This window comes from Acinetobacter sp. YH12235 (genome assembly GCF_013417705.1).
Taxonomy (GTDB): Bacteria; Pseudomonadota; Gammaproteobacteria; order Pseudomonadales; family Moraxellaceae; genus Acinetobacter.
The window spans coordinates 1-115343 of sequence record NZ_VPDL01000008.1 but is presented as its reverse complement, the minus strand read 5'-3'; the positions used below and the strand labels follow the sequence as shown (position 1 = coordinate 115343).

102 protein-coding genes, 7 tRNA genes, 1 rRNA gene, 1 pseudogene and 1 riboswitch (1 of these 112 running past the window's edge) are annotated in these 115343 nt (G+C 44.2%); of the genes and pseudogenes, 53 read left to right on the top strand and 58 right to left on the bottom strand.

Features of this window, described 5'->3' with window-relative positions; genetic code table 11:
- The 7 genes and pseudogenes from FTV13_RS06300 to FTV13_RS06270 form a co-directional block, all read right to left on the bottom strand.
- Nucleotides 1-1318 carry the 5' portion of a UDP-N-acetylmuramoyl-L-alanyl-D-glutamate--2,6-diaminopimelate ligase gene (locus tag FTV13_RS06300; RefSeq protein ID WP_180011366.1) on the bottom strand. Its footprint begins 179 nt before the window's first position, so the window shows 1318 of its 1497 coding nt (coding positions 1-1318); its start codon is at nt 1316-1318; its stop codon lies beyond the left edge, outside the window.
- A gap of 11 nt (nt 1319-1329) precedes the next feature.
- Nucleotides 1330-3153 (bottom strand): penicillin-binding protein PBP3, encoded by a 1824-nt coding sequence (gene ftsI / locus FTV13_RS06295; RefSeq protein WP_166139556.1) that lies wholly within the window; start codon nt 3151-3153, stop codon nt 1330-1332.
- Between the two features lie 15 nt (nt 3154-3168).
- Entirely contained in the window at nt 3169-3501 is a 333-nt protein-coding gene (gene ftsL / locus FTV13_RS06290; protein ID WP_159122699.1) for a cell division protein FtsL, read from the bottom strand.
- A gap of 10 nt (nt 3502-3511) precedes the next feature.
- Nucleotides 3512-4423 (bottom strand): 16S rRNA (cytosine(1402)-N(4))-methyltransferase RsmH, encoded by a 912-nt coding sequence (rsmH, locus tag FTV13_RS06285; RefSeq protein WP_034702209.1) that lies wholly within the window; start codon nt 4421-4423, stop codon nt 3512-3514.
- A gap of 190 nt (nt 4424-4613) precedes the next feature.
- A complete protein-coding gene (locus tag FTV13_RS06280; RefSeq protein WP_159122700.1) occupies nt 4614-5633 on the bottom strand; it encodes a sulfate ABC transporter substrate-binding protein in 1020 nt (339 codons plus the stop codon).
- A 242-nt stretch (nt 5634-5875) separates the two neighbouring features.
- A pseudogene (locus tag FTV13_RS06275) lies at nt 5876-6082 on the bottom strand (sulfate ABC transporter substrate-binding protein); the annotation flags it as partial.
- A 59-nt stretch (nt 6083-6141) separates the two neighbouring features.
- Nucleotides 6142-7449, bottom strand: a complete 1308-nt coding sequence (locus tag FTV13_RS06270; RefSeq protein ID WP_131260640.1) for an RNA-guided endonuclease TnpB family protein — start codon at nt 7447-7449, stop codon at nt 6142-6144.
- 59 nt (nt 7450-7508) lie between these two features.
- Between FTV13_RS06270 and tnpA the strand changes: the two genes are divergently transcribed.
- The 7 genes from tnpA to FTV13_RS06235 all read left to right on the top strand — a co-directional run bounded on the left by tnpA (nt 7509) and on the right by FTV13_RS06235 (nt 11793).
- Nucleotides 7509-7907, top strand: a complete 399-nt coding sequence (gene tnpA, locus FTV13_RS06265) for an IS200/IS605 family transposase (RefSeq protein ID WP_004970281.1) — start codon at nt 7509-7511, stop codon at nt 7905-7907.
- Between the two features lie 473 nt (nt 7908-8380).
- Nucleotides 8381-8686 carry a hypothetical protein gene (locus tag FTV13_RS06260; RefSeq protein WP_159122701.1) on the top strand — a complete coding sequence of 102 codons (306 nt, stop codon included), beginning with the start codon at nt 8381-8383 and terminating at the stop codon, nt 8684-8686.
- A 139-nt stretch (nt 8687-8825) separates the two neighbouring features.
- On the top strand, nt 8826-10334 hold the full coding sequence (gene gltX, locus FTV13_RS06255; RefSeq protein WP_159122702.1) for a glutamate--tRNA ligase: 1509 nt from the start codon (nt 8826-8828) through the stop codon (nt 10332-10334).
- A gap of 57 nt (nt 10335-10391) precedes the next feature.
- Nucleotides 10392-10467: transfer RNA gene (locus FTV13_RS06250), tRNA-Ala, on the top strand.
- Nucleotides 10468-10503: 36 nt separating this feature from the next.
- Nucleotides 10504-10579 (top strand) — tRNA-Glu (locus FTV13_RS06245).
- A gap of 143 nt (nt 10580-10722) precedes the next feature.
- The gene (locus FTV13_RS06240) at nt 10723-11064 is read left to right on the top strand and encodes a hypothetical protein (RefSeq protein ID WP_004787163.1); all 342 of its coding nucleotides are present in this window, start codon (nt 10723-10725) and stop codon (nt 11062-11064) included.
- Between the two features lie 318 nt (nt 11065-11382).
- Nucleotides 11383-11793, top strand: coding sequence for an SEL1-like repeat protein (locus FTV13_RS06235; protein WP_159122703.1), 411 nt, complete (start codon nt 11383-11385; stop codon nt 11791-11793).
- A gap of 43 nt (nt 11794-11836) precedes the next feature.
- Here the strand turns inward: FTV13_RS06235 and ettA are convergent, their stop codons facing one another.
- On the bottom strand, nt 11837-13498 hold the full coding sequence (gene ettA / locus FTV13_RS06230) for an energy-dependent translational throttle protein EttA (RefSeq protein ID WP_005233568.1): 1662 nt from the start codon (nt 13496-13498) through the stop codon (nt 11837-11839).
- Between the two features lie 319 nt (nt 13499-13817).
- On the opposite strand from ettA, the gene FTV13_RS06225 reads away from it, so the two are divergent.
- The 11 genes from FTV13_RS06225 to FTV13_RS06175 all read left to right on the top strand — a co-directional run bounded on the left by FTV13_RS06225 (nt 13818) and on the right by FTV13_RS06175 (nt 26883).
- Nucleotides 13818-15095 carry a bifunctional O-acetylhomoserine aminocarboxypropyltransferase/cysteine synthase gene (locus tag FTV13_RS06225; RefSeq protein ID WP_180011364.1) on the top strand — a complete coding sequence of 426 codons (1278 nt, stop codon included), beginning with the start codon at nt 13818-13820 and terminating at the stop codon, nt 15093-15095.
- Nucleotides 15096-15389: 294 nt separating this feature from the next.
- Complete coding sequence (locus FTV13_RS06220) at nt 15390-16277, top strand: SDR family NAD(P)-dependent oxidoreductase (RefSeq protein ID WP_034169744.1); 888 nt, start codon at nt 15390-15392, stop codon at nt 16275-16277.
- 215 nt (nt 16278-16492) lie between these two features.
- Nucleotides 16493-17275 carry a bifunctional phosphoribosyl-AMP cyclohydrolase/phosphoribosyl-ATP diphosphatase HisIE gene (hisIE, locus tag FTV13_RS06215; protein ID WP_159122705.1) on the top strand — a complete coding sequence of 261 codons (783 nt, stop codon included), beginning with the start codon at nt 16493-16495 and terminating at the stop codon, nt 17273-17275.
- 19 nt (nt 17276-17294) lie between these two features.
- A complete protein-coding gene (locus FTV13_RS06210) occupies nt 17295-18797 on the top strand; it encodes an AAA family ATPase (RefSeq protein WP_034590271.1) in 1503 nt (500 codons plus the stop codon).
- 39 nt (nt 18798-18836) lie between these two features.
- On the top strand, nt 18837-20231 hold the full coding sequence (locus FTV13_RS06205) for an AAA family ATPase (RefSeq protein ID WP_180011362.1): 1395 nt from the start codon (nt 18837-18839) through the stop codon (nt 20229-20231).
- A 437-nt stretch (nt 20232-20668) separates the two neighbouring features.
- A complete protein-coding gene (locus tag FTV13_RS06200; RefSeq protein WP_180011360.1) occupies nt 20669-23506 on the top strand; it encodes a monovalent cation/H+ antiporter subunit A in 2838 nt (945 codons plus the stop codon).
- A 4-nt stretch (nt 23507-23510) separates the two neighbouring features.
- Nucleotides 23511-23876: a Na+/H+ antiporter subunit C gene (locus FTV13_RS06195; protein WP_004787185.1), complete on the top strand. Its 366-nt coding sequence runs from the start codon at nt 23511-23513 to the stop codon at nt 23874-23876.
- Complete coding sequence (locus tag FTV13_RS06190) at nt 23876-25684, top strand: monovalent cation/H+ antiporter subunit D (RefSeq protein ID WP_034169750.1); 1809 nt, start codon at nt 23876-23878, stop codon at nt 25682-25684. Before FTV13_RS06195 ends, FTV13_RS06190 begins: the two co-directional genes overlap by 1 nt.
- Complete coding sequence (locus FTV13_RS06185; protein WP_180011358.1) at nt 25684-26202, top strand: Na+/H+ antiporter subunit E; 519 nt, start codon at nt 25684-25686, stop codon at nt 26200-26202. Before FTV13_RS06190 ends, FTV13_RS06185 begins: the two co-directional genes overlap by 1 nt.
- Nucleotides 26199-26474, top strand: a complete 276-nt coding sequence (locus FTV13_RS06180; protein ID WP_180011356.1) for a monovalent cation/H+ antiporter subunit F — start codon at nt 26199-26201, stop codon at nt 26472-26474. The genes FTV13_RS06185 and FTV13_RS06180 overlap by 4 nt, the downstream gene beginning before the upstream one ends.
- Nucleotides 26475-26484: 10 nt before the next feature.
- On the top strand, nt 26485-26883 hold the full coding sequence (locus tag FTV13_RS06175; RefSeq protein WP_180011354.1) for a Na+/H+ antiporter subunit G: 399 nt from the start codon (nt 26485-26487) through the stop codon (nt 26881-26883).
- 79 nt (nt 26884-26962) lie between these two features.
- On the opposite strand, the gene FTV13_RS06170 is transcribed toward FTV13_RS06175, so the two are convergent.
- The 11 genes from FTV13_RS06170 to tpiA form a co-directional block, all read right to left on the bottom strand.
- Complete coding sequence (locus FTV13_RS06170) at nt 26963-27367, bottom strand: ribosome-binding factor A (protein WP_004810065.1); 405 nt, start codon at nt 27365-27367, stop codon at nt 26963-26965.
- Nucleotides 27367-30078 carry a translation initiation factor IF-2 gene (gene infB, locus FTV13_RS06165; RefSeq protein WP_180011351.1) on the bottom strand — a complete coding sequence of 904 codons (2712 nt, stop codon included), beginning with the start codon at nt 30076-30078 and terminating at the stop codon, nt 27367-27369. Before infB ends, FTV13_RS06170 begins: the two co-directional genes overlap by 1 nt.
- 10 nt (nt 30079-30088) lie before the next feature.
- Complete coding sequence (nusA, locus tag FTV13_RS06160) at nt 30089-31573, bottom strand: transcription termination factor NusA (protein WP_004787201.1); 1485 nt, start codon at nt 31571-31573, stop codon at nt 30089-30091.
- A 35-nt stretch (nt 31574-31608) separates the two neighbouring features.
- Nucleotides 31609-32133 carry a ribosome maturation factor RimP gene (gene rimP / locus FTV13_RS06155; protein ID WP_179992192.1) on the bottom strand — a complete coding sequence of 175 codons (525 nt, stop codon included), beginning with the start codon at nt 32131-32133 and terminating at the stop codon, nt 31609-31611.
- Nucleotides 32134-32357: 224 nt separating this feature from the next.
- A tRNA-Met gene (locus tag FTV13_RS06150) sits at nt 32358-32434 on the bottom strand.
- 88 nt (nt 32435-32522) lie between these two features.
- Nucleotides 32523-32599 (bottom strand) — tRNA-Met (locus FTV13_RS06145).
- 71 nt (nt 32600-32670) lie between these two features.
- Nucleotides 32671-32747, bottom strand: a tRNA-Met gene (locus FTV13_RS06140).
- A gap of 81 nt (nt 32748-32828) precedes the next feature.
- Nucleotides 32829-32905: transfer RNA gene (locus FTV13_RS06135), tRNA-Met, on the bottom strand.
- A 54-nt stretch (nt 32906-32959) separates the two neighbouring features.
- Nucleotides 32960-33044: transfer RNA gene (locus FTV13_RS06130), tRNA-Leu, on the bottom strand.
- A gap of 53 nt (nt 33045-33097) precedes the next feature.
- A complete protein-coding gene (gene secG, locus FTV13_RS06125; protein WP_159122712.1) occupies nt 33098-33427 on the bottom strand; it encodes a preprotein translocase subunit SecG in 330 nt (109 codons plus the stop codon).
- 13 nt (nt 33428-33440) lie between these two features.
- On the bottom strand, nt 33441-34232 hold the full coding sequence (gene tpiA, locus FTV13_RS06120) for a triose-phosphate isomerase (protein WP_159122713.1): 792 nt from the start codon (nt 34230-34232) through the stop codon (nt 33441-33443).
- 278 nt (nt 34233-34510) lie between these two features.
- On the opposite strand from tpiA, the gene pilB reads away from it, so the two are divergent.
- From pilB to coaE, 4 genes are read left to right on the top strand one after another with little or no spacing between them, the layout of a single operon-like run.
- On the top strand, nt 34511-36220 hold the full coding sequence (gene pilB, locus FTV13_RS06115; RefSeq protein ID WP_159122714.1) for a type IV-A pilus assembly ATPase PilB: 1710 nt from the start codon (nt 34511-34513) through the stop codon (nt 36218-36220).
- Nucleotides 36221-36250: 30 nt separating this feature from the next.
- Nucleotides 36251-37483, top strand: coding sequence for a type II secretion system F family protein (locus tag FTV13_RS06110; RefSeq protein ID WP_179992193.1), 1233 nt, complete (start codon nt 36251-36253; stop codon nt 37481-37483).
- Nucleotides 37484-37500: 17 nt separating this feature from the next.
- A complete protein-coding gene (locus FTV13_RS06105) occupies nt 37501-38364 on the top strand; it encodes an A24 family peptidase (RefSeq protein WP_218946452.1) in 864 nt (287 codons plus the stop codon).
- A 1-nt stretch (nt 38365) separates the two neighbouring features.
- Nucleotides 38366-38971: a dephospho-CoA kinase gene (coaE, locus tag FTV13_RS06100; protein WP_179992194.1), complete on the top strand. Its 606-nt coding sequence runs from the start codon at nt 38366-38368 to the stop codon at nt 38969-38971.
- A 38-nt stretch (nt 38972-39009) separates the two neighbouring features.
- Here the strand turns inward: coaE and FTV13_RS06095 are convergent, their stop codons facing one another.
- The 3 genes from FTV13_RS06095 to FTV13_RS06085 all read right to left on the bottom strand — a co-directional run bounded on the left by FTV13_RS06095 (nt 39010) and on the right by FTV13_RS06085 (nt 41186).
- Nucleotides 39010-39927, bottom strand: coding sequence for a DMT family transporter (locus FTV13_RS06095; protein ID WP_159122718.1), 918 nt, complete (start codon nt 39925-39927; stop codon nt 39010-39012).
- A gap of 43 nt (nt 39928-39970) precedes the next feature.
- Nucleotides 39971-40720 (bottom strand): 23S rRNA (guanosine(2251)-2'-O)-methyltransferase RlmB, encoded by a 750-nt coding sequence (gene rlmB, locus FTV13_RS06090; protein WP_180011349.1) that lies wholly within the window; start codon nt 40718-40720, stop codon nt 39971-39973.
- 142 nt (nt 40721-40862) lie between these two features.
- Nucleotides 40863-41186 carry a pyrimidine/purine nucleoside phosphorylase gene (locus tag FTV13_RS06085; RefSeq protein ID WP_004787221.1) on the bottom strand — a complete coding sequence of 108 codons (324 nt, stop codon included), beginning with the start codon at nt 41184-41186 and terminating at the stop codon, nt 40863-40865.
- A 437-nt stretch (nt 41187-41623) separates the two neighbouring features.
- Here FTV13_RS06085 and recN point away from each other — a divergent pair, with 437 nt between their 5' ends.
- The 3 genes from recN to ruvX all read left to right on the top strand — a co-directional run bounded on the left by recN (nt 41624) and on the right by ruvX (nt 44743).
- Nucleotides 41624-43285, top strand: coding sequence for a DNA repair protein RecN (recN, locus tag FTV13_RS06080; RefSeq protein WP_180011347.1), 1662 nt, complete (start codon nt 41624-41626; stop codon nt 43283-43285).
- Nucleotides 43286-43752: 467 nt separating this feature from the next.
- Nucleotides 43753-44307 carry a YqgE/AlgH family protein gene (locus FTV13_RS06075; protein ID WP_004787233.1) on the top strand — a complete coding sequence of 185 codons (555 nt, stop codon included), beginning with the start codon at nt 43753-43755 and terminating at the stop codon, nt 44305-44307.
- On the top strand, nt 44300-44743 hold the full coding sequence (gene ruvX, locus FTV13_RS06070; RefSeq protein ID WP_180011345.1) for a Holliday junction resolvase RuvX: 444 nt from the start codon (nt 44300-44302) through the stop codon (nt 44741-44743). Before FTV13_RS06075 ends, ruvX begins: the two co-directional genes overlap by 8 nt.
- A 235-nt stretch (nt 44744-44978) precedes the next feature.
- On the opposite strand, the gene FTV13_RS06065 is transcribed toward ruvX, so the two are convergent.
- Nucleotides 44979-45599 carry an alpha-ketoglutarate-dependent dioxygenase AlkB gene (locus FTV13_RS06065; protein WP_180011343.1) on the bottom strand — a complete coding sequence of 207 codons (621 nt, stop codon included), beginning with the start codon at nt 45597-45599 and terminating at the stop codon, nt 44979-44981.
- A 160-nt stretch (nt 45600-45759) separates the two neighbouring features.
- Between FTV13_RS06065 and FTV13_RS06060 the strand changes: the two genes are divergently transcribed.
- On the top strand, nt 45760-47562 hold the full coding sequence (locus tag FTV13_RS06060) for an ABC transporter ATP-binding protein (RefSeq protein ID WP_180011341.1): 1803 nt from the start codon (nt 45760-45762) through the stop codon (nt 47560-47562).
- A 75-nt stretch (nt 47563-47637) separates the two neighbouring features.
- Here FTV13_RS06060 and FTV13_RS06055 read toward each other — a convergent pair whose 3' ends face one another.
- The 4 genes from FTV13_RS06055 to FTV13_RS06040 all read right to left on the bottom strand — a co-directional run bounded on the left by FTV13_RS06055 (nt 47638) and on the right by FTV13_RS06040 (nt 51486).
- Nucleotides 47638-47883 carry a hypothetical protein gene (locus tag FTV13_RS06055; protein WP_257218493.1) on the bottom strand — a complete coding sequence of 82 codons (246 nt, stop codon included), beginning with the start codon at nt 47881-47883 and terminating at the stop codon, nt 47638-47640.
- Entirely contained in the window at nt 47832-48917 is a 1086-nt protein-coding gene (locus FTV13_RS06050; RefSeq protein WP_257218492.1) for a glycosyltransferase family 2 protein, read from the bottom strand. The genes FTV13_RS06055 and FTV13_RS06050 overlap by 52 nt, the downstream gene beginning before the upstream one ends.
- Nucleotides 48918-49318: 401 nt before the next feature.
- On the bottom strand, nt 49319-50038 hold the full coding sequence (gene phoU / locus FTV13_RS06045; RefSeq protein WP_034705351.1) for a phosphate signaling complex protein PhoU: 720 nt from the start codon (nt 50036-50038) through the stop codon (nt 49319-49321).
- A 98-nt stretch (nt 50039-50136) separates the two neighbouring features.
- Nucleotides 50137-51486 carry a TolC family outer membrane protein gene (locus tag FTV13_RS06040; protein ID WP_034705354.1) on the bottom strand — a complete coding sequence of 450 codons (1350 nt, stop codon included), beginning with the start codon at nt 51484-51486 and terminating at the stop codon, nt 50137-50139.
- 281 nt (nt 51487-51767) lie between these two features.
- Between FTV13_RS06040 and FTV13_RS06035 the strand changes: the two genes are divergently transcribed.
- The 7 genes from FTV13_RS06035 (at nt 51768) to FTV13_RS06005 (ending at nt 58517) form a co-directional block, all read left to right on the top strand.
- On the top strand, nt 51768-52805 hold the full coding sequence (locus FTV13_RS06035; RefSeq protein ID WP_179992200.1) for a hypothetical protein: 1038 nt from the start codon (nt 51768-51770) through the stop codon (nt 52803-52805).
- Between the two features lie 96 nt (nt 52806-52901).
- Nucleotides 52902-53030, top strand: a riboswitch (TPP riboswitch).
- 90 nt (nt 53031-53120) lie between these two features.
- The gene (thiC, locus tag FTV13_RS06030) at nt 53121-55016 is read left to right on the top strand and encodes a phosphomethylpyrimidine synthase ThiC (protein ID WP_179992201.1); all 1896 of its coding nucleotides are present in this window, start codon (nt 53121-53123) and stop codon (nt 55014-55016) included.
- 79 nt (nt 55017-55095) lie between these two features.
- Entirely contained in the window at nt 55096-55731 is a 636-nt protein-coding gene (locus tag FTV13_RS06025) for an NUDIX domain-containing protein (protein WP_034169767.1), read from the top strand.
- Complete coding sequence (locus tag FTV13_RS06020) at nt 55728-56540, top strand: metallophosphoesterase (RefSeq protein ID WP_180011340.1); 813 nt, start codon at nt 55728-55730, stop codon at nt 56538-56540. The genes FTV13_RS06025 and FTV13_RS06020 overlap by 4 nt, the downstream gene beginning before the upstream one ends.
- Before the next feature lie 209 nt (nt 56541-56749).
- Nucleotides 56750-57277 carry an RNA polymerase-binding protein DksA gene (gene dksA, locus FTV13_RS06015; RefSeq protein ID WP_004787252.1) on the top strand — a complete coding sequence of 176 codons (528 nt, stop codon included), beginning with the start codon at nt 56750-56752 and terminating at the stop codon, nt 57275-57277.
- Between the two features lie 2 nt (nt 57278-57279).
- The gene (gene gluQRS, locus FTV13_RS06010; RefSeq protein ID WP_180011338.1) at nt 57280-58200 is read left to right on the top strand and encodes a tRNA glutamyl-Q(34) synthetase GluQRS; all 921 of its coding nucleotides are present in this window, start codon (nt 57280-57282) and stop codon (nt 58198-58200) included.
- 56 nt (nt 58201-58256) lie between these two features.
- Nucleotides 58257-58517, top strand: a complete 261-nt coding sequence (locus FTV13_RS06005) for a zinc ribbon domain-containing protein (protein ID WP_159124363.1) — start codon at nt 58257-58259, stop codon at nt 58515-58517.
- Here the strand turns inward: FTV13_RS06005 and ftsW are convergent.
- The 5 genes from ftsW to FTV13_RS05980 all read right to left on the bottom strand — a co-directional run bounded on the left by ftsW (nt 58506) and on the right by FTV13_RS05980 (nt 63870).
- Nucleotides 58506-59702, bottom strand: a complete 1197-nt coding sequence (ftsW, locus tag FTV13_RS06000) for a putative lipid II flippase FtsW (RefSeq protein WP_004787257.1) — start codon at nt 59700-59702, stop codon at nt 58506-58508. The genes FTV13_RS06005 and ftsW overlap by 12 nt on opposite strands.
- Before the next feature lie 20 nt (nt 59703-59722).
- The gene (murD, locus tag FTV13_RS05995; protein ID WP_180011336.1) at nt 59723-61069 is read right to left on the bottom strand and encodes a UDP-N-acetylmuramoyl-L-alanine--D-glutamate ligase; all 1347 of its coding nucleotides are present in this window, start codon (nt 61067-61069) and stop codon (nt 59723-59725) included.
- Nucleotides 61070-61447: 378 nt separating this feature from the next.
- A complete protein-coding gene (locus FTV13_RS05990; protein ID WP_180011334.1) occupies nt 61448-61699 on the bottom strand; it encodes a DUF6587 family protein in 252 nt (83 codons plus the stop codon).
- Between the two features lie 57 nt (nt 61700-61756).
- Nucleotides 61757-63613: a ferrous iron transporter B gene (locus tag FTV13_RS05985; RefSeq protein ID WP_180003813.1), complete on the bottom strand. Its 1857-nt coding sequence runs from the start codon at nt 63611-63613 to the stop codon at nt 61757-61759.
- Nucleotides 63610-63870 (bottom strand): FeoA family protein, encoded by a 261-nt coding sequence (locus FTV13_RS05980; RefSeq protein ID WP_004787267.1) that lies wholly within the window; start codon nt 63868-63870, stop codon nt 63610-63612. The genes FTV13_RS05985 and FTV13_RS05980 overlap by 4 nt, the downstream gene beginning before the upstream one ends.
- 176 nt (nt 63871-64046) lie before the next feature.
- Here FTV13_RS05980 and xerD point away from each other — a divergent pair, with 176 nt between their 5' ends.
- From xerD to thrC, 4 genes are all read left to right on the top strand, one after another.
- A complete protein-coding gene (gene xerD / locus FTV13_RS05975; RefSeq protein WP_159124366.1) occupies nt 64047-64964 on the top strand; it encodes a site-specific tyrosine recombinase XerD in 918 nt (305 codons plus the stop codon).
- Between the two features lie 100 nt (nt 64965-65064).
- Nucleotides 65065-65877 (top strand): DsbC family protein, encoded by an 813-nt coding sequence (locus FTV13_RS05970; protein WP_034703409.1) that lies wholly within the window; start codon nt 65065-65067, stop codon nt 65875-65877.
- A gap of 127 nt (nt 65878-66004) precedes the next feature.
- Nucleotides 66005-67309, top strand: coding sequence for a homoserine dehydrogenase (locus tag FTV13_RS05965; protein ID WP_005233480.1), 1305 nt, complete (start codon nt 66005-66007; stop codon nt 67307-67309).
- 57 nt (nt 67310-67366) lie between these two features.
- Entirely contained in the window at nt 67367-68506 is a 1140-nt protein-coding gene (gene thrC, locus FTV13_RS05960; protein ID WP_104426956.1) for a threonine synthase, read from the top strand.
- Between the two features lie 59 nt (nt 68507-68565).
- On the opposite strand, the gene FTV13_RS05955 is transcribed toward thrC, so the two are convergent.
- Nucleotides 68566-69618 carry a serine hydrolase gene (locus FTV13_RS05955; protein ID WP_034703413.1) on the bottom strand — a complete coding sequence of 351 codons (1053 nt, stop codon included), beginning with the start codon at nt 69616-69618 and terminating at the stop codon, nt 68566-68568.
- Nucleotides 69619-69834: 216 nt separating this feature from the next.
- Here FTV13_RS05955 and FTV13_RS05950 point away from each other — a divergent pair, with 216 nt between their 5' ends.
- The 3 genes from FTV13_RS05950 to FTV13_RS05940 are packed head-to-tail and all read left to right on the top strand — an operon-like array spanning nt 69835 to nt 73502.
- Nucleotides 69835-70470, top strand: coding sequence for a response regulator (locus tag FTV13_RS05950; protein ID WP_005233474.1), 636 nt, complete (start codon nt 69835-69837; stop codon nt 70468-70470).
- A gap of 27 nt (nt 70471-70497) precedes the next feature.
- Entirely contained in the window at nt 70498-72063 is a 1566-nt protein-coding gene (locus FTV13_RS05945) for a PAS domain-containing sensor histidine kinase (protein WP_180011332.1), read from the top strand.
- Between the two features lie 17 nt (nt 72064-72080).
- Nucleotides 72081-73502, top strand: coding sequence for a sigma-54 dependent transcriptional regulator (locus FTV13_RS05940; protein WP_180011371.1), 1422 nt, complete (start codon nt 72081-72083; stop codon nt 73500-73502).
- Here FTV13_RS05940 and FTV13_RS05935 read toward each other — a convergent pair whose 3' ends face one another.
- The 4 genes from FTV13_RS05935 to lptF all read right to left on the bottom strand — a co-directional run bounded on the left by FTV13_RS05935 (nt 73503) and on the right by lptF (nt 78544).
- Nucleotides 73503-74675, bottom strand: a complete 1173-nt coding sequence (locus FTV13_RS05935; RefSeq protein WP_034703419.1) for a S41 family peptidase — start codon at nt 74673-74675, stop codon at nt 73503-73505. It lies immediately after the preceding gene.
- A gap of 23 nt (nt 74676-74698) precedes the next feature.
- Nucleotides 74699-76246: a 2,3-bisphosphoglycerate-independent phosphoglycerate mutase gene (gpmI, locus tag FTV13_RS05930; RefSeq protein ID WP_180011330.1), complete on the bottom strand. Its 1548-nt coding sequence runs from the start codon at nt 76244-76246 to the stop codon at nt 74699-74701.
- 124 nt (nt 76247-76370) lie between these two features.
- Nucleotides 76371-77441, bottom strand: a complete 1071-nt coding sequence (gene lptG, locus FTV13_RS05925; RefSeq protein WP_180011328.1) for an LPS export ABC transporter permease LptG — start codon at nt 77439-77441, stop codon at nt 76371-76373.
- Nucleotides 77442-77443: 2 nt separating this feature from the next.
- Entirely contained in the window at nt 77444-78544 is a 1101-nt protein-coding gene (gene lptF, locus FTV13_RS05920; RefSeq protein ID WP_180011326.1) for an LPS export ABC transporter permease LptF, read from the bottom strand.
- 156 nt (nt 78545-78700) lie between these two features.
- Here lptF and FTV13_RS05915 point away from each other — a divergent pair, with 156 nt between their 5' ends.
- From FTV13_RS05915 to FTV13_RS05905, 3 genes are read left to right on the top strand one after another with little or no spacing between them, the layout of a single operon-like run.
- Complete coding sequence (locus FTV13_RS05915) at nt 78701-80149, top strand: leucyl aminopeptidase (protein ID WP_180003799.1); 1449 nt, start codon at nt 78701-78703, stop codon at nt 80147-80149.
- Nucleotides 80142-80549, top strand: coding sequence for a DNA polymerase III subunit chi (locus FTV13_RS05910; protein ID WP_179992212.1), 408 nt, complete (start codon nt 80142-80144; stop codon nt 80547-80549). The genes FTV13_RS05915 and FTV13_RS05910 overlap by 8 nt, the downstream gene beginning before the upstream one ends.
- A gap of 26 nt (nt 80550-80575) precedes the next feature.
- Nucleotides 80576-81190 (top strand): hypothetical protein, encoded by a 615-nt coding sequence (locus FTV13_RS05905; RefSeq protein WP_159123955.1) that lies wholly within the window; start codon nt 80576-80578, stop codon nt 81188-81190.
- A gap of 103 nt (nt 81191-81293) precedes the next feature.
- Here FTV13_RS05905 and FTV13_RS05900 read toward each other — a convergent pair whose 3' ends face one another.
- From FTV13_RS05900 to glnK, 7 genes are all read right to left on the bottom strand, one after another.
- Nucleotides 81294-81839 carry a VTT domain-containing protein gene (locus FTV13_RS05900; protein WP_004787301.1) on the bottom strand — a complete coding sequence of 182 codons (546 nt, stop codon included), beginning with the start codon at nt 81837-81839 and terminating at the stop codon, nt 81294-81296.
- 109 nt (nt 81840-81948) lie between these two features.
- Nucleotides 81949-82608 carry a riboflavin synthase gene (locus tag FTV13_RS05895; protein WP_166136489.1) on the bottom strand — a complete coding sequence of 220 codons (660 nt, stop codon included), beginning with the start codon at nt 82606-82608 and terminating at the stop codon, nt 81949-81951.
- Nucleotides 82609-82631: 23 nt separating this feature from the next.
- A complete protein-coding gene (locus FTV13_RS05890; protein ID WP_034703433.1) occupies nt 82632-83924 on the bottom strand; it encodes a DNA adenine methylase in 1293 nt (430 codons plus the stop codon).
- Entirely contained in the window at nt 83921-85009 is a 1089-nt protein-coding gene (gene ribD / locus FTV13_RS05885) for a bifunctional diaminohydroxyphosphoribosylaminopyrimidine deaminase/5-amino-6-(5-phosphoribosylamino)uracil reductase RibD (protein WP_180011325.1), read from the bottom strand. Before ribD ends, FTV13_RS05890 begins: the two co-directional genes overlap by 4 nt.
- 2 nt (nt 85010-85011) lie before the next feature.
- On the bottom strand, nt 85012-85479 hold the full coding sequence (nrdR, locus tag FTV13_RS05880; protein WP_004787309.1) for a transcriptional regulator NrdR: 468 nt from the start codon (nt 85477-85479) through the stop codon (nt 85012-85014).
- A 139-nt stretch (nt 85480-85618) separates the two neighbouring features.
- The gene (locus FTV13_RS05875; RefSeq protein ID WP_159123952.1) at nt 85619-87034 is read right to left on the bottom strand and encodes an ammonium transporter; all 1416 of its coding nucleotides are present in this window, start codon (nt 87032-87034) and stop codon (nt 85619-85621) included.
- 61 nt (nt 87035-87095) lie between these two features.
- Nucleotides 87096-87434 carry a P-II family nitrogen regulator gene (gene glnK, locus FTV13_RS05870; RefSeq protein WP_004650081.1) on the bottom strand — a complete coding sequence of 113 codons (339 nt, stop codon included), beginning with the start codon at nt 87432-87434 and terminating at the stop codon, nt 87096-87098.
- 278 nt (nt 87435-87712) lie between these two features.
- Here glnK and FTV13_RS05865 point away from each other — a divergent pair, with 278 nt between their 5' ends.
- Both FTV13_RS05865 and FTV13_RS05860 read left to right on the top strand, forming a co-directional pair.
- Nucleotides 87713-87940 carry an accessory factor UbiK family protein gene (locus FTV13_RS05865; RefSeq protein WP_034703445.1) on the top strand — a complete coding sequence of 76 codons (228 nt, stop codon included), beginning with the start codon at nt 87713-87715 and terminating at the stop codon, nt 87938-87940.
- 65 nt (nt 87941-88005) lie between these two features.
- The gene (locus FTV13_RS05860; RefSeq protein ID WP_180011323.1) at nt 88006-89496 is read left to right on the top strand and encodes a YifB family Mg chelatase-like AAA ATPase; all 1491 of its coding nucleotides are present in this window, start codon (nt 88006-88008) and stop codon (nt 89494-89496) included.
- A 47-nt stretch (nt 89497-89543) separates the two neighbouring features.
- Here FTV13_RS05860 and FTV13_RS05855 read toward each other — a convergent pair whose 3' ends face one another.
- Nucleotides 89544-90272: a TorF family putative porin gene (locus FTV13_RS05855; protein WP_180011321.1), complete on the bottom strand. Its 729-nt coding sequence runs from the start codon at nt 90270-90272 to the stop codon at nt 89544-89546.
- Between the two features lie 869 nt (nt 90273-91141).
- Here FTV13_RS05855 and FTV13_RS05850 point away from each other — a divergent pair.
- Nucleotides 91142-92494, top strand: a complete 1353-nt coding sequence (locus tag FTV13_RS05850; protein ID WP_180011319.1) for an OprD family outer membrane porin — start codon at nt 91142-91144, stop codon at nt 92492-92494.
- 101 nt (nt 92495-92595) lie between these two features.
- Here the strand turns inward: FTV13_RS05850 and ppa are convergent, their stop codons facing one another.
- The gene (ppa, locus tag FTV13_RS05845) at nt 92596-93132 is read right to left on the bottom strand and encodes an inorganic diphosphatase (protein ID WP_005233448.1); all 537 of its coding nucleotides are present in this window, start codon (nt 93130-93132) and stop codon (nt 92596-92598) included.
- A 120-nt stretch (nt 93133-93252) separates the two neighbouring features.
- Nucleotides 93253-93651 (bottom strand): MAPEG family protein, encoded by a 399-nt coding sequence (locus tag FTV13_RS05840; RefSeq protein WP_004787362.1) that lies wholly within the window; start codon nt 93649-93651, stop codon nt 93253-93255.
- A gap of 100 nt (nt 93652-93751) precedes the next feature.
- Here FTV13_RS05840 and FTV13_RS05835 point away from each other — a divergent pair, with 100 nt between their 5' ends.
- Nucleotides 93752-94138: a hypothetical protein gene (locus FTV13_RS05835; RefSeq protein WP_034703874.1), complete on the top strand. Its 387-nt coding sequence runs from the start codon at nt 93752-93754 to the stop codon at nt 94136-94138.
- Nucleotides 94139-94173: 35 nt separating this feature from the next.
- Here the strand turns inward: FTV13_RS05835 and FTV13_RS05830 are convergent, their stop codons facing one another.
- From FTV13_RS05830 to FTV13_RS05805, 6 genes are all read right to left on the bottom strand, one after another.
- A complete protein-coding gene (locus FTV13_RS05830; protein WP_180011317.1) occupies nt 94174-95850 on the bottom strand; it encodes a long-chain-fatty-acid--CoA ligase in 1677 nt (558 codons plus the stop codon).
- Nucleotides 95851-96000: 150 nt separating this feature from the next.
- The gene (gene parC / locus FTV13_RS05825; protein ID WP_180011315.1) at nt 96001-98220 is read right to left on the bottom strand and encodes a DNA topoisomerase IV subunit A; all 2220 of its coding nucleotides are present in this window, start codon (nt 98218-98220) and stop codon (nt 96001-96003) included.
- A 163-nt stretch (nt 98221-98383) separates the two neighbouring features.
- Nucleotides 98384-99703, bottom strand: coding sequence for an MFS transporter (locus FTV13_RS05820; RefSeq protein ID WP_180011313.1), 1320 nt, complete (start codon nt 99701-99703; stop codon nt 98384-98386).
- 131 nt (nt 99704-99834) lie between these two features.
- On the bottom strand, nt 99835-100479 hold the full coding sequence (locus tag FTV13_RS05815; RefSeq protein WP_034169794.1) for a trimeric intracellular cation channel family protein: 645 nt from the start codon (nt 100477-100479) through the stop codon (nt 99835-99837).
- Nucleotides 100480-100540: 61 nt separating this feature from the next.
- The gene (locus tag FTV13_RS05810) at nt 100541-101005 is read right to left on the bottom strand and encodes a YchJ family protein (RefSeq protein WP_180011312.1); all 465 of its coding nucleotides are present in this window, start codon (nt 101003-101005) and stop codon (nt 100541-100543) included.
- A 75-nt stretch (nt 101006-101080) separates the two neighbouring features.
- Nucleotides 101081-102661, bottom strand: coding sequence for a TerC family protein (locus FTV13_RS05805; RefSeq protein ID WP_159123942.1), 1581 nt, complete (start codon nt 102659-102661; stop codon nt 101081-101083).
- Between the two features lie 323 nt (nt 102662-102984).
- On the opposite strand from FTV13_RS05805, the gene FTV13_RS05800 reads away from it, so the two are divergent.
- The gene (locus tag FTV13_RS05800) at nt 102985-103605 is read left to right on the top strand and encodes a TIGR00730 family Rossman fold protein (RefSeq protein WP_034703864.1); all 621 of its coding nucleotides are present in this window, start codon (nt 102985-102987) and stop codon (nt 103603-103605) included.
- 89 nt (nt 103606-103694) lie between these two features.
- On the opposite strand, the gene FTV13_RS05795 is transcribed toward FTV13_RS05800, so the two are convergent.
- On the bottom strand, nt 103695-104660 hold the full coding sequence (locus FTV13_RS05795) for a hypothetical protein (protein WP_159123941.1): 966 nt from the start codon (nt 104658-104660) through the stop codon (nt 103695-103697).
- A gap of 352 nt (nt 104661-105012) precedes the next feature.
- Between FTV13_RS05795 and mdtD the strand changes: the two genes are divergently transcribed.
- The 5 genes from mdtD (at nt 105013) to FTV13_RS05770 (ending at nt 110318) form a co-directional block, all read left to right on the top strand.
- The gene (gene mdtD / locus FTV13_RS05790; protein WP_179992221.1) at nt 105013-106404 is read left to right on the top strand and encodes a multidrug transporter subunit MdtD; all 1392 of its coding nucleotides are present in this window, start codon (nt 105013-105015) and stop codon (nt 106402-106404) included.
- Between the two features lie 50 nt (nt 106405-106454).
- Nucleotides 106455-107240, top strand: coding sequence for a GH25 family lysozyme (locus FTV13_RS05785; RefSeq protein ID WP_180011310.1), 786 nt, complete (start codon nt 106455-106457; stop codon nt 107238-107240).
- A gap of 143 nt (nt 107241-107383) precedes the next feature.
- Nucleotides 107384-108439 (top strand): DNA polymerase IV, encoded by a 1056-nt coding sequence (dinB, locus tag FTV13_RS05780; protein WP_180011308.1) that lies wholly within the window; start codon nt 107384-107386, stop codon nt 108437-108439.
- A gap of 222 nt (nt 108440-108661) precedes the next feature.
- On the top strand, nt 108662-109957 hold the full coding sequence (shiA, locus tag FTV13_RS05775) for a shikimate transporter (RefSeq protein ID WP_179992224.1): 1296 nt from the start codon (nt 108662-108664) through the stop codon (nt 109955-109957).
- A 4-nt stretch (nt 109958-109961) separates the two neighbouring features.
- Complete coding sequence (locus FTV13_RS05770; RefSeq protein WP_005233436.1) at nt 109962-110318, top strand: RidA family protein; 357 nt, start codon at nt 109962-109964, stop codon at nt 110316-110318.
- Nucleotides 110319-110398: 80 nt separating this feature from the next.
- Here FTV13_RS05770 and FTV13_RS05765 read toward each other — a convergent pair whose 3' ends face one another.
- The 4 genes from FTV13_RS05765 to rrf form a co-directional block, all read right to left on the bottom strand.
- Nucleotides 110399-110947 carry a DUF2726 domain-containing protein gene (locus FTV13_RS05765; RefSeq protein ID WP_166136543.1) on the bottom strand — a complete coding sequence of 183 codons (549 nt, stop codon included), beginning with the start codon at nt 110945-110947 and terminating at the stop codon, nt 110399-110401.
- 398 nt (nt 110948-111345) lie between these two features.
- Nucleotides 111346-113736, bottom strand: coding sequence for a YgiQ family radical SAM protein (locus FTV13_RS05760; protein WP_180011370.1), 2391 nt, complete (start codon nt 113734-113736; stop codon nt 111346-111348).
- Between the two features lie 143 nt (nt 113737-113879).
- Complete coding sequence (locus tag FTV13_RS05755) at nt 113880-115094, bottom strand: MFS transporter (protein WP_180011306.1); 1215 nt, start codon at nt 115092-115094, stop codon at nt 113880-113882.
- 147 nt (nt 115095-115241) lie between these two features.
- A 5S ribosomal RNA gene (rrf, locus tag FTV13_RS05750) occupies nt 115242-115343 on the bottom strand; the annotation flags it as partial.

Sequence of the window (115343 nt, the reverse complement as noted above, 5' to 3'; positions counted from 1 at the left end):
CTTCACGACGGTCATGAATTTCATGATAGGTTTTGCCTGAAAAATCGATACTCTGCTTCATGTCAGCGAAAATCTGGTTTGGATCTTCAGTACGCGGATTGTCCGAAGTCAGCACTGCAATATCAGCACCTTCGAGGGCCGCCTGAGTCATCAGCGGACGTTTGCCACGATCACGATCACCGCCACAACCAAAAGCAACCCAGAGTTTTTGACTGACATGGCGCTTCAGCGTAAGCAAGACCTGAGTCAGGGCATCTGGAGTATGTGCATAATCCACAACAAATAAACGCTCATCATCACGAATGACCTGCATACGGCCTGGGGCACCTTTCAGCTCGGGCACAGTTGCAATTAAATCGGCTAATGCAAAACCGGCTTGCTCTGCCACAACCAGGCTGGCAACCAGATTTTCGATATTAAAATGACCCAGCAAAGGACTATGCACAGTAAATGTATCTTGTGCAGTGATCAGTTTGAATTCAGCACCGGAAATACTGTACTGGATATCCTGAACCTGATAATCAGCTGCTTGCGACAAAGAATAAGTCAGAATTTTCGGCTGATTCGGATTGGCTTTTGCAGTATTCAGCATCACCTCTGCATGTGCGTCATCAATATTGATGACTGCAACTTTCAGAGATTCAAAGCTGAATAAACGCGATTTTGCTTCTGCATAAGCTTCCAGCGTACCGTGATAGTCGAGATGGTCACGACTTAAATTGCTATAAGCCGCAATTTCAATCGCACAACCATTCAGACGGCCTTGCTCCAGACCATGCGAACTCGCTTCAATTGAAGCAAATTCCGCGCCTGCCTGTGCATAGGCATGCAAGGCATTTTGCAATTGCAGGGCATCCAGTGTGGTATGAGAAGAGGCTTCCAGATTCGGCAAAACACCATTCCCTGTAGTCCCCATAACTGCACAAGCTTTGCCTTGCAGCATCAGCAACTCAGCAACCAGACGGGAAATTGTGGTTTTACCATTGGTACCAGTTACGGCCAGAATACGGGCAGCCTTGACTGGCTGAGTCGCTTGCAGATAGCGCTTTTGCCACTCGCCCATCAAGTGACGGACATTGGGTACTACCAAAGCTGGAGTAACACCTAGCTCTTGTTCTGAAATTACGGCCAGTGCACCCAATGACAGGGCTTTTTTGGCATATTCTGCGGTTTTTTCAGGTTGAGACAAGCTGGTCAGGGCAATAAAAATTTGCCCCAGTTTAACTTTGCGGCTGTCCAGTTCGAAACCCTGAAAGGATTGTCGCATCCATTCAGCAGGTTCTTGAACGGCGTAGAGATCTTGAAATGTAATGGACATTGATCACCTATTTACTGGACTTTGGGAGATTCTAAAGGTTTGTCCAACGGGACATTCAGCAAGCGTAAAGATTCCTGCATCACACGGGCAAAGACAGGTGCAGATACCATACCACCATAATAAGACCCTTGCGGATTTTCCACGACCACCACCATAGCAATACGCGGATCACTCACGGGTGCTACACCGGCAAATAAGGCACGGTATTCACTGGTTGAATAGCCTTTACGGTCGGCACGCAATTTATGCGCAGTACCGGTTTTACCTGCAACACGATAACCAGGTACGGTTGCACGGGTTGCTGTACCACCAGGCAGAGTTGCTGTTTCCATCATCAGCAGAACCTGTTCTGCGATTTGTGGATCAATCATCTGCTCGCCCTGTGGCTGTTCTTCTAATTTATACAGGCTTAAAGGCACTTTCACACCTTTGTTCGCCAGCATGGCATAGGCATCAGCCAGTTGCAGCACAGTCGCATTCAGACCATAACCATAGGCCATAGTTGCTACTTCAGATACATTCCATTTACTTGGCGGCAGAATCAAACCGGAACTTTCACCCGGAAATTTCACTGCGGAACGCTGACCAAAACCAAGACGTTTATAGAAAGTCGGTAAAGTTTCATACGGCAGTGACAGAGCTAATTTAGCTACCCCGACGTTTGATGATTTCTGGATAATCCCACCCAACGTCAACTGACCATAGTTATGCGTATCACGAATAGTGTGGTTTCCGACCCGCATACTACCTGGACTCGTATTGATGACCGAATTGGCCGTATATTTCCCGCTCTCTAGAGCCATCGCCACAGTTAGCGGCTTCATGGTTGAACCCGGCTCGAAGGAATCGACAGCGCCACGATTACGCATTGCGTCTTTATTTAATAAGCCATTCTTGTCATTCGGGTTATAAGAGGGCCAAGAAGACATTGCCAGAATTTCACCGGTTTTGACGTCGACTGCAATCGCTGTTGCGGAGCGGGCATTATTGGCGACGCCTGCTGCAGTCAGTTCACGATACATAATGTACTGTAAACGTGAGTCGATACTCAGGGTAATGTTTTCACCTGGCTCAACTTCTTTAATCACTTCCGGTTCTTTAACCCGGTTGCCTTTTTTGTCACGGATAATCTGCTGTTCACCATCCTGACCGGCAAGACGGGTATTCAGCTGCATCTCCAGACCTTCGATCCCAATTCCCTCACTATTGGTCAGACCAATAATCTGGGAGTTTGGCTGGGGCTGAGGATAATAGCGCTTATAGTTTTTCTCGGTATACACACCTTGGAAATTACGCTTCATGATCAGTTCCGCCTGTTGTGGCGGCACTTCTTTTTTCAGGATCAGATAACGTGAACGTGGACGCTCTTCCATCTTTTTGCGCAATTCAGCACGATCCATGCCCACTGCATCAGCCAGCTCATCCAGATTCAGGTTTTTATCTGGGAGCTGGCGTTTTAGTTTACGGCTATTCGGCTCTTTCTGTAGCGCCAGCATGGTTTCATCATAGAGTCTTTTATTATCAAAATAGTCACGTGGGTCAATCACGATTTTCATAATCGGCGTACTGATCGCCAGTGGAATACCATTACGATCATAAATTACGCCACGCATGGCCTTGATGGTATTGGTTCGTAAAATATTGGCATTGGCTTTATTTTGCAGAAAATCCTTATTAATAATCTGCACATAGAAAGCTCGGCCGATTAGTGTCACAAAACACAGCAGCACCACGGCCCACATGATGTAAAAACGGTTGATATAAACATTTAAGGCATTTTTCTCGGTGACGGACTGCTTTTTACGTACCGGTTGCTTCTTTCTCTTGTCTACCATGTTCGAGCGCTAGCCTTATTTTTTCTCATCTGAAGGTTGTGGTAAGGAAATCACGACACTCTGTGAAATCGGAGGTGAATACATCCTTAACTGGGTCACTGCACGGGTACCAATCTGCGCGGTCGCACCGAAAGTCTGCTGTTCAATCAGCAAACGTCCCCACTCTGCATTCAGGTCATCCCGTTCGCGCAGATAGGTACTTAGTTTGCGGTTATCCTGACGGTATTCAAAGACTTGGAAGACGACAAATACCGCACTGATGAAGACCATCAATATCAATATGAGGTAAATAATGACTTTTTTCAGCCATAACTTTTCTGTTTTTTTATCAACCACTTCAGTTTTCATGATGTGCCTATTAAGCTAAACGTTCTGCCACGCGCAGCCATGCGCTACGTGAACGAGGATTGGCTTTAACTTCCTCATCACTTGCCTTGACCCGGGCGATTTTCTTTAAACGTCGCGTATCCTTTTGTTGTTGCGGCATTCCCCAGCCTGAATCTTCTTCAAGCGTTGATTCTTTTTGAATAAACTGTTTAATCAACCGGTCTTCTAATGAATGAAAGCTGATCACAGCCAAACGTCCCTCTGGTTTTAAAATTTCAACCGCTTGAGGGAGGAAAGTTTCAATATCTTCTAATTCTTTATTAATAGCAATACGAATTGCCTGGAAAGTTCGGGTGGCAGCATGTTTATTTTTTTCCCATTTTGGATGGGCAACTTTCACAATTTCCGCCAGTTTGGCTGTGGTATCAATATATCCGGCAGCCTTGATCGCTTTGGCTATACGACGACTATAACGCTCTTCCCCATACTGAAAAATCACATTGGCCAGTGCTTCTTCTTCAATATCCACCAGCCATTCTGCTGCAGTCGGACCTTGCGAGTTGTCCATACGCATATCCAGCGGGCCATCTTTCATAAAGCTGAAACCGCGTTCTGCCTGATCCAGCTGCGGTGAAGACACCCCTAAGTCAGCCATCACACCATCTACACTTTCAATACCCTGCTCAGCTAATGCCTGTTTTAAATCAGCGAAGCTGGCATGGATAATTTTAAAACGTGAATCTCCCTGTTCCAGTTCTGCGGCAACAGCCAATGCTTGCGGGTCTTTATCGAAAGCATAGACGCGTGCATTTTCATCTAATTTGGAAAGTAATAAACGTGTATGCCCACCGCGACCAAAGGTTCCATCCACATAAATTCCCGTATTGCGACCAGCCAGTAAGGCATCAATCGTTTCGTGAAGTAATACAGAAATATGTGACATAAAAACTCAATCAATAGGGCGAAAAATTTAACTGCACATTATCACTCTGTTTAGCTAAAGCTCCAAACGACTTTTTGTAGATAAATATTAATTTCTATAGAGAAAACCGTTTTTATTTTTCGACAGCCGATAAAAAAGCCTCCATCCAGGAAGCTTTTTTATATTTTAAATTTATTTTCTAATCAACAGATTAACGCTTCGAGTTATAGATCTGGTCGAAGATTGCGCCATTCACAAAGTGAGTTTTCTGTGCATTGGCCCAGCCACCGAATACTTCATCAATGGTAAAGGTTTTAATTTTTGGGAACTGTGATGAATATTTGGCTAATACTTTCTCATTACGTGGACGGTAGAAATGTCGTGCTGCCATGTCCTGACCAAGTGGAGAGTAAAGATAGTTGATATAACCTTTAGCTAACCATTTATTGCCATTTTTATCTACGGTACGATCTACGATGGCTACAGAGGGTTCAGTCAGAATGGTCAAAGATGGATAAACGATATCAAACTTATTTTTACCGAGAGTTTTTTGTGTTACTAGGGCTTCATTTTCCCAAGTTAACAACACATCACCAATATTACGTTCAGCAAATGTGGTCATCGATGCACGTGCAGCAGAGTCCATCACTTTGACGTTTTTATAAAGCTTGCCGACAAATTCTTGGGCTTTGGCTTTGCTACCACCCGGCTGTTTCTCTGCATAACCCCAAGCTGACAGATAAACCCAACGTGGCAAGCCACCAGTTTTCGGATTTGGTGTAATAATTTCTACACCCGGTTTAGTCAGATCTTTCCAGTCTTTAATTCCTTTGGGGTTATCCTTACGTACCATGAAGACAATCGTTGAAGTATAAGGTGCAGAATTGTGCGGGAACTCTTTTTGCCAGCCTGGCTGGATCTGACCAGATCTTACGATCTCTTCAATATCGTTTGCCAATGCCAAGGTCACCACATCACCTTTTAAACCGTCAACCACAGAACGGGCCTGTTTACCTGAACCGCCGTGAGACTGTTTAAAGTTCACATCAATACCGGTTCGTTTTTTCCAGTAGGCACCAAAAGATTTGTTGAATTCGTCATAGAATTCACGGGTCGCATCATAAGAAACGTTCAGGAATTCACGATCCGCGGCTTGGCTCGCAGTTGCAGTAAATGTCAGACCTGTTGCCAATAAGGCAGCACTAACCAGTGATTTTAATTGAGTTTTCATAAGAGCATCGGGAGATTATCTTCATTAGATATAACTATATGAAATAAAATTATTTTTCGCAATTGAGCAAACAAAGTGCATACAGGGTAATATTTAGTTATTTTTTGTTTTAATTTCATGTTTTATATAATAAAAATATCTAAATTAAAGGCTTATTCTATTTTTATAGCATTTTATGCTTTAGATATAAAAAAAACGGATAATAAATTATCCGCTTTCTACTTATGGTTCAGTAATTAGAATTATTTACGGTTTTCCGCAGAGATTTGATCGTAGATGGCTCCATTCACAAAATGGGTTTTCTGCGCTTTTGCCCAGCCGCCAAAGACTTTATCAATGGTAAAAGTCTGGATTTTTGGGAATTGCGCCGCATATTTTGCTGCTGCTTTAGCATCACGTGGACGGAAGTAATATTTCGCTGCCAGCTCCTGCCCTTTTGGTGAATATAATTGACATACTCCCACCACTTTCGTTTTCACTCAAGTGGGGGATTCTAAAAGCAAAGCTCTTAGGCGACTTCCTCACGGATTTCGCTTGCTTTCTGCTTCTTAGGGCGACCTTTACCGCATCCACCCTCCACAGACAAAACGGCATGTCCTGCCGACAATATATTACGAGATGCGTTTAAATCCGCATTCGCAACATAACCGCATCCGACACACTCAAATTTAGCTTGAGTTTGTCGGTTTTCTTTTGCTACATGACCACATTCACAGCAGGTTTGACTTGTGTACTTCGGATCAACTTTTACAAGTAATCCACCTCGCCATTGTTGCTTATATTCCAACATACTAACGAGCATGCCCCAACCTTGATCTAGGATTGATTTGTTTAAGCCTGACTTAGCTTTTACATTCTTTCCTTGATTTTCGATTGTGCCACTTGCTGACTTCGACATATTTGCTACTTTTAAATCCTCAACAGCAATCATTGCGTGGTTTTTGCTGAGCGTTGTAGTGATTTTTTGCAAGTAGTCATGACGAATATTGGCAATGTGATGATGTAGTTTATTGATTTTAAAATTCAGTTTTTTCCAATTTTGACTAAATTTAACTTTCTTTCTCTGCTTCCGTTGAAGTCTAGCTAATTTAATCTGATTGGTTTTAAAGCTATTGATCGGGTCAAAGACCTGACCATTTGAGGTAGTGATTAATTTCTTAACACCAAGATCAACACCAATCGCTGATTTTGATGGGTGGATCGGCATTTCAGTAAGTTCTGTTTCAGTACAGAATGAAACGTACCAACGTCCTGACACCTTACTGATCGTCACATTTTTTATTGTGCCTAGAATCTCTTGCGACTTCCTGAATTTAATAACACCTACGCCATTAGGGAGTTTGAGTTTATTTCCTTTAACCCAACAGTATTTATCGAATTGTACAAGGCGAATGGAATCATAACCGTCTGATTTTTTCTTAAATCTAGGCATAAGTGGGCGCAACTGAACCTCAGTACCATCAGCCAATTTAAAAAATTTAGGTTTCTTAGGTTTGCGCTTTTTTTCTTTTAGTCGAGCATGTTCTTTAGGGTTGAAAAACTTCCCCCATGCTGATGCAAGATCACGAACTTTTTGTTGAAGTGACACAGCATTTGAATTTCCATCTAAAAAGCTAAACTGAGGATTCTTTTTCAGTGCTGTTATCTTTTTTACTAGATTCACCGCATTAATGTGTTTATTTTGAGCAAACATTTCAAATGAAATTGCTAATATTTGATTCCAAACAAAGCGTGCAGAGCCAACGAGATTATTTAAAATAACCTCTTGCTCGACATTAGGCTCAAGCCTAAATTTATACGCTTTATTGATTTTCATTAATGAGTGTGTATCTGGTAATATGGTGCTGATTCTAACATTTTAGGTATATTTTTTCAATGAGTGAGATATATAAAAACCGACATTCAGCCTTTAATCTTCATGTTCATTTAGTTTTTATAACGAAATATCGAAAAAAAATACTAGGTGAGTTGCATCATAAATATTTCAATGAGTGTGCAACTGAAATATGTAAAGATTTTGATGCTGAATTAAAGGAATGTAATGGTGAATCCGACCATGTTCACATGCTTATTCAGTATCCACCAACGGTACAGTTAAGCAAATTGGTTAATAATTTAAAGTCTGTAACAAGTAGAAGAATGCGAAATGAGTTTTTAGACTTGAGAGGGAATTATACAAAACCTGTTTTATGGTCAAGATCATATTTTGCAGGGTCTTGTGGTGGTGCGCCTTTGGAAATAATCAAACAATATATTCAGAATCAACAAGGTTGAAATTTGTGAAATTCACCTCCACCCTGACTGACGGGTGGAGTCCTCTTTCACTTGGAGATAGTAGAAGTTATTATCTTTTTCATGATGGGCACTCATTGCTAATTTACTCAGCACTATATAAACAAAAAAATTACTTAACAATCATGTGTTTATAATATTTTATCCAATCATATTCTATTTTTGATATATATGCTCACAATTCATTTCGGATACATTTTCCCCTAAAAATTTAATATCCTGCTACAATATAAGACAGTTCTTCACGATCTCTACACAGTTATCTGTTACAAATAGGCAACTTAAATGTGGAAATCCTGAGATTTAGTAATTTTCCACAGAGAAATATTAGTTTTTTGTAAAAAATGTGACTTGGTTCTACTTTTTCATATCTGAATGTGATTAGATTGTAGCCAGTATTATAACAACATTTTTAACAAAACAAGATTAACCAAAGCCAAGGAGGAAGTTTGGATATGAAATTTAAAATATTTACAGCCAGCATCCTAAGTCTTATCACGCTGTTCTCGATTCAACTTGGCCATGCCGTAGTTGTGAAAACAGAGCTACCTAAAGCCTCTGTAAGTGCAATTGAAGTGAAAACCTCACCAATTGAAAAAGCAATTCAGCAACATAAAGCTGATAAAAATGCTTTTCATACTGAGGATGAACTTAAAGCGCTGACTGCGTTCAAATCAAATCCGACTCAAAGCTTTTTTGCAGCTCAAAACTTGCGCTTTACCCGCTTTGTGCAAAGTATCTTTTCTCCGAGCAATTCATAAGACTTAGTTTTAGTTCTCCACATTCGTTATATTTTGCTCATCCTGAAAAGCCGCATCATTCAATGTTGAATAAAGCATTAAGTGATGTGGCTTTTTCGTTATAATAGCTGCAATTTTATATTTAAGATTAGATCCGGTTATGACTGTTCGTACTCGTATTGCACCTTCTCCTACCGGTTTCCCGCATGTGGGAACTGCCTATATTGCCCTGTTCAACCTGTGTTTTGCCAAACAGCACGGTGGCGAATTCATTCTTCGTATTGAAGATACGGATCAGCTGCGTTCTACTCCTGAATCTGAAAAAATGATTCTGGACTCCCTACGCTGGTTAGGCCTGAACTGGTCAGAAGGTCCAGATGTCAGTGGTCCACATGCACCGTACCGTCAGTCAGAACGCATGAGCATCTATAAAAAATACGCAGAAGAACTGGTAGATAAAGGTCATGCCTTCTACTGCTTCGCAACAGCGCAAGAACTGGATGAAATGCGTGCTGAACAGCAGGCTCGTGGCGAAACTCCACGCTATGATGGCCGCGGTCTAAAACTGTCTAAAGAAGAAGTGGCACGTCGTCTGGCAGCTGGTGAACCGCACGTGATCCGTATGAAAGTGCCGACTGAAGGGGTATGTACCTTTAATGACATGCTCCGTGGTGAAGTAGAAATTCCATGGGCGCAAGTCGACATGCAAATTCTGCTAAAAACGGATGGTCTGCCAACTTACCATTTGGCAAACGTGGTTGATGATCACCTGATGCAAATTACGCATGTGATTCGTGGTGAAGAATGGATTCCATCTGCACCGAAACATCAGTTGCTGTACAAATACTTTGGTTGGGACATGCCAGTCCTGTGCCACATGCCTCTACTGCGTAACCCAGACAAATCAAAACTGTCTAAACGTAAGAACCCGACCTCAATTAACTACTACAAAGATATCGGCGTATTGCCAGAAGCATTGCTGAACTATCTAGGCCGTATGGGCTGGTCAATGCCAGATGAGCGTGAAAAATTCACTTTGGCTGAAATGATTGAACACTTTGACATTAACCGTGTCTCTCTGGGTGGTCCTATCTTCGATATTGAGAAACTCAACTGGTTAAATGGCCAATGGATTAAAGCTCTCTCTCCTGCTGAACTGTTAGATACCTTACTGGCTTGGAAAGCAGACCGTGCCAAACTGGAAGAAATCGCTGCTGCAATTCAACCACGGATCAATCTGCTGTCTGAAGCAGTGAACTGGTCAGCGCACTATTTCAACCATTTCCCGACTTTGACTAAAGAACAGTTCGAAAGCAAAAAACTTTCTGAAGAACAAGTGCGTCAAAGCCTGCAATTTGCGATCTGGCGTCTAGAAAGCCTGTTCACCTGGAACAATGACACTGTTAGCCAAACGTTGATGGATCTGGCGAATCAGATGAGCATTAAATTACGTGACTTTATGCCAGCGTTCTTTATTGCGATTGCCGGTTCAACCGCTTCTACCCCAGTCATGCAGACCATGGTCACTATTGGTCCGGATCTAACTTTTGCCCGTCTGCGCCACGCGCTGGAAGTGGTCGGTGCTCCTAGCAAGAAAGAAGTAAAAGCTTGGGAAAAACTGAATGAGAGTCTGAAACTGCCGAAAAATGAAGCAGTTGATCAAGCTTAATTTATTTTTTAGTTGACGTCTAAGCGTTATATCCATAATATAGCGCTCACACAGACTGGGGTCATAGCTCAGTTGGTAGAGCGCTACAATGGCATTGTAGAGGTCAGGAGTTCGATCCTCCTTGACTCCACCAAATAAGTCTTGCTTTACCTGTGTATTTGCCTCATTTGTCCCTATCGTCTAGAGGCCTAGGACATCGCCCTTTCACGGCGGTAACCGGGGTTCGAATCCCCGTAGGGACGCCATATTCAAGATGGCAACATCTTAATAAAAAACCCAAGCATTGTGACTTGGGTTTTTTATTGTCTGTCTGTTTTATATTGGCGGTATTTCGGTTTTTGCGTATCTTCCGATAAAATAATCAGTAATTTAGAATTTTGGAGTAGTAATGCAATATCGTTGCCCTAAATGTCAAAGCCCAAAAATCATGCCCGTTGCTCAGCCAGGTCAACCGGCGGCGCGCCCAGTCGTGCCTAAAAGCCTGATCATGCTGGTGCCTGCCCTGTTTGTATTATTGCTGCTGGTCATCATTAGCATCGCGATGTGGATTTTTGGAGATGGTGCAGGTACGACTTTACAGACCGCTACTGTGATCGTGTTTATTATCTGTCTGATCGCAGGCTTCATGTTCTATAAAGATTTGCCTGATTTTAAAATTTCCATGCAGGCTTTCATGCAAAGCCAAAAGAAATGGAAATGCCGTGAATGCAATCATGAGTGGGAAATCTGATTTCTAGAGTTCACTCATTTTCAAAGCCGAAAAATCTTGCATGTTTATGCAAGATTTTTTTATTAGTAAAACTAAATCTTCTAACCCCTAATATCAAAATGTCGACTAGAACAACAAATTCATATTTCTTCCAATTTGCTTCACTTTTAAAATGAAGTTTTTTTATTTCTACTGCTTGTTTTTGCTCATTAAATACACAAAAATATCAACATGAGACTAAAAGCATGTAATTCATTACCGAAATAAAACCGCTTTATATTGTAGTCTTTAGTGGATAGTTTAATTAATTGTTAATAATGGCAAAGGTGAGGAATAAAAATGCTTAAACTTAAAAAAGTCATACATTTTCTGTTTTCTCATGATGAGCCAACAGGTTCAGAAATGGAAAATTATATTTCTGAAGCAGACACCTATTATCTGGAAGCTGTACAGTTTGAAAAGCTTTGCCATATTTTAAAGCAACGCCAAGCTGAACAATTTCAAATTACGCAGCTAGAGCAGCAAGAAAATTATCAACGCAATGCTTTCTGGAACTACTTAAGTGCAGCAACACGTGGTCACGCCGAAGCGCAATATAGACTGGGTAAACACTTTCTTAAAGGTAGTCTAGGTTTAGATCAGAATTATTTTCATGCTGAGGAATGGCTGAATAAGGCTAAACAGCAAGGTCATTTAAAAGCTGCACAACTGTTATCAAATACTTATAGCCAAATGAGTGTCCAATATTAAAGAAAAAAACCAGCCCGAAAGCTGGTTTTTTTATGCGCTTTGATTAAGCACCAATTTTGCGATATTTCTGACGCTTCGCTGCCAGATCATCGCCATATTTCTTACGGCGATACTCTTCAAACTCGGTATAGTTACCGGTGAAGAATTCTGGAGTCTCATCTTCAAATGACAAGATGTGAGTCGCAATACGGTCCAGGAACCAACGGTCATGCGATACCACCATCACACAGCCCGGGAAGACCAAAATCGCATCTTCTAACGCACGTAAAGTTTCTACGTCCAAGTCGTTTGATGGTTCATCGAGCAGGATTACGTTCGCACCTTGTTGCAGGATTTTCGCAAGTTGTAAACGGTTACGCTCACCACCTGACAATTCACCTACACGTTTTTGCTGATCTTGGCCTTTAAAGTTAAAGCGCCCAATATAAGCACGAGATGCAATTTCGTAATCACCCACTTTCAGGATATCCAGACCGCCAGACACTTCTTCCCAAACGGTTTTATTGTCATCCAGGGTGTCACGAATCTGACCCACATAAGCAACTTTTACAGAATCACCCAAAGTCACTGTACCAGTATCGGGTTGCTGTTCGCCCGTCATCATACGGAACAATGTAGTTTTACCTGCACCGTTTGGACCTACGATACCGACAATCGCTGTTGGTGGTACTGTGAAAGACAAGTCTTTATACAGCAGTTTGTCACCAAACGATTTGCTAATCCCTTCAACTTCAACCACCTTGTTGCCCAGACGCGGACCAGGTGGAATATAGATTTCAGATGTTTCGTTACGTTGCTGGAATTCACGAGAGTTAAGCTCTTCGAAACGCTCCATACGTGCTTTGTTTTTCTTCTGCTGGCCTTTCGCATTTGAACGAACCCATTCAAGTTCTTTTTTCAATGCTTTAGCAAACGATTCTTCCTGCTTGTTCTCTTGTTCTAAACGCGCATTTTTCTGTTCCAGCCAAGAAGAATAGTTACCTTGGTAAGGAATACCATGTCCACGGTCAAGCTCCAGAATCCACTCGGCCACGTTATCAAGGAAGTAACGGTCGTGCGTAATCGCTACGATGGTGCCCGGGAAGTCTTTCAGGAAGCGTTCCAGCCAAGATACAGACTCTGCATCCAAGTGGTTAGTTGGTTCGTCGAGAAGCAGCATGTCTGGTTTAGACAGCAGTAAACGGCACAATGCAACACGACGGCGTTCACCACCTGAAAGCATGGTTACATCTGCATCCCATGCAGGCAGATTTAATGCTGCTGCAGCCTGTTCCAGCTGGTTATTCAGGTTATGCGCATCCCAAGTCTGGATAATTGCTTCCAGTTTTTCCTGCTCTTTTGCTAGTGCATCGAAGTCTGCATCTGGATCTGCATAGTCTGCAAATACCTGATCAAGGCGCTCTAATGCATCAAGTGCTTCACGTACGCCGTCTTCAACGTTGCCACGAACGTCTTTGGTTGGATCAAGTGGTGGTTCTTGCTCGAGGTAACCAATTTTGATACCCGGTTGCGCACGTGCTTCACCAGAGAAATCTTTATCTACGCCCGCCATAATACGAAGCAAAGTAGATTTACCTGCACCGTTCAGACCAAGCACACCAATTTTTGCGCCTGGGAAAAATGATAAGGAGATATCCTTGAGGATTTCGCGCTTTGGCGGAACCATCTTGGACACTCGGTTCATCGTATAAATATATTGGGCCACGTAGGACTCCTCAATTGAAAAACCAAATGGGGGAAGAAACAAACTCCCCCTGCTCAATCATGAGCGAAAAAATAATCGGCTATTATACGCAGAAAGTCTTCAAAACATAAGCCATTCACGTGAAGTTAATGCCTTGTTACAAGTTTAATCCTGTTTATTTTTCAAACAGCATTTCTGACACCTAAACTTGCATTATTTTATTGATGCTATATCGTTAATTAAGATATTCATTTGAATAAATATGCACTTTTCTTCATATTTCAAGTGCTAATATTTGAGCAGTTTCATTACAGCTAAAAACACAAGAAGACCAACGATCATGACTCATAAAGCAGAAACTTTAGCGATTCACGCAGGCTATAGCCCGGAACCTACTACTAAAGCTGTGGCAGTGCCAATTTATCAAACCACCTCATATGCCTTTGACAATACTCAGCACGGTGCCGATCTGTTTGACCTGAAAGTTCAGGGCAATATTTATACCCGCATTATGAACCCTACCACAGCGGTGCTAGAACAACGTATTGCAGCTCTGGAAGGTGGTATTGGTGCGCTGGCTTTAGCTTCGGGTATGGCTGCGATTACCTATGCGATTCAGACCATTGCTGAAGCGGGTGACAATATTGCTTCGGTGTCCACTTTATATGGTGGCACCTATAACCTGTTTGCGCATACGCTGCCTAAACAAGGGATCGAAGTTCGCTTCTTTGATTATCAAGACCCGGAAGCATTACGTGGCCTAATTGATGACAAGACCAAACTGGTTTTTGTGGAATCAATTGGAAACCCACTGGGCAATATTATTGACCTCGAAGCGATTTCCAAGATTGCGCATGAATATGGCGTACCAGTCATCGTTGATAATACGGTTGCCACCCCAGTCCTACAAAAATCTTTTGATTTCGGTGCCGACATCGTGGTGCATTCACTCACCAAATACATTGGCGGTCATGGTAATTCGATCGGCGGTATTATCGTGGATAGTGGCAAGTTCCCATGGGGGCAACATGCCGAGCGTTTCCCTGCTCTGAATACACCTGATCCAAGCTATCACGGTGTCAATTATGTCGAAGCTTTAGGTGAAGCTGCCTATATCGCTCGCGCTCGCGTCGTACCTCTGCGTAATACCGGGGCAGCGATCAGCCCGCAAAATGTATTTTTAATTCTGCAAGGCTTGGAAACTTTGAGTCTACGTATGGAACGTCATACTGAAAATGCGCTGAAGGTTGCAGAATATTTACAACAACATCCGAAAGTAAAATGGGTCAATTATGCCGGTCTGAAAGATCACCCGCAGCATGCTTTGGCACAAAAATATGTGAGAGGTAAACCGTCTGCCATTCTGACTTTTGGTGTAGAAGGTGGCCGTGAAGGCGGTGCCCGTTTTATCGATGCCCTGCAACTGTTCACCCGTCTGGTCAATATTGGGGATGCCAAAAGTCTGGCCTGTCATCCTGCAACAACCACCCACCGCCAGCTTAATCCTGAAGAGCTCAAATCAGCAGGTGTGAGTGAAGATATGGTTCGTTTATCGATTGGAATTGAACATATTGATGACCTGATTGCGGATCTGGAACAATCTCTTGCAGCAGTTTAAGCGCCATTTTAAAGCAGAAAACTCCAGCAAAAATGCTGGAGTTTTTTTATTTATTTTTTGAATACAATCACTTGCTTTGTGATTTATTTTCATGATAAAAATCAATTGAAACGGCGAACACAATTAGAGCAATTACTCTAATTTTTATTTTATTTTCAATAGTTTAATGTATAGATTTTCTTAAATAATTAGTTATTATATTAGTACTCATCTTCGCTCTTATCTCTTTAGAGCCATCTTTGATTTTTTAATAAAAATAATTTGAACACAGTCTTCAAATTAGGGATAACAAACGTGAAAACTAGACTACAGAAACAATTGGAAAAACGTATTGCAGGTAAAACTGTTCTCATTACAGGCGCATCCAGTGGTATAGGTTTAACGACGGCACATCAGCTGGCAGATGCTGGCGCACATGTTTTACTGGTCGCGCGTACCAAAGACACCCTAGAACAAGTAAAAAAAGAAATTGAATCCAAAGGCGGTAAAGCTTCGGTATTTCCATGTGATCTCAACAATATGGAATCCATTGATGAAGTGTCCAAACAGATTATTGCTTCAGTCGACCATATCGATATCCTGATTAACAATGCGGGCCGCTCGATTCGCCGTGCAGTGCATGAATCAGTGGATCGTTTTCATGATTTTGAACGTACCATGCAGCTAAATTATTTTGGTGCAGTGCGCCTGGTGATGAATATCCTGCCGCAAATGATGATTCGCCGTGCAGGTCATATCATTAATATCAGCTCGATTGGTGTATTGGCGAACGCCACCCGCTTCTCGGCTTATGTCGCATCTAAAGCGGCACTGGATGCTTTCAGCCGTTGTCTGTCTGCAGAAGTCCATTCACATAAAGTTGCAATCACTTCAATTTATATGCCTTTGGTTCGTACACCAATGATCGCACCGACCAAGATCTATAAATATGTGCCTACCCTGTCTCCGGAACAGGCAGCTGAACTGGTTGCTTATGCGATTGTGAAACGTCCGAAGAAAGTCGCAACCAATTTGGGACGTCTGGCTTCGATTACCTATGCGATTGCACCAGACATCAACAATGTCCTGATGTCGATCGGTTATAACCTGTTCCCAAGCTCTTCAGCATCAGTGGGTCAGCCGCAAAAACTGAACTGGGTGCAAAAGGCCTATGCGCGGATCTTCCCGGGCGAGCATTGGTAATTTCTTCAAGAATATTTCGGCCGCCTAAGGGCGGCTATTTTATTTCTGCACTTTAGAGATTCAACCGCTCAGGTTTATAATCTGAATGTGCCTAACGACACATCCTGTCTTTTCAGGTACAGATTTTTGCCGCAAATGCGACGAGATCACGTACACTATGGACGGATATTTCCTATCCATCTTTTTATATTCTGATTCAATTAATGGAAACCCTTATGAACAACGTGCAATGGCTCGATGAAGTAAAATTTAACGAACAAGGTCTGATCCCTGCCATTGCCCAGCACCATCAAACTGGTCGTGTATTGATGGTCGCCTGGATGAATCGTGAAGCGCTGGCTTTAACTGCTGAAAAAAATCAGGCGGTATATTTCTCCCGTTCACGTAACAAGTTATGGCATAAGGGTGAAGAATCTGGTCATTTCCAGACTGTGCATGAAATCCGTCTGGACTGTGATGCGGACGTGATTATTTTACAGATTGAACAGCATGGTGGTATTGCCTGCCATACCGGCCGTGAATCATGTTTCTATCGTAAACTGACACCGAATGGCTGGGAAATTGTGGATGCACAAATTAAAGATCCAGCAGCAATCTATGGTGAAAAATCAACAAATCCACATACCCTTGCTATGAATGCCTCAACTGCTCAGTCTGAACAGGTTGAAGTATTATCATACTTGGGCGAGATGATGGCAGAGCGTAAGAAAGCTGATCCGGAATCCTCTTATGTGGCCAAGCTGTACCATAAAGGTTTAAACAAGATTCTGGAAAAAGTCGGTGAAGAAAGCTTTGAAACCGTGATCGCGGCTAAAGATTTCAAAACTGAAGCCTCTGAAGACAACAAGAATGACCTGATCTATGAAGTAGCTGATCTGTGGTTCCATACCATTGTGATGCTCGGTTACTTCGACCTGGATCCGCAACTGGTCCTGAATGAACTGGCACGCCGTCAGGGTCTATCCGGTCTGGTTGAAAAAGCCAATCGCCAACATTAAATCGTGAATGAATCTACCTGTGTCCGATCTGCAAAAACCCAAAGCGACCTATGAGCAGGCAACTGCTATTGATAACGCACGTCTGGGAAAATCTTTTAAAGTCATTGCCTATGCGGGCACAGGTAAAACTACGACCCTGCAAATGATCAGTGATGCCATGCCGGAACGGCGCGGCATGTATCTGGCGTTTAATAAATCCATTGCCTCAGAAGCACAAAACAAGTTTCATCGTGGTGTCGACTGCCGTACTTTCCACTCCCTGGCTTTTCGCAGTGTTCCACGTGGAGTCACGGATAAACTACGCCTACCGCGTTTAAGTCCAAGCTTTATTGCCAAAGAATATCGCCTTGAACCGATGACCTTGCGCCGGATGATGGGCGGACGTTATGAAAAATATGTACTGATGCCTTCGCGTCTGGCCAGTCTGGTCGCGAATGCAGTTGGCTATTTCTGCTCAACCAGTTCGCAATATCCCGCCCCGCGACATATTCAGGCACCGAGCTGGCTACACCCAGATGATATTGAAGCATTGCAAAAGAAACTTTATCCAGCAGTTGAACGGCGTTGGTTAGAGTCAATTGATCCCAATCATCAGGCCGGGATTGGGCATGATATTTACCTGAAACTTTGGGCATTGTCTGAGCCCAATATTCCTGCCGACTATGTGCTGTTTGATGAAGCACAGGATGCCGACCCACTGATGCTAGGAATTTTGCTGAAACAGCGTAGCACTCAGGTCATCTATGTCGGCGATGCGCATCAGCAGATTTATGCCTGGCGTGGCGCAGTGAATGCCATGCAGCAGCTGCCGCTACCCGAATCTCGTCTGACCACTTCATTCCGTTTCGGGCCTGAAATTGCGTTAAATGCCAATGCGATTTTGGGAGCATTGAATGAAACCGTGCCCCTACTCGGTAATCCGCACTTAAACTCCAAAGTCGTCAATAAACCGCACACTAAATTACGCGATGCGATTCTATGCCGGACCAATGCGCGTGCTATGGAACTATTACTTGCCGGTTTAGTACGTGGCGATAAAGTCAGCCTGCAAGCCGATCATGTCAAATTAAACCGTTTTGTTGATGCCGCTGCGATGCTGAAACAGGGCAAACGTGTGGTTGATGTACCTGAACTGGCCTGGTTTAATTCCTGGCATGATGTACACGAATACTGTGAGACCAATGAAGGCAGTGATATCAAGCCTTTAGTCAAACTGGTCGATGAACATGGTACTGATCCCCTGAAAACTGCTCTCGCCAAAATCACGCCGATTGGGCAAGCGGACTACATCATCTCTACCGCACATAAGGCCAAAGGTCTGGAATGGGATCGCGTTCATATTGAAGATGATTACCAGTTCAAGCTGAATGAGAAAGACCATAAAATTAGTGACGAAGAGTTACGTCTGCTGTACGTGGCCTGTACTCGTGCTAAAGTAAGCTTAAATATTCATCACATTTATGACCTCATTCAACAACTGAAAATCAGGATGCCACAGTCACTGCGCCAAGCCGTTGGCTAAGGTAAAACATAGATGTAAAAATCACGCTACAGGTGATCCATGCACATCGAAAAAATACAACTCAAACATGCTCTGCACTTTTCTAATATCCAGCTCGATTTTGATCTGCAAAAAACACCTGTGACTTTAATTCTGGGTGATCAGGGTTCGGGTAAAACCACCTTGCTGCGCTTGAGTTATCAGGCTTTGACCTGGTTTTCTGCACGTTTTCGCGACTTGCGTACCGCAGGTTTAAGTATGCTGGATCAGGATATCCTGCAAAATCGTCTGCAATCCAAAATTGATATCCAGGTGCGTTTTCCTGATGATTTGGGATCATTGCCTGAATCAGCACAGGGAGAAGCAGCCCCTGCCCAATCCTGTTCCTGGCAGTTATATAAAACCTTAAATAGTCAGGGCATTGGCTTTGCCAAAGCGGAAACCCAGCAACTCGATGCCATGGTGAATCTCTATCAAAAGGCAAGACAACATGACCCTTTGCTCGGTCTGCCTATGGTCGCCTATTATCCGGCTGAACGCTTCGTCAATGAAATCAATATACTCAGCAAAAATAATCAGGCCATTTTTCAGGCTGCGCATGCCTATGAAATTACCGCCATTCCCTTTACGACTTTTGCACGTTTCTTTGAATGGTTTCGTGAAATCAGTGATATTGAAAATGCACAAAGTGCCAAGATCATTGACCAGATTCTAGATCAGGCGCTACAGCAATCGGATGATATACAGGCAGATCAGCTGGTCCAGCAAATTGAAAAAGCTAAAGCACATATGCATACACCGAGCCTGACTGCCTTGCGTGAAGCTTTATCCATTGTACTACCAGAACTTAGCCAGATTTATCTGGACTACCAGCCCAAGCTGCAATTGATGGTGCGTTATCAGGATCACACCTTTAGCTTTCAGCAGTTGTCGAGCAGTATCCGGAACTGGATTGCACTGGTGGGAGATGTTGTACGGCGCCTTTGTCTGCTTAATCCGCACAGCTTATTTCCCTGTCAGGAAGGTACTGGCATTTTACTGATTGATGAAATTGATCATCAACTGGATCAGGACATGGCCGCCGTCATTTTACCGCGTCTGCATCAGGCGTTTCCTAACTTGCAGATTATTGTGACTGGAAACCGGCCGGAATTGCTGGAGCAGGCTCAGGATTTTCAGTGTCTAAAACTGGAAAATAAACAGTTGCATCCCATCCATCTAAATCCAATGCAGGTTCAGTATGATCATTTTTATGCAGAGTTGCCGCTTGAGATGAGCCAAAATCATTCAGATATAGAAAAAGTTGAAGATGCACTTCAGGAACCAGAAATAGTCAACTTGACGGCTCAGTCTGTTTTGCAACTGATTCAGGAACAGCTAAGCACAGAACAGCAGCAAGAACTTTTACAACTGTTGAGTCAGGATAATTCACAAAGCCTGCCTCAATCTTCTTAACTAGTGCTGAAACGATAATGCAATTTAAAAATTAAAATCAGGATGCAAGAATAGGTTTTGATTTTCTGCATTTCTGATCAAGAAGTTATAAATTTTTATCAATAAATGCAGGGAGTTTGATCTTTATTTTCGGTCAAATTTGTACGAGATGTTCAAGCATGCACCCCATATCAAAACCAAGCTTACGTATAATCTACAAGTTCTACATAAAAACATTGATGTTGTGGTTATCCTGTAATATGATCGGTTTTACTTGCAATTTTCGTTGTAAAATCGGAATTTGCTATCGTTTATAAGTTGCGCAATACAACTGTTTTATTCTGTTTGAATATCATTCTGGCTTTCAAGATCGAGAAGTTTTGGGTCGCTCTTTGCGGTCCTGTAATCCTTGAAAGATAAAGATTCACCCTAGGTTGACCTTAACCTATATCACGACAATGGATACGAGTGTGCTGCCAATTATTATATTGTTACCGTTAGTATTAGGCACAACCCTTGTCTCGTGGCTGAAGCAATTTTCACGCGGGGTAACGGCTTTAGGAGCAATTGCCGTCAGCCTCAGCAGTTTCTTATTACTGTTGAGTCAGGCGCCTGCTGTATTTAATGGAACGGTAATTACCCAGACCTGGTCCTGGCTACCCCAGCTTGGAATCGATTTCAGTTTCCGGCTGGATGCTTTGGGCATGCTGTTTGCTCTGCTGATTAGTGGGATTGGTACCCTGATTTATATCTATGCCTATTACTATCTCAGCCCTAAAAACTCCCTGAGTAAACTGTATTTCCTGCTGATGCTGTTTATGGCAGCGATGCTCGGCATTTCATTGTCTAATAATCTTCTGATTCTCCTGATCTTTTGGGAACTCACCAGTATTTCTTCCTTTCTGCTGGTTGGTTACTGGAGCAATTACGAAGCGGCCCAACGCGGCTCACGCATGGCTCTAACCATTACCGGGATGGGCGGCTTATCTATGCTGGGTGGCTTTATTCTGCTCGGACAGATGACGGGTACCTATCAGATTGACCAGATTCTGATGATGGGCGAACAGATTCAGGCGCATGCCCTATTTGTACCGACATTATTATTAATTTTACTCGGTGCTTTTACCAAAAGTGCGCAGTTCCCGTTTCACTTCTGGTTACCAAATGCCATGGCAGCACCGACGCCGGTGTCTGCCTATCTGCACTCTGCCACCATGGTCAAAGCGGGCCTGTTTTTAGTCGCACGTTTATTGCCGATTTTTGCAGGCGCGGCACTGTTCCATAATATTGTTACTTTTATCGGGTTATTTACCCTGTGTGTGGCAGCGTTCTTTGCCATCTTTAAAGAAGATCTGAAAGGTCTGTTGGCCTATTCAACTATTAGCCACTTGGGCCTGATCATGTGTCTGCTGGGTATTGGCTCACCACTGGCGGTCGCAGCAGCAATTTTCCATATCATCAACCATGCAACCTTTAAAGCTGCCCTGTTCATGATTGCCGGGATCATTGATCATGAATCCGGTACTCGTGATCTGCGAAAATTGTCTGGTCTTTGGCAAATACTGCCTTTCACCGCAACACTGACCATGATCACCGCCGCCTCCATGGCAGGTATTCCATTCACCAATGGTTTCTTGTCCAAGGAAATGTTCTTTACCGAACTGGTCGCAAACTTAAGTGGCCCAGTCATGGTCGGTGCTGCTATTGCAGGAACACTGGCCGGGATTTTCGCTGTCGCCTATTCGATTCGTCTGGTACATGGCGTATTTTTTGATGGCCCCTTAGGTCAGCAAGTCCCAAATAAAGATGCGCATGAGCCGCCATTCGGTATGCGTGCACCAGCTATTTTATTAGCTTTCCTGTGTATTGCAGTTGGTTTGTTACCAGGATTACTGGTCGAAAAGATTGTAAATAGCACTACACAAGCGTCAACCCAGAATTTCGCCTTTGAAGGTACTCACCTCGCCCTTTGGCACGGTATTAATCTGCCTTTGGTGATGAGTATTATTGCGATATTTGGCGGTGCGATTTTCTATTTTGCACTGGCTAAAGGCGGTGCAATTCGGGAAATTGATCTGGATCCAAAACTCGGCAAATTGCAAGGCCGTGTACTGTTTGATCTGTTCCTGAAAAATCTGTTACTGAATTCAAGACGTTTCCGCCGTGCGACTGAAAATGGCAAACTGCAAAGTTATATTTTGTGGACGGTGCTGTTTACCATTGGTCTGGTAGGCTATCCACTCGTCGTCAATGGGATCGACACCGGTAGCCGCGAACTGACCCATGCACCAGTTCTGGCCATCGTTCTATGGTTACTGCTGTTCTCAGCCTGCTGGATGATGCTGTGGTTCCATCATGAACGGATTAAAGCCATCCTGATCAGCGGTGCGGTCGGTCTGGTCGTCACCATGGTTTTCATTGGTTTTTCAGCACCCGATCTGGCTTTGACCCAGATTACAGTCGATGTAGTAACAACTGTTCTGCTACTGATGAGCCTGTCTCTACTGCCACAATTAACCCCTTATGAATCCAGCCCGACCCGACGCTGGCGAGATGCAGTGATTGCGGTCTGCGGGGGTCTAGGAATTGCAACAGTTGCCTGGCTAGTTATGACACGTGACCATAATTCAATTTCCTGGTTCTTCATCCAACAATCGATTCCGCTTGGTGGCGGTACAAACGTCGTCAACGTAATTCTGGTCGATTTCCGTGGTTTCGATACCTTTGGCGAGATTACCGTACTCGGGATTGCCGCCATTGGTGTACTAAGTCTGATGGATGGTATGCGTGCTCATGGCACCACCATTACCCAAGGCCTGACTTACCGTTTTAACCCCTCCCCTTTGATGCTAAGAATTACTGCATCATGGATTTTACCGGTAGCACTGGTGGTGAGTCTGTATATCTTTATGCGCGGCCATAATCTTCCGGGTGGCGGTTTTATTGCCGGTCTGGTCACCTCATTGGCTTTGATCATTCAATACGTTGCCATTGGTCAGGATCATGCAGAAAAAATGCTGGGAGCTAAATCTGGACGTCTCTATGAAATCTGGATTGGCGTCGGCCTGACTATTGCTGGCCTGACTGGCATCGCAGCCTGGTTCTGGTCACGTCCTTTCCTGACCAGTGCCCATATTCATGTTCATCCACCATTACTTGGCGATATGCATCTGGCTTCTGCCGCGCTATTTGATGTCGGTGTCTATGTCACCGTAGTCGGGGCGACCATGCTGATGATTTCCGTTCTGGGTGACTCCCGTCACTCCAGTATGACTGGCCCAGTACCAAGAGGATAATAGAATGATTAGTTTAGAACTTTTATTAGCCTCAGCAATTGGCCTACTTACTGCCACCGGGATCTATCTGATTCTGCGGGCACGTACCTTTCCGGTCGTCCTTGGACTGGCCATGATTGGTTATGCAGTGAACCTGTTTTTATTTGCCATGGGCCGTATTCAGATGAATTCGCCTGCAGTGCTCACCGAAGCCACGCAGGTCACCGATCCTTTACCTCAGGCCTTGGTTTTAACCGCAATTGTAATTGGTTTTGCCACCACCGCCTTTATTGTACAGCTGGCCTTACGTAGCCGTTATGAATCAGGAACAGACCACGTTGATTCCAAAGAAGAGATACCGCAACATGACCCACGTGAGGATGAGCCGTAATGACTGATCTTCTCAACTTCTTGAATCAACACACCCCTATTTTCAGTATTCTTTTACCGGCGTTTACTGCCTTTATTTTAGTACTATTAGGTAACCCAGGTTCCGGCTCTCTGATTACCGACTGGCGTCAGCCGTGGCGTCGTGGCGTGAGTCATATTTCGACCCTATTGGGTCTGATTATGGCGATTGGCTATCTGATCAATAGCAGCCAAGGACAGATCAGTGTCTACACTTTAAGTGAATGGGCTGCCCCTTTTGGTATTGTGCTGGTCCTGGACCAACTATCTGCCTTGATGCTGGTATTGACCTATACACTCGCTTTGCCCATCGTTTGGTATGCCAGCAAAGAATGGGATATTCGCGGGCGTTATTTCCATGCCATGGTCCATTTTCTATTAATGGGGCTTAGTGGTGCCTTCCTGACCGGTGACTTGTTTAACCTGTTCGTGTTCTTCGAGATCCTGTTAATGGCATCCTATGTCCTGCTTTTGCATGGGCAAGGCAAGGCACGCTTTCAGCTCGGTGTGCATTATGTGGCTATTAACCTGCTTGCTTCTGCCATGTTCCTGATCGGACTCGGGATGATTTATGGCAGTGTCGGCAGCCTGAATATGGCTGATGTTGCTCGTCTGATGCCAACTTTGGCAGGAGATGAGCATAAGCTGGCCGTTGCGGGCGGACTGATGCTATTTGTGGTGTTCGGGATCAAGGCAGCCATGTTACCGGTAGGCCTGTGGCTTCCTAAAACGTATGCTGTGGCAACTACTCCGGTGGCTGCCCTGTTTACCATCATGACCAAAGTCGGGATCTACGCGATTATCCGGGTCAATGGTACTGTATTTGATGATGAATACAGTCATCAGATCCTGATGAACTGTCTGCTGGTCATTGGGGTGATTACTTCACTGTATGGCGCATTTGGTGCCATTGGGACTGAACGTCTACGCCGTTTTGTCGGCTTTATGATCCTGTCTTCAGTCGGCACCATTCTGATTGCGATTGCCATGAACAGTACCCAAGCCTGGGCAGGTGCCTTGTATTATATGGTGCACAGTACCCTGATTGGCGCAGCGTTTTATATCCTGTGTGGCTGGATTACCTCACAACGCGGTGAATTTAAAGATCACTTTAAAATTGCCCCACAGATGAAACAGAATAAGCTGGTTTCTATTGTGTATTTCATCATTGCCTTGATGATGGCCGGCTTGCCACCTTTCAGTGGCTTCTTCGGTAAAGTGTTTATCCTGCAAGCTTCAGGACAGTCTGAACATCAAATGCTGATTATCTTTACGGTTCTACTGGTCAGCTTACTAAGTATTCTGGCTTTTACCCGGGTTGGTTTTATTCTGTTCTGGCGTTCAAGCCGACCAGAACAGGATGAAAATTCTGAAGAATTCAGCAAATATGAATCCTTGCCCAGCAAGGCACCAGCACGGAATGACCGGGTTATTTATCTATTATTGCTCAGTCTGACAGCCTACGTTGTTTTTGCTGCACCGATTTATCAATATAATTATCAGACCGCAGCACAGATTAAAACCAATCCGATTTATGAAGCAGCACTGTTAAAACGTGATGCTGAAGGCAAGTTCATCAGTGTTCAGCCATTTGATCCGGGTTATTTACCAGAAACCAAATACGGTGGTGAAACGCCTGATCCAAATGCGCACCTGATTCCTTATGTCATTTCAGAAAATACCTTAAATGGCGATCATATTTCTGAATTTAAACAGCGTCAGATTGATAAGCAGTATATTGAACAGAACAAATACGACGACAATCAACTTAAACCGGCGGAGGGACTTTAATGGCTGAATCATTACTTCAACGCTGGTTCCCACATCCTTTCGTTTCGGTCATTGTGGCGATGAGCTGGATCATGCTGGCCCATAATATGGAAGCCGGCACACTCCTTATGTCAATATTTCTGGCGATCTTGATTCCGAGAATGGTCGCCCCTTTCATTGATTACACGCCGAATATCCGGTGGATCCCGGCGATGCGCCTGTTTTGGATCGTTGTTTGGGACATCATTGTCGCTAATATTAAAGTCGCGATTTTAGTACTGGGACCGACCAAAAATCTGCATCCAAAATGGTTTCGTGTTCCTCTGGATACCGAGCATGAAGAAGTGAATACTTTGCTGGCAATGATTATTACCACCACACCAGGTACAGTCTCTGCGGGGATTGATCAGGATCGTGGCGATATTCTGGTGCATGCCTTAAGCACGGATGATGAAGAGGCTGAAATTGAAACCATCAAACAGCGCTATGAACAACCTTTGATTAAAATTTTTAGCGCACAATCAGGAGCTGAAGCATGACCATTCTGCCATATGTATTGCTGATTTGTCTGGGTGCTGTCACGATCTCCATGTTACTGTGTCTGATCCGACTGGTTATGGGCCCCTCAATCGTTGACCGTCTGCTGGCACTGGACACCCTATTTTTAAATGCAACCTGTCTGGTGGTGATTCTGGGAATCTACTGGAGCAGCACTTTCATGTTTGAAGGTGCCCTACTGGTGGCCATGCTGGGCTTTGTTTCTACCGCTGCCCTTGCCCGCTATTTTACCACTGGACATGTCATCGACTAGGAGTTTTTAAATGCCTTTAATTTTAGAAATACTAGTTTCGATTTTTTTATTGATTGGCGCCTTTTTTATGCTGGTGGGTGGCATTGGGATGATACGTCTACCCGACCTTTTTATGCGTCTGCATGCACCGACTAAATCCAGTACCTTAGGCCTGGGAAGCTTTCTGATCGCTTCTATTATTTTTTCGGCTATCTATGGTCGTTTAGGTTTTGCTGAAATACTGATTACCCTGTTTGCCTTCATTACTGCACCGGTATCTGCCAACCTGATGGCGCAAGCGGCCTTGCATTTACGTTTGCGCTCGATGAGTGGTGAAGTGCCAGAAACACTAGAACGTCCATTGCCTTGGCAGAAAACCCGCCGTCGTGCATTTTATGAAAAGAAAATGAATGACCAGGATTCAAAGTAATAGTTAGCCAGTTCTACTTAAAAGTTCAACAATAAAAAAGCCACCCTAAGGTGGCTTTTTTATTGCGCTTTATAAAAGCTTATTCTTCATCTTTCTTGTCTTCAGCAGGAGGTAAATCCTTCACTGCTTCAGCAATCAGACCAAACATATAGTTACCATATGCATTGGTTTTGTCGTAATGGAAACGTAGACGAGGTGTAATACGTGTCTTGATCCGACGGCTCAGTTCATGGCGCAGGAACCCGGATGCCTTATTCAGGACATCGAGTGTTTCTTTATTTGCCGCTTCACTTTGCTCATCACCAAGTTCACGACCCATTACTGTGACATAAACTTCTGCATATCCTAAGTCTGGGCTCACCTTCACGGCTGAGATGGTCACCAGACCACCCAGACGTGGATCTTTCAGCTCCTGACGGATCAGTTCAGACAACTCGCGTTGTACCGTATCCGCCATACGCTTCAGACGTTGACTACCCGCCATTAAAGACTCCGTTTAATCAATTGCACATCATACACTTCGATCTTGTCGAGAGGTTTGATGTCTTTATAGCCTTTCACCGCAAGACCACATTCCATACCGGCACGAACTTCTTCCACCACTTCTTTGTAGCGACGAAGAGATTCTAGCTCGCCCTGGAAGATCACCACGTCATCACGTAATACGCGAATCGGTTTGTTACGGTGTAATACGCCTTCAAGTACCATACAGCCTGCTGCAGCACCAAATTTGCTTGAATGGAACACTTCACGTACTTGAGCAACACCCAAGATGGTTTCACGGTGTTCAGGAGCCAGCTTACCGCTCATCGCTGCTTTCACGTCATCAATCAATTGATAGATCACTGAGTAGTAACGAATGTCGATACTGTCTGCGTCTGCTTTTTGACGTGCAGTATTGTCGGCACGTACGTTAAAGCCAAGAAGAACCGCTTCTGAAGATTCAGCAAGCGTTACGTCAGATTCAGTAATCGCACCAACACCAGAACCAATGATACGTACTTTTACTTCATCCGTTGAAAGCTCAGCCAATGCAACATGCAGCGCTTCCAATGTACCGCGTACATCAGTTTTCAATACCACATTGACGATCGGCACATCTTTTTTGCCCATAGACGCCATGATGTTTTCAAGACGCATTGCAGATTGACGTTCAAGACGTTTTTGACGTTCACGATCCATACGCGCATCGGCAACTTCACGTGCTTTCTTCTCGTCATTCACAACAAGAACTTCGTCACCTGCCATCGGCGCTTCTGGAAGACCCAGAATTTCGACTGGAATCGAAGGACCTGCAGACTTGATACGTTTACCGTTTTCATCGGTCATGGCACGAACGCGGCCATAAGATGAACCAGCAAGTACCAGGTCACCCACTTTCAGCGTACCGTTTTGAACCAGAATAGAAGTCACTGCACCGCGGCCTTTATCAACACGCGCTTCAATCACAACACCTTGTGCCGCACCTTCTTCAGACGCCTTCAATTCAAGCAATTCAGACTGAATTAAAATCAGGTCAAGAAGTTCATCAATACCGGCACCAGTATGTGCAGATACTTTCGCTACAGGAACGTCACCGCCCCATTCTTCAGGTACGATTTCTTTGGTGGTCAATTCGTTCAATACGCGATCTGGATCAGCAGAGTCTTTATCCATCTTGTTGATTGCAACAATGATTGGCGTACCTGCTGCACGTGCGTGATCGATTGCTTCTGCAGTTTGTGGCATCACACCATCATCTGCTGCAACAACCAGGACTACGATATCAGTCGCTTTGGCACCGCGTGAACGCATTGCAGTAAACGCTGCGTGTCCCGGAGTATCCAAGAAGGTGATAATACCTTTATCAGTTGTTACATGATAAGCACCGATATGCTGGGTAATACCACCTGCTTCGCCTTGCGCCACTTTGGCACGACGAATACGGTCTAGAAGCGATGTTTTACCATGGTCAACGTGACCCATGATAGTCACAACTGGCGCACGAGTGGTTTGCGCACCACGAGCTTCTTCAGCCTGTTCAAGCAGGTTATCTTCAACTGCAGTTTCAGAAACCAGTACTGGGTTATGGCCCATTTCTTCAACCACAAGAGCCGCGATTTCCTGATCGATCGCCTGGTTTTGAGTAACCAGTTCACCCATTTTCATCAGTGACTTGATCACTTCACGAACCTTAACTGCCATTTTCGCAGCCAGGTCAGCAACGACAATCGTTTCACCGATTTCAACGTCATAAACCTGTTTTTTCACTGGTTTTTCAAAACCATGCTTGTTCGCTTGGCTAGATTTCAAACCACGTTTGTGTGAGTTATCACGGAAAGACTGCTCTTCACCACGACGACCACCTTTTTTCGGTGAACGTGTATTTGAAGTGTTAGTACCACGTTTAATTTCGCGGTCTTCTTTCGCAAATGAGTCTTCATATGCCTGGCCAACCAGACCAGCAGCAAGTGGAGAATCATCAATCACACGAATAGTTGCAGTGGTATCTTCAGAAGAATACTTCGACGCCATCTTGCGCATTTGCTCAAGGGTGCGTTGTTGTGCTTCTTCAGCTGCCTTGCGACGTGCTGCTTCTTCAGCTGCTTTTAATTGAGCGGCTTGAGCTTCACGCGCTTTTTTCTGTTCTGCTGTTTCAACTTGTTTAACCGCTGCTTTCACAATCGGCTTGTTAGTTGATTTGCGTTTTACCACAACAGCTGCTTTAGGTGTTTCCTGTTTCTCAGTTTCTTGTTTCTGAGCTGCACGCATTGCTTCTAGGGCTTTGCTTGCATTGTTTGTACCTGATTTAGGTGCATCAGCAGGTTTTTTAGCTGGAGCTGACTTCTGTTCAGCTTCTGCTTTCGCTTGCTGTTCAGCTTGAGCCTTCGCTAAAGCTTCTGCTTTAATTTGTTCCGGGTCTGGCTTGACGAATGTATGTTTCTTGCGAACTTCTACATTAATCGTTTTCGCCTTACCTGAAGTACTTGCCACTTTAGCAGTACTGGTCGTTTTACGTTTCAACGTGATTTGTCCTGCATGGCCATCCGAACCTTGTGTCTTTTTCACATGATTCATTAAGCGGTCTTGTTGTTCGGTGGTAATAATATCGTCAGCTTTACGCTGTGGTAAACCTGCCTCACGAACCTGCTCTAGGAGCTTATCAACATGGCGACCCACGCTGAGTGCTAACTCTTTAATCGACTTGTCCGTCATATACTACCTCCTAGTTAAACCATGATTCGCGCGCTTTCATAATAAGTTGACCGGCCTTCTCAGCACCGAGACCTTCGATATCTTCGATATCATCAGTCGCTTGGTCAGCTAAGTCATCTACGGTTACCACACCACGAGCTGCGAGAGCTTGCGCGATCTCTGCTGTCATGCCTTCCATTGCAACAAGTTCTTCACTTGGCGCTTGTACGTTTTCTTGCTGTTGTAATGCATCAGCAAGTGCAATTTCTTTCGCACGGCTTTGCAGTAGTTCAACCAGTTCCGCATCCAGTTCGATTTCATCAAACGTTTCTGGCGGTACGTAAGCAATTTCTTCAAGCGAGGTGAAGCCCATTTCTACCAACGCCATCGCCAAATCTTCAGCAATATCCAGACGTGTAACAAACATGTCCAGGTATTTTTGTGCTTCGCTTTGCTGACGTGCGTAGTACTCTTCTTCCAACATCATGTCCAGCTTATAGCCAGTCAATTCAGATGCCAGACGAACGTTTTGACCTTGTGAACCAATTGCACGAGCTAGCTGATCACTAGTCGCGAAAATGATGTCTGCAGTACGTGCATCTTCATCGATGACAATACTAGATACATCTGCTGGTTCTAATGCGCTTGCGATATATTGCGCAGGATCATCCGACCAAACCACCACATCAATACGCTCGCCATTGAGCTCTTGCTGTACAGCCTGGATACGTGTACCACGCATACCAATACAAGCACCCACCGGGTCAATACGGTGGTCGTTGGTTTTCACTGCAATTTTAGCACGAACACCCGGTTGACGAGCTGCGGCCTTAATTTCAATGATTTCTTCAGAAATTTCAGGGATTTCTTTTTTCATCAATGCAATCAGCATTTCCGGTTTAGCACGTGACAACAACAATTGTGCACCACGGCCTTCACGGTTAACGCTATATAGAATCGCATTTACGCGTTGTTTCGGACGAAGGATTTCCTTCGGAATCATCTCTTCACGTGCCAGATACGCTTCTGCGTTGTCACCCAAGTCAATGATAAAACCATCTTTGGTTTGTTTTTTCACTTCACCATAGATCAGCTCACCGACTTTAGATTCATAAGCATCGGCAACCAGTGCACGTTCTGCTTCACGGATCTTCTGTACAATCACCTGTTTCGCGATCTGGGCAGCAATACGACCGAAATCGATTGATTCTACTTCCAGTTCACGGATATCGCCAATCGACCATTGTGCCGGATCAACATCAGAGATCGCATCCTGACAGGCAGGCATTTCATGATCTTCATCAGCCACTACTTCCCATTGACGGAAAGTACGATAATCACCAGTTTTACGGTCAATTTCTACACGAAGACGAGCTTCTTCCGAGTGAGTCCCCTCGTAGAATTTCTTCTTAGTCGCTGCAACCAAAGCTTGTTCTAGCGCTTCAAAAATTGCTTCACGACTTACACCTTTTTCGTTACTAACCGTTTCAACGACGGTAAGAATTTCACGTGCCATAAGTCACCTATTCGTTCAGATTCTTATTAATTGAATTAATCTTGATAGACCAAGTTTGCTTTATCGATATTGTGACTGTCGATATCCAAAATCTGTTGCTTTTCTACTTCAACTTGAATCATTTCATTTTCAAGGTCGACTGCAACCAGTTTTGCCTGGAATTTACGACGGTTATCGACGGCACTGATCAAACGCAGCGCAACCGTTTGTCCGATATAATGAGCCATCTGCTCCAGCTGGAAGAATGGACGATCCCAACCTGGTGAAGACACTTCAAGCGAATATTCACCTGAGATTGGATCATGTACATCCAGGATCGCGCCGACTTGCTGTGTGACACGTACACAGTCCTGAACCCCAATACCACGACCCTGCTCTTCTTCGCCATCTTCATTGACAACAGGTGCTGCATTTTCATCGACCGGTTTGTCGATATAGATCCGTAATAATGAACGTTTGCCTTGTGGCAGGAATTCAATCCCCCACAGATTTACATCACAGGCTTCAACTGCTGGTGCAATCAAGTCCTGAAGTGCTTGAGTTTTATTTGATAGCTTCATTTACTCTCGTCATCTGGTGCGATTTTATGATCTATTTGACCACTACAAACCAATACAAACTATAGTAGTAGTGAAACATGGAGATTTGACCAAATATTGTCGACACTACACGATAGCCAATAAAAAAGGGCGTAAATCGCCCCAATTAATGCACAATTTGAACTTTTTTCAAATCCCACTGTGCAAAAAGGCCCACCATAGTTGTGAGCCTCTTTTAAGAAACTTGGTAGCGGGAGCTGGATTTGAACCAACGACCTTCGGGTTATGAGCCCGACGAGCTACCAGACTGCTCCATCCCGCATCAACGTGCAAAAATTATATACAAAAGATGCGAACTTTTCAATCACAACCACATCATTCTGCATATTTGTTATCTGTTACTGAAAAATTGGTAGCGGGAGCTGGATTTGAACCAACGACCTTCGGGTTATGAGCCCGACGAGCTACCAGACTGCTCCATCCCGCATCAGCATACAAATAACATTCAGCTTAATATTTTACACTAAACTGCCTTTAAAGTTTGCAGCTTTAAAGGATTGGTAGCGGGGGCTGGATTTGAACCAACGACCTTCGGGTTATGAGCCCGACGAGCTACCAGACTGCTCCACCCCGCAACAACATGCAAATAATTCTTCTCAACTTAAATCAGATTTAAGCTGCCTTTTAAAAGTTTGCGTCTTTAAAAAAGGATTGATTGGTAGCGGGAGCTGGATTTGAACCAACGACCTTCGGGTTATGAGCCCGACGAGCTACCAGACTGCTCCATCCCGCATCAACAGAAGTTTTTTTTAGCTGCATACACCAACTTATATTCTGGATTATAAGTTGGTGCGGAAGGGGGGACTTGAACCCCCACGCCCGAAAGCACTACCACCTCAAGGTAGCGTGTCTACCAATTCCACCACCACCGCAGCTGTGACGCATTCTAGTCGCATCACTGAAAAAAAGAAAGGTTTAATTAAAATTATTCGGTCGTTTGTGGTGCAGTTGGTGAAGTTTCAACCGGTTGCGCAGGCGCAGTTGGTGCTGATTGAATTGACGATAAACTGTACGCATTCGTGGTTTGTTTCTTGGCAAGAATCGCCAAAGTAATACTGGTCACAAAGAACAATGCGGTAAAAACTGCCGTCAAACGGGTCATGAAATTACCCGAACCTGAGGCACCAAAGATCGTTGCCGCACCGCCGCCGCCAAATGATGCACCTGCATCCGCACCTTTACCATGCTGAACCAAAATCAAGACAATCATCAAAATCGCTAAGATAATATGCACTACCAGCACAAAAGTTTGCATGCTGAACTCCTAATTATTGTGTATTTGCAAATGCTTGAGCAATTTGATGGAACGACTCAGCATTGAGTGATGCACCACCCACCAATGCCCCGTTAATGTCAGGACAGGCTGCTAACTCTACTGCATTTTCCGGTTTTACACTACCACCATATAAAATCGCCATAGTCGCAGCATAACCTGTAATCTGGCTCAAACCCTGACGGATTTGGGCATGCATGGCCTGCGCATCTTCTGGAGAAGCTGTTTTACCGGTACCAATGGCCCAGATTGGCTCATAAGCAATCACGATATTTTTCCACTGTTCATCTTCTACCACAGTCGCGATATCGCAAATCTGTTGGAGAACCACCGCTTCTGCCTGCCCTGCTTCACGCTGTTCCAGACTTTCGCCCACACAGTAAATTACGGTTAAACCGGCATTTAAGGCATTCTTGATTTTAGTATTTAAAATCTGTGAACTTTCAGCAAAAATTTCACGACGTTCAGAGTGCCCAATCAATACATAGTGAATCTGGCTATCAGCCAATAATTCAGCACTCACTTCCCCGGTGTAGGCGCCTGTCCCTGCAATACGTGATACATCTTGTGCTACGGTATATACAGGGCGATTAGCAGAAGCAAATGCAGTTTGAATTTGAGTTAAGGCAAGGGTTGTCGGCGCCACACCCAAATGACATTTCTCTGTTGAAACTGGTGCAGACTCAAGCAAGTCTTTTAAATTCTGAACCAAAGCTTGGGCATCTGCCTGCATTGGATTCATTTTCCAGTTGCCCACCACCCAAGGGGTAATCGTCGAAACCGACATAAATAACCTATTTCACTGACATATCTTAAATTGGGCACATTCTACACGGAATTGTAAAATTTAAAGAATAGTTTTATTCATCCTATTTCTCAGTTTAGACTATTCAAAATGGTTATTTTTTGTTATCACTGAAAAAAATGCCCGGTTCTTCCGACCAGTTCAAGCTTTTACTGAATATCACGAAGATTGCAGCATTCTCAGCTATGGTATTTTTGTATAACAAACGTATAATTTTAGAATAGCAAATTAAAAAAATTGAATTGATAGGCATTTGAAGCATGACAGCATTGCAGGGGTCACCAAGATTTACGGGGTTTATTCGTCGCCTGGTCGATGAAGGGGTATTATCAGCTGAAGATATGCGGACTGCTTTAGCCAATGCCAAACAGGAAAAAACAGATATCGTGGCCTATTTGGTCAGTCATCATAATCTTTCCCCTACTACCATTGCTGAAACGATCTCAGTAGAATTTGGTGAGCCTCTATTTGATATTGGTGCTTATGATCCGGGACAAATCCTGCGTGAAGATATTGATGAAAAGCTGATTACCAAGCATCGTATTCTGCCAATTTATAAAAACGCCAATATTCTTTATGTCGCCACGAGCAATCCGACCAATATCGAAGCAACGGATGCCATCCGCTTTGCAACCAAACTGAATATTGAAACTGTTATTGTTGAACACAATAAACTCGAAAAACTGATTGAGCAAAACTTTACTGAAGAAAGTACTTTTGATTTTGATGATGATTTCGATCTGGATGTAAATGTCGATACAGCCGATCCGACTCAAGAAGAAGACGAAAAAGACAAGGGTGAAGAAGCCCCTATTGTTAAATATATTAATAAGTTACTGATTGATGCTATTCGTATGGGCGCTTCGGATCTACATTTTGAACCTTATGAAAAAATGTATCGGGTGCGCTATCGTGTCGATGGGGTTTTACGTCAGATTGCAACCCCGCCCCTACAACTGGCAAACCGTTTGGCATCGCGTTTAAAAGTTATGTCGCAGATGGACATTTCTGAGAAACGCGTGCCTCAAGACGGCCGTATTAAATTAAAGCTCTCAAAAAACAAAGCCATCGACTTCCGTGTTAACTCGCTCCCTACCCTGTTTGGCGAAAAACTGGTTCTACGTATTTTAGATCCGTCTAGTGCCATGCTGGGAATTGATGCTTTAGGTTATGAACCTGAGCAGAAAGAATTATTTATGGAAGCCTTAGATAAACCGCAAGGGATGTTACTGATTACCGGTCCTACTGGTTCCGGTAAAACAGTATCCCTTTATACGGGCTTAAACATCTTAAATCGTGAAGATACCAATATTTCTACTGCGGAAGACCCAGTCGAGATTAACCTGCAAGGGATTAATCAGGTGAACGTCAATAATAAAGTTGGCCTGACGTTTGCAGCTGCTTTAAAATCCTTTCTGCGTCAGGATCCTGATATTGTCATGGTCGGTGAGATCCGTGATCTGGAAACAGCTGAAATTGCAATCAAAGCAGCGCAAACAGGTCATATGGTGATGTCAACTCTGCACACCAACAGTGCTCCGGAAACTTTGACCCGTTTACGTAATATGGGCGTACCTTCTTTCAATATCGCGACTTCAGTCAATCTGGTGATTGCGCAGCGTCTGGCCCGTCGCTTGTGTTCACAATGTAAAAAACCGGCTGACATTCCAAAGCAAAGCTTACTGGAGATGGGCTTTACCGAAGCAGATTTACAAAGCCCTGAATTTCAGATTTATGAGCCAGTCGGCTGTAATGAATGCCGTGAAGGGTATAAGGGCCGGGTCGGTATTTATGAAGTTATGAAGGTCACACCTGAGATTTCAAGAATTATTATGGAAGATGGCAATGCCATTGAAATTGCTGAAGCTTCCGCACGTGCAGGATTTAACAATTTACGCCGATCAGGGTTAGTGAAGGTTATGCAGGGGGTGACTTCTTTACAGGAAGTCAATCGTGTAACCAGCGAATGATCGTGCTGAATATAAAATAAGGATAAAGCTATGGCAGCAGTAAAAAAAGGCCAGATGACACCGATCTTCAGTTATGAAGGGGTTGATCGCAAAGGCGCCAAGATCAAGGGGGAATTGCCGGCACGAAATATGGCCTTGGCAAAAGTGAACTTGCGCAAACAAGGCATTACGATCAAAACCATCCGGGAAAAGAAAAAAAATATTCTCGAAGGTTTGATGAAGAAAAAAGTTTCCACGCTGGATATCACCATCTTCACCCGTCAGTTAGCCACCATGATGAAAGCAGGGGTGCCTTTAGTACAAGGCTTTGAAATTGTCGCAGAAGGTTTGGAAAATCCATCTATGCGCGAGGTTGTACTGGGAATCAAAGGTGAAGTTGAAGGGGGGAATACTTTTGCCGGAGCATTACGAAAATACCCACAATATTTTGACAACCTATTCTGTTCTTTGGTCGAATCTGGCGAGCAATCTGGTGCTCTGGAAACCATGCTGGATCGTGTCGCGATTTACAAAGAAAAAAGTGAGTTGTTAAAGCAAAAAATTAAAAAAGCCATGAAATATCCTATATCAGTAATTGTGGTTGCAATTATTGTGACGATTATTTTGATGGTGAAAGTGGTACCCGTATTTCAAGAACTTTTTCAAGGATTTGGTGCAGACCTACCAGCCTTTACGCAGTTTGTTGTTAACTTGTCAAATTGGTTCCAGCAATACTGGTTCTTATTTATTCTTGGCATTGGAATTATTATTACTATATTTCTTGAAAGTAAAAAACGTAGTAAAAAATTTCGAGACTTGCTTGATAGAGCTGCACTTAAAGCTCCCATTTTTGGTGATCTGGTCTATAAAGCAATTATTGCCCGCTATAGCCGTACCCTAGCGACGACTTTTGCTGCCGGTGTACCATTAATTGATGCCCTTGAATCTACAGCTGGTGCGACCAATAATGTGGTTTATGAAGAGGCCGTATTGAAAATCAAGGAAGATGTTGCAACCGGTCAACAGCTTCAATTTGCCATGCGTGTCACGGATAAATTTCCTTCTATGGCTGTACAGATGGTTGCGATTGGTGAAGAATCAGGTGCATTGGATGCTATGCTGGATAAAGTTGCGACGCATTATGAAAACGAAGTCGACAATGCGGTCGACGGTTTAACTTCCATGATGGAACCCTTGATTATGGCAATTCTTGGTGTCCTTGTTGGTGGCCTTGTTATCGCAATGTACCTTCCAATTTTCCAAATGGGTTCCGTGGTTGGCTAATTTACAGGTTAAATATTTTGTTTATTAATGTTATTTCTTATTTTATTTCAAACCCAACTGCGCTTTATCTCGCAGTTGGGCTTTTTAGTCTTTGTATTGGTAGCTTTTTAAACGTTGTCATTTACCGTACCCCTAAAATGATGGAACAGGAATGGCGTACAGATTGCCAGCTGTTTTTGCATCCAGACCAGCCCATCATTGATGAGAACAAAATTACTTTAAGCAAACCAGTTTCCACCTGCCCGAAATGTCAGACTCCTATTCGCTGGTATCAGAACATTCCGGTGATTAGCTGGATCTTATTACGTGGTAAATGTGGTAACTGTCAGAATCCAATCAGTATCCGCTATCCATTTATTGAACTTCTCACAGCTGCTTGTGCGCTGATAGTGGTGGCAGTATTTGGGCCTACCATACAGATGCTGTTTGGTCTGGTTTTTACCTATGTCCTGATTGCCCTCACCTTTATTGATTTCGATACCCAGTTATTACCCGATCGCTATACCTTGCCGCTGGCTGCACTCGGCCTGGGCATTAATAGTTATGCGATTTATACTACCCCTGATTCTGCCATCTGGGGCTATATCATTGGCTTCTTATGCTTGTGGGTGGTGTACTATCTGTTTAAGCTGGTGACCGGCAAGGAAGGTATGGGCTATGGAGATTTCAAATTACTAGCTGCCTTAGGTGCCTGGATGGGGCCTATGCTCCTACCACTCATTGTATTATTGTCATCATTGGTGGGCGCGATTATTGGGATTATCCTGCTTAAAGTCCGTAAAGAAAATCAGCCCTTTGCCTTTGGCCCTTATATTGCCATTGCCGGCTGGATTGCCTTTTTATGGGGTGAGCAGATCATGAAAATCTATTTAGGTCAGTAAAGTGAAATTTGTACTCGGTTTAACTGGTGGAATTGGTAGTGGCAAGTCTGCTGCCAGCCAATGGTTTGAAGCTCAAGGGATTGCTGTCGTAGATGCAGATATTGTCGCCCGTGAAGTCGTTGATATCGGTCAACCAGCCCTACAGCAAATTCGGGAAGCTTTCGGCGATTGGGTTTTACTCAAGGATGGTTCATTGAATCGCCGTGTTTTGCGCGAACATATTTTCCAGTCTCCAGAAGCACGAAAAATGCTGGAAAATATCACCCACCCTGCTATTCGCAATTCAATTATTCAACAGTTACATGCAGCACAAAGTCCTTATGCGATTTTAGTTTCTCCTTTATTGTTTGAAACAAATCAGCATGAACTAACACAACATACGTTATTAATTGATGCTGCTATTGAACTGCAAATTCAACGGGCTTCACAGCGCGATGGACAAAATGTAGAGCAAATTCAGAAGATCATTGCCGCACAAATGCCGCGTGAACAAAAGTGTGCCATGGCTGATGATATTGTACTGAATGATGGTGAGCTAGAACATCTCTATGCTCATCTCACACCATTACATGAAAAGTATCTTCAGATGGCTGCTCAAAATAATTAATCCAAACCTATTTAAAACTAAAATAAAAAGCAGCCTTGTTAGGACTGCTTTTTTTGTTGTTCCAGTTTTTGACTCAAGCTATCTTGATGCATCAGCCAGCGCCAAGGCTGTATGGCACCAATTGCCATACCTACCAAACCAGAAACAATCGCGAGACTTAAAGGTTCATCTAGAAGCGGCACAGCCAGTATGGCAGCAATAAATGGTGCGAGAGTCACGATACTGCCCGCTTTAAATGCACCTAAACGCTTAATCGCTTCCACATAAGTTAGTGTCGCTACAATCACCACAAAAACACCGTGAAAGAGTACCTGGGAAGCCATTTGCCAAGGTTCAGCAGCATCCAGATGTTTGGGGAAGAATAGCAGATAAATTGGCACATAAACGATAGCTGACCAGATCGCTACACTGGCCATAGAATGCCAGGCAGATAGCTTCCATTGACGTAGCAGTACAGTGAATACACCCCACCACATTGCACTGATGAAAAATAGCAGATCGCCTAATCCCAAGGCCACACCGGACTCCCGGAACATCAGCCAACTCATACTGCCAATCGCAAGCAGCATAATCGCCATACTGATCCAAGTATGTCGGTCAAATCCCTGTTTAAATAACACAAAAGCAGCCACTGCGGTACAAAGTGGAATACAGCCATTTAGAAATACGGCAGCATGAGCTGCAGGTGCATAATGGAAAGCAGTATAAGCAGTCAGGCAATACCCTACCCCGCCAATCATGGCTAAGAGAAAGGATTCCTTACTCCACAAAAAGGCTGTGTCCTTTTTATAAATCAGGACTGGCATCAGAATCAGAAAAGCCAATAGAAAACGTAATCCCACCAGATCCCAAGCACTAATCCCCCACTGGGCACTTAAGCGCGTGCTTAAGGTAAAACCTCCCCAAATACACATGGTAATTAAGACAAAGGCATAACCTTGCGTTCGGGGAGACATAGACTTCTTCTTTAACAGTATTTAGGTAAATAATAAAAAGGACTTAAGCTTGACGCTGACGACAGGCTTCATAAAGAGCCATCCCTGTTGCCACGCTCACATTCAGACTTTGCAGATTTCCTGCCATCGGAATATAAACCGTCTGATCACATTGGCTTTGGGTAATTGGACGCAAACCGGTATCTTCCGCACCCATCACCACGCATACACCTGTACCAGTAAAATCAAATTTCTGGATAGGTAAAGCTTTTTCATCCAGCATCGTACCAACCACACGTACATTAAATTCATCTTTGATTTGACCCAAAGTACGCGCCAGATTGGTCACCTGAATAAACTTCACTTTTTCTGCACCACCTGCTGCCACTTTACGTGCAGTCGGCGTCAGGCTTGCTGAACGGTCACGCGGTACAATCACAGCCGCTATACCCATCGCTGCGGCAGTACGAATACAAGCACCCAGGTTATGTGGATCCGTTACCTGATCGAGTGCTAATAGAAGTACTTGAGAATCTTGCTTCAATAGATCTTCCAGATCCTTTTCATTTAAGGTTGGATGCGGGCGAACTGCCGCTACAACGCCTTGATGAAAAGGCAAACCAGCCAGTTTTTCCAGCTTGTCACGACTAGCCTGCTGGACACTAATGCCAAAAGGCTCAGCCAATTCCAGCACACGTTTCAGGCGCTGATCATCACGGCCTTTCAGGGTAAAAAGAGTCAAGACACGTTCAGGCTCAAGCTCCAGCAGTGATTCTACTGAATGGACGCCATAATAATACTCAGGTTTAGCCATGAACGACCTCGAAAATAAATTGGGAAATAGGCAGCAAAAGAAAAATCCTGCAAAGCCAACTTCACAGGATTCTGTATTAAGCTTAGTTTAACCGATTCAGAACAAAATTTCTTGATCGGTTACAGCTCATCTGTAGGTCTGTTTAGCCTTCAAAATGGCAAACATAGTCCAGCACATCATCAGTTTCAATTTTGAAACGGCTATTGCCTGGCACATAGAAAGACTGACCAGCACGGAACAGTTCTTTTTCTTCGCTGTCAGCGATTTGCACACGGCATTCACCTGAGATGATTTCCATACGCTCAGGCACATGTGTTTCAAAAGTTAATGCATTTTCTGAAGGTAAAATTACCCCTAAGGTTTTTTTAGTGCCATCTTCAAATTGCACCACATGGCTGATGCATAACCCGCCAAAATACACATTCGATTTTTTAAGTACTGATACATGATCAAACTGAGCTGACATGCCATTTCTCCAGATAAAGCATTTTGTAATATTTTGATTGCTGTAGTTTAAATGTGCACCCGCAACTAATCAATCGAAGTTTATCGGACTTGAATGAATTTATTGGGTGCCCCTGCTTGCCTTGATTCCAGCCTGTTTGAGTGATTTCGGCAGATCCTGGAAAATGCCGTGATTTTTCTCGCCATTTATAAGCAAAATATATTCCGACCTGATTTAATTTAAATTTCAAGCATGTCAGAAAAATGAAAATATCTTTTGTAACTTCAGTGGCCTAATCTTGGTTCTTGTGACACAACATTCAAATAAGCGTGTATTAATCCCTGAAATTTAAGATAGAATGAAATCGATTTATCCTGATTTATAATAACAGCCGCGTTGCTAGACTGAAGCAACTGACATGCTATTTCATTCAAACTTTTCGCAGCCCGGATGCGTTTATGCTGACACATTTAACTCTGATCAATTTTGCTTTGGCCGAGCATCTTGCTATTGATATTGATAAAGGTTTTAACGTTCTTACTGGTGAAACCGGTGCAGGTAAATCCCTGTTACTGGATGCTCTATCTGCTTGCCTGGGTGAACGAACCGATACCAATTATGTGCGTTATGGCACCGAAAAAGCCGATGTAACCGCGACCTTTAGCTATCAGGAAGACAGCCCTGAAGCAGGCTGGTTAAAAGAGCATGAACTCGATGATGAGTCGGGGGAGATTCATTTACGCCGGGTGATCTTTGCCACTGGCCGCAGTAAGGCCTGGATCAATGGTCGTCCCAGTAGTCTGTCTGAACTGAAAGAAATTGGCCGACTACTGGTTCAGCTTTATAGCCAGCATAGTCAGCAGCAACTTCTAGAACCACCTTATCCCAAACACTGGCTGGATCGCTATAGCAATTTTTATGCACCAGCTCAGGAAGTACGTGACGCTTATAGCACCTGGCATAAAAATATTCGCCAGCATCAGGCCGCGCTGGATGCACAAGCAACCCGTAAGCAACGTATGGAAACTCTGGAGCTGCAACTTGAAGAACTGGAAGAAGTCGTCCAGACGGATTATCAGGAAATTGAGCAGGAATTTGACCGCCTTTCACATCATGAAGCCATCATGCAGGATTGTGTCTATAGCCTGAATGGCCTGGATGAAGGTGAACAGAATATTTCGCAGGAACTGGCTTCAATCTTGCGCCGCATGGAATCGCATGCCGGTCGTAGCGAACAGCTTTCCCAGATTTATACCTCTTTACTGAATGCCCAAAGCGAACTCGAAGATGCAACGGCAACCTTACGTCAGTTTATGGATCGGCAAAGCTTTGATCCAGAGCGTATGGAAGAACTGAATTCCAAACTGGAAGTGTTTCACCGTTTAGCACGCAAATACCGCACCCAGCCAGAATTGCTGAAAGAAGAATATGAGGCCTGGCAGACTGAACTTGAACAATTGCATCAGCTAGAAGACCCGGAAACTCTGGCTGAACAGGTCGAGGTCTCTTATCAGGAGTTTCTAAGCAAAGCTCAACATCTGGACCAGATTCGCCGTGATGCAGCCGAACCGCTGGCGAAAAAACTGACCGAACAGGTGAAACAGCTTGCCCTACCTGAAGCGCATTTTGAATTTAAATTTGAGCCTTTGGAACATCCATCAAGTGAAGGTTTGAGTTTTATTCAGCTTCTGTTTACTGCCAACAAGGGCATACCAGCACAACCTCTGGCACGCGTGGCTTCAGGCGGTGAATTATCCCGTATCGCCTTGGTGATGCAGGTGATGAATGCAGAAAAAACCGAAGCTGAAGTATTGGTCTTTGATGAAATCGACGTCGGGATCAGTGGCGGAACTGCGGAAATCGTGGGTCGCTTATTGGCTGATCTGGCACAGCATGTACAAATTCTTTGTATTACCCATCAGGCGCAGGTGGCTGCACAGTCCGACCAGCATTTATTAGTGAAAAAACGCCAGACTGATCCGGCCAGCAGTACCATTATTAATTTGGAAGAAATTGAAATTGTACAGGAACTTGCACGTATGACGGGTGGCGTGGAAATTAATGAAACCACCTTGCAGCATGCACGTCAGTTAAGACAGTTAAAGTTTCAGCAAGCATAAATCATGCTTAATAAAAATCCCTGACTAGTGCAGGGATTTTTTATTAACAGCTTTTAGTTTAAAACAACTTATAAAAAATTAATAAAAAATAAAGCACTCCGCTTTAAATATAAAATTTAATATTTTCTTCTATTTAATTATTTAGTTTGATTATTAAACAATTAAAAATATATAAACTTATTCCTTCTTAAATTTATTTTATATTCTTAGTCGATAATAAATAAGCCCGAGAATTTACCATTCAATAAAATAAAACTAATTTTATTGATTTATTGAAAAAATAAAAAAAATACCTATTTGTAGTTTTTTTATACCCAGTATCTACAAAGCTAAGTTGTCAGTGATACATTTTTGTGGGATAAGTAAATAAAGGAATAGACAATTTGCAAATTGAAAATCCAGTCTTTTGCCCTGATAAATCATCTACCACGATCACAAACGATATAGACTTTTGGAGAGCCGCTCAGGTGACTAAACAATATCTGACTCATCGTTGTCTGATTGCGCCACCCCATGCAAGTGACGATTTTTTTGCCCATACGGTCATTTATCTGGCTCGTCATGATGAAGATGGTGCTCAAGGGATTATTATTAACCGCCCTGCTGGCATTCAAATTAAAGAATTGCTGAATGATCTGGACATTGAGGCGGATAATGTCAATCCCCATGAAGTGTTGCAAGGTGGACCTTTGCGACCAGAGGCCGGTTTTGTCCTGCATACCGGTCAGCCGACCTGGCATTCTTCTATTGCTGTGGGTGAAAATGTTTGTATTACCACATCTAAAGATATTCTGGATGCGATTGCGCATAATGAAGGTGTAGGCCGCTATCAGATCGCCTTGGGTTATGCGAGCTGGGGCAAACATCAGCTTGAAGAAGAGATTGCCCGGGGTGACTGGCTGATCTGTGAATCCGATATGGACCTGATTTTTAACTTACCTTATAACGACCGCTGGGATGCTGCCTATAAAAAAATGGGCGTAGACCGAACCTGGTTATCTTCCGAGATTGGACATGCCTGATGTAAACGCGCCAAACACCATTATGGCGTTTGATTTTGGTACACAGAAAATGGGAATGGCAGTCGGCCAATCCCTGATTGAAAGTGCCAATCCCCTCCCTTTATTCCCCATGAAAGATGGTATCCCGAACTGGGATGAGTTACTGAAAATCGTAAAAAGCCATCAGCCAGGCTTATTTTTAGTTGGTCTGCCACTGAATATGGATGATAGTGAATCTGAACTGTCGACACGGGCACGTAAATTTGCCCGCCGTTTACGTCATCAGACCAATATTGAAACCTTGATGGTGGATGAACGCCTGACCACTCGTGAAGCACGGGATGAACTAGATCATTATCAGGCACAAGGTCGTGGCAAAAAATTGTCTGCGGACAGTATTGCTGCTGCCCTCTTGATTGAAAGCTGGTATAGGTATCCGGCTGGACTGCAACCTTAAATTTTTTAAATATTAGTAATAGCATCTTTCGAGATGCTATTTTTTTGAATTAAAGAATCCCTTTTTTAGCTCATTGGGATACTTTCAATCTAAAAACAATAGAGTGCCTTCATCAATCATTTTTTAATCATTCAACAATGAGCAAAGGAACTCCCTCATCCTCACTTTCTCCCTGAGAGAAGGAATTTTAAATACTAATGAACTAGTATTTTTTGTTTTATCAAAGATAATTTAATTAAGGAAAAAAATAACGAAAAGTCAGGTTAATTCTGGGTTCCAAAACCAGAGTGGTTTTCCGGATACAATGTTTCCAGTAATGTTGGGTCTGTCCACGCATTACAATCAATTGACCACTTTGTAAAAGCAGATCTACTGTTTTATTTTCTGTTTTATGTTTAAAACTCATCTTGCGGGTTGCCCCCAGACTGAGAGATGCAATCACATTTTCCTGTGACGTCCCTTGATATAAAGTCGCTTCATCATCACTATGCCAGCCCAGACCCTGCGAACCATCTTCATATAAATTGGCCAGACAGGAATTAAAGGAATGCCCGACCAATTTTTCAATATGCTGCTTTAACCGAAATAGCCCCGGTGTCCAGATATGAGCTTGTTTAAAACTTCCGGAATAATGATATTGATAATGTTCATCGCCATACCAGACGACTTTTCGCCCAGTAATATAATGCTTGCCAAATAAAGTGACTTCATCCGCTTGCCAGGCCAGATGAGCTAAAAAATGCTGTAAATATTGCTGGCTCTGCTGCTCATTTAAAATCTGGCCATAATCCTCTACCACCCCATCAAAGGGTAATAAATTCATTTGAGGTTCTGGCGCAAACAGGTCCAAAGTCATTTTAAAATCAGTCTAAAAATTTCAGTATCTTGCTGAAAAGATTGAGACTTATCCAGAGAAATTACAATCTAATTTCACAAATAAATACAACATTTACTCTTGTGAGTACCTTTATTCCTGCCTAGACTAAATTCAACTTTGACAATAAAAATAATTGCTTATGAATTTATGGCAGCTGTTTTTAAAACTTCGTCCCTTTGTCAGCCCTTATCGGCTCCTGGTGATTGCGACCCTCATTTTAACCCTGATCGGTTCCTTTACTGCTCAGGTCAATGCACTGACCCTGCAATATGCAGTCGATAGCATCAATGCACTGCTGGAACAAGGACAGGGACTGGATGAAGGCTGGCATATTCTGATCACTATTTCTGCCATTTTACTTGGTAAAGAGGTGGTGAATGCGCTGGTCCAGTTTGGGCAGAAGTTTTATGGAGAAAAGCTGCGGATTTTTATTTCCCAAGATCTGGCTCAAGGCATTATTGAAAAGTTTTTAAAATACCGGCTGGCATTTTTTAATCAGGATAATAATCAGGCTGGAAAATTACAGACCCGGATTGACCGCGGAATTGGCTCCCTCACCCGATTGGTACAGATCTTTTTCATTGATATTTTTCCTCTATTTACCAGTGCAATTGTCGCGCTCGGATTGATGTACTATGCCAATTTTTATGTCGGACTGGTCGCCACAGCGATTGTACCGATCTACTTCTGGCTCACCTATAAACAGGCACAAAAACTCGGTGGATGGCGTCGTAGTCTGAGAGATGGCCGGGAAAAAAAGAGCCAAGGTATTCTCAGCATCATCAATTCAATTACGGTTATCAAATCCTTTAACCGAGAATCGATTGAATCAGACAAGCAGCTGAGCTTGCAGCGTGAACTGACCGATAACCAGATGAAAACCCGGCAGACCAGCTTCCTATTTGATGGTCTGAAAACCTTTATTGAACAGATCGGCATAGTGCTGATTATTATTCTGACCTCCTATTTTGTACTCGATGGCCAGATGAGTATCGGCATGATCATGTACCATGTGCTGCTCTTTAATAACGTCTCTGCCCCGATTCGCTCGCTGCACCGGATTTATGATGAAGTGAATGATGCCATGATCTATTCAGAAAGCTTCTTTAATATTCTGGAAGCGGATGCTGAAATTGAACAGAGTGGCCAGCAAAAACCACCTGTCCAAGGCCGATTTGAGCTAAGTGGCGTGAATTTTTATTATCCGAATGCGCATCATGCTTTAAAAGATATCAATATGGAAATCCGCCCCAATACCATTACCGCACTGGTAGGGTTATCGGGAGCCGGAAAATCAACTTTGATCAGTCTGCTAGATAAATTTTATGAACCACAGGAAGGTCAGATCAAACTAGATGGGATTGATTTAAAAGATTATGACACTCAATATTTGCGTGATCATATCGGATTGGTGCTACAGAAAAACCATATTTTCCAGGGTACAATTTTTGACAATATCCGTTATGGCAAAACCAATGCCCGTATGGATGAAGTGATTGCTGCTGCTCAAAAAGCCTCAATTCATGAACAGATTTTACAGCTACCGGATGGTTATGATTCCGATGCCCTGCAACTGTCCGGCGGTCAGCAACAGCGAATTGCCATCGCACGGATGTTCCTGAAAAACCCGCCGATTATTTTTCTGGACGAGCCGACGGCGAGTCTGGATGCCATTGCGACAGAACAGATCAAACAAAGTCTGGATCAGATCAAGCAAGGCCGTACCGTGATTATTATTTCGCATAGCCTGTCTCAAATTATTGATGCAGACTATACCTATGTGATGAAAGAAGGTTGTATTGCCGAACACGGTGAACATGACGCGCTTTATCATCAGGACGGCGTATATAAGGAAATTTTCGATGCAATGGCCAAGAGCCTGAATATTGAAAAAATTGCCAAGACTTTTGAAGATGATGCAGAGGAAGAAACGCATAGTTAGCTCTTCATTAGACTATCCCTAAAAAAGAAAAGCGGTCTTTAATGACCGCTTAAAATCAAGATTTATCATCCAGTATTAAAACCGCATAATCCATTCACCTTTGATATAACGATAATCGTAATTCGGACCATAGAACGAAGCACTGCGGTTATATCCGGCATTCATCCGCAGAAATTGCGAGCCACGAACAGGACTTTGTAGGTTAAGTTCGAATAGCCGGGTAGACTGGCTCGGATCCTGATTAATTTTTTCTCGACCCAAGCCTGCAGTTAAGCCTGCAGACCAGCCAGCGAAGCGCTGACGCCAACCAAGAGCGAGCATCGATTCTTGATAATCTTCTGGGTTGAAGTACTCTCTACCCACATTAAAATACTAGGATGTTTAATGAATACCTCAATCATGCCACGAGCCCAACGCTGACGCTGTTTAACAAACACTTTAAGCGTCGTCGGTGCATTGGTAAACAGGCAGGCATCCTCACAATGGCCAATCCGATAACCTGCATTTAACAAGGCCCAGGTCAGTACAATATCTTCACCTACACATTCAGGCCAGCCGCCGACTTCAATCAGGGCATTACGGTCATAAATAGAGAAAGCACCTTGCGCTACCAGAGTTCCCTGATAAAGAGATTGCAGGCGTTTGGTTGCCGAGATACCCAGAAAATAATCCCATTCCTGAGTTTTGGTCAGCAGATTGGTACGCGAATTACGTACCAGAATTTTACCTGCAACCGCACGTGTATTTGGAGGATCTGCCACATAGCGCTCAACAATATTAATCAGAGCAATACGATGGAGATAAGAATCCGCATCGACGGTAATCACCAGATCATGTTCGGCAAGTTTCAGGCCTTCATTTAAGGCATGCGCCTTCCCTGCATTTTGCTTTAAATCTAGTAAAGTCAGCCAGGGAAATCTTGATTCTGCTTTGCGGACAATCTCTGCGGTTTCATCCTGAGAACCATCATTAATCACAATAACCTGTAATTTTCCCGGATATTTTTGCTGGTTAATACTGACCAAAGTGTCTTCAATTGACGCGGCTTCATTGTAAGCAGCCACCAACATGGTAATCCCTGGATAAACTGCTAATGGCTGGCGTTTAGGGCGTCTGTCCATCATCAGGCTGAATGCCGCAAATGAGTTCATAAATCCTGGAATAATGGCAATACCATAGATCAGGAAAATAGCCCAAAAATAACCGATATAGCTGCTCAAATCATGCAACCAGTCCTGAGCAATCCAGATGGAAAATACGGTCCAAAAACACGCACCCATTAACGCGATCACAAACTTTAACTGCACAGAAAAATAAATTCGGGAAGCTTCTCTTTGACTTTCATCAATGATCATGAATTTTCTCTTAAATATATAATTTCACTGAGTAAATTAATGCAGGGTTAGGTTTAGACCAGAAGTATGTGACTGATAACAAAAGAGCTTCGTTTTTCTTTCTTATCTATAGGTTTGATGAGCACATGAAAAAATCTTTTCACTTTCTGAAAATGATTCCATTTTCATAAATCAACCCGCATTTTGCTAAGTTATATACAACTTTTGTATGTTTTTTGATAAATAGTTCACATTTCTTTTAATTAAATTTATAAAGCTTATTAGTAATTGTTATTTATGTGATTTTTCTCATAGCAATATTAGGGAACACCTATCCTGTCTAGCTTTCACAATATCAAGAACATATTTTTGAAATAAAAAAACCTACATAATGCAGGCTTTTTACTATTATTTAGTTTTAATTAACGTTGAAATTTTTGCTCAATTTCTTCGACACTGCTATGCCGTACATCCAGGCCCTTGACCATATAAATGACCTGTTCCGAAATATTACGTGCATGATCTCCAATGCGTTCCAGCGAACGTAGTACCCAAAGTACATTAATCACCCGACTAATATGCCGTGGATCTTCAATCATATAGGTCATTAAAGTACGGGTAGCGGACTGATATTCCCGGTCAATGTCGGCATCGGCCTGCATCACGCGCAGCGCTTGGTCTACATCCAGACGAGCAAAGGCATCCAATGCATCATGAATCATCACTCGAACTTGGTTACCAATATGTCGGGTTTCCATATAACCGCGTGGTGAACCACCCTCTTCACACAAAGTCTGGGCAATACGGGCAATTTTCGATGCTTCATCTCCAATCCGTTCCAGATCGGTATTGGCCTTGGACATGGCAAGCACCATGCGCAGATCAATAGCAGCAGGATGACGGCGAGCCAAAATCAGGGTGAGTGCCTCATCAATTTCACCTTCCAGGCGGTTCACAATATTGTCCTGAAACTGCACATCGACCGCCATGGCAGCATCTGTATCCAGCAGCGCATGAATGGCATTGGCTACCTGCTGTTCTACCATGCCACCCATGGTCATGAACTTGGTATTTACATCCTGCAATTCTTCATTGAATTGCGAAGAAATATGATGACTGAGCACAGGATTATTGGGACTCAAGGAAATCTACTCCAGAACAGGAAAAGGCAAGAACACATCATGAAATGTCATTAAAGCATGACCATCATGAAAGTTTGATGACAACTCATTAGTCGTCTTTAAGAACGGTCATATTCAATGAGCCAGGCATTCATCTCTGCCAGTTCCTTTTCTGTCAATTGTCCTACTGAAGCCTGTAATTGCAGTACATGCAGCAAATAATCATATTTGGCATTCAGATAGTCAGTCTTGGCAGAGAAGGCATTACGCTGCGCCAGCAATACATCCACCATGGTTTTTAAACCTTCCTGATATTGAGCTCTGGAAGCTTGAGAAACGATATCTGAAGACTGCATCGCTGCTTTACGTGCATTCAGCTTGGCCTCATCCGTTTCTACCTGCAGATAAGACTGTTTGACATCGGTGTTGGCTTTGCGGATTGCGGCATCCAGTTGGGCTTCACTTCGCTGCACATTTACGCCGGCCTGACGAATACTTTTTTGGGTTCGGCCCCCGGTAAACAGGTTCCAGTTGACCTCGACGCCAATCTGGTCAAAATCACCATTGGTTGATAACACTGTTTCAGGAGTCTGCTTTAAATAGCCATAGGTTCCGACGGCTTCAACCTGAGGATAGAGAGCCGCCTGCTCTACCCGCTTGGCATCTTCAGAATAGCGTTTCTGCAAACGGGCCTGTAGAATTTCCAGATTCTGGTTTTGTGCCAGTTCGGTCCAGGAACCGATATTACTCGGAACAGGTTTCTGGAACTGGAAATCCTCACGCAGAACCGCCAGATTTTCCTGATAAGGTCCAATCAGCTGTGCCAACTGTTCCTGAGCTAGAACCAACTGCACCTGTGTAGAAATTCGGTTGGCCTGAGCACTCTGATATTGGGCATTGGCTTCACTGACATCACTTCTCGCTACGAGCCCTTCTCGAAGTTTGGCATTCATCATCCTTAACTGTTCTGATAAAGCCTGCTCTTCCTGTAAATAAGCTGTGGTTAAAGACTGCTGACGTAAAACATTAAAATAGGCTTCTGCCACCTGCAAAATATGCTGCTGCTTTTGCAGACGTAAATTAACTTCACTGAGTTCTACCGAGGTTTTGACCTGCTTATAACCCTGCCAGGCATCCCAGCGGAATAAAGGCTGACGTGCAGTGACTGCAATCTGACGCGTGGTCGTACTCGAACCTTGTAGTTCCCCAAATTCGGCAGGCAAACCTTCTATCGATGAATTATCAGCAGACTGGTTTTTACGGGTTACATTTCCAGATAAAGTCACAGTCGGCAATAAATTTCCGCTGGCAATGCCCAGATTGAGCTGGTCCGACTGGTATTGCAACAGATTCGCCTGCCAGTTCGGATCATTCTGCTGGGCACGCTGATAAGCTTCAAGCAGATCCAGCGCAAACAGTGTCGGACTGACACCCAATAAACAGGCACTGACGATGAGTTTTAATTTCATTTTATAGTTTTCACCCCTACAGCCATTTCAATCATCAGATTAAGGCGCTTTAAACCCAGCAATACTAAAGATTTCTTTTGATTTTTTACGTATGACTTTTATTAATTTTCTCTTATAGATCCACGATTTTATTCAATATTCCTCCTATTTTCCCCTTCCTGCATCCTAGCTTAACAAAGCCATTCACAATACTACACATAGAACTTGAATTAGATCTATACAATATAGCTCCCAGTAAGGCAGTTATTTCTGATTTCATCTATATAGAGTCCTGAAGCATAGTGTTAACGCGAATTCATTCGATATTCAAAGTTTGTTTTGTTTTCAGCAGTTTGCTGTTCGTAGGCGGATGCCAGCAATCCTCAGAACCGCAAGTTGAAATGGAACAGGCCGAGGTTAAAACCGTTCAATCTCCCGCGAACGATTTCACCCTCATGTGTGAAAATATTGAAAAAAACATGTCCCAGATTAATGAACAGCGCACCACTTTTGCACTGGAACAGATTAATCAGGACCTTAAAGTGTGTCTGCCGCTCATGGAACTGGCCGAGCAGAAACACCTGATGCAGCGTTCCACAGAAATGTATCAACGCTTCCTGCATGTGGAACGTACCGAATTCCAACAACGTGCTTTCGAGCAATATGCTCTGGATATGGCTCAGCATCCTACTATTCAGCAAAGCCACTTTGAACAGTTGACCACACGCGACCAGTATTTATTGAAGCATAAAGGTCAGGCCTATGTAGAACTCTTAGATCAGGGCAATGGCACGCTACAATATCGTCGTAGTCCGGAATATCTGGTACGTATCTTTGCGCCGTATTTACCAGCTGCCGAAAAGGTATTTATTGAAAATCTGGCTGAGCAGAATATGGAACCGGTCTTGGTCGAAAAACGCTTACAGCTTGAAGCTGCCAATATTGCCGCTCGCGCTTTATTCTGGGAAGATTATCTGCAAACTTATCCGAAAAGTAGCTATCAGCGCGATGCCGAATATCTGCTGAAACAATATACTTATTTCCTGTTCAGAGGCAGCGAGCAATCGCCAATCTCTGAGGATTATCGTGACCGTTATTCAGTAGAAACCAGCCATCTGGAAACTATTATTGGTCTAGCGCGTGGTCAGAAATCCAAGTTATCGACACAGGCGCAATTATTTTTAGAGTTTCTGGACATGAATCCTGAACAGCGTCAGCGTGCCTTAGCTGCGGAATATCGTGACCGTTCCAGCACTGAACAGATTTTATATTATGCTCAAGTCACCCCACCCTCACAGAACTATGGTAAAGACTGCTTTAAAGATGCCATCTGTCTTTAAAACAATCTTTTCTTAAAAATCGATGAGATAGCCAAAAATCATCAACCCCTCCCAATTTAAAGCTACTTTTTGAATACCAACTAAGCTAAGATTTAGCCTCGCTTGACGGAGCGCGAGTAATAACTCGCTGAGATCACTTAAATCAGCCTTTTCGGCCATTTGATAGTGAGTACCGTTGAACCTGATCAGGTTAATACCTGCGTAGGAATCAAGCCATCTAAAAACGACTACCCTTGTTTTATCTACTCCCAGATAATTCTGTCCACGTTTTTGGTCGTGCTTGATTCGTTGATGTCATTCATAAGGATCATTGCAATGAGCCAGTTAACGAATCTTTCTTCTGAAACTCCCCTTACTCCACACGAACAGGAAGCGCGTGATCTGACCCGCATTCTGCCAGCTTCCCGTAAAGTTTATCTGCAAGGCTCACGTCCTGATATTCAAGTGCCCATGCGGGAAATTTCTCTCAGCGAAACTCCGACTGGTCTGGGCGGTGAATATAATGCACCTTTGATGGTCTATGACACTTCAGGGGTTTATACCGATCCAAATGTTGAAATTGATCTGAATAAAGGCCTACCAAATCTGCGTGAAGGCTGGATTGAACAGCGTAATGACACAGAAATGCTGGATGATTTAAGTTCTGAGTTTGGTCGCCAACGTCTGCGTGATATCCGTACTGCCAATATCCGCTTTGCCCATATTCAGAAACCACGCCGGGCTAAACTTGGCCAGAATGTGACCCAGATGCACTATGCCAAACAGGGCATTATTACGCCGGAAATGGAATATATCGCGATTCGGGAAAACTTGCGTCAGCTGGAAGGGACCGATATGCGTCAGCATCCGGGACAGAATTTTGGTGCCAAAAATTTACAGGAAATCACCCCTGAATTTGTCCGTCAGGAAGTCGCTGCAGGCCGTGCCATTATTCCTGCCAATATCAATCACCCTGAACTGGAACCAATGATTATTGGTCGCAATTTCCTGGTCAAGATTAATGCCAATATCGGGAACTCCGCACTAGGTTCAAGTATTGAAGAAGAAGTGTCAAAAATGACCTGGGCGACCCGCTGGGGTGCCGACACTATTATGGATCTGTCGACTGGTCAGAATATTCATGAAACCCGTGAATGGATTATCCGTAACTCTCCAGTGCCAATCGGTACCGTACCAATTTATCAGGCACTGGAAAAAGTCAACGGTGTAGCTGAAGACCTGACTTGGGAAATCTTTAAAGATACCTTGATTGAACAGGCTGAACAGGGCGTGGATTACTTCACGATTCATGCCGGTGTGTTATTGCGTTATGTACCACTGACCGCGAATCGTCTGACTGGTATTGTGTCACGTGGTGGTTCGATCATGGCACAGTGGTGTCTGGCACATCATCAGGAAAACTTCCTCTATACTCATTTCGATGAAATTTGTGAAATCATGAAAGCCTATGATGTGTCTTTCAGTCTTGGGGATGGCTTACGTCCGGGCTGTATTCAAGATGCCAATGACGAAGCACAATTTGCTGAACTGCGCACTTTGGGTGAACTAACGCATCGTGCCTGGGAACATGATGTACAGGTAATGATCGAAGGTCCGGGGCATGTACCGATGCATATGATTAAGGAAAATATGGATCTGCAGCTGGAAGTCTGTAAGGAAGCGCCTTTTTATACTCTTGGGCCGTTAACCACAGATATCGCACCGGGTTATGACCACATTACTTCGGCGATAGGTGCCGCGATGATTGGCTGGTACGGTACGGCAATGCTTTGCTACGTGACACCGAAAGAACATTTAGGCTTGCCGAACAAGAAAGATGTGAAAGACGGCATCATTACCTACAAGATTGCCGCACATGCTGCTGATCTGGCCAAAGGTCATCCGGGAGCACAAGCGCGTGACAATGCCCTGTCCAAAGCCCGCTTTGAATTCCGTTGGGAAGATCAGTTTAACTTGAGTCTAGATCCGGACACAGCACGCAGCATGCATGATGAAACCATGCCCAAAGCGGCACATAAATCGGCTCACTTCTGCTCAATGTGCGGACCAAAGTTCTGTTCAATGAAAATCACCCAGAATGTGCGGGATTATGCCAGCCAGTTATCTGCTGATGAAACCCCGGCTGTAACGCAGGCAGAGATTGAAGCCGGCCTCAACCAGATGAAAAACGATTTCCACAGCTCTGGTCAAAAATTGTACCACAAGGTGTAAAACCGTAAAAAAAACAGTTGTTTTCATAAAAATCTCAGATAGGATGAAAAAAATAAGTTATTTCATCCTTTTCTGAGTTATGAATATTATTAAACAAGCCTCTTATAATAAAAAAGATTTTAGGATAGAGGCCCGTGAGTTTTTATATCGGGGATTTATTCAGGTGGAAAAAGTCACGTTACGTCATCGTGTCTTCCATCAGGAATCTTATACACCTGCATTGCAGCGTGAGCTCATCCATCGTCCTGAAGCCGCTGGGGTACTGCTGTATAACGATCAACAGCAAAAATTCGGCTTGATTGAACAGTTCCGTATTGGCGGACTGGATGATCAGGATACGCCATGGCAACTAGAAGTCATTGCCGGTGTACTGGATGGCGATGAAACGCCTGAGACCTGTATTCGCCGCGAAGCTTTCGAAGAGTCAGGCTGCACTGTTGATTCCTTACAGCATCTTTTCAGTTTCTACCCTTCTGCCGGTGCCTGCTCGGAACTGTTTCATCTTTATGTCGCCCAGACTGAACTGCCTGAAAAAGGCGGTATTTTTGGTATGCCGGATGAAGGGGAAAATATCCAGCTGCACATTCTGGATTATGCCGATATTCCGACCTTGCTGAGTAATGGTCGCCTTAGAAATGCACCTGTGATTATGGCCTTACAATGGCTACAACAGCATCAACAGGCTGTCCCGTCAGGTTTAAGGGGGCAGACATGACATCGGAAAAATTCAATCCTGCATCGACACAAGAATGGACCATTATCCAGATTTCTGACACCCATTTGATGGATCAGCCCAATCTGGAATTCGCGAATATGAATCCGGAGCAGAGCTTCCATGAAGTCATGCAGCATATTCAGCACAATTTTCCAGAAATGGATGCACTCGTACATACCGGTGATCTGGCACAGGTGCCGATCGCAGAAACCTATACACGTTATTTAAAATATATCCAGTCCTGTCAGGTGCCTTATTACCAGATTCCGGGCAATCATGATGACATTAAGGTCTTCCCTTTTTATCAGGATCGAGATCAGGCACATGCCATCCATTTTGGCAGCTGGACCCTGATTTTACTAAATAGTGCAGTCCAGGATCGGATAGATGGTTGGGTAGAACAGGATCAACTGCAACAGCTGGACCAATTATTGCTTGAATATCATAATCAGCATGTGATCGTAGCTTGCCATCATCATCCTTTTGCGATGAAGTCACACTGGATTGACCAGCACCGGCTAAAGAATGCTGAAGACCTGAAAGATGTACTGGCCCGGCACCAGAATGTGAAGCTGGTTCTGTTTGGTCATGTGCATCAGGATTCCTGCAATGAATGGCACGGTATCCAGTTTTTATCGACGCCATCGACCAGCGTACAGTTCAAACCCAAGAGTGATGAATTCGCGCTAGACCAGGCGGCACCTGGCTATCGTGTATTACATTTGAAACAAAATGGGGAGTTCGATACACATATCGAACGTGTGACCTTAAGCCAGCAAAATATTAATACCGAAATTTCAGGTTATTAACTTTGCATTTTATTTTTTTTGAATTACTTTATTGCAACCAAAGGAAATGTGATATCTATAATCCAGACATCAAAGACTATCAAAAAGCATAAAAAGTCTATATGATGACGACCCCCGTAGGAGGATAATCTTTCTACAGGGTGGATAAAAATTGCATATCACCATATTTTTTGCGTATTAACATACGCATATGATGAGGAATGCCCTAAATGGCGAATGACAACCAAAATCAAGTCTTAGACGAACAAACTGATGTTGTAGAGGAAAAACCTACAAAACGTGTGCGCAAATCTAAGCCGAAAACGACTGAGGGTGGTTCTACTGCTAGCTTATTTGGTATTGAACCTTATCAACCTAAAAAAAATGAAGAATACATGTCTGAAGGGCAGCTTGAACACTTCCGCCAAATCTTGATGGCATGGAAAGCTGAACTGATGTCAGAAGTTGATCGTACTTTAAATACGATGCAAGACGAAAACACTGCACTCCCTGATGTAAACGACCGTGCGACTCAGGAAGAAGAATTTGCCATCGAACTTCGTACTCGTGACCGTGAACGTAAACTGATCCGCAAAATCGAGCAATCTATCGAAGCGATTAAAAACGATGACTACGGTTTCTGTGAAACTTGTGGTATCGAAATTGGTCTGCGCCGTCTGGAAGCACGTCCAACTGCAACGTTATGTATCGACTGCAAGACTTTGGCAGAGATCAAAGAGAAGCAAAATAACGGTTAAGCATGTCTTTAAGTAATCCCTCCCTGACCCTCCCTTTATCAAAGGAAGGGAAAGCTGAAGAGAATTACGTGGGCCGGTTCGCGCCATCGCCAACCGGCCCTTTGCATTTTGGTTCCCTCATTACCGCAGTCGCTAGTTACTGCGATGCCAAAGCCCATCAGGGGCGCTGGCTAGTCCGCATTGAAGATACCGACATCCCGCGAATTTATCCCGGCAGCGAAGAACATATTTTGCGTGCCTTGGATGCTTTTGAATTCGAGCCAGATGGTGAAATCATTTATCAGAAAGATCGTCTGGATATTTACGAAAATGTGATCCAGCAACTGCGCCAGCAGGGTCTGGTCTATGCCTGTCAATGTACCCGTAAAATGCTGGGTTCCAATCATATTTATCAGGACACCTGTCGTGACTTAGGTTTGCCTTTTGAACATCAGGCAATTCGGGTCAAGGTTGAAGATGTTGAAATCTGTTTTGAAGACCGTCTGCAAGGCCGACACTGCTCACAACTGAAAAAGGACTTGGGCGATTTTGTCTTAAAACGCCGTGATGGCATCATGAATTATCAGTTGGCAGTTGTGGTCGATGACTATCTGCAAGGCATGACCCATGTAGTCCGTGGCGCAGACCTTTTGGACAACACTGAACGTCAGATTTACCTAGGTCAATTACTAGGTTATCCGCGTTTAAGCTATATGCATTTACCACTGGCAATGAATGATCAGGGCCAGAAACTATCCAAGCAAAATCTGGCGCAAGCACTGGATCTTGATCAAGCTCCCCTGCTCTTGCAAAAAGCACTTCAAGCCCTATGTCAGGTGCCCGTAGAACTGGATCGCCCTGCTCATATGCTCGAACAAGCCGTCGCACAATGGGATATTTCCCGAATCCCGCATACAACTGAGCTACAAGGTCACTATTTATAAAAACAGGTTTTCACTTAAGCTAAAAGCAATAACACAGGCGAGTGAGGACTATAAAAATGTTTTTTATTTTTGGTGTAGGACCGAAAACCAAAGTCATTGAGAAAAGTCAGTTTCTTTGTCCAGTCTGCCGAACTCGTTCTGGGTATGAACTCAAACAGCAGCGTAATTATTTTTCTTTATTTTTTATTCCGCTGATTCCACTTTCCAAGGCGAAAAGTGCTTTTGTGCGTTGCCTGAATTGTGGAACTGTCATGCCGAGCACAGTACTTGACCATGCTCAGCCCGATCCACAGCGTCCGTCTAATCTAGAAGCTTGATTCTTCCCGGCTTGGATTGACCTGCTGAGTCGTCGAATCAATTTTCAAAATCAAACTGATCATCACTGCACAAACAATAAGTGATGAACCGCCATAACTAATAAATGGCAGGGTCAACCCTTTGGTTGGCAATAGGCCCATATTCATCCCGGCGTTTACCAGAATCTGTAACAGGAAAATGATACTGATCCCATAAGCCAGATAACCTGCACGCAAGTACTGATGCTGCAAGGCACGATGCCCAATCCGGATACAGCAGACCATCACCGTGAAGGACAGAATCAGAATGGTAGAAATACCCAAGAAACCAAATTCTTCCCCTAAGATTGCCAACATAAAGTCAGTATGCGCTTCCGGCAGATATGACATTTTCTGGATACTATGGCCTAGCCCTACTCCGGTCCATTCACCACGACCAAACGCCATCAAGGCATTAGAAAGCTGATAACCGGTACCGAGCGGATCTTCCCAAGGATTCGAGAAAGACAATAAACGTTGTAAACGATAAGGTTCCAGAGCAATCGCAGCAGCAAATGCACCCAATAAAGTAATAAAAGCGACACCGAACTGAATCCAGGGTGCACCAGCCAGGAAGAATACACCGAGCATGGTCAGGGTGATTACCACTGTTGCCCCTAAGTCAGGCTCAAGAATAATCAGGCCAACGGTTGCACCCATGATGGCACTTAATCGTACCAAGCCTTTGATATTATTACGAACCTCTTCAGCACGACGGACGACGTAGTCAGCGGTAAAAATCGCCATCATGACCTTAGCGACTTCGGAAGCCTGCAAGGTAAAACCGGCTACCCGAATCCAGCGCTTGGAGCCGTTTACTTCAGTCCCGACAAAGAGTACGGCGACCAGCAAAACAATGGTAATAATCCATAAAAAGAAAGTGTTATTGAACCAGACTTTTAATGGAACTTTATAGGCTAAAAAGGCTGCACCCGCCGCAACCAGAATCGAGATCGCATGTCGGGTCACATAATGGAAAGCATTCTCATGCATCCGTTCCGCATAAGGCATCGAAGCCGATGCCACCATGATCGAACCGATGCACAGCAAAGCCAGCACACAAAAAATCAGCACATTACGCGGATTAACTTCAGCGGGTAACTTAGGTACCCACTGCTGATAAAATTGATTAATTTTATTGATCGCAGTCTGAGCAAACTCAGCCATATCACGAATCCTTGTTATTCTTAATTGAGTTCATTCACGTAGGCCACAAACTTGCGACCACGTTCCGGATAACCGGAGAACATGTCAAAACTTGCACATGCAGGAGACAATAACACGACATCATGTGCCTGAGTGCGCTTCTGACAAATTTCTACTGCTTCCTGCAGGCTTTCCGCATGCACCAGCTCAGTTGTACCCGCAATGGCTTTTTCAATAATTGGACGGTCCACACCAATTAATACAGCTATTTTTGCATACTTAGATAATGAGTCACGTAAAGCAGTAAAGTCCTGACCTTTACCCTGACCGCCAAGAATAATGGCAACTTTACCACCTTGAGCTTCGATTGCCATGCCCAAGCCATCAAGTGCTGCCAGTGTTGCACCAATATTGGTTCCTTTGGAGTCATTATAATAACGTACCCCATTGACTTCTTTAACAAATTCGCAGCGATGTTCCAAACCTTTGAAGGTTTTTAACGTATCCAGCATAACGTCCATTGGCAGGCCAATTGCTTCACCTAGAGCCAGACAAGCCAAGGCATTCGCCACATTATGGGTACCTTGAATGTACATGTCAGAACTTTTGAGCAGACGTTCACGACCACGTGCCAGCCAGATCGTGCCATCCTTATCTTTGAGAATACCGTACTGGTTGATGTCGGGTGCATTCAAACCAAAGCTCTGCATCGGTGTTGCATCTGGAACCAGTGGACGGGTCAGTGAATCATCACGGTTAAACACCACTTTTTTCACGCCTTGGAAAATACGGTGTTTGGCGGTGTGATAACCCATCATGTCGCCATGACGATCCAGATGGTCTTCACTCATATTCAGAACAACAGCCACTTCAGCCTGCAAGTTTGATGTGGTTTCTAACTGGAAGCTCGACAACTCCAAAATATACAGTTCAGGATCATCTTTGGTCAGATCCAGTGCTGGACGACCAAGATTCCCCCCAACCGCCACTTTTTTACCCGCATTCGCTGCCATCAGACCGATTAAAGTAGTTACGGTACTTTTGGCATTGGAACCGGTAATCGCCACAATCGGCTTATCAGTCGCACGACGTAAAATCTGGATTTCACTTACCACAGGAATACCTTGATCTAGTGCTGCCTGGATTTCAGGCAGTTTTGGATCGAGTCCCGGACTGATGATAATTTCTTCGGCAGAGAGCAACAGATTCTGGTCAAACTTGCCAAAACTGGTCTGTACTTCCGCAGGAATCTGGTCATGTCCCGGAGGGGTAGCTCTTGAGTCCGTTACTGCAACGCGGTAGCCCTGGCCATGTAAGAAGTTGACCGCAGCAACACCTGAAATCCCGAGTCCTGCAACGACTTTTAATCCACCACGTTGTATTAACATTTTCGCCCCATTTTCTGGTCTATTTTAAAACTGACGAAATGGTAGCACTTTGCTGTTTTGAATGCTTTTTCTGTTTTGACTTTCTCTGGCATTTTTTGTGTCAGGGCGTAAAAAAATATCGTTAAATCTTCATCTTTAATCGGTTTAATAATTAATAAATTTTTATTGGAGCCATCATGGGAATAAAAGTTAAGACTATGCTATCCATAACTTGAAAGGAAAATCAGATAACGCTTCCATTCATAATATAGAAAAATAGTGGATTCTTTTCACCTAGATAAATTAATAAGTTTTTAAAAAATAAAAAATGAGGGAGCTTATTTCTAAGCTCCCTACTCATTTGCATGCTCAGTTTTTATTCTCAAACAGAATGAAAGTTTACTTCCATTTCACTGCCTGAGCTTTAGGTTTAGAATCCGAGCTTTGCTCCGATGCCGGACAGGCACAGTTACCGCCACAGCCACTGGCCATAGCCGGTTTTAACCATTTCGCCAGCGTATGCCAGTCCTTGGCTGCACAGGCATCAGACAACTTCTGGAAGACTGAGCGTGAAGTATTCGGAACTACCTTTTTAAATACCACGAGCGCACTCCAGACAACCAGTACCGCTACAATCAGAATTTCAATCATCTCAATCTCCCATTCACATGATCAGTCAGATCGAGCCAAGGTTTCCCTTCAGCCAGTTTAACCCAAATAATGTGATGCAATTTGATAAGTCAGGAATGACATGAAATATGCCAAACCAAACAGGTAGAAGGTCATAAAGCTGACCGTTTTCCATGAACCGGTTTCACGCTTCACAGTGGCTAAGGTCGCCAGACAATGTGGTGCATAAATAAACCATACCAGTAGAGACAAGCCGGTCGCGATCGACCAGCCCAAATCACCGCCGCCACTAATCAGTGCCGCCAGACCCTCAGACATGGCATCTTCATCGACTGCAGACAAGGCATAAACCGTACCCAGTGCTGCCACGACAACTTCACGCGCTGCCATCGCCGGAATCAGTGCAATACAGATCTGCCAGTTAAAGCCCAATGGTGCAAAAATAGGTTGCATCACATGGCCCAGCATCCCGGCAAAGGAATAATCGATATCCGGTAAAGTTGCACCTTCTGGTGGTTGCGGGAACGTACACAGGAACCAAAGCAGGATGGATAGCGCAAAGATGATGCCACCGACACGCTTCAAGAAGATTTTGCCGCGATCAAGCAAACCAATCCAGACGTTTTTCACATCCGGGAAACGGTAACTTGGCAGCTCCATCAACAGCATATGCTGAGACTTGTCTTTATGGAAAAATTTCAGGATAAAGGACACAATCAACGCACTCAGAATACCAGCCATATACAGACCAAATAACACCAGACCTTGCAGGTTCATGAAACCCCACACGGTTTGCTCAGGAATAAACGCTGCAATCAACAAGGCATATACCGGCAGACGTGCTGAACAGGTCATCAGTGGTGCCACAAATATCGTGGTCAGACGATCACGTGGATCACTAATCGTCCGTGAAGCCATAATTCCCGGCACGGCACAGGCAAAGCTGGACAATAGAGGGATGAAAGCACGGCCCGAAAGACCTGCCTTAAACATCAATTTATCCAGCAGGAAGGCAGCACGTGGTAAATAACCTGATTCTTCCAGTACCAGAATAAAGAAGAACAGAATCAGAATCTGCGGCAGGAAGACCACGACCCCACCCGCGCCGGCAATAATCCCGTCAACCACCAAGCTGTTTAATAAAGGATGAGCGATCAGTCCACCCATGTACTCGCCCAACCAGCCGAAGAAAGTTTCAATCCCATCCATGAATGGCGCAGCCCAAGCAAAGACCGCCTGAAACACCACAAACATCATAATGGCTAAGCTAAGCAGGCCCAATACCGGATGCAGGAATATCTTGTCCAGAAAATCAGTACGTTTATCTTCCTGATCGGCATAATTCACCACATCTTTCAGAATGCTGGTAATCTGATGATGGTGATCGCCACTCAAACCGCTGAGTTCAGTTTGCGGAGCAGAAAACTTGTTTTTATCCAGTGCATTTTTCAGGTTTTCAATGCCTGAAGTACGCACAGCTACCGTTTCAACCACAGGTACACCCAGACGTTCAGACAGTTTCTGAGTATTAATCTGCATCCCGCGACGGCGTGCTTCATCCATCATGTTCAGCACCACCAGCATTGGACGACCCAGCTGAATCATTTCCAGTACCAGTCCCAGATGCAGTTTTAGGTTGGTTGCATCTACAACGCACAGGAAAGTATCCTGCTGGCCTTCTTCTGCAATTTTACCCTGAACCACATTACGGGTAATTTCTTCGTCCGGGCTAGTCGCATCCAGACTATAAGTTCCTGGCAGATCCAGTACACGTACCGGTTTGCCTGAAGGAAGCGTAAAATTCCCGACTTTACGTTCAACCGTAACCCCGGCATAGTTGCCGACTTTTTGACGAGATCCGGTTAAATGGTTAAATAAAGAAGTTTTACCGCAGTTTGGGTTACCGACAAGGGCAATACGTAAGGTATCACTCATGCCGCGGCTCCCTGTTCAATTTCAATCTTGGCCGCTTCCGATTTTCGTAAAGCAAAACGCGTAAACCCTACCTGAATAAGAATCGGATCCCCACCAAAAATACCTTTGGTAATGACTTGTACCTGAGTCCCTGGTACAAAACCTAAAGTTTCCAAGCGACTGGCCACAACATCGTGGGAAGCGCCTTTACCATCAGTAGTTCGATTAACTTTTCGAATGATGGCAGTTTGTTTTGCTTTCAAATCAGACAAACGCACCGTGAAAATTCCTAAGACTTTTGTACAGTATACAAACAAATGAGAATAATTAACAAATAAGTATTAATTACATTTCTTCTTGGCTGTATAGCACATCGACATGTCAGTAAAATTAAACTAGAGTGGAGAATAGCAATCAGGCTTCTCGCTTTTAAAAATTATCTTCATTAAACATCATGCTGAATAAAAAACCTCGCATTCCTAGTCCAGTTCAGATTCCTGAAGCTTTCAGTTACTTACAGGGTTTTCGTGATTATCTGATTGCCCAGACAGTGAGCCCTCATACCCGAAATGCCTATTTGTCTGATCTGATCCAGTGTGCTGAATGTCTGGTTAAACCTTTACCAGAATGGAACCATGATGATATTTCCGATGTGCTGATTGAACTGACCAAACAGCAAAAAAGTCCACGTTCAATTGCACGATGTTTGTCCGCCTTACGTTCTTTTTATAAATTCCTGCGGGAACAAAAACTGCGGAGTGACAATCCGGTCGCTGCCCATAAAACACCAAAACTGGGCCGTGCCCTGCCCAAAGACCTGTCTGAAGCTGATGTCGAAGCGCTGATTCATGCACCCGATATTAATACTGCCCTTGGTTTACGTGATCGTGCTATGTTTGAAGTGCTTTATGCGTGCGGTTTACGGGTGACGGAACTGATTAATCTGCGTCTGGATCTGATTAATTTAAAACAGGGCTATTTGCGTATTGTCGGTAAAGGCAATAAAGAACGTCTAGTGCCGATGGGACAGATGGCCTGTGAATGGGTAGAAAAATATTTACAGGAAGCACGTCCGCAACTTTATAAGACAGCGACTGATTATCTGTTTCTCACCCAGCATGGTGGGATCATGAGCCGGCAGAATTTCTGGTATGCCATTAAACGCTACGCACTACAAGCCGGAATTCAGGCTGAACTGTCTCCACATACTTTGCGCCATGCCTTCGCCACGCATTTACTTAATCATGGCGCTGACTTACGGGTAGTACAAATGTTGCTAGGTCATAGTGATTTATCCACCACACAGATCTATACCCATGTGGCACAAGTTAGAATGCAGCAACTGCATGCAACCCATCATCCACGGGCTTAAGAGCTGATTTGAATAGAATAAACTGAGAAGTTTGACGTAGCTCTATCTTTTTTTGCTATGCTAATGCTCTGTTTTTAGTCCAAGAAAAAAAAGGGTTATTATGACATTTGCCCGCACCAAAATTTTTATCGCTTGTCTGCTTGCTACCGGTCTGGGACTGAGCGCATGTTCCAATTCCAATAATTCAGATAAAAAGCAAGATACGCTTACAGCAAGTGCACCGGCGACGGGTGAAGCCTCTAACCTTAGCGAACGTAATGCACAGCAACGCCTGATTTCAACGCTCGAAGGTCATTTCAAAAAAGCGGGAATTAACGCAAAAATCACGGGTATTAAAACCACTGAAGTACCCAACATGTCATGGGTCAGCCTGGAAGGTATGGCACCCGTCTATGTGACAAATGATGGCAAATATCTGATTCAGGGCGATGTCATTCGCCTTGGAGATAAAGAGCTGCATAATGTCAGTGAAACTTTGCAATCTGACGTCAACAAGAAAATCTTTGCAAACCTTAAAGCGGAAGACCTGCTGATTTATCCAGCCAAAGGCAAAACCAAGCATGTGATCTATGTCTTTACCGATGTTAGCTGTCCATATTGTCACAAATTCCATGAACAGATGGATGAAATGAACAGCAAAGGTATCGAAGTGCGTTATATTGCCTGGCCACGTGGCGAGCAGCATATGCCTGCCATGGAAGCCATCTGGTGTAATTCCGACCGTCGCGCAGCCTTCGACCAAGCCATTGCCGGTGGATCTATCACACCGACTACTTGTAAAAACCCTGTGAAAGATCAATATCAAATGGGTCTTAATATTGGTGTTAATGGTACCCCGGGCGTATACAGTTCTGAAGGACTTTATCTCGGTGGCTATATGAGCACATCAGAATTATTGGATCGACTTAAATAACTCATTTTAATTAGTTATTTAACTTTATTTTATAGATGAAGATATTCTGAAATGACCCTAGAGTCAGGCCGCTTTTTTAGCTATGATCTAGGCTCTCGTAAAAAACTGTTTATATTTGGAGTGTGACGTGAAACCAGTTCGTCTGGCAATCCTCGGTCTTGGTACTGTGGGTGGTGGTGCCCTTAAACTATTAAAAGAAAATGCTGCTGAGATTAAACGTCGCACCGGTCGTGAAATTCAAATTACCCATGTTGGTACGCGTCGTCCGCGTCCTGATCTGGATCTACCTGAATCAGTCAAACAAAGTGCAGATCTGCTCGATATCGTACGTCAACCTGATGTAGATGTGGTGGTTGAAGTCATGGGCGGTATTCACCCTGCTTATGAAGTGATTAAAGAAGCCATTCTGCATGGCAAACAGGTCGTAACTGCCAACAAGGCCCTATTGGCTGAACATGGAAATGAACTGTTCAAACTTGCCGATGACAACGCTGTGCAAATTGCTTACGAGGCAGCGGTAGCTGGCGGCATTCCAATTATTAAAGTGATGCGTGAAGGTCTGGCAGCCAACAAGATTGACTGGCTGGCTGGCATCATTAACGGTACAGGCAACTTCATCCTGACTGAAATGCGAGATAAAGGCCGTGCCTTTGCTGATGTACTGAAAGAAGCACAAGAACTGGGTTATGCAGAAGCAGATCCAACCTTCGATGTAGAAGGCATCGATGCAGCACACAAACTGACATTACTGGCCTCTATTGCTTTTGGTATTCCGTTGCAGTTTGATAAAGTCTTTACTGAAGGCATTAGCAAAATTACTGCACAAGACGTGAAATATGCTGAAGACTTAGGCTTCCGTATCAAACACCTCGGTATTGCGCGTCGTGCTGAAACCGGTATTGAACTCCGTGTACACCCTACCCTGATTCCTGAAGAGCAATTGATCGCTAATGTGAATGGTGTGAAAAATGCAGTTCTGGTTCAGGCCAATGCGGTTGGTCCTACACTGTATTACGGTGCAGGTGCGGGTGCAGGTCCTACAGCTTCTGCAGTAGTCGCAGATGTCGTGGATATCGTACGTGATATTTCTTATACTGAAGATGGTGCTGGTACAATTCCGCAACTGGCTTTTGAAAGCTTAAGTGACCTGCCAATCCTGCCACGTGAAGAAATGACGACTGGATACTACATCCGGATCAATGCTGAAGATCAGACCGGAGTACTGGCTGAAGTAACCTCTATTTTAAGCCGCGAAGGCATCAGTATTGATGCAATTCTGCAGCAGTCACGTCTGAAAGATCTTATTCCTATCGTGATCCTGACTGATCCAGTCAAGGAAGCGAAAATGGATGAAGCGTTAAAACAAATTCAAGCTCTTCCTGTCATTCATGGCGAAATTGTACGAATTCGTTTAGAATCGCTTGATAATTAATCGGGTCGAGGGGACACTCTCCCCTTGCCAAGCTCTACACACAATTGGAACATCATCATGTCGAATGCCAATCGTTATACTGGTTTAGTTGACCGCTATCGCGACCGTTTACCAGTGTCTGCAACTACTAAAGCCGTTTCTCTGGGTGAAGGTAACACGCCACTGATTAAGCTTGCGAATATTCCGCGCATTATTGGCAAAAATGTTGAAATTTATGTGAAGTACGAGGGCTTAAACCCGACTGGTTCATTTAAAGACCGTGGTATGACCATGGCGGTAACAAAAGCGGTTGAAGAAGGCTCTAAAGCGATTATCTGTGCTTCTACAGGTAATACGTCAGCAGCTGCAGCAGCTTATGCAGCGCGTGCAGGTATCAAGGCGTTTGTTTTAATCCCAGAAGGCAAAATTGCGATGGGCAAAATGGCGCAAGCGATGATGTATGGTGCGATCACCATGCAAATCCGCGGTAACTTCGATGACGGTATGCGTCTGGTAAAAGAAATCGCTGACAAAGCACCTGTCACTATCGTGAACTCAATCAACCCATACCGTCTGCAAGGTCAAAAAACCATTGCTTACGAAATCGTGGATGAATTGGGCCGTGCACCAGATTACCACTGCCTGCCTGTAGGTAATGCGGGTAACATTACTGCGCACTGGATGGGTTATACCGAAGCGGTTGCAAATCAGCCTGCTGGCGAGTTTGAGCAAGTGGTTTACGACGCTGCTACTGATGCCTTCACTGGTCCTAAACCTGAAGGTCTGCCAACAATGGTAGGTTACCAGGCTTCTGGTGCTGCACCTTTCCTTCGTGGTGCACCTGTTGAAAATCCTGAGACTGTTGCAACTGCAATCCGTATTGGTAATCCACAAAGCTGGAACCATGCGAAAGCGGTTGTTCGTGATTCTAAAGGCTGGTTCGATGAACTGACTGATGCCGAGATTCTGGAAGCGCAACGTCTTCTTTCTATGTATGAAGGCGTATTCGTAGAACCTGCATCTGCAGCTTCAATCGGTGGCGCAATCCGTGACATTAAAGCAGGTAAAATTGCTGAAGGTTCTGTGATCGTGTGTACTGTAACTGGTAACGGTCTGAAAGATCCGGATACTGCGATCAAACAATGTTCTGATGCCGTAATGCTTTCAATTGACGCAACTTTAGAACAGGTTCGTGAATCAATTCTTTCTAATATGTAATTTAGATTGAAATAAAAGGCCCTGCAATTGCAGGGCTTTTTATATGCGCTTAAAAAAGATTAAACACGTTGTTTAGGCAGGCTAGATACCCAAGTCATCAGACGAGTCGCATCATTGGTACGTGCAGCAGTTGAATCCGCACCTAATACCACGACCACCACAGGACGGTTATTCAAGGTGGTGTGCATGACGACACAACGTCCTGCTTCATTAATATAACCGGTTTTAGACAGATTGATATTCCAACCACCATTACGCACCAGTGAATTGGTGTTGTTGGATTTCAATACACGGTAACCCAGGTTGAAATCATAGCTGGCAGTGGTAGAGAATTGACGGATCAGGCCATACTGTGAAGCGGTATTGACCAGAATCCCCAAATCACGTGCAGAAGACACATTGCCAGGATGCAGGCCAGTAGATTCCATATAGTGGGTTGAATTCATGCCCAGCTCTTTAGCTTTGGCATTCATCTTCGCAATGAAGGCTGCACGACCGCCTGGATAAGTACGCGCCAATGCAGCTGCAGCCGGGTTCTCAGACTTCATCAAAGCAAATAATAAGGCTTCAGCACGATTCATGCTGTCCCCGGCTCTTAAGGTAGAACTTGAGCTCTTACAGCCTGCACAGGAAAAATCAGCCTGTTGCAGAGTAATTTTTTCAGACATATTCAAACGCGCATCTGAAATCACTACTGCAGTCATCAATTTGGTAATCGACGCAATCGGGTAAGCATTATTGGTATTTTTACTGAATAACACTTCACCTGTCTGTGAATCCATCACCAGAGCTGCACGCGCACTTACAGCAGGTTGATTAATAAAATGACTATTATCAATAATCTGCACAGGTTTTGTCGGTACTGGTGCTGGTGCACCGCCCTGACGAATCGTCGTCGTAACAGTTGCTGAACCTGGTGGTGAAGGTTCTGCAGCAGATACGCTCAAATTATCATTCATGAGCTGATTGACTTCATCAGAAGACCAGCTGATGCTGGATCCGCCCTCTGTTGTGCCAGAATTCATAATGATTTCAGCAAAACTTGTCGTGCTCATGCTGATTAACACGGACAGGCCGAGTAGATGCCTTAAAGACTTGTTTATTTTCTTCACTATTCCTTCACTCAACTAACAGAGGTAAGATTGATTTGCGTATTACCTCTAATATGCCTTACATTTAAACACAATGCCGAACATTTTTTGTTCTTGACACTATGTGATAAGTTTCAGATTTAATCTGCGAATAGGATTGCTAATTTTGTAGTTTCATTGCAAGCTTATTTTGCTTTATGTAACAAAAAAATGATTTTTTAATGAGGGAGAGTCTAGGTGATCACAGTTTTAGTTGTCGACGACCATGAATTAGTTCGTACTGGAATTTGCAGAATGCTGGAAGACCATGCGGATGTTCAGGTGATTGGACAGGCTGAATCTGGTGAAGAAGCAATTACCCTCGTCCGTCAGCATCATCCCAATGTGGTTCTGTTAGATGTCAACATGCCTGGTATCGGTGGTGTAGAAACCACACGCCGTTTGCTACAGACTGCTCCTGAAACCAAAGTTCTTGCGGTCAGTGGCCTGGCTGAAGAACCTTATCCTTCACTATTATTGAAAGCAGGTGCCAAAGGTTATATCACCAAAGGTGCACCTGTATCAGAGATGGTCCGTGCCATCAATAAAGTCATGCAGGGCGGTAAATATTTCAGTGCCGACATTGCTGAACAGCTGGCGAGTTCTTACCTGTCCGATACCCAGCAATCCCCTTTTGATGCACTGTCTGAACGTGAAATGCAGGTAGCCATGATGGTTGTGAACTGTATCAGTGCGCAGGAAATTGCCGACAAGCTGTTTGTGAGTGTTAAAACAGTTAATACTTACCGTTACCGGATCTTCGAAAAACTGAATATCGATAGTGATGTTAAACTAACCCATCTTGCAATGCGCTATGGCCTGATTAAACCTTAATTTAACCCTCTGCTTAATGCGGTTCCTATGGCGCAAACATCCAGTTATTCTGAACTGAATCAATATCATCTGGGCCTATGGTATAGCGCCTACCGCCTGATTATCAGCACGGGTCTGTTGCTGATTTTTCTGCTGACTTATCCTGATATGACTACAGATTATCAGTATCCTAAACTCTATCACTATGCCTTAATGATTAGCGTCGCCGTCAATACTGTGCAGCTGTTTACGCTGAGATGGGTAAAGCGCCTGATTCAGCCGCAGTTCATTCTGATTTTTGCCAGCGATGTCTTTTTTCTCAGTTTATTGACCTTGGCCAGTCAGGGTCCAAACGTGCATCTCGGACTGATTTTTGTTATTACCATTTTTTCAGCCTCATTATTGCTCGATGCCAAGAAGGCCCTGATCATCACCCTGATTGCGGTGATTAGTATCATCTACCAGCATTTTATCGGCAGTATTTTTGCCTTTTCCTCGCTTACCAATATCGGGAATAGTGCCCTGCTGGCCTTTTTGTTTTTTGTCGTCTATGGCTCAGGACAAATTGCGGTACGGCGCTTTCAGATTCTGGAAAACCTGAATTTTTCTCAATCGCTGGAACTATATCGCTTACAGAATATTAACCGCTATATTCTGGAACAGATTGAAACCGGCTATCTGGTTTTAGATGAGAATTACCATGTGGTGCTCAGTAATCCGGCTGCCTGTCATCTGCTGGGCATTGAGCCAATGTATGCCCATGAAAGATTTTCGTTATACCAATCTCAAAATGACCTGTTTGAACTGATCCGTTTTGAAAATCTGGAAAATGGCGAGCGGTTTCAATTTGAATCCCAGCAGAGTCGTTATAATATTCACGTGCAGGTACAAAAGCTGATTGTGCCGCACCAGACTCTGACTCTCCTCGTGCTGCAAGATGCCCGTAAACTTAATCAGCAGGTGCAACAGTTAAAGCTTGCTGCTCTAGGCCAGCTTTCCGCCAGTATTGCCCATGAAATTCGCAATCCTCTGGCTGCCATTGTACAGGCCAATGATCTTTATCTCGATTCTGAACCTGAACAGCAACAAGTTCTGCATCAGATGATTAGCCGACAGGCCACCCGGATTGACCGGATTATTCAGGACACCCTGAATATGGTGAAGAATAAAGAAACCCATCCAGTCGTAATTCAGCTGAATGAATTTATACCACTGTTTATTCAGGAAGATTTAGCAGATGTGGCGGACCAGATTCAATTTAATATTGATGTACCACTGGCAATTCAGTTTGATGAGGCCCAGTTACGTCAGATTCTAATTAACCTGATTCGTAATGCTATCCGTCATAATTCACCGGATTCGTCCCATATTCAATTGAATATTCACCCATATGAACATAAGGTATGGATAGATGTCCGGGATTTTGGCTCTGGTGTTGCCACCCATGATCAGGAATTATTATTTAAACCTTTTTTCAGCACGTCTATCCATGGAACGGGACTCGGACTATATTTATCACACAGTTTTTGTGAAGCCAATCAGGCACAACTCAACTACATTTCACAAGAACAGGGCGCATGCTTTCGGATTAGCTGTCAACGTGTGACAGCATAAAAGGAATAAGGGGAAATATTGTGGAACGACAACCACTGGTTTTATTGGTGGATGATGAGGAAGATCTATGTACCCTCATGCAAATGTCATTGATGCGCATGGGAATCCGTACGCATATTGCTCATCGTCTGGAAGATGCAAAAAAATGTCTTAGGGATCATCAATATGATGCCTGTCTGACAGATCTAAATCTTCCTGATGGCAATGGTCTGCAATTACTGGACTGGATTAACCAGCATTCCCCTCACCTTCCGGTAGCTGTTCTAACGGCTTATGGCAATATGGATATTGCTATTGCTGCACTCAAGGCAGGTGCATTTGACTTTGTTAGCAAACCGATCAATCAAAAGCATCTGGAACAACTGCTGCAAAAAGCACTGAATAAACCAGTAGACTATTATCAGAATAATTCCAATGATTCATTAGAACATAAATTGCTGATTGGACAATCTCTGCCTATTCAGCAATTGCGGGTCACCTTGAAAAAAATTGCCCGTTCTCAAGCTCCGGTATTTATTACTGGTGAATCAGGGACCGGGAAAGAAGTGGTGGCCAATCTGGTCCATCGTCTTAGTAACCGCAATGAAGGACCTTTTATCGCGATTAACTGCGGTGCAATCCCGACTGAATTAATGGAAAGTGAACTGTTTGGCCACAAGAAAGGCAGCTTTACTGGCGCGACTCAGGACAAACAAGGACTAATTCAGTCTGCCCATGGAGGTAGTTTGTTCTTAGATGAAATCGCCGAATTACCGCTATCTATGCAGGTTAAACTGTTACGTGCCGTCCAGGAAAAACGCATTCGTCCCGTCGGTTCCGATACTGAAATTGATGTCGATTTCCGTGTCATTAGTGCCAGCCACCAGGATCTCGATGCGCTGGTACAACAAGGCAAATTCCGTCAGGATTTGTTCTTCCGTATTCACGTGATGGATCTGGTCTTACCACCACTGCGTGAGCGCGGCCAAGATATTCTGCTCCTCGCTGAGCATTTTGTTCAAAAGATCTGTCAGGAATGGGAGATTCCTGCGAAAAAACTGACGGAACGGAGCAAGGAATTTTTACTGGAGCAATACTATCCGGGCAATGTACGCGAACTGCGTAACATTATTGAACGCGCAATTACTTTGAGTGATGAAGACAAAATTGATCTTCAGCATCTGCAAACTGCTCCACTGCGTCATACGGTATCCGTCCAATCAGAAACGGCAAATCTGGCAGAGCCGACCTCATCTACGGATCAGATCATTATTCCCAAGAAACTCCCCGAGGAAGGTCTGGAACTGTATTTAGAAAAGATTGAAAAAGAAATTCTGCTGAATGCTTTGAATCTGACGCATTGGAATCGTACATTGGCCGCCAAAAAACTCGGTATGTCGTTTCGCTCTTTACGTTATCGTCTGAAAAAATTCGGACTGGATACCGAAGAAGAGGAATAATTATTTCTGCAGGAGCAGCAAGTCTGTGACGTGATCCAGATAGCTCTCCTCACGCGCATCCTGACCGAGAGGATAGGTGAAATGTGGCTGAATCCCCTGTCCTTCAATCATATTGCCGCTCGGGCTAAAGTATTGCGATACAGTCATCTGCAAAGCAGAGCCATTGCTCAAAGGAAACAGTTTCTGCACCACCCCTTTGCCATAGCTCTTTTCCCCTACCACCCAGGCACGATTATGTTCTTTCAGAGCAGCAGTAAATACTTCTGCAGCGGAAGCCGAACGGTTATTGATCAGAATACCAACTTTCAGGTTCTGGAACTCAATTCCTGGTAGTGCCTGAAATTGCTGATTGCCTTCAGAACGGCTCTTGGTCGAGACAATAATGCCCTGATTCAGGAACAAATCTGCTGATTCAACAGCCGCAGACAATAAACCACCCGGATTATTACGTAAGTCAAACAGCACTGCTTTCAGGCGATTGGTTGAATAACTTTCAATAATTCGCTTGATTTCATTAGCAGTATCTTGCTGGAAAACTTTGACTTGCAGCACCAGAACCTGATTACTGTGTAAAGTCGATTTAATCTCGGTATCCACTTTGGTATTGCGGACCAGTGTAATCGGTACACTTTGCGCAGAAAGCTGAAGCGTTAAAGTAGAGCCAATGGCACCAGTCAATAAATCTCGCACCTGCTCACGTTTCAGCGCACTCAAGACCTGATCATCAATCTTATAAACTGTGACACCATTGCGAAGGCCTTGTTTGGCAGAGTCAGCATCCGGACTTAGGCCTTGTACCATCCATTGTTTTAGCTGTGGATTAAAATGCAGATCAAAATCAATACTGGCCAGATCACCTTCAGTATATTCACGCAGCTGTTTATAGTCTTCAGGAGATAAATAGCGGGAATAGCGGTCCAGGCCGCTCACCAAACCTTGAATGGCTTGCTGGAAAAGCACATCGTCATTTTTGTCTTGAATATAATTATCTTTGACGATGCCATAAATCTGAACAAATTCCTGGATGGATGTAACAGGAATTTCATTATAGACCTGTTCATCCATTTCCAGTTCATCGAGTGCCATCTCGGTCGAAACAGCACTCCAGGCGGAATGACTCAAACACATCAGTAAGCAGGATAAGACTACAGACTTGCCATGTGTTTTTATCATTCTTAGACCTGTTTTATAAAAGATTAAGCGTGCAGCTCAATAAGATTGCGACCCTGCATTTCAGCTGGTACCGGAATTTGCATCAAGTTCAGCAGGGTTGGTGCAACATCAGCCAATACGCCACCTTCTGCGATTGTTGCAGAGCTTGGACCCACATAGATAAATGGAACCAGTTCAGTGGTATGCTGGGTATGCACTTGACCGCTCTGATAATCCTGCATCTGCTCCACATTACCATGGTCTGCAGTAATAATCATATGACCTTTTTTCGCCATCACAGCTTCATAAACTCGGCCTAAGCAAGTATCCACGGCTTCAACGGCTTTCACTGCTGCATCAAATACACCAGTATGGCCGACCATATCACCATTGGCATAGTTCACAACCAGTAGGTCAAACTCGCCTGAATTGATCGCTGCCACCAGTTCATCTGTTACTTCATAGGCACTCATTTCCGGTTTCAGGTCATAAGTCGCAACATTTGGAGATGGGATCAGGATACGTTTTTCACCTGGATATTCATCTTCACGGCCACCGCTAAAGAAGAACGTTACATGCGCATATTTCTCGGTTTCTGCAATACGTAGCTGAGTTTTACCCAGGTTCGACAGATACTCACCTAAAGAATTTACCAGCGCTTCTGGCATATAGGCTACTGGTGCATCAATGGTCGCCTGATAACGGGTCAACATTACGAATTTCGCCAGATTCGGTACAACCTTACGTTCAAAACCGGCAAAATCTTTTTCAACAAAGGCACGAGTCAATTCACGGGCACGGTCAGCACGGAAGTTCATGAATACGACGCTGTCGCCATCCTGAATCTTCACAGTGTCGCCAATGCGAGTCGCTTTTACGAATTCGTCTGATTCCTCTGCAGCATAAGCCTGTTCCAGACCTTCAACTGCACTAGCTGCAGTACGCACTGCTTCACCTTCAGTCAGCAGACGATACGCTTGCTCTACACGATCCCAACGGTTGTCACGGTCCATGGCAAAATAACGACCGATCATGCTGACAATACGACCCTGGCCCGGATATTGAGCAAATAATGCATCCAGTTTTTCTAAAGAGGGTTGCGCACTTTTTGGTGGTGTATCACGGCCGTCGAGAAACGCATGCAGATAAACCTGAGCACCGCGTTTTAAAGCCAGTTCAGCCATCGCCACGATATGATCTTCGTGTGAGTGCACACCGCCTTCAGACAACAGACCCATAATGTGGACTGCGCCATTTGCTGCTTTGGCTTTCTCAACCGCATCTACCAGCACTTCATGTTCGAAGAAAGCCCCAGTACGGATATCTTTGGTAATACGGGTAAAGTCCTGATACAGCACACGGCCAGCACCAAGATTCATATGACCGACTTCAGAGTTCCCCATCTGACCATCAGGCAGGCCGACATCTTCACCTGAACCTGAGATCAAACCATGCGGATGCTTTTCCTGCATAGCAGTTAAATTTGGTCGTTTAGCCGCTAAAAACGCATTGTCTTCGACCGCTTCGCGATGACCCACACCATCCATAATCACCAAAACGTGAGGGATTTTGCCAGCAGTTGCATCCGTCATAATGAAATACTCTTTTCGTCTACGAATTAATCGCTCTAGTTTACCGAATTTTGCAAAAAGAGGCCATGACCAGACGATGGTTTAAGCCTCTTGTTGCGATTGATTTCTTCTATTTTCCTGTAGTTTAGCGGGCCCGATGGAGCAAGTAGCCGCCAATAGCAAACATCAGCAAAATAGGAATAAATACAAACCATGCCGGTGACGGCGCATAGACCAGACTGGCATAACCGAGAAAATCCTGCAGATAGAAGAAGCCTAACCCTGCGAATAACGCAATCACCAAACGGAAGCCCATCGATTGCTGACGCAATGGCCCAAAGATAAATGAACAGGCAATCACTACCAGCGCAATCAGGGCAAATGGCGAACCGACTTTCTGCCAGAAAGCCAGCTGATAGGTTTTAGGTACCTGACTATATTCATGCATATAGCTCATAAAGCTCACCAGCTGGCTTGGCGATAAATCTTCCGGATCAATCGTCACCATATGCACATATTTCGGCTGCAAGGCCAAAGCCAGTGGTTGCTCATCATGCTGTACCAGTGTCGCATTGCCGTTTTGTAAAATATCAAACTGTTCTGTGCTACCTAGTTTCCAAGCCCCATCTTTGACGAATTCACCCTGCTTGGCATCCAGAGTACCCCGCAGTCGGTAATTGTCATCAAAGTCCAGCATCTGTACATTTTTCAGCTGGCCCTTGGCGTTGGCATAATCAATATAGATAAAGCGATTACCCTCACGCGTCCAGTAACCTTTCACTTCACCAATTTTGACTGGCTTGTTATAGCTTTTGACTGCTTTGGCCTGTTCATTGGTATATGGAATCACCCACTCGCTCAGGGCAAACGATAATACGACCAATAGCAATGCTGAACGGATCACCCAGCCGACAATCCGCCACAGACTGACTCCGACTGAACGCATTATGATCAGTTCACTATTGGAAGCCAATGTACCTAAACCGAGTACCGCGCCAATCAGTGCCGAAATTGGCAGGATTTCATAAAGATAATTCGGTGCCCCCCAGAGTACATATTTCAAGGCATCCCAGGCACCATAGCCTTCTTTCAGGGAACCCAATTCACCTAAATACGTAAATAAGACCTGCAGACCTGAAAGAACAGCGGTTGCCCCAAACATCGCCAGCGCGGTGGTTCCGGTCACATGTTTGGCAACTATACGACGTGCTAACATTGTTAAGACCTCACTCGCTGAATCCGTTTTTTAATTTTTGGCGCCAAATTCTGTTTACGTGAGAACAATGCACCGGCTATGGCATATATGATCAGGACCAATGGATAAGCCCAAATGCCCATTTCCGCCTTGCTGACCCGGGTTTTGATCGCCATCAGGGCGACGATCAGGCTGGCAAAGATCATCAGTGCCGGGAATAATTTGAGATAGCGACCTTGACGTGGGCTCACTTCAGACAGGGCTACAGACAAAATCAGGGCAATTACAATGGCAAATGGTACAAAGACACGCCAGCCAAGCTCACTGGCTACCACCGGATCCTGACGGTTTTTCCAAAGCTGTCCGGTCGGCAAGGCCTCGACTTCATCACTGGCCAGTTCTGCTTCTTTATCACTTTCGATCCGTAAACGATAGCTTTCAAATTCAGCCTGGGTATATTGCGGCGTGCCTGGATAAATTTCATAGCGGCGGCCATTGACGAGATCGACCACATTGGCCGCATCATGCGGCATTTCAATTCGGGTCGCTTCCTGCGCCAGAATCATCACATCTGGCTTGCCTTCTTTTTCCGCACGCTGATAGAAGAAGATATCTTTCAGGTTTTTGCGATCTTCGGATAGATCTCCGGCATAAATGGTATAAGGTCCGGAAGAGATAAATTCTTTGGGCCGAACCAGATCAAAGCCGGTTCGTACTGCCTGCTCACTGGTCAAGGCTTCGAACTGTCGAATCCCCCACGGTGAAGCCCACAACATGAGAAAGCCTTGTGCAAGGAGATAGACCAAAGTCATCGGAATCAAAAGACGTGCCAGCTGATGCCGGCTAATTCCGCTACCATTTAAGACCGCCATCTCATGATCAACATAGAGACGACCAAAGACCAGCATTAAGCCAATAAAGAACCCAAGTGGAAGAATCAGGGTCAGGAATTCAGGCAGACGATAACCAATGATGCTGAACAGGATACCAGCATCCAGACGCCCCTGTGCGGCCACACCAAAATACTTGATCAAACGACCGCCCATCATGATAAGGGTCAGTAAGGCAATCACCACCAAGGAGGTCGATACCACTTGCTTGACCAGATAACGCCGAATAATCAAATTAGTTCTTCCAAAATGAGCTCCATAAAACGAGTGCTAGTTTACCCGAATAGCAAAAATATAAAACCTAGGTGGCTCTGCCCATTGAAAATCTATTCGGATAAATGTTTCAATGCTTGAATGATTTGCAAATCTAAACAGGCGTGAAAACAAGATATGAACCTTACAATTAATACGTCATTCCCAGAGAATGGATCAAGTCAATCTTTGTTGATTTTAGTCGACTCAGAACAGATTCAGAGCGCTGCATCAACATACCAAATCAACAGCCTAGATACATTAATTGAAGCATCTCAATTCAAGGCTGGTCTGGCAGAAAGTTTAAGCCTGATTGGACAGGTCAGCCAGTCTCAGCATGCGGCCCTGATCGGCCTCGGCAAGACTGCCGAATTACAAGCGGGAAAACTGGCGAAAATTGCCCAAGCCATTATTAAAGGCTCTCAAAAAAAATTCAAACAGATTTCTGTTGATCTGACACAACTTCCACAAGAATTGCACTATCTGTTTGCATTGGCTTTAACTCAAGCCAGCTACGGCTATGACGAATACAAGTCAAAAAAGAACGAATTTATTCTGCAGCAGATTGATTTCATCGCTGCCGAAACTCCGCTAACAGCTGAACAGTTGCAATTGATTCAGGCCGTTCAGACTGGTCAGAATCTGGCGCGTGATCTGGGTAATCGTCCTGGCAATATTTGTTTCCCAGAATATCTGGCAGAACAGGCGCAAGCGCTGGCGGCTCAATATCCGGACCTGCTTAAAGTAACTGTACTTAATGAACAGCAAATGGCTGACCTTGGTATGGGTGCCTTCCTTGCAGTTAGCAAAGGTTCAGACCGTCCAGGCCGTATTATTACAATTGAATATCTGGCGCATCGTGAAGAAGCACCAGTGGTATTACTGGGTAAAGGCATTACTTTTGATACCGGCGGTATTTCATTAAAACCAGGCGCTGGCATGGATGAAATGAAATACGATATGTGCGGTGCAGCTTCAGTTCTGGGCACGCTTCGTGCACTATGCGAATCTCGTTTACCAATTCATGTGGTAGGTGCGATTGCTGCAGCGGAAAATATGCCATCGGGCAAAGCCACCCGTCCAGGTGACATCGTAACCACCATGAGTGGTCAAACTGTTGAAATTTTAAATACTGATGCTGAAGGCCGTCTGGTACTCTGTGATGCGCTAACTTATGTGAAACGCTTCAACCCTGCCCTGGTGATTGATATTGCAACTCTAACCGGTGCTTGTGTAGTGGCCTTAGGTTCAGTCTTGACCGGTATGTTTACGCCAGACAATGAGCTGGCTGCAGAGCTTGAAACCGCCGGCCAAAATGCATTTGACCGTGTATGGCGCATGCCAGTACTGGACGACTATCAGGAACAACTGGATTCACCATTTGCTGATATTGCCAATATTGGTGGCCCTAAAGCCGGTTCTGTAACAGCTGCATGCTTCCTGCAACGTTTTACGCGTGAATATCGCTGGGCTCACTTGGATATTGCAGGTACTGCATGGAATTCAGGTCCAAATAAAGGCGCAACTGGCCGTCCAGTACCTCTATTAATGCAATTCCTGGCTAATCGCGTTCAAAAGCATGGCTAAGGTCAGCTTTTATTTATTTGAAAAAAGCCCTGAACGACAAGTGGACAGCACTTGTCGTTTATGCCGTAAAATTTTGCGTCAGCCAGAGCGTATCTGGCTGCTGTGTGCCGATCCTGCCTTACAGCAGGAACTGGATGAAAAGCTATGGAACTTTGATCCTGCCAGCTTTATTCCGCATGGAATCGATCAGCCAGATGCGACCGTTTGTATATCGGCTCAATTACCAGAGCAGCCTGGCTGGATTATTTTTAATTTTAATCCGGAAGCACTTGAACCTGATGCGAAATTTAGTCACATTATTGAGATTATTGAAAACAATGAACCGGCTAAACAGCTGGGACGTGAGAAATATAAACAATATCGTCGCTTTGGCATTCAGCCAAATACCTTTAAGCTCTAAGTAATCACGTGAACAAGGAGATGCAAGTGGCATTAAATGTAGGTCCAGATTTTAAACAGCGCTGGTTAAACACGCCTGAGGCTGTACGTCAGACCTTTATCGATGACCTCTCGCGCATCTGTGAAGTACTTAAGCCTGAAACCGCTGTAGAAGAATGGCTGGTCCGCGACCAGCAGTTACAGAAAGAGTCTGAGCGTAAAATTGAAGCAGCGTATGCGCAGCGCAAGGCCGAACTGATTGAAGAAGCACGTATTCGCAGACAACGGGCACTCGAAAAAGCCTTAGCCGAAAAACGTGCTGAAGAGCAAGCCTATGCCGAACAGCTACGCCGTGATGAAGAGCGAAAATTTGCCGAGCAGACTCGGAAGCTGGCTGAAATGCGTCATATGCTAGATACTGAGGTTCAGGATTATGCCGCACGTTATCAGAAAAATCCGGATCAGGTGCTCGACTTTGCCAAAGGTCGCCTAAATATCGACGATACCCAGATTTTATCTGAGCTGGAAAGCTTACGGTTACGTCTGGAACTCGAAGCAGAAACTGTGATTGAACAAACCGTCAATGCACTGCGTGAGAAATTACGCGCTGCAGCCAAAGAAGAAATTGACTATATTCTGAAAAATTCTGATCTGGCTGAGTAAAGTTGATCGTCAGTTGGCTGAAAAGATTCTTTTTATTTTTCAGCCTAATCCATCCCCTGTCTTGGTTAGTTTATTCCATCAAACTATAAAATCTGCTTTAAAATTAAAACAAGTCAGCCAGTAAAAATGCGGTATTGCCAAGCAGATAGCCAGCCCCTAGCAGAGTGCTAATCCAGAGAATTCCCCCAGTCACATTATAAAAACTGAAAGTTGCAAAGCTCATATGGCCAGAACCTGCCGCAAAAGGACCGAAGGAACGTACAAAGGGAATAAAACGCGCAATTAAGATCGTCTTGCCGCCATGTTTCATAAAATAATGATTGGTTTTGACCATATATTCGGGTTTGAAAAACCGTGAATGCTCATTGAAATATTTTAATCCGAGCACCCTGCCTGAATAATAATTCACGGTATAACCCAGAATCGAAGCAATCAGCAGCAATAAACCCATGGAGTGTAAGGTAATCAGATCGGAGCTGGAACACAGCGCACCGACGGCAATCAACAGACTGTCACCGGGCAAAAAGAAAAAAAATGGCGAACCTGTTTCCGCAAAAATCACCAGGAACAAAATTGCATAGATCCACACCCCATACTGCTCCAGCAATAGAGGTAAAGACTGTTCAAGATGAAGTAAAAAATCGAGCATTCGACCTGTCCACTGGGGCTAAAATCGCGAGTTGAGCTACGTATTATCCCGAAAAATAAAAAAACAGTCTAATTTTTCAATTAGACTGTCTGGTAATTGCTCAGCGGATTTATTTCAAAAAGCCATTTTCGGCTAAGAATTCCATGCTGATTTTAGACTGTTCTGTAGTTTCTGCGGCCTTGTCACCAAGCAATAAACGCTCGATATAACGCGCCAGTACATCCACTTCCAGATTGACTTTAGTGCCTAACTTCCAGGTACTAATATTGGTACGTTCGGCTGTATGTGGAATCAGATTCAGACTAAGGATGTTACCACGCAAGTGGTTAATGGTCAGGCTGATACCATCTACTGTTATAGAGCCCTTCTCTGCCAAATATTTGGCAATTTCTTTTGGTGCAGTCACTTCAAAATAAATGGAACGGGCATCGGAACGTACTACTGTAATTTCACCAACCGCATCGACATGACCAGAGACAATATGTCCGCCAAAGCGTGTAGTTGGCAGCATTGCCTTTTCGACATTTACAGGTTGGCCGACTTTCCAGTTAGCCAGTGTAGTCCGGTCCAGGCTTTCACGTGATACGTCTGCAGCATACCAGTTCTCACCCCAGTCAATTACGGTCAGACAGATGCCATTGGTGGCAATCGAGTCACCCAGATGTACATCGGACATATCCAGATCCGTCTGGATGCGTAAGCGTACATCACCGCCAACGCTTTGCAAGCTCTCGACCTTGCCCAGACTTTCAATAATACCTGTAAACATCTTTATTTCCTTTTTCTCTGCGCTTACCACAAGGCCAATTGGGTACTCACACCGGTCGTATCCACACCGCCCAGCTCAGCATAATGATGCAACTGGCTCAGTAACTGACGAATTGGTGGACCTGACTTGGCATGCGTGTCGGTAATTACAATAAATTCTAGTACGCGTGCACGTTCAGACTGGCGCTGTTTGCTGACACGATAACGTGGCACATCCTGAGTGAGCAAGGTTACACGGCCGCGTTTCAGGTTGGCCTGCAACAAATCTGTGGCACTGATATTACCATCGGTCGAATAACTGGTCAGGATAAAACGCGCATTAATAGTCGCTAACAAAGTTTCATAGGCTTCTTTGGCATGCTTGGATGAGTTGTACTGACTTGGACGTTCTTTACGCCATGCACGGTCAATCCCGCTCTTGAAGCCTTTAGTGTCTGGAGTCGGTAAATCCACCTGATCCCACAGCGTTAAAGCATTCAACACATGATAGTTACTGCTATAGGCATGCTGGTTATACGGTGGATCCAGATAAGCCACATCGACTTCAAAACCACTCATCTGATTGGCTAAGTGTTGGGCATCCACACACCACATTTCTGCGGCAGGTCCTTGATGCTTAGCATCTTCACAGAAACGGCTTGGCGTTAACCAAAGTAGTGATTCAATGCGTTCTAGTGCAGTCTGGGTTTTACCGCCCCAACCATGATGGAAACTTTTAAATACACCTGAGGTATTGCTGACAAAACTGGCTGAATAGAGCAGCGGTGCCAGCAAAGCACTCATTTCCACGTCATCAATCGCACCTTGAGCCTGCCAGGTGGCAATCTGCTGACGGATGGCATCGATACGCATGCCGTTACGGCGTTTGAAGAACAAACGGTCTCGGGTCGGATCATAAATCTCATCATTACGCGGACACAGGTTATGTGTCACCCAGCCTTTAACTTCAGGCAAACGGTTCAGATAATCAATCGCTTTCTGATAGCCACCCAGTTCTTTAAAGGCAGGTGCTTCAGTACAAGCTAAAACTGCATGATTGAGTGCATGACTATAGGGTTCCCAGTCATTGGCAATCACCCGATAGCCATTCTGACGGGCCAGACGTGAAACCACCCCGGAACCTGCAAAAAAATCGGCAAAAATCGGCGCACGGCCATCTTCACGTTTTAGGGTTCCCGTGCTCTCAAGTGCTTCCAGAATTAAGTGTAGTAAACGGCGTTTGTTCCCCAGATAAGGAACCAGCTGATGGAAAAGATATTCATCTGTGGTACGTGCCGCATGGCGACGTTTGTGGTAAACCGTAGACTCTGAATTCATAGTGTCTCTTGAGAGGGAATTAACCTGAAGCGCACGTCATCACCCAAACGGGTCACGTCCTGCAACTTGAATCGAAGTTGTTCTGCCATTCGGCTGAATTCTGCATTGAACATACTACGCGCAGTTTGCCCCAATAAAGTCGGTGCAACATAACTGATGAGTTCATCCACCAGCCCTGCCTGTAAAAATGCAGTAGATAAAGTCGCACCTGCTTCAACCAGCACATCATATATCTGATGCTGCTGAACCAGTTGCTGTAATAATTCTTTTAAAGGCTGAATTTCGAATTGGATCACACCCAGATCAGCCAGCTCCTGACGATAAGGCCCCATCACCATCACCGTTTCTGGAGTCTCCAAAATCTTGGTAGTGAGGGGTAAACGCCCCTGGCGATCCAGAATAATCCGTTTGGGCTGAACTACCGTGCTGATGTCATTCATACCTTTCAGGCTACGGACATTGAGCTGACAGTCATCAGCCAATACAGTTTCAATCCCGGTAATCACTGCGCCAGAAATGGCACGCCAGTGCTGGACATCCTGCCGGGCTTCAGGACCGGTAATCCATTTCGATTCACCGGATGCCATAGCCGTACGGCCATCCAGACTCGATGCAATTTTCAGACGAACGTAAGGCATGCCAGTGGCCATGGCTTTCAGAAAGCCATCATTCAGGGGATGTGCTTCATTTTCACAAATGCCGACTTCAACGTCGATTCCGGCATCTTTCAGGATTTGCACACCTTTGCCAGCGACCAGTGGATTCGGATCAGGACAAGCCACAATCACTTTAGCTACGCCTGCTTCAACCAATCCTTTAGCACATGGTGGTGTACGGCCATAATGGGCACAAGGTTCCAAAGTCACATATGCTGTTGCGCCACGTGCCTGCTCTCCGGCCTGACGCATGGCAAAGACTTCCGCATGAGGCTGACCCGCTTTGGGATGAAAACCTTCACCCACGACTATGCCATCTTTGACAATGACACAGCCGACATTCGGGTTGGGTTTAGTAGAGTACTGTTCCTGACGTGCCAGCTCAATGGCACGACGCATCCAGATTTGATCTTGAGTGAGTTCAGTCATGCTTATTCTTGAAACTCACCGCGTTGCTGCATCTGTTCAATCTGACGACGAAAGGCTTCAACATCCTGGAAATCCTGATAGACCGAAGCAAAACGGACATAAGCCACATGATCAAGTGCAAATAGAGATTGCATGACAATTTCACCAATCGTGCGTGATTTCACATCACGCTCACCCAGACGGCGAATCTGCAACTGGATATCACTGAGCACCGTTTCAATCTGTTCTTGCGTCACAGGACGTTTCTGCAAGGCATGCATCAGGGAACGGCGTAATTTGGCTTCATCAAAGGGTTCATTCTTGCCATCAGATTTGATGACACGCGGCATCACCACTTCATAACTTTCAAAGGTGGTAAAGCGTTCATTACAACTGACGCATTCACGACGGCGGCGAATCTGGCAACCTTCAGCGGCCAGGCGTGAATCAATCACTTTACTGTCTGGTGTATTGCAAAATGGGCAATGCATAGCGGTTTAATTGAACAAATCCTGATGATTTCCGAGTGTAGCAAAAATTCTAAACTTTGTAGAGTTTTACGCAATATATAGAAAAAAAACAGCCCAGATGGGCTGTTTTACACAATATATTGATTATTGTTTTAGCAGATTATTCTACGCGTTCGCCATGTTGACTCAAGTCCAGACCCATGCGTTCATCATCAGAAGAAACACGGATACCGATGATCAGATCAATCACTTTAAGAATCACGAAAGTTAATACTGCAGAGTAAGCGATGGTTGCAAGTACACCTTCAACTTGAACCCAAAGTTGGCTCATTACATTTGCTGGAGCAGCATCACCCATGATGAATTCGCTTGCGAAGAATGCTGTCAGAATCGCACCAACGATACCACCCACACCGTGCAGGCCAAAGGCATCCAGAGAATCATCAGCTTTCAGTGTACGTTTCAGAGCAGTAATACCCCAGAAACATACCACACCACCGATCAGACCCATTGCCAGCGCACCACCGACAGTAACGAAACCAGCCGCTGGAGTAATCACCACCAGACCTGCTACCGCACCAGAAGCCCCACCTAATACAGAGGCTTTACCACGTACTACTTTTTCAGTAATTAACCAAGAGATCGCTGCTGCCGCTGCTGCAACTTGAGTTACGATCAGCGCATAACCTGCAGAACCATTCGCACCCAATGCTGAACCACCATTGAAGCCAAACCAACCTACCCAAAGTAAGCTTGCACCGACTACAGTTAAAGTCAGATTATGTGGCGCCATTGATTCACGGCCAAGGCCCATACGTTTACCAAGCATGTAGGCTGCAACCAGACCCGCTACACCTGAGTTGATATGAACGACTGTACCACCAGCAAAGTCAAGCGCACCGTCGTTGCCTAACCAGCCGCCACCCCATACCCAGTGAGTAATTGGTGCATACACCAGAATCACCCAGAGTGCAATGAATGCCACAAAAGCACCAAACTTCATACGTTCCGCAATTGAACCGCTGATGATGGCAACCGTAATGATGGCAAACGTCATTTGGAAGATCACGAACAGGATTTCAGGAATCGTGCCTGAAAGCGCATCGGTGGTTATTCCAGCCAGCATGAGCTTGTCCAGACTGCCGATAAAGGCATTTCCTTCACCAAAGGCCAATGTATAGCCAATCACGACCCAGGCAATACTGACTACGGCTGCAGCAACAAAGCTGTGTGCCATTGTTGCCAGCACATTTTTCTTACGGACCATACCGCCATAGAACAGGGCTAAACCTGGAATGGTCATCAGTAATACAAGGGCTGTTGAAGTGAGAATCCAGGCTGTATCGCCAGTATCGAGAGTAGCTTCTTCTTCTGCAGGCGCTGCTGGTTCCGCTGGCGCCACTTCAGCAATCTCTGCTGTAGTTGTGTCTGTTGTTGTAAGTGAAGTATCGCCAGTCTCTGCAACGAGTGCGACTTCTTCAGTAGGTGTTGGTGCTGTTACGGCCTCTTCAGCCCACGCAACAGAACCACCTAAAAGAGCGCTGGACAAGCCGAACGCCATTAGCATTTTTTTCATTCGTATCCCCCAACCATGTTTTTTTGTGAGTTATTAGGTACTCAGCAAACTTCGTGCCAAATTAAACAGCGTCTGCACCTGTTTCACCGGTACGAATACGGATGACTTGTTCTAAGTTAGTTACGAAAATTTTTCCGTCACCGATTTTGCCAGTGCTTGCAACACGAGTAATTGATTCAATTACCGAATCAACCATTTCGTCGCTGATTGCGATTTCAATTTTGACTTTCGGTAGGAAATCTACAACGTATTCAGCACCACGATAAAGTTCAGTATGGCCTTTTTGACGACCAAAGCCTTTGACTTCAGTCACAGTGATGCCTTGAACACCAATTTCAGATAATGCTTCACGCACATCATCCAATTTGAAAGGTTTTACAATTGCAGTTACGAGCTTCATGTTTGTTTTCCTTCGGCTTATTTCACCAGTAAGGTTTTATGTTCAAATTTCATGCCAAGATTCCTAAGGTCGGGGGAAATTAGAAAGCCCGGCACGATGTTTCTTGCTCTTTTATTTTATACTTATAACGTATTGGAATCTGCACAAATTGGATATTTTTTATGTGGATTTTTACAATATTACTAATCGAAGCAGCCTATATTTTATCTGAAATACTGTAAGTCACTCTTGCAGCAATGCTACACTGTCCGCGCATTTATATGGCGATGGATCAGATTATGATTGAAACCCTGTTACAAGCAATTTTGCAGCAAGTTGAACACCCTAAAAAGGACCTGGAGCACAATCTGCGTGCCCTGCTCAATGAAGCCGTCAGTAAAATGGATTTAGTGTCTAAAGAAGAGCTCGAACGTCAACGCACTGCCCTAAATAATGCCAATCAGCGTTTAAATGTTTTACTAAAACAAGTCGAAGAGCTAGAAGAAAAAGTCTCGATTAAAAAATAAGCACAACTACAGTGCACAAAAGACACGAGAACAATAAAAATAATGCACTATATTGGAACAACAATATGTCTTTTGCCAAAATTTATACGCGAGGCCTGTTAGGCCTGCATGCACCTTTAATTGAAGTCGAAGTTCATGTCAGTTCTGGCATGCCTTCCCTCACCATTGTGGGGCTTCCTGAAGCCGCAGTCAGGGAAAGTAAGGATCGGGTTCGATCAGCTATTCTGAATAGCGGCTTTCAGTTTCCGACCAAACGCCTGACCATTAATCTGGCACCTGCCGATCTACCTAAAGATGGCTCACGTTTGGACTTGCCGATTGCGCTAGGAATTTTAGTGGCCTCAGGGCAGCTTCCAGAAAATTGCACAGATGACCTTGAATTTATTGGTGAACTGGCCCTAGATGGTCAATTGCGGCCAGTAACAGGAATCCTGAGTATTGCAATCGCCTGCCAGCAGGCACAGCATCAACTGATCTTGCCTAGTCCGAATGCTCAGGAAGCCTCTCAGCTTCCGGATTTTCAGGTATTTGCTGCCAATCATTTACAGGAAGTCTGTGCACATCTGGCTCAAGCAGAAACCTTGCCCCCGTTTAAGACCAGTCCATTAGATCAGCACTCTTTTTATAAATTTGATCTTGCGGATGTGAAAGGACAATTGCGACCACGACGTGCCTTGGAAATTGCAGCTGCAGGTGGCCATTCCCTGCTGTTCCGCGGCCCACCTGGTACAGGTAAAACCTTATTAGCATCGCGCCTCGCCAGTATTTTACCTCCCTTAAATACTCAGGAAAATCTGGAAGTTGCTAGTATCTATTCAATTGCCAATGCCAATCATCCCTTTGGCCAGCGGCCATTTCGGGCACCGCATCATACTGCGTCTGCCATTGCACTGGTCGGCGGTGGCTCACATCCTAAACCTGGAGAGATCACACTGGCACATTTGGGCGTTTTATTTCTAGACGAACTGCCTGAGTTTGACCGCAAGGTTTTAGAAGTATTACGTCAGCCGCTTGAGTCCAAAGAAATTGTAATCTCACGTGCTTCCCGGCAAATTACTTTTCCAGCCAATTTTCAACTGGTGGCAGCCATGAATCCTTGTCCATGCGGTTATGCATTTAATCAGGACAGCCGCTGTCAATGTTCACCTGAAAGCATTAAGCGTTATCAGAGCCGGATTTCTGGCCCATTACTGGATCGGATTGACCTGCATATTGACGTACCACCTTTACAGGCACAGGAATTACAGGACAATAAACCTGTCGAAAACTCTGAAACGGTCAGACAGCGTGTGATCAGCGCCTATAATATTCAGATCGAACGGCAAAATGCCTTGAACATGAGCCTTAGTCCGAAGCAGCTAGAGCAATATGCCGCATTAGATCAGTCTGCTCAGAATATGCTTGAACTGGCGCAGCAAAAATTAAATTTGTCAGCCCGAGGCTATCATCGGGTCTTGCGTGTCGCACGTACCATTGCCGATTTGCATCAAAGTCCCGATATCCAAAGCCAGCATCTGTCGGAGGCTTTATCTTATCGCGGGCAGCAGCAGATTTAGAACACTAAAAAAGGCGACCTGAGATCGCCTTTTTTAAACCCCAAAGATTAGAAGCTGTAGCCTAGTCCTAATACCACTTTATTTTTCTGTTTATCTTCAAAACGGTTATAACCACCAAAAATATAATTCATGCTGGCGGTGATGCCTGTATCAGCAAGTGGCTTGCTTAGACCGATATCGAAATGACGGAAACCGAAACTGTTTTCTGTTCCTTTTATGTCGCCATCTTTGGCATAAATATATAGGCCAAGTGCAGTATCCAGACTAAAATCTTTTGGCAGTGCATAGCTATAGGTGCCTTTAAGATAAGTATCCCCTGCATTACCCCAATCAAGATCTTCAAGCAATGTTTGAGCAGTCACACCAAAATCTTTGTACGTCAGACCCAGCATGGTTTCAAAACCATTTGAGCCTGTATTGCCAATATCATAATAGTAATAATAAGTTAAACCCGCTGTATAACCCCAGTCTTCATTGATTGAACCGTTATAGCCCGCATAAAAATCATTTTCAAAGGCATTGGGCAAATCATCACCATAGTCTAATGTCGAACCCCACCAGCCTGCATAGAAGCCAGAGGCATGATTATAGTCAAGTCCACCTTGTAAAGTAGCTCCGCTATTTTCAGGTGTGTTGGTAATCCCACGCAGGTTATAGCTTGAAAGTACACTGATATTTCCAGAAACTGAATGTTCAGCAGCTGGTTCATCCGCGAAAGTGAAAGAAGATGCAGCACCTAGTAAAGCAAAAGATAATACTTTTAATGTTGATTTCATTGTATGACTCCCCCAGATCGTCTGAGACGTTTTTATGATATTGATTAAACTCAAGTTCGAAATTTGCAAGAGCTATGCCAATCTGGAATAAAACAACGGAAATCTGATGAATATAAATAAAACAAATCACTAGGTATTTGTTTTTAAATTATATTTAAATTTTTAAAAAAAGCACTTTAATAGATTCTTTTTAACCTTGGTCCTTTTTCAAGGATTTATTTTCTTTTTTCGGTCTTATACATAATCATTTACAAGTTGCGCCATTTTGAGTCTATTTTCGCTTTGATTAAATTTTGTGCTAAAAAAAGGTGCAGAAATAAAAAGTAAAGAAACACATTGCTCTATTCGAGTTTTCGATTCTTGCTCAAACTCAGAAAATTTCTGGATTAAAAAGTTCAAAATAGTGCTAAGCAAGAAAAAGTGATGCTCATGGAATGACTTTTTATTATTCAGAAATCTATGCGCATTTTTGGATTTATAAATATTTAAATTAAATATTTATATATTAAAATTCAATAATTTATAATCAATTCTCACTTTTAAGAAATTATTAATGAAGAGTCTGATACAGAAAATGAAGATTTTGAACACTCAACTTTTTCATTCTAAGAATTTTAATTTTAAATATTATTGATGCACTCATGAGTCATACCCTTCAGAGAATTTATATTTAAAAAATATCTTTGTTTTTATTTGTTTTTTTACTATATGGTCAGGATTTAGACTGTTAGATCTCTTACCATTATTCACTTTAGATTAAAAAAAATCCATCGACTTTAGTGGAATATCGTAAATAAAAATGACATTTATTCAGCGAATCTTATACAATTCCTAAAAATTTCCATCAATTTGTATAAGGCTCTCTCCCAATGCAAAACACAAAAAAATTAACATTGGCAGTTTTGATTCAGGCTGCATTGATCTCAACCGCTTTTGCTAGCGAGCAGAGTGAGTCTAAAGGTTTTGTAGAAGACGCAGAAGGATCTGTACTTTTCCGTACTGGTTATTTATCTCGTGATAAGAAAAATGGCGTAGCAGATACAAGTTCAGCTGCACAGACTGCAATTGTGAAACTGGATTCTGGCTTTACTCAAGGTGTAGTCGGCTTTGGTGCCGGGATCATCGGTGATGCTTCTTTCAAACTAGGAAACAACAAAAATGCCGGTAATGGCATGATTCCTCGTGAAAACGGTTTCAATGCTAAAGGTGAGTACGTTAAAGGTGCTGGCGATACTTATGATCATTGGGCTCGTGGCGGCGCTTATGTGAAAGCTCGTGTATCTAATACCACTGCTGTATATGGTACCCAAGTTTTAGATCTTCCTGTATTGGCATCAAATACTGCACGTCTCGTTCCTGAATACTTTGAAGGCGTATTAGTGACTAGCAATGAAATTGATAACCTGTCATTAACAGCTGGTAAATTTACTAAAAACCAATATTCAGACCAAATCGACTCTGATGGTAACGAGCTTGATCGTGCTGTTGTTTGGGGCGCGAAATATAAATTTAGTGATGCTCTAAACGCTTCTTACTATGGTACAGATATTAAAGACCGTTTAGACCGTCATTATGTGAATGCGAACTATAGCTATGCAGTAGCCAATGGCGGCACTTTAACTCACGATTTTAGTGGCTATCATACTGAGTGGGATAAAAAAGCTGACGGTGGTGCATATACTTATTCTCATACCACAAATGACTTAAGTAACTTAAGCAACAATATTTGGGCTATTTCTACCACTTACAATACTGGTCCGCACAATGTCATGGTGGCTTACCAACAGAATACTGGTAACACAGGCTATGACTATGGTTTGGGTCGCGGTGTAGGTGATGGTCATCAAACGATTTATCTACCAAACTCATACCTGTCTGACTTCATTGGCAATAATGAAAAATCAGCACAACTTCAATACACATTTGACTTCGGTGCTGTAAATGTTCCTGGTCTATCTTGGACTTCAGCATTTGTATATGGTTGGGATATTGATGTACCAGCAGACCCTGAAGGCGATCGTTCAGTGTTAGCGACTAGCGATGCTCATGAACGTGAATTCTTTAACCAAGTGAAATACACTGTTCAATCTGGTTTTGCTAAAGATGCAAGCTTGCGTTTACGTCACTCTTACTACCGTGCAAGCAATGATTACCAATCTAACTACATTGGTGACACCAACGAATGGCGTATTTGGTTAGACATTCCTGTGAAATTATTCTAATTCACCCGAATTTCAAACCATAATAAAAAACCTGCACATTGTGCAGGTTTTTTTTGTTTAAGCTTTAAAAAGCTAAAGACTCAAACTGAAAAGCAAATGAATTATTTATTTGCTTCTGCATAAGCTGCAATTGAGCTGAGTACTTCTTGTTTCGCAACATCAGCACCTTCCCAACCACTTAACTTAACCCATTTGCCTGGTTCCAAGTCTTTGTAATGCTGGAAGAAGTGTTCGATTTGGCTGATCAGTAATGGAGGAAGATCAGTATATTCTTGAACATCTTTGTAGATCGGAGTCAGTTTGTCGTGTGGAACTGCAACCAGTTTCGCATCAACACCACCGTCATCTTCCATGTTCAGTTTACCGACAGGACGGCAACGAATGACTGAACCTGGCTCTACTGGGTGTGGAGTTACTACCAATACGTCTAGAGGGTCGCCATCTAGAGAAAGTGTATTTGGTACATAACCATAGTTTGCTGGGTAGAACATTGCTGTACCCATGAAACGGTCTACAAATAATGCATCAGAATCTTTATCGATTTCATATTTGATTGGTGCTGCATTTGCAGGAATTTCGATAATGACATAGATGTCGTTTGGCGCATCTTTACCCGCTGGGATATTGCTGTAGCTCATAGCATCACTCTTTAACAAGTTATATCTTTTAAAAACCGCGATAATTATAACGGTTTTTACAGATTTTTTTTGATTTTAAAATATCGAACTGTAAATATCTCGACCTGCTTTATTTTTGGCTTAAGAGATTTTGATAATTAACAGCAGTAAGGTTATTGGACATAATAAGGATAACAGCCAGACAATTGAACGTAAGGTCGACCAGTTCGCCAGATAACAGATCCCATAGATGACCCGAAAAACCAGATAGGCAATCCCAAAGGTCATCACCAGACTTTGCGACACGACCATATATTCTGCCATCAGAATCGAGGCGATAAAGAGCGGTAAGCTTTCAAAGCTATTTTGCTGGGCGGCATTGGCACGACTGGCCAAGCCTGTAGACTTTTCTAAAAATGCCCGCGGATTCTGATTGTCTTTTGCACGAAACCCTGCCGATTTTTTCGCAATCAAGGTAAAAACATAGGGTAAAAGACAAGCTGCCAAAATGAGATAGATAACCCCACTAATGCTATGCATCTGATTTTTCTCTTGAGAATTTTTATGTCTATCATAGCATGGCGTTTCGTGAATAAATTTTGTTAAATAGAGTGTTTTTATAAATGATTAAGGATTCACTATGGTCAGCCCTGATCAAAATGAAATGTTCGATGTCCTCGAGAAACAGCGCCAGCATCAACGTCAAGTGGATCGCGTATTAAAAATCGTATTGCCGATTGTTGCATTTCTGATAGCGGTCATTTGTGCCAATATGAATATCTGGTCTCCCCTCTTTACCTTTGCCATCTTATGGATTGCCTTCTATGCCGTGGGCATCAAACGCATGCCGATCTGGCACTGGGTAGTCGCGATCATCATTTATTGCTTGATAGATAATATTCTCAGTTATGGCAGTTTTAATTTGAGAGGATTTAACCGCCAGTTTGGTACCATGTTTATTTTTTTGGGTGTGATCGGTGTAGGACGTCCTTACTTCGACCGCTGGCTAATGAAAAAAGAGAATTAAAAAAAGCGCCCTTAGGCGCTTTTTTATTGCAAGATTTATGCAGTCTTACGTAGGTCTTTACGCAGGATTTTGCCTACGTTAGATTTTGGTAATTCATCCATAAATTCAACATAACGTGGACGTTTATAACCGGTCAGATTTTCTTTCGCAAATGCCAGAACTTCTTCAGTCGTCAATGAAGGATCTTTCTTCACAACGAACAGTTTTGGCACTTCACCTGATTTTTCATCTGGTACACCAATTGCAGCCACTTCCAGAACTTTTGGATGTTTCGCAACAACTTCTTCAATTTCAGAAGGATAAACGTTGAAGCCAGAGACCAGAATCATGTCTTTCTTACGGTCAACGATTTTGATATAACCACGTGAATCCATTACACCGATATCACCGGTACGGAAGAAGCCATTCACCATCACTTTATCGGTTTCATCCGGACGGTTCCAATAGCCTTTCATCACCTGAGGACCACGGATTGAGATTTCACCCTGCTCACCGAGTGCAACTTCATTACCGTCATCATCCAGAATAGCAACTTCAGTTGAAGGCAACGGAATACCAATCGTACCGCTGAATTCTTCAGATGCTGGTGGGTTTGCAGTTGCCACTGGAGAAGTTTCAGACAGGCCATAACCTTCAATGATATTAGTGCCGGTAATTTTCTTCCAAGCTTCTGCAGTAGAAGGCAAAACCGCCATACCACCGCCCATCGCCATTTTTAAACGGCTATGATCCAGTTGCTTGAATTCTTCATTGTTTACAAGCGCATTAAACAGTGTGTTCACAGCAGGGAAGAATGTTGGCTGGTATTTACGTAATTCTTTCATCACCGCAGGCAGGTCACGCGGGTTAGGAATCAGAACGTTCGCCTGACCTTTATACATGCCGTAAAGTGCACAGACCATGAAAGCAAAGATGTGATAAAGCGGTAAAGCACAGAAAATACGGTCATCTGGCTGGCCATCTTGCGCACCGAATTTGCTCTGGAAGATACCGTCACACTGCAACAGGTTAGCAACCAGGTTACGATGGGTCAGTTCAGCACCTTTAGAAACACCAGTAGTACCACCTGTATACTGAAGTACAGCAGTATCACTTAAAGTCAATTCAGGGCGTTTATAGTTGCTTGGATTTACTTTGTTTAATGCAGCATTGAACTTGATGTGACCTGGAATATCCCATGCCGGAATCTGCTTACGTACTGAACGCAATACAAAGTTCACCAAAGTACCTTTTAAAGCACCCAGCATGTCACCCACAGAAGCAACAACCACGTGTTTCACAGGCGTTTTGCCAATAATTGACTGATAAACGCTGGCAAAGTTCTCAATAATGACCAGAACTTCAGCGCCAGAATCTTTTAACTGATGCTCAAGCTCACGTGATGTATACAGTGGATTTACATTCACCAGTACTAAACCAGCGCGGAACACCCCCAATGCTACGACCGGATACTGAAGAACGTTTGGCATCATTACGGCAACACGTGTGCCTTTTGCCAGACCCAAACTTTGTAAATATGCTGCGAATTTACGACTAGCTTCTTCCAACTCATTGAACGTTAAAGTCTTATCCATAAAGATAAAGGCATCACGTGAGCCAAATTTTTGGAAATTGCGTTCAAAAATATCAACCAGAGACGTATTTTCTGCTGGTAATTCTACAGTTTCTGGAATCCCTGTTTTTTGGTATTCAGCGAACCAAATTTTTTCCATAATGCCAATCTCTCCAATCATAATCCTTAGTAGTTCAACTGTTTTTTTCAATGCTGCACGTCATTTTTTAGACTTGTATATGTGCAACATTGCATCCATTTGTCGAATCGTTACTCATATATAACGTATTTCGATTCATGGATGCTAGTATTATCTTTGAATCAACAGTTTATTTGCTTTTTGATATCCACGTGGTAACAGGGTTCCTTTAGAGCCTCGTTTCCCAATATATTTTTGCAGGTCATCCCCTTTGAGTTTTAATTGTTGCTGTCCTGCAAGCACTTGAATTATTTCATCAAGTTTCAATATTGTCATGGATAAAATTTGATCTTTATCTTCAAGTTGTATCAATTTATTACCTTTACCTTTATTAAGTACAGGTAATTCCGACAGATCAACAACCAGCAGACGGCCAGCTGAACTGAGTAGTGCAACATGAGTTGCATCTTCCAGTGGTTGCAGGTTCATGACCTGTGCACCTTCAGATAGATTCAGGAAAGCCTTACCAGCTTTGGCATTGGTATCCAACTGCTTGGCTTGGGTTTTAAATCCATAACCTTTGCTGCTGACTGCCAGGATTTCTGCATCATCTTCAGCCACCAATACCTGCTTGAAACCAACTCCACTTGCCGGAGAAAGTTTTGAACTCAACGGTTCACCGAGTCCTCGTGCCGATGGCAGGCTATTGATTGGCAAGCCATAGCTACGGCCACTATCATCTAATACATAGACGCGTTGATTAGACTTACCTTGGGCATGACTAAGGTATTGATCGCCCGCACGGAAATTCAGATTTTCAGCATCCACTTCATGCCCTTTGGCACAGCGAATCCAGCCCGCTTCAGACAATACCACTGTAACCGGATCCGCTGGCAGCATTTCAGTTTCATCAATTGCAGCGGCTTCGGCACGTTGTACGATTGGAGAACGGCGATCATCCCCAAATTTCTTTGCATCTTCTTTTAGTTCATTGATGATCAAGGTTTTTAAAGACTCAGGATTAGCCAGCTGCTCACGAATCACGGCAGCCTTAGCTTCCAGCTCTTCCTGTTCGCGGCGCAGTTCCATTTCTTCGAGCTTGGCCAGATGACGCAGTTTGAGTTCTAAAATAGCTTCGGCCTGAATCTCATCAATGCCAAAACGTTCCATCAACACTGGTTTAGGCTGATCTTCCTCACGAATAATCCGAATTACTTCATCAATATTCAAGTAGGCAATGATCAAACCGCCGAGAATATGCAGGCGTTTTTCGATCTTGTTCAGATGATATTGCAGACGGCGAGTGACGGTGGTTTTTCGGATTTCGATCCATTCCAGCAGAATACGACGAATCGATTTCACCTGTGGACGGCCATCCGCGCCAATCATGTTCATATTGACGCGATAGCTAGATTCGAGATCTGTAGTCGCGAACAGATGGCTCATTACCGCTTCAGCATCAATACGGTTCGAACGCAATACCACCACTAAACGTGTTGGATTCTCATGATCCGATTCATCACGAACATCAGTGACCAATGGCAGTTTTTTCGCCTGCATTTGATCTGCAATCTGGCTGATGATTTTTGAACCTGATACCTGATATGGCAATTCGGTAATCACAATTTCATTTTTATCAATAGTGTATACCGCACGCATGCGATAGCTGCCACGACCTGTCGTCTGGATTTTAAGCAGCTCTGATGGTGGCGTAATGATTTCCGCTTTGGTCGGTAAATCCGGTCCCGGAATGTATTCTGCCATTTTAGCATCGGTCAGGTTCGGATTACGGATCAGAGCGATAGTACCTTTTACCACTTCGCGCAAGTTGTGCGGTGGAATATCAGTCGCCATCCCCACAGCAATCCCGGTGGTACCATTTAACAGGATATTCGGAACACGTGCCGGTAAGTTAATCGGTTCTTTCATCGAACCATCAAAGTTATCCTGCCAGTCACAGGTACCCTGTCCTAGTTCGGATAAAAGCAGTTCGCTATATTGCGACAGTTTGGCTTCAGTATAACGCATCGCCGCGAAAGATTTAGGATCATCTGGTGAACCCCAGTTGCCCTGTCCTTCAATAAACGGATAGCGATAACTGAATGGCTGCGCCATCAGGACCATGGCTTCATAACAGGCCGAGTCACCATGCGGATGGTATTTACCCAGTACATCCCCCACAGTACGTGCCGATTTTTTCGGTTTGCTGGTCCATTTCAGACCCAGTTCACTCATGGCATAGACAATACGGCGCTGTACCGGTTTCAAACCGTCACTGATATGTGGCAATGCACGATCCATAATCACGTACATGGCATAATTTAAATAAGCTTGTTCGGTAAATTCGGCTACGGAACGGTTTTCTGTCGCATGATGCGCAAGGCTTGTCATAACAACCTATAATCCTAAAATTCGTTTTTGTATCAATGTTTCTTATGCTAAGACGCAGCTGTGTGCTGCACAAGGGCAGTAAACTACACAGCGCGACAAATCGTGTCTTATGGGCTAAAAATATCCACTTTATAGCAGCTGAGCAACTAAAAAATCACCAACCTTATAAACCCATGGATTCTAGCGTCTTGCCTTTGGTCTCTTCACCCAGGACTAAAATGACCACAGCCACTGCAATCAGTACCGCAGTAAACATGGTAAAGACATAACTGAAACCGTTTGGCATCCCCATCAAATGGGTTACGGCAAAAGGTGCAGCAATCCCGCCAATACGGCCAATTGCACCCGCCCAGCCTGAGCCGAAAGCACGAATATTGGTTGGATACTGTTCTGGGGTATAAGTATAGAGAACACCCCATGCTCCCAGATTAAAGAAGGACATCAGACAGCCCCAGATCACAATTTCAGTGACACTACCGGACTGGCCAAAGAAATAGGCTGAAATCGCACACATGCCGATAAATCCAGCCAGAGTCGCCTTACGACCGAGTTTTTCGACTAGCCATGCTGCCGCAATATAGCCTGGCAATTGCGCCAGAATCATAACAAGGACATATTCAAAGGACTGTACGATGGTATAGCCTTCCTTGACCAGAAGGCTTGGTAACCAGGTAAAAATACCATAGTAGGAGAAAACGATTCCAAACCAGATCAGCCACAGCATCAAGGTGCGGCGGGCAAAAATACCACTCCAGAGCTGGGTAAACGAGATATTCTGCTTGGCAGCCACGGGTTTAACTTCAAAGATTTCCATGACTTCGACGCCGCATTTGCGCTCAATCTTTTTAACCAGAGCCTGTGCTTCATCTACCCGGCCACGATTGATCAGATACGGCACCGACTCAGGCACCAGTTTCCAGATCACAAGCGCATACAGTGCCGGTATTCCGCCAATCATGAATGCAGCTTGCCAACCAAAATCAGGAATCACAAAACGCGAAACCAACGCAGCCACCAGCCAGCCCAAGCCCCAGAAACTTTCCAACAGCACAATGAAACGACCACGTACCCGTGCCGGGATATATTCACTGACCAGTGTCACCGCAACTGGCAACTGACCACCCAATCCCAAACCGACAATAAAACGAAATACCAGTAACCAGGTCAGATTAGGTGCAAAGGCACAGGCAGCGGTTGCCAGACTATAAACCACCAGCGTACTGGCAAATACCGTTTTACGTCCCCAGCGATCTGCCAGTCCACCTGAGAAAATTGCCCCAATCGCCATACCGATAAAACCGATCGAAACCACCCAGCTTTTCTGGTCAGCGGTCATCTGCCAGTCTTCAGCCATTTTCGCCAGAATAAAGGAAATCAATCCCGTATCCATGGCATCAAACATCCAGCCAAGACCAATCACCCATAAAAGAGTGTAGTGGAACTTGCCGATCGGCAAGCGCTGTATCCGAGAAACTAAATCCATAACAAAAATCTCTGATCAGGTGAAACGGGAGATGCTGCTGTCCCAACAGGAGGTTTGATTTTTTATTTTTTTATACTACGAATACGTACGCCTGCGGGAAGTTTTCCCTCCCACAGTTACCATAATTCATATCAAGATTCGTCTTTGGATGAAGCAGACTGTTCGTCATCATCCTTATAGATAAACTTCGGCATTTCCAGCCCGAAATAGATCGCAATCAGACGCAAACTAAAGCCAAAAATCAGGGTGGAAATAATGGTTAGTTCGAGTGATAGACCGAAATTGCTGCAGAGCCAATAGAAGATGACTGCAACAAAGGAAATACTGGCATACAGTTCACGGCGGAAGACTAAAGGCACATCATTACATAAAATGTCACGTAAAATACCGCCCGATACTCCGGTCAGAACCCCGGCGACCGCACTGACTACAAAACCATGTCCCATTTCCAGCGCAATCTGGCAGCCAATGATGGTAAAGCCAATCAGGCCCAAGGCATCCAGTACCAGGAAGATATTGCGTAAATGGCGCATCCATTTGGCAATCAGGATGGTGACAAAGGCGGCACAGCAAGTCAGCACCAGATATTCCGGGTGTTTGACCCAGGTCAAAGGATAATGGCCAAGTAGTACATCACGTACCGAACCACCACCAAGCGCCGTAACACAGGCAATAATCGTGACCCCAAACCAGTCCATACTACGCCGACCGGCAGACAAGGCTCCGGTCATGGCTTCAGCGGTAATTGCAATAATATAGATGACGGTCAGTAACATCGCCCTGCTTCCACCTGAGGCTATGAGATGGCGGCTATTCTAAGCTAAATCTATGTGAAAATTATAAAAAATGCGCACAACATTGCTTAAATTTTTTCTCGGAGCCACAGATGCACGGCTGTTTCATTGTAAGCTGTTGATCTGTCGTTGGATCTAGAAAGTACCAGCGATTCTCGAACTTTACAAAATGTGAAATTTCATGATGAATCTGGGCCTGCTTGCCATCGTGATAATGTGCTTTGAACTCGACCAGCGCATGGGTCTTGTCCAGCTTTTCATTGGCCTGCACGATTTCCAACTTCAGCCATTGATTGGTTCTACTCCATTCAGCAATGGCTGGCATGTCCAAAGCCTGCTGCTGTCCACGGGCAGTAGTCTGCTGGATATAATCAATTTCATGCTTGGCAAAGGCACTATACCGCGAGCGCATTAATTGCTCGGCGTTTTGAGCCAATTGCTGGCCCTGATGTAGTGGCTGGCAACAGCTTGCGTATTCACCTCGTCCACATGGACATGCTTCTGACATTTCAATTCCATAAAAAATAGCCCGACAGTGCGGGCTATTTTAGCAAACTTTTAGCTTCGTCCTTCGGGCGCTGAACTAGTCTTTCCGGTTCGCTGGGGCAATGATATGCACCTTATCAATCTTGTGGCCGTCCATCGTGACCACCTCAAAGATATAATCATCTGCTTCGAGCTTTTCGCCATTTTCTGGCAAGCGCCCCAGATGGAACAGAATATAACCCGACAATGTCGAATATTCTTCCGTTTCATTGACCAGATCACGATCCAGAAGCAGTGACACGTGGCGAATATCGGTCGAACCATCCAGAATCAGGCTGCCATCTTCCAGGCTTTCTACAGCTGCTTCTAGCTGGTCTTCATCCGGGAATTCACCGGCAATCGCTTCCAGCACATCAATCGGTGTCGCCACCCCTTCAATTGAACCATATTCATTCAATACCAGTGCCATTTGTAGCGGTGCCTGACGTAGCTGATCCATCACCATCAAGACCTGAGCATTTTCATGCACAATCACAGGTTCACGCAGATGTTTTTCGAAGTCCAAAATACCTGTTTCGATGTATTCATTCAGGACTTTATGGGTTAGCACGACCCCAGCAATATTGTCCAGTTCACCACGCGCCACAATCAGGCGTGAATGGCTCATATGCAATAACTGCTCTTTGATACTGGCATGATCATTTTCCAGATCAATCCATTCCAGTTCAGGACGTGGTGTCATCACCGATTTCACCGGACGTTCTGACAGGCCAAGTACGCCCTGCACCATAACGCTATGGTAGACTCCACTTTCGTCGTCATCAAAGACTTCATCAGCAAAGGCACGAGTCGCCAGTACATCTTCCGGTTCAGAAGAATCATTGTCCTGAGCCGGTTTACCGCCCAGCATACGCATTACGGCAGACGCAGTACGGTAACGCATATCAGTTGTCGTCACCATTTTTTCCTGATTGCGTTTCATGGTCTGGTTAATGAACTCGACAATCACCGAGAAACCAATCGCGGCATACAGATAGCCTTTTGGAATATGGAAACCGAAGCCTTCAACCACCAGCGAGAAACCAATCATCATCAGGAAGCCCAGACAGAGAATCACTACTGTCGGGTGCTTGTTGACGAAATCCATGAGGGCTTTAGAGGCCCACAACATGATACCGACCGCAATAATCACCGCGATCATCATCACAGACAGATCTTTGACCATACCAACCGCAGTAATCACGCTGTCGAGCGAGAACACGGCGTCCAGTACCACGATCTGCACAATCACCATCCAGAACACCGCCTGAACCGGATTTTCTTCCTTGGTCACAGGTTTGGCTTCCAGACGCTCATGCAGCTCCATAGTGCCTTTAAACAGCAGGAATACACCACCGAATAATAAGATCAGGTCGCGTCCTGAAAATGGATGCTCAAAGATATGGAATAGCGGTTCAGTAAGCGTTACGACCCAGGCAATCGATGCCAGCAACACCAGTCGCATTAACAGCGCCAAGCCCAGACCGGTAATACGCGCTGCATTACGCTGTTCGGGTGGAAGCTTTTCCGCCAGAATTGCAATAAAGACCAGGTTATCGATCCCGAGTACAATTTCAAGAACAATCAGTGTGAGTAAGCCAATCCAGGCAGAGGGATCTGACATCCATTCAAAAATCATTGCATCTGCTCCTCTAACCGAGGAGAAAAGCAAGTATTTGCATGATGAGATACAGGTTGATACCCGACTTGAATTAAAGACTTGATAATGTGACGTTTTACTGAATTAAAGCGCCAACTTCGACTACCCATGTGAGTTCTATTGTAGTAAGACAGACTTTCAGTATATCAAGAACAGCATGAAATTCACCTGTTTTCATCCGGGATTATGGATGAATTTGAATGAAAGATTTTGTCCTAAAATGAGGTCTGCTCATGGAATTGTCATATTTGTTAACTAAGTTATAGTAAGTAGATAAAAAAATGATAAGGTGAAAAAAATAAATGCAAAGTGTAATGGAAATGACCGATTATTTTAATGATAACTCCCCAAAAACAACACGCCCGCTAGTAGCTTTATATTGTGGCTCTCGTGCCGGCAACAAACCGATTTATCTGGAAAAAGCGATTCAACTGTCACAAGGTCTGGCCGAACATGGTTTTGGTCTGGTCTATGGCGGCGCCAGTATTGGTCTGATGGGCCAGGTGGCAGACACCATGATTCAGCATGGTGGTGAAGCGGTGGGCGTGATTCCGGAATTTATGCTGGATTATGAGATTGCCCATCCTCAACTCACAGAACTGCATATTGTCACCAGCATGCATCAACGTAAGGCCATGATGGCAGACCGGGCCTGTGCCTTTGTCGCCTTGCCGGGTGGTTTAGGAACCTTTGAAGAAATTCTGGAAATTGCAACCTGGGGTCAGCTGAACCAGCATCAAAAACCGATGATGCTGTATAACGTCAATGGTTTTTATAATCCACTGATTGCCCAGCTTGATCTTGCCGTGCAGGAAGGCTTCTTGCCACCCCAACATCGGGCTAAACTGATTATCTGTGAACATGCAGATCAGATTTATACCACCTTGCTGAATCTGGATGCTCCGCAACGTTTCGTCGTTTAAATTTTCTTGTCTGCTTTAAATAGCAATGATTTAAAGCCATAAAAAAGCGAGCTTGATGCTCGCTTTTTTCATTTATACATGCAAAGCCATTAACCGGAAATCGTGTGATAGAACCAAGGCAAAGTCGTCGCCAGAAACACACTAATGGCTAGACCAAACATCAGTTTCATCGCGTCTTTGCTGACATTCCGTGAAGTACGGTGCTTGTTGACTTCGGTCACCAGCATCGAAATCGCAAATTCACGACCAGCCAGTAACCCCAAGAATACCCAAGTGGTACTCATCGGGATGTTACTCCACTCTTTGAACACCAGCAGAATCAGCGCATAGATAAAGTCGATAATCGTAGCAGAACGGACATCCGTCACCCCGGTCTTGGTATCAACAATATTCTGGATAGCTCCACCACGCTGGTAAAGAATCATGCCCAGCAGGATGACAAAGACAGAAATTGCAAAGATCAGGAACTCAAACGGCACCTGACGTGGCACATAAACAAAGATATTGGCCAGATCCTGGATCAGCCACTGGCTCCACAGAAATGCCGTAGATAGCCATTGCAAGGCCATCCACATCGGAGAATGTTGCTGATCACGGGTTTCACTGAAATAGACCGCGAGTTTTTTCATGACCAGACGATAGATCACAATCGCCACAAAGAAAGCGACGGCGTAACCCATCATAGACTTGGTCAGCATGGAACCCAGACTGCTCGGGGAGAAGATCGTGAGCACCAAGAAAGTAGTACTGACCGGAATGCCATATTTAGTCAAAATAATCAGTAAAAGAGGCGGTACCACATATAGCCAGGTGACCCCATCTTCAGGGAAAGGAATGGTTTCCAGACGTCCATAAGAGGCATCCCCTACCCCAGAAGCAAACCAGCCATACATTAACACCACAACCAGAATAGTACTGATGTAAATCCAGAGTACCCACCATGGGCGATGTGAGTTCGATGAAATAAATGTTCCTAATGTTTGCGGAACATCATTCCCCACGATGGAATAGGCGGCCAGACAGAAGCCAACTACCATCAGAATCTCGATGGTCATAAGTACAAAACCTTTTACTAAACAGTTCCCAGTACAGCAGTTCTGGAAGTTTGCCCCAGATTATGACGGTTTTATTTCATTTTCATGACATTTCCGTCATATTTTTTGTAGCCTGCTCCTTAAAAAGAAGCTTGAAGTGTTCCAAAAATGACGTATTTATGAATCTGTATCAATTTGAGAGGTTCGCAGTATAGAAATATATCTTTTACCCTTTCCTCTTCAATAACTGAAATCAGGCTGTGAATTCATTAGCATTTTGTCTACACGACTCCTATTCACAATCGTTTTTATTTCAGTCACACTGCTGCATAGATTTCTTTAAACTATTCAAAATAGATGATTTTTTAAATCCATGAATGTCACTCCTACGCATCAATCCCTACAACCTGAATTCAGACTGCTGGTCTTGCTGGTATCGATTGGCTTTTTCATGCAAGGCCTGGATACCACGATTATCAATACCGCCTTGCCTGCGATTGCCAGTAACCTGCAGGAAGATCCGTTACGGATGCATAGTGTGGTGGTGGCCTATGTGCTTTCTGTGGCAGCCTGCATTCCCTTAAGTGGCTGGCTGGCAGATCGCTTTGGGGTTCGGAATATCTATTTTGCAGCGATCATTATTTTTGCTCTGGCCTCACTCGGCTGTGCCTGGTCTGAGAATCTGAATGAACTACTGGTTTATCGGGTATTTCAGGGCATTGGAGGTGCTTTGCTGCTTCCAGTCGGACGACTGGCCATGCTGAAAATTATTCCTCGTACCCAGTTTCTATCCGCTATGAGTCTGATGAGTCTGGCCGGACTAATGGGTCCTTTAATCGGTCCAACCTTAGGTGGCTGGATGGTGGAATACCTGTCCTGGCACTGGATTTTCCTGATCAATCTGCCGATTGGTCTGCTGGGTGCATTGATTACCTTTAAAGCTATGCCCAATATTACCGAACCGACGGTACAGCGTTTTGATTTTGGCGGTTTTATTCTACTGGTCATCGCAATGATCGGCTTGTGTCTAGGGATTGAAAACTTTGCCAATCCACAATATCCACTATGGTGGAGCTTAAGTCTGGTCGGAAGTGGTCTGATTGCCTCACTCATCTACGCCTACCATTCGCATACTCATCTGAATGCACTATTTCGCAGTAAATTATTTAAAAATAAGATCTATTCGATTGGCATTCTGGGTAATTTCTTTGCCCGGCTCGGCGGTAACTCGATTCCGTTTTTATTGCCTTTAATGTTGCAGGTCGCTTTTGGTTTTGAACCTTTTATTACCGGTTTACTGATGATTCCAACCGTACTCGGTTCTTTAGCATCTAAACCGATTATCCGCAAAATCATTCAACGTTTTGGTTATCGTAGAGTCTTGTTGATCAACACCTTGCTGGTCGGTCTATGTATTGCCAGTTTTGCCTTGACTACGGCGGAAACCCCTATCTGGCTAAGAGCCATTCATTTCTTTGTGTTCGGGATTCTGAATTCGCTGCAATTTGTCTCAATGAATACACTGACTTTAAAAGATTTAAGCCAGCAGGATGCCAGCAGTGGCAACAGTTTCCTGTCGATGATCATGATGCTGTCAATGAGTATCGGGGTGGCACTGGCAGGTACGCTAGTGAATATGTTTAGTGCCTACTTCGGCCCTGAACAACTGGACAATGCCTTCCACGTTTCGCTGCTCTGTCTGGGCTGTATTAATATTATTGCTGCCTATATTTTCTGGCATATCCCCAAAAACACGCCAGTCTAGGGCAGAATATAAACTCGATATGAATATCTCTAGATTAGGCCACCGTGCACATGAAAGCAGCTCCTACTTCTAGCAACTGGAAAAAATACTCAGTGATTGCAGTCGGGCTGCTGATTACGCTTGTGGTAACCACTGTGCTTTATCTGCTGGTTTTCAAACAGCCATCAGCGCATGCAGCAGATTATTCGATTCATGGTTTTGATGTTTCCCATCATCAGAAAGAAATAGACTGGAAGAAAATCCCGAAACAGAAATATAAATTTGTCTATTTAAAATCCACAGAAGGTGGTGATTTTAAAGATACCAAGTTTCAGGAATACTGGCTGCAGGCCCGCGAACAGGGCTTTCTGGTCGGTGCTTATCATTTTTACCGGCTTTGCCGTGATGGTAGTATTCAGGCTCAGAATTTTATAGAGTCTGTTCCGCGTAAAATGGATGCCCTGCCACCCGTAATGGATCTGGAATATGACAGCAAGTGCATTAATCACTACTCCAAAGAGCAGCTGCTCAAGGAAATCCGGATCATGCATGATGCCTTAAAACACCATTATGGCAAGCAGCCGATCTTCTATGTGTCGAAATCTTTTTATAACATCGTGCTGGCGGGAGAGTTTACTGACGTACCGCTCTGGGTACGTGAGTACCAAGGTTTACCAGATTTAAAGGGTCAGCCTAAATGGACCTTCTGGCAACATACCAGTCAAGGTGAAATTCCTGGCATTGCCCGTACTGTGGATCTCAACGTGTTTTATGGCTCAGAGCAGGACTGGATCAAATTTTTACAGCAGAACAGTATTCCCACCCAGGATCAGTCCAAACCTCCGGCCAAGAAATAAACCCAATTTCTTCCTGATTCAACCATGAAATAGATATTGAGTCATCTAGGCAGGATATGCTTCGTATTGAATAATGCTTTAGCCTGTTTACTTGTCAATCCGGTCTCTTCCCAATCCAGCTAAAGCCACTTAAGATACTGGATATGCGCAAAATTATTCATATCGATATGGATGCCTTCTACGCCTCGGTCGAGCTGCGTGAACGTCCGGAGCTGAAAACTTTGCCTGTGGTGATTGCCTCACATCATCCCCGGGCAGTAGTGGCGGCTGCCTCCTATCCGGCCCGTGAGTTCGGACTGCGTTCTGCCATGCCGATGACTCAAGCACGTAAGCTCTGCCCTCAGGTCATCGTGATTGAACCGGATTTTGCCAAATACCGTCAGGTCTCTGCGCAGATTCACCAAATTTTTCAAACTTATACCAAGGTCATCGAACCGCTTTCACTAGATGAAGCTTATCTGGATGTCACCGAAAATTTGCAGCAAATTCCGAGTGCCACTGAAGTTGCAATGCGCATTCGTGAAGATATTTTTCAAACTACTGGACTAACCGCTTCTGCTGGCGTGGCGCCGAATAAATTTCTCGCTAAAATCGCCTCTGACTGGCATAAGCCGAATGGAATCTGTGTCATCAAACCTTCACAGGTGCAGCGTTTTATTCAGGATCTTCCACTGAAGAAAATTCCCGGTGTGGGCAAAGTCACCCAAGAAAAACTAAAAAGTCTGAATCTGGAAACCTTGGGAGATTTACAGCAGATTGAAGAAGCGATCCTGATTCAGCATTTTGGCAAATATGGACGGCGCCTGTTTCTCTATGCTCAAGGCATTGATGATCGGCCAGTCGAAGCTGAACGGGAACGCCAACAGATTTCCAAGGAAACGACTTTCGATGATGATCTGTATTTACCGCAATGCCAGCCTTACTGGCAGCCATTAATTGCCCAGCTCTGGCAGAGTCTGGAAAAAAAACAGCTCTCTGCCCGCGGGGTTACTGTAAAACTGAGAATGAAAAATTTTCAGACCATGCAGCATAGTAAAAGCTTCAGCCAGCTGCTGCGTAGCCCGCAAGAACTGGAGCAGGCTTTACACTTATTGCTTCAAGAGATGCATATTACTCCTCAACTGCAGTTTCGGCTGATTGGGCTTGGCGTCTATCAGCTCGCTGCACGTGAAACAGAAACGCAATTGCTGCTGCTTTAGGCCTATTTTGTACAAGTATTAGACGTTAGTTTAAAAATACGGCAACTTTGTTTTTACATTTTGAATTTTTGGAGTACTCTATCTGCGCAATGCATTATCCATGTATGTGCTGAGATGCTGAAAATCACCTTTACTTTCAGCATACTGTCCTGTGATTGACGTGACGATCAAATCCGAATATTACAGGGCAACTCTGATGTATCTCATGGAATCCCTCCCTGCATGTCCTCTGTAAATTCTTCTGTTATTCAAGAACGACGCGCGCGTAAAGCGGCGTTATCCAGTTTTGTTGGTGCTGTTGTCGATTGGTATGATTTTCTCCTTTACGGCATTGTTGCGGCCTTAATTTTTAAAGACCAGTTTTTCCCAAGCATTGGTGCCAATATGGGTACCTTGGCGGCTTTAGCCACCTTTGGGGTAGGCTTCCTGTTTCGTCCTCTAGGCGGTGTGGTATTTGGTCATTTCGGCGACAAGCTCGGTCGCAAGAAAATGCTGGTTCTGACTGTGGTCCTGATGGGGATTTCCACCGTCGGGATTGGTTTTTTACCTAATTTCGAAGCCATTGGCTGGTGGGCACCGGTTTTACTGGTGACCCTGCGTGCCATTCAAGGCTTTGCAGTCGGTGGTGAATGGGGTGGTGCTGCCCTGATGGCGGTGGAAAATGCCCCTAAAGGCAAAAAAGCCTTTTATAGCAGTGGTGTTCAGGTCGGCTATGGCGTAGGTCTGGTACTGGCAACGGGTGCGGTATCCGTTATTATTGCCACACTGGGTGAGGAGGCTTTTGCTGAATGGGCTTGGCGCATTCCGTTTATTGCCAGTATCGTGCTGATCGGGATTGCGATGTGGATTCGCCGTGATCAGGATGAATCTCAAGAATTCGTAGAGAAAGTGATTAAGGCAGATCATCATCCAGAAAAACTGCCAATCTTGCAGGCCATCAGCAAACATCCTAAAGCTTTCTTTTATATTATTGCCTTACGTTTGACCGAACTGCTGACCATGTATCTGGTCACCAACTTTGCCCTAAACTATTCCACCAATAATCTGGGCATGGACAAACAGTTCTTCCTGAATATCACCCTGATGGTCGGTGCGATCAGCTGTTTCAGTATTCCTTTCTTTGCCTGGCTATCGGATAAAATCCAGCATAAAACCATGTGCGTCTGGGGTGGTCTGATCGGTGCACTGTCTGCCTTTCCGTTTTTTATGGCACTGGATGCACAAAATACCTGGATGATTATTGTTGGCGCCATTCTACTGGCCAATGTCGCGCATGACATGGTGGTCAGCGTGCATCAACCGATTTTTACCTCGCTATTTGGTACGGAATATCGCTATAGCGGTGCCGGAGTCGGTTATCAGGTCGCCAGTATTATTGGTGGTGGTTTTACCCCAATGATTGCAGCCTCCTTAGTGATTTGGGGTGATGGTTCATGGCATTATGTAGCCATCTATCTTGCGATAGGCTGCCTATTGACTGCATTAGTCGCAGCCTTGATGCCAAAAACCAAGGATTAAGCTGATGTCTGTTCAACGTTTGCATGTTTCACAACGCTTTTCTGAGATCGCCATTGCCGGCAATCTGGTTCATCTTGCCGGCCAGCTGGCGACAGATCTGGATCTGGATATCAAAGGTCAAACCCAGCAGACACTGGATATTATCGATCAGTTCCTGGCGGATGCCGGTACCGATAAAAGCCAGATCATGTCTGTGACGATTTATCTCAAAGATATTGAAAAAGATTATGCAGCGTTTAATGAAGTCTGGGATGCCTGGGTATCGGATATTCAAGCCCTACCCCGCACCTGTGTCGAAGCTAAACTGTATGATCCACGCGTGTTAGTGGAACTGACTGTCGTAGCCGTCAAACCTGAATAGACTTCTATTCAGGCCTAATTGCTACTCATCTAAAATAGAAAAAAGTATGCACTTGGCATACTTTTTTCGTTTAGGTTCTATCAGTTTAATGCTTTGACTTTACGTCGTTCCAGATCTGAATAGAGATGATATTTTTTGAGATCATTCACAGCGGTAAATCTCTGGTCTTTACTGGAATGCTCCTGCTCACGCAGGAAATCTCCTCGTAACTGATAATATTCCGGTACATCTTCATAGCGAATGACCCGATAACCGGCCATAGTCAACAAGGCATCCTGAAATTGCGCCTGCTGTGGACGTTTTAAAATCACCGGATCATCGACGGCTACAATGGCAACAATCTGATATTGCTGATCCAGAATCACAAAATCTGCAATCAGATCACGATACTTGTGCCGGGTACGACCAAATTTGGTGGTAAGTAGTGCATCATAAGAAACATGGGCCAGTACAATATAATCAGGCAATACTTCTTTCAGGCGTGTAAACGTCAGTTGTTCATTTGGATTAAAAATAGCGCGCTGTTTTAAGGCGCTGTCTTGTGGTTTTGGGCTATTCCTTAGCTGCTTCCATGCCATGAGCACGACACAGAACACCAAGAAACTCCCTATAATCATATAGGTGGTCATGACTCAATCCTTGCATTCTTATAATCATTCTTGTTTTATTGTTATCCAGTATAAACCCATACTATTTTTAAAATTGCCCTGCTACCATTCTGTGTAGAGACCAATACAATTCTTAGCAAAACTTGATTGCCAGTTACTTAAAAACCGCTTTTTGCTATTTCAATAGAAATTAGGGTTAAATCCTTATATGCGACTGTAAAATAGTCTCCTGATAGATCGCAATATAAATCGGTTGAACTGTAAGACAATTCCGACAAAGTGTTATTTTTATATCATTTTTCAAAAATTTAAATCGACTAAAAATAAAATATTTTACATTTTAATTGAGAACCTGAAAGCCGCATCAATAAAGTCTGAACATAAAAAAGACACCCGAAGTGTCTTTTTTATCAGCTTAATCAAGCACGTGATTTTGGCTTTGATTTTGCTTTAGGTTTAGGGCCGCCGAATGGCTTTTTCGCATCACCCGTTTCACGCGGTGGCAGACCAGTATGCTGGGTCAGAATCTGGCCTTTTTTCGGACGGTTATTTTGAGCCTGACCACGATTACCTGGGTTAGCAGTACGTTTCTGTGAATCACCCGCTACAGTCGAATTCTTCTTACGTGCAGACTGGTATTGCCCATCTGTACCAGCAGGTTGATAGGTTGGAATCAGATGCTGTTTCGAGTTACCAATCAGATCCTGACGCCCCATTTCCTTTAAAGCTTCACGCAATAAAGGCCAGTTGTTTGGATCATGATAACGCAAGAAGGCTTTATGCAGACGACGACGTTTCTCACCTTTCACGATGTCCACATCTTCAGTATAACGCGCGACTTTCGCCAGCGGGTTTTTACCGGTGTAGTACATGGTGGTTGCAGTGGCCATTGGTGATGGATAGAAGGTTTGTACCTGATCGGCACGGAAGCCATTCTTTTTCAACCAGATAGCCAAATTCATCATGTCGTAATCGGTGGTACCCGGATGCGCCGCGATGAAATAAGGAATCAGATACTGTTCCTTACCGGCTTCTTTACTGAAACGGTCAAACATCTGCTTGAAGCGGTCATACGTCCCGATCCCCGGTTTCATCATCTTGGATAATGGACCTTTCTCGGTATGCTCTGGTGCAATCTTCAGATAACCACCCACATGATGGGTGACCAGCTCTCTGACATATTCCGGGTTCAATACGGCAAGGTCATAACGCAGACCTGAGCCAATCAGAATCTTTTTAATACCCGGTAAAGCACGTGCCTTACGATACAACTGAGTCAACGGTGCATGGTCAGTATGTAAATTTTGACATACACCTGGGAATACACAAGATGGTTTACGACAGTTCTTCTCAATCTCAGGATCTTTACATGCCAAACGGTACATGTTGGCTGTTGGGCCACCTAAATCCGAGATAATTCCAGTAAAGCCCGGTGCAGTATCACGAATCTTTTCCACTTCACGTAAAATCGATTCTTCAGAACGGTTCTGAATAATACGGCCTTCATGCTCGGTGATCGAACAGAAAGTACAGCCACCGAAACAGCCACGCATAATGTTCACTGAGAACTTGATCATGTCAAAGGCCGGAAAGCGTGCATTACCATAGGATGGATGCGGCAGACGTGCATAAGGCAGGTCGAACACATAATCCATTTCTTCGGTAGTTAATGGAATCGGTGGTGGATTGATCCACACATCACGTTCGCCATGTTTTTGTACCAAAGCACGCGCGTTCCCTGGATTAGTTTCCAGATGCAGAATACGGTTGGCATGCGCATACAGCACAGGGTCATTCGCCACTTCTTCAAAAGAAGGCAAACGAATCACTGCCAGTTCACGTGGTGGTAATTTATGTTTAATTGCTTTAGAAGCTGGTTGTAGCTGCACAATTTGCGTATCTGGATCTAAATTGTCCCCTTCACGCACGATTGGATTGGCTACGACTTCTTTCTGGAAATTCTGGTATTGGCTTAAGCTGTTGCCTTTATCTTTTTCAATTTCACAGCCATCAATATCTTCGCTCATCACATAGGGGTTGATGATCGGATCGACACGGCCAATGGTATCGACATCATTGGATGCGATTTCCACAAACTGGGCTTTCGCAGCACGGTTATGTTTATTGATAATGAATGCGGTACCACGAACATCAGTAATCTGATGAATCTTTTCACCCTTAGCCAGGCGATGCATGATTTCAATGATCGAGCGTTCGCCATTACCGTACATCAACAAGTCCGCTTTAGAATCCATTAAGATCGAACGACGGACTTTATCTGACCAGTAGTCATAATGTGCGATACGACGTAATGAACCTTCAATACCACCGAGTAATACCGGCACATCCGGGAAAGCTTCACGACAACGTTGGCAATAGACGGTTGCTGCGCGGTCTGGACGTTTATTCGGCTGGTTATCTGGAGAATAAGCATCATCTGAACGAATCTTACGATCCGCCGTATAACGGTTAATCATCGAGTCCATATTACCGGCAGAAACGCCCCAGGCAATATTCGGCTTACCGAGTACACGGAAGGCTTCTACATTAGTCCAGTCCGGCTGGGCAATAATCCCCACGCGGAAACCTTGTGCTTCGAGCACACGTCCAATGATCCCGGTCACAAATGACGGGTGGTCAATATAGGCATCACCGCAGACAAAAATAAAGTCACAACTGTCCCAACCGAGTTGGTCCATTTCCTCGCGTGACATCGGCAAAAAAGGCGCGGGTTCAAAACATGACGCCCAATATTTGTCGTAATCAAACAACGCTTTAGGCGCAGTCTGAGCGGTATAAGCAGTAGACATGGCTAGCAATTCTCGGCTGGCAGATGGAAGATCAGAAAAGTGATCAAAGATGAAAGCCGAGTATTTTAGCATGAATTCGGCTTAGGTTGCTTGATTATAATTTATACAAAAACAGCTTTAAGACCTTTATTAGGAATATATACTCATCCTGATTTTGAAGAATCATTTATAGGTTTTAAACGCTGTGCCATCAGCAAGCCTAATCCTAAAATAATAGCGATAAATACACTTAGTCCTAACCATCCGGAATTTTCCCAGACCAGTCCACTCGAACTTCCAAGTAAGCTTGAACCCAGGTAGTAACAGAACAAATAAAGGGACGAACCTACCGCACGATACTGTAAGGATTGCACCGATACCCAGCTACTGGCAGTTGAATGAGCCGCAAAAAAGGAAAAGGTAAAAATCAGCAAACCAATAAAGACTAAAGCCAAGTTATTAATCAACATTAAGGCTAAGCCAAACAGCATGGTACAAAGCATGGCAGCAAGTACCCTATAACGTCCAAACTTCCTGCTCCAAGCTGCGGCTCGTGGCGAGCTATAAATTCCGGCCAGATAAGTAATCGAAATCAGACCAATCCAGACATGAGACAATTCAAATGGCGCTTGAATCAAACGATAACTCAGATAGTTAAATACCGAGACAAATCCCCCCATCAGGATAAAGCCCTGTAAAAACAGAATTCTTAATTTAGGATCACTCAGATTCTGCTGAAATGCTCTGATAAAACGGCTGAATTGAATTGGATAAGCCTGAAAGTGTCTGGACTTAGGTAATAGATAATAGAAGGTTATAGCGATACATAGGTTCAGTAACCCAATGATCAGAGTCGCAGATTGCCAAGAAATAAAATCGACCAATGTCCCTGCGATCAACCGTCCGCTCATGCCCCCAATCGCAGTTCCGGAAATATACAGCCCCATGGCAAAGCCCACATCCTGCTCTACCACTTCCTCTCCAATATAAGTCATCGCCACGGCTGCCACACCACTGACCGTTAAACCAATCAGTACTCGTGTGGCTAGAAATATCGACCAGATTGGCAGTAAAGCACTGAGTAACAGTAAGACTGAAACTGAAAATAACGACCAGACCATTATCGGCTTACGGCCAAAACGGTCTGAAATCAGACCAGTAAAGATCAAGCCAATAGCCAAGGCAATGGTAGAGAAGGAAAGTGGAAAACTGCTTTGTGTTGGAGAGATATGAAAATAATCCGCCAGAATCGGCATCATCGGTTGGACACAATACAGCGATGAAAAAATCGCGAAACCCGCCAGAAATAAGGAGAATAAAATAGCTTTAAAAGCAGATGAACCATATGCGATATGGCTTGAAGATGAATTTGAGGACATATCCGCTCCATGAACCTGCTCAGTATACTCTTCTCAATTCGCCTTTTATGTGATGATTCAGTTTAAATAACCATCGAATAATTAATTTTCTTAAATTCCAGGCATAAAAAAAGCCCCCTGCATGAGCAGAGGGCTTTTGGAATAATGAGCTGGCGATGACTTACTCTCACATGGGAGACCCCACACTACCATCAGCGCTAAGAGGTTTCACTTCTGAGTTCGGGAAGGGATCAGGTGGTTCACTCTTGC

What these genes read in the sequence shown, in the direction of transcription:
- FTV13_RS06270 (WP_131260640.1), bottom strand. Translation starts at nt 7,449, where the DNA reads ATGAAAATCAATAAAGCGTATAAATTTAGGCTTGAGCCTAATGTCGAG.
- murD (WP_180011336.1), bottom strand. Translation starts at nt 61,069, where the DNA reads ATGTTAATACAACGTGGTGGATTAAAAGTCGTTGCAGGACTCGGGATT.
- FTV13_RS05875 (WP_159123952.1), bottom strand. Translation starts at nt 87,034, where the DNA reads ATGAAAAAAATGCTAATGGCGTTCGGCTTGTCCAGCGCTCTTTTAGGT.
- FTV13_RS05810 (WP_180011312.1), bottom strand. Translation starts at nt 101,005, where the DNA reads ATGTCAGAAGCATGTCCATGTGGACGAGGTGAATACGCAAGCTGTTGC.
- xerD (WP_159124366.1), top strand. Translation starts at nt 64,047, where the DNA reads ATGCTGAATAAAAAACCTCGCATTCCTAGTCCAGTTCAGATTCCTGAA.
- FTV13_RS06185 (WP_180011358.1), top strand. Translation starts at nt 25,684, where the DNA reads ATGGCTGAATCATTACTTCAACGCTGGTTCCCACATCCTTTCGTTTCG.
- FTV13_RS05935 (WP_034703419.1), bottom strand. Translation starts at nt 74,675, where the DNA reads ATGATAAAAACACATGGCAAGTCTGTAGTCTTATCCTGCTTACTGATG.
- FTV13_RS05770 (WP_005233436.1), top strand. Translation starts at nt 109,962, where the DNA reads ATGTCTGTTCAACGTTTGCATGTTTCACAACGCTTTTCTGAGATCGCC.
- thiC (WP_179992201.1), top strand. Translation starts at nt 53,121, where the DNA reads ATGAGCCAGTTAACGAATCTTTCTTCTGAAACTCCCCTTACTCCACAC.
- rsmH (WP_034702209.1), bottom strand. Translation starts at nt 4,423, where the DNA reads ATGTCACATATTTCTGTATTACTTCACGAAACGATTGATGCCTTACTG.
- rimP (WP_179992192.1), bottom strand. Translation starts at nt 32,133, where the DNA reads ATGAAGCTATCAAATAAAACTCAAGCACTTCAGGACTTGATTGCACCA.
- gpmI (WP_180011330.1), bottom strand. Translation starts at nt 76,246, where the DNA reads ATGACGGATGCAACTGCTGGCAAAATCCCTCACGTTTTGGTGATTATG.
- parC (WP_180011315.1), bottom strand. Translation starts at nt 98,220, where the DNA reads ATGACAAGCCTTGCGCATCATGCGACAGAAAACCGTTCCGTAGCCGAA.
- FTV13_RS05795 (WP_159123941.1), bottom strand. Translation starts at nt 104,660, where the DNA reads ATGACCATCGAGATTCTGATGGTAGTTGGCTTCTGTCTGGCCGCCTAT.
- FTV13_RS05970 (WP_034703409.1), top strand. Translation starts at nt 65,065, where the DNA reads ATGACATTTGCCCGCACCAAAATTTTTATCGCTTGTCTGCTTGCTACC.
- mdtD (WP_179992221.1), top strand. Translation starts at nt 105,013, where the DNA reads ATGAATGTCACTCCTACGCATCAATCCCTACAACCTGAATTCAGACTG.
- FTV13_RS06175 (WP_180011354.1), top strand. Translation starts at nt 26,485, where the DNA reads ATGCCTTTAATTTTAGAAATACTAGTTTCGATTTTTTTATTGATTGGC.
- FTV13_RS05765 (WP_166136543.1), bottom strand. Translation starts at nt 110,947, where the DNA reads ATGACCACCTATATGATTATAGGGAGTTTCTTGGTGTTCTGTGTCGTG.
- FTV13_RS06225 (WP_180011364.1), top strand. Translation starts at nt 13,818, where the DNA reads ATGACTCATAAAGCAGAAACTTTAGCGATTCACGCAGGCTATAGCCCG.
- FTV13_RS05985 (WP_180003813.1), bottom strand. Translation starts at nt 63,613, where the DNA reads ATGAGTGATACCTTACGTATTGCCCTTGTCGGTAACCCAAACTGCGGT.
- FTV13_RS05835 (WP_034703874.1), top strand. Translation starts at nt 93,752, where the DNA reads ATGGTCAGCCCTGATCAAAATGAAATGTTCGATGTCCTCGAGAAACAG.
- rlmB (WP_180011349.1), bottom strand. Translation starts at nt 40,720, where the DNA reads ATGGCTAAACCTGAGTATTATTATGGCGTCCATTCAGTAGAATCACTG.
- FTV13_RS06050 (WP_257218492.1), bottom strand. Translation starts at nt 48,917, where the DNA reads ATGATCATTGATGAAAGTCAAAGAGAAGCTTCCCGAATTTATTTTTCT.
- dksA (WP_004787252.1), top strand. Translation starts at nt 56,750, where the DNA reads ATGGCGAATGACAACCAAAATCAAGTCTTAGACGAACAAACTGATGTT.
- FTV13_RS05760 (WP_180011370.1), bottom strand. Translation starts at nt 113,736, where the DNA reads ATGTCTACTGCTTATACCGCTCAGACTGCGCCTAAAGCGTTGTTTGAT.
- FTV13_RS05890 (WP_034703433.1), bottom strand. Translation starts at nt 83,924, where the DNA reads ATGAATTCAGAGTCTACGGTTTACCACAAACGTCGCCATGCGGCACGT.
- FTV13_RS05990 (WP_180011334.1), bottom strand. Translation starts at nt 61,699, where the DNA reads ATGATTGAAATTCTGATTGTAGCGGTACTGGTTGTCTGGAGTGCGCTC.
- tpiA (WP_159122713.1), bottom strand. Translation starts at nt 34,232, where the DNA reads ATGTCGGTTTCGACGATTACCCCTTGGGTGGTGGGCAACTGGAAAATG.
- FTV13_RS05855 (WP_180011321.1), bottom strand. Translation starts at nt 90,272, where the DNA reads ATGAAATCAACATTAAAAGTATTATCTTTTGCTTTACTAGGTGCTGCA.
- gluQRS (WP_180011338.1), top strand. Translation starts at nt 57,280, where the DNA reads ATGTCTTTAAGTAATCCCTCCCTGACCCTCCCTTTATCAAAGGAAGGG.
- FTV13_RS05895 (WP_166136489.1), bottom strand. Translation starts at nt 82,608, where the DNA reads ATGTTTACAGGTATTATTGAAAGTCTGGGCAAGGTCGAGAGCTTGCAA.
- ppa (WP_005233448.1), bottom strand. Translation starts at nt 93,132, where the DNA reads ATGAGCTACAGCAATATCCCAGCGGGTAAAGATGCGCCAAACGACATC.
- nrdR (WP_004787309.1), bottom strand. Translation starts at nt 85,479, where the DNA reads ATGCATTGCCCATTTTGCAATACACCAGACAGTAAAGTGATTGATTCA.
- FTV13_RS05900 (WP_004787301.1), bottom strand. Translation starts at nt 81,839, where the DNA reads ATGCTCGATTTTTTACTTCATCTTGAACAGTCTTTACCTCTATTGCTG.
- FTV13_RS05860 (WP_180011323.1), top strand. Translation starts at nt 88,006, where the DNA reads ATGTCTTTTGCCAAAATTTATACGCGAGGCCTGTTAGGCCTGCATGCA.
- FTV13_RS06190 (WP_034169750.1), top strand. Translation starts at nt 23,876, where the DNA reads ATGACTGATCTTCTCAACTTCTTGAATCAACACACCCCTATTTTCAGT.
- FTV13_RS05850 (WP_180011319.1), top strand. Translation starts at nt 91,142, where the DNA reads ATGCAAAACACAAAAAAATTAACATTGGCAGTTTTGATTCAGGCTGCA.
- nusA (WP_004787201.1), bottom strand. Translation starts at nt 31,573, where the DNA reads ATGGCACGTGAAATTCTTACCGTCGTTGAAACGGTTAGTAACGAAAAA.
- FTV13_RS06195 (WP_004787185.1), top strand. Translation starts at nt 23,511, where the DNA reads ATGATTAGTTTAGAACTTTTATTAGCCTCAGCAATTGGCCTACTTACT.
- FTV13_RS05915 (WP_180003799.1), top strand. Translation starts at nt 78,701, where the DNA reads ATGAACCTTACAATTAATACGTCATTCCCAGAGAATGGATCAAGTCAA.
- FTV13_RS05800 (WP_034703864.1), top strand. Translation starts at nt 102,985, where the DNA reads ATGCAAAGTGTAATGGAAATGACCGATTATTTTAATGATAACTCCCCA.
- FTV13_RS05805 (WP_159123942.1), bottom strand. Translation starts at nt 102,661, where the DNA reads ATGATTTTTGAATGGATGTCAGATCCCTCTGCCTGGATTGGCTTACTC.
- glnK (WP_004650081.1), bottom strand. Translation starts at nt 87,434, where the DNA reads ATGAAGCTCGTAACTGCAATTGTAAAACCTTTCAAATTGGATGATGTG.
- recN (WP_180011347.1), top strand. Translation starts at nt 41,624, where the DNA reads ATGCTGACACATTTAACTCTGATCAATTTTGCTTTGGCCGAGCATCTT.
- infB (WP_180011351.1), bottom strand. Translation starts at nt 30,078, where the DNA reads ATGACGGACAAGTCGATTAAAGAGTTAGCACTCAGCGTGGGTCGCCAT.
- FTV13_RS06005 (WP_159124363.1), top strand. Translation starts at nt 58,257, where the DNA reads ATGTTTTTTATTTTTGGTGTAGGACCGAAAACCAAAGTCATTGAGAAA.
- FTV13_RS06060 (WP_180011341.1), top strand. Translation starts at nt 45,760, where the DNA reads ATGAATTTATGGCAGCTGTTTTTAAAACTTCGTCCCTTTGTCAGCCCT.
- secG (WP_159122712.1), bottom strand. Translation starts at nt 33,427, where the DNA reads ATGCAAACTTTTGTGCTGGTAGTGCATATTATCTTAGCGATTTTGATG.
- dinB (WP_180011308.1), top strand. Translation starts at nt 107,384, where the DNA reads ATGCGCAAAATTATTCATATCGATATGGATGCCTTCTACGCCTCGGTC.
- FTV13_RS05865 (WP_034703445.1), top strand. Translation starts at nt 87,713, where the DNA reads ATGATTGAAACCCTGTTACAAGCAATTTTGCAGCAAGTTGAACACCCT.
- FTV13_RS06235 (WP_159122703.1), top strand. Translation starts at nt 11,383, where the DNA reads ATGCTTAAACTTAAAAAAGTCATACATTTTCTGTTTTCTCATGATGAG.
- FTV13_RS06280 (WP_159122700.1), bottom strand. Translation starts at nt 5,633, where the DNA reads ATGAAAACTCAATTAAAATCACTGGTTAGTGCTGCCTTATTGGCAACA.
- FTV13_RS05840 (WP_004787362.1), bottom strand. Translation starts at nt 93,651, where the DNA reads ATGCATAGCATTAGTGGGGTTATCTATCTCATTTTGGCAGCTTGTCTT.
- FTV13_RS05830 (WP_180011317.1), bottom strand. Translation starts at nt 95,850, where the DNA reads ATGGAAAAAATTTGGTTCGCTGAATACCAAAAAACAGGGATTCCAGAA.
- FTV13_RS05820 (WP_180011313.1), bottom strand. Translation starts at nt 99,703, where the DNA reads ATGGATTTAGTTTCTCGGATACAGCGCTTGCCGATCGGCAAGTTCCAC.
- ftsL (WP_159122699.1), bottom strand. Translation starts at nt 3,501, where the DNA reads ATGAAAACTGAAGTGGTTGATAAAAAAACAGAAAAGTTATGGCTGAAA.
- pilB (WP_159122714.1), top strand. Translation starts at nt 34,511, where the DNA reads ATGACAGCATTGCAGGGGTCACCAAGATTTACGGGGTTTATTCGTCGC.
- shiA (WP_179992224.1), top strand. Translation starts at nt 108,662, where the DNA reads ATGTCCTCTGTAAATTCTTCTGTTATTCAAGAACGACGCGCGCGTAAA.
- FTV13_RS06055 (WP_257218493.1), bottom strand. Translation starts at nt 47,883, where the DNA reads ATGCTCGCTCTTGGTTGGCGTCAGCGCTTCGCTGGCTGGTCTGCAGGC.
- FTV13_RS06025 (WP_034169767.1), top strand. Translation starts at nt 55,096, where the DNA reads ATGAATATTATTAAACAAGCCTCTTATAATAAAAAAGATTTTAGGATA.
- FTV13_RS06020 (WP_180011340.1), top strand. Translation starts at nt 55,728, where the DNA reads ATGACATCGGAAAAATTCAATCCTGCATCGACACAAGAATGGACCATT.
- ruvX (WP_180011345.1), top strand. Translation starts at nt 44,300, where the DNA reads ATGCCTGATGTAAACGCGCCAAACACCATTATGGCGTTTGATTTTGGT.
- FTV13_RS05755 (WP_180011306.1), bottom strand. Translation starts at nt 115,094, where the DNA reads ATGTCCTCAAATTCATCTTCAAGCCATATCGCATATGGTTCATCTGCT.
- tnpA (WP_004970281.1), top strand. Translation starts at nt 7,509, where the DNA reads ATGAGTGAGATATATAAAAACCGACATTCAGCCTTTAATCTTCATGTT.
- FTV13_RS06205 (WP_180011362.1), top strand. Translation starts at nt 18,837, where the DNA reads ATGCACATCGAAAAAATACAACTCAAACATGCTCTGCACTTTTCTAAT.
- ftsI (WP_166139556.1), bottom strand. Translation starts at nt 3,153, where the DNA reads ATGGTAGACAAGAGAAAGAAGCAACCGGTACGTAAAAAGCAGTCCGTC.
- FTV13_RS05945 (WP_180011332.1), top strand. Translation starts at nt 70,498, where the DNA reads ATGGCGCAAACATCCAGTTATTCTGAACTGAATCAATATCATCTGGGC.
- lptG (WP_180011328.1), bottom strand. Translation starts at nt 77,441, where the DNA reads ATGTTAGCACGTCGTATAGTTGCCAAACATGTGACCGGAACCACCGCG.
- gltX (WP_159122702.1), top strand. Translation starts at nt 8,826, where the DNA reads ATGACTGTTCGTACTCGTATTGCACCTTCTCCTACCGGTTTCCCGCAT.
- ribD (WP_180011325.1), bottom strand. Translation starts at nt 85,009, where the DNA reads ATGACTGAACTCACTCAAGATCAAATCTGGATGCGTCGTGCCATTGAG.
- FTV13_RS06170 (WP_004810065.1), bottom strand. Translation starts at nt 27,367, where the DNA reads ATGGCGGGTAGTCAACGTCTGAAGCGTATGGCGGATACGGTACAACGC.
- FTV13_RS06180 (WP_180011356.1), top strand. Translation starts at nt 26,199, where the DNA reads ATGACCATTCTGCCATATGTATTGCTGATTTGTCTGGGTGCTGTCACG.
- FTV13_RS06095 (WP_159122718.1), bottom strand. Translation starts at nt 39,927, where the DNA reads ATGTCTCCCCGAACGCAAGGTTATGCCTTTGTCTTAATTACCATGTGT.
- FTV13_RS05785 (WP_180011310.1), top strand. Translation starts at nt 106,455, where the DNA reads ATGAAAGCAGCTCCTACTTCTAGCAACTGGAAAAAATACTCAGTGATT.
- ftsW (WP_004787257.1), bottom strand. Translation starts at nt 59,702, where the DNA reads ATGGCTGAGTTTGCTCAGACTGCGATCAATAAAATTAATCAATTTTAT.
- thrC (WP_104426956.1), top strand. Translation starts at nt 67,367, where the DNA reads ATGTCGAATGCCAATCGTTATACTGGTTTAGTTGACCGCTATCGCGAC.
- FTV13_RS06085 (WP_004787221.1), bottom strand. Translation starts at nt 41,186, where the DNA reads ATGTCAGCTCAGTTTGATCATGTATCAGTACTTAAAAAATCGAATGTG.
- FTV13_RS06240 (WP_004787163.1), top strand. Translation starts at nt 10,723, where the DNA reads ATGCAATATCGTTGCCCTAAATGTCAAAGCCCAAAAATCATGCCCGTT.
- FTV13_RS06260 (WP_159122701.1), top strand. Translation starts at nt 8,381, where the DNA reads ATGAAATTTAAAATATTTACAGCCAGCATCCTAAGTCTTATCACGCTG.
- FTV13_RS06110 (WP_179992193.1), top strand. Translation starts at nt 36,251, where the DNA reads ATGGCAGCAGTAAAAAAAGGCCAGATGACACCGATCTTCAGTTATGAA.
- FTV13_RS06200 (WP_180011360.1), top strand. Translation starts at nt 20,669, where the DNA reads ATGGATACGAGTGTGCTGCCAATTATTATATTGTTACCGTTAGTATTA.
- FTV13_RS06040 (WP_034705354.1), bottom strand. Translation starts at nt 51,486, where the DNA reads ATGAAATTAAAACTCATCGTCAGTGCCTGTTTATTGGGTGTCAGTCCG.
- FTV13_RS06065 (WP_180011343.1), bottom strand. Translation starts at nt 45,599, where the DNA reads ATGACTTTGGACCTGTTTGCGCCAGAACCTCAAATGAATTTATTACCC.
- hisIE (WP_159122705.1), top strand. Translation starts at nt 16,493, where the DNA reads ATGAACAACGTGCAATGGCTCGATGAAGTAAAATTTAACGAACAAGGT.
- FTV13_RS05815 (WP_034169794.1), bottom strand. Translation starts at nt 100,479, where the DNA reads ATGTTACTGACCGTCATCTATATTATTGCAATTACCGCTGAAGCCATG.
- FTV13_RS05910 (WP_179992212.1), top strand. Translation starts at nt 80,142, where the DNA reads ATGGCTAAGGTCAGCTTTTATTTATTTGAAAAAAGCCCTGAACGACAA.